Source organism: bacterium, assembly GCA_004322275.1.
GTDB lineage: Bacteria > Desulfobacterota > Deferrisomatia > Deferrisomatales > BM512 > SCTA01.
The window spans coordinates 1-108,263 of sequence record SCTA01000017.1 but is presented as its reverse complement, the minus strand read 5'-3'; the positions used below and the strand labels follow the sequence as shown (position 1 = coordinate 108,263).

Here is a 108,263-nt window from a genome sequence, read left to right as displayed (position 1 = left end):
CGCTCGCTCTACGAGCGACCGGTCGCTGCGGCGGGGGCGTGAGGGGGCACCCGTTCGCTGCGCTCACTAAGACCCCCCCGCCGCCCTTTCCGCCTCCGCTCCCTGCGTCACCTACGGGCCACGAGGGAGACGAAGTGAAGGCTCGGCCAAAAACAAAGTAACAAAAAGTTTTTGGCCTCGGAGGTAGATTGTCTACACATATCTCTTAATAGCTGTAAACAAACTACCTTCGAGCAAATGAGCAACAATTACCTTGCTCATTTGCGAGCCTTCTTTTCGTTCCCCACGCTCTCCGGTGCCCAGCGAGTGAGAGAGCGAGGGTGTTCCGGGCGCGCCATGAGCCGGTGGCGATTTGCGCGCTCGCCGAGCGACGAACGAGCGAGCTTTGGGCACAAAGGGAGCGCGACTTTTCTTTCCCCCATTTCTTTTGGTCGCTCAAAAGAAATGGGGCCGGGCGCGGGCGGGCAGCCCGCAAGCATAGAATTACATTAAGGTTTATATATTGGTGGGCCGTGCCCACCCTACATGGCTGAAAGCAGAATTTTTTTATTATATACGGCAAAGGATTTTGCCGCCGGGCGAGGAGCCCGCAGCGAGCGCGACGCAGACAGTAGCGTGCCTACGGCAAGGAGCGCGAGCGAGAAGCGACAAAGCCCCGCGGCAAAAGCCGAAGCCGTCAGTCGTCGATTAAAATTTCTAAACCCGAAAGTCCGGCAACGAATTTTTTCTTTTCACCCCTTCGGAAATCCACCGAAACCCTCGCCGTCGGCCCCCTTCCGTCCGTCGCCGTCACCACGCCGTCGCCATACTTCGGGTGGCGCACCTTCATCCCCTTCTTGTAGTCGCAGTTCTCGGGATCGACGCTGAGGGAGCGGCCGTTTGTTTTCGCCTCGGGAGCGTATTCTTTCTGCGGCGCGGCCTCGCTTTTCGGCGGGATGCGGGGAGGAACGGTAAAGCCCCTCTTCTCGGGGCAGGGACGGGCGGTGGGATAATCCCTGGGGCATATCTTTTCGGGAAGCTCGAAGAGAAACCTGCTCGGCGGACGGAAGAGCCCTTCCGCGCCGAAGACCCGCCTTACCCTCGCCCTCGTGAGGAAGAGCCTGTCCTTCGCCCGCGTCATGGCCACGTAGCAGAGCCTTCGCTCCTCCTCCACCTCCTCCTTCGAGCTGCTGCTGAGGGCGTGGGGAAAGACCTCCTCCTCCATCCCGGCGATGAAGACGCAGGGGAATTCGAGACCCTTGGCGGAGTGGATGGTCATCAGGGTCATTCCGTCCCACCCCGGCTTGCCGCTCTCCTGATCGCTTATGAGCGCGGCCCTGTCCAGAAAGGAGAGCACGGTGCCGCCCTCGGCCGCGTGAACGTCGGCGGCGTTGAGGAGTTCCTCGAGGTTTTCAAGCCTCTCCGCCTCTTTCTCGTCCTCCTTCGCCCTCTCCAGCGCGCCCCTAAGGCCGCTCTCCCGGAGTATCCGCGAAAGAAGGTCGCCGAGGCGCTCGCCTTCGGCGTGGGCTATCCGCCACCCCTCGACAAGCTCTATGAAACCGGCCACGGCGCGGGAGGCGCGGGGAGGAAGGACTCCCTCCTCCACCATCAGCCTCATCGTGGCGAAAAGGTCCAGCTCCCTCGCCTCGGATTCACTGAAAATAGCCGCGACGGTCTTGTCGCCGATGCCTCTAGGGGGTTCGTTTATCACCCTCTTCAGGGCTACGGGGTCGTAAGGCTGGGCCACAAGCCGCAGGCACGCCATCGCGTCCTTTATCTCCCTGCGCTCGTAGAAGCGCAGCCCCCCGTAGACCACGTAGCGAAGCTCCCTGTCCATCAGCGCCTCTTCGACCGGGCGGGAGAGAGCGTGGGTGCGGTAGAGGATGGCGATATCCTTTAACTTTTGCCCTTCCTTGAGGAGCGAAATTATCTTCTCGACTATCCACTGCGCCTCTTCCTCCTCGGTCGAGGCGGTGTGGCAAACCACCGGGACGCCCCCCTTTCGGGAGGTCCAGAGGGTCTTTTTGTGGCGGCCGACGTTGTGGGAGATGACCGAGGCGGCGGCCTCCAGAATCGCGGCGGTGGAGCGGTAGTTCTGCTCCAGCTTTATTATCTTCGTGCCGGGGAAATCCTTCTCGAAATCGAGGATGTTGCGAAGGTCCGCGCCGCGCCAGCCGTAGATCGACTGGTCGTCGTCGCCGACGGCGCAGATGTTCCCCCAGACGCTGGATAGATGGCCCGCGAGGAGGTACTGCACCCGGTTTGTGTCCTGATACTCGTCAATGAGAACGTGCCGGAACTTTTCGGCGTATCGGCGGGCGATCTCCGGGCGCTCCTCGAAGAGGCGCAGGGTTTCGAGGAGAAGGTCGCCGAAATCGAGGGCGCGGGCGTTCTGGAGCCGGAGGGTGTAGAGCTTGTAAAAGGAGTAAAAGACCTTCGCGTGGGGGGAGGCGGAAACCCCCGGCACCTCGAAGTCGGAAAACCCCCGCCCGTCGTCCTTCGCGCGGGAGACCCCGGCCAGCAGGGACGCCGGTTTGTATTTTTTCGTGTCGAGCGAAAGAGAAGCCGCTACGTCCTTCGCCAGTCTTTTCTGGTCGTCGGAGTCGTAAACGGAAAAGGAGGCCCCCCACTTCGTCAGCTCGCCGTGGGTCCGCAGGATTCTCAGCGCGATCGAGTGGAAGGTGCCGAGCCACGCGCCGTGGAGGCTCCCGCCGAGTAGCCCGGCCACCCGCTCCTTCATTTCTCCGGCGGCCTTGTTGGTAAAGGTAAGGGAGATGATCGAGGAGGGCGGAACGTTTCTGCGCTCGACGAGATAGGCTATGCGGTGGGCAAGCACCCGCGTCTTTCCGCTTCCCGCCCCGGCGAGTATGAGGAGCGGTCCGTCCCCGAAGGTGACGGCCTCTCTCTGCGGCGGGTTCAGCGCCGCTAGGATGGGGTCGTTTTCAGTCTCGTTCATGGGATCAGGGAGGGGTGAGTTTAAGGCTGGGGCCGGAGGAGAGTATCTCCACCCGGTAATCGCCGAGAAAATCCATGCCCAGAAGCCCGTCCGCGCCGGGCACGGCGTCGTGGGCGATCACCCTCATGTTCTTCTTCTCTTTTCCGTCCACCGAGATCTTTTCCACCATCGCCCAGCCTACGGTGACGATGCCTCCGGCGGTTTTCATCTCGACCGCCGGGTCGTTACGGATAACGATGCCGAGACCCGTCAGTATCGAGGGAGAGATGACGGTTGAGGAGGCGCCGGTGTCCACGACGAGGTTCGCCTTCGCCTGCCCGTTAACCATCGCGCCCACCAGGTAACCCGCCCCGGTCTTTTGCAGAGGGATGACCGAATCGCGGTCGCTGCCGACTTCCCGGTAAATCTTAACGGTCTCAAGCTCCCTGCCGGGGACGTTGAAGAGGTTGTCGGTGAAATGAACGTTGCCCTTCTCGTCGACCCACTTGTAGGTCTCCGCGCAAAAAGCTTCCGTGCAGAACAGGAAAACGAACAGGGCCAATATCCCTGATATCCTCAAGGCGCATCCTCCGCTGGTTTTCAGCAAAACTTGCAATATCTGGTAATATATTCTAACAGTCAGGATTAATGCTCGACAAATTTCATTGAGGCTTATTGATGCCAGGGAGCAACGGATGACAAAGTACGTCTGCACCATCTGCGGTTACATCTACGACCCGGCAAAGGGCGACCCGGACGCGAACGTCCCCCCCGGAACCCCCTTTGACAAGCTGCCCGACAACTGGGTCTGCCCGGACTGCGGCGCGACCAAAGACATGTTTGAAGCGATGTAGCCGATGGGAACGATAGATATTGCGCCCGGCGTCCAGTGGGTCGGAATTCTGGACCCTCAGCTCCGCGTCTTTGACGTGGTGATGAAGGCTGAGAACGGCACGACCTATAACTCCTACCTCGTCCGGGGAGCGCAAAAGACCGCCCTCATCGAGACGAACAAAGGGAAATTTTCGGCGCAGTACATCGAAAACCTTAAAAAAGCGATAGACCCGGCCAAGATCGACTACCTTGTCCTGAACCACCTCGAACCAGACCACTCCGGGGCGCTCTCCGACCTCCTGAAGGAGGCGGTAAACGCCACCCTCGTCTTCACCCGCCCCGGCAAGTCCTTCGCGGAAAACATCGTAAACAGGGTTCTGGATAACTCAATGGTGGTCGCCGAGGGCGACAAGATCGACCTCGGCGGAAAGACCCTCGAATTTCTTATCGAGCCCTACCTCCACTGGCCGGACACGATGTTCACCTGGCTTCCTGAGGAGAAGATACTCTTCCCCTGCGATTTTCTGGGCGCCCACTACTGCGACGACAGGCTCTTCGACGATCTGGTGAGCAACTACGATTACGCCTTCCGCTACTATTTTCAGGCGATAATGCGCCCCTTCAAGGAGCACGTCCTCCGCGCCGTCGCCCGGGTCGAAAAGCTCTCGCCCCTCCTCGTATGCCCCAGCCACGGCCCCATGCTTCGGAGCAGCATAAAAAAACGGCTGGAGGAATACCGCGCCTGGGCGCTGGAGCCGAAAAAGGGCGACAAAAAACTCCTTCTGGTGCTTTACGCCAGCGCCTACGGCAACACCGCGAAGATGGCCGAGGCGATAGCCGCCGGCGCGGCGGCGGCGGGGGTGGAGGCCTCCCTCTTCGACCTCACCGCAACCGATATCGACCCGCTCCTCGACGAAGTTGAGAAGGCCGGCGGCATCGCCATAGGCTCCTGCACCATAAACAGCGACGCCCTTCCCCACGCCTGGGGGTTTCTCGCCTCCCTGATAACCGTAAAGACCAAAGGGATGACCGGGGGGGCCTTCGGCTCCTACGGCTGGAGCGGCGAAGGGCCCGTCATGCTGAGCGAGAGAATAAAGGGGCTTCGCTTCAAGGTTCCCTCCGAGCCCCTGCGCGCGAGGCTGGTCCCCACCGGGGAAGACCTCAAGGGGTGCGAGGCTTTCGGGGCAAAACTTGCCGAGTCGATGAAATCCTGATATATCTCCTGCCCGGAAATTAACCGAAGTCCTGCGCCGCCCGGATCGACCCGGGCGGCTTGGCTGTTGACAAAGTCATTTGTGGCGAAAAGAGAAGTTTTCCGCACAGAAAAACAGAACAAAAGGGGACATCAGGTCAACAGACTTAAGATTGCGACAAACACAGTATTTTCTTCGAGAACAAGGAAGGCGAGAAAAACGACCGGAGGAATACTCGTTGTATTTTGAGGATCGTTTTTTGAGCCTGACGAAGTAAATCGGAGAAAAGACGAAGTTTGTCAGCAATATGGCCGCCCGGATCGACCCGGTCGGCCTGGTTTCAAGGTGGAAGATGGACGAGGAACTCCTCAAAATAAAAGCCCCGGCGAAGGTGAACTTCTACCTCGAAGTCACGGGAAAGCGGCCCGACGGCTACCACGGGCTCAAAATGCTCATGGCTCCGGTGTCTATCTATGACGAGCTGACGCTTGAGAAGCTGGAGGAGGACGGCAGGATAGAGGTCTTCGCCGAGGGGTCGCCCTTCGTAGCCTCTGGGGAAGCCAACATCTGCCACCGCGCCGCCGGATTTTATTTTCAGGAAACCGGGGCGTCCGGGGGGGTCAGAATTCGCGTCAAAAAGAAGATACCGGTGGGTGCGGGGATGGGCGGAGGGTCCAGCGACGCGGCCAGCGTAATCATGGGCCTCGAAAAGCTTTACGTAAAAACCCTTTCGCCGGAAGGGGTTATCCGTTCGGCCTTCGGCGTGGGGGCGGACGTTCCCTTTTTCTTCGCGAGGGGGTGGGCGTGGGTCGAAGGGGTCGGCGAGATAGTGCGCCCCGTCAAAGCAGTGGAGACGCTGTGGCTGACCGTCATCCATCCCGGCGTTTTTCTGTCTACCGCGTCTGTGTTTTCCCGGCACACTAAGGTATTGACATCAGACCCTTTGCTCCCTAACATAGCGCAGCTTGACTTTCGTGGCGTCGCCGGAGTTCTTCGTAACGATCTGGAGCGCCCGGCAATGGAGCTTTCGCCCGAGATTGGCGAAGCTCTCGACGCACTCCGGAAAGCGGGTGGCGAGGCGGCGGCGATGACCGGCTCGGGAAGCGCCGTTTTTGCCCTCTTCCCCAGCCGCGGCGAGGCCGAACGCGCGAGAAAAACCGTCTCTAAAAGCGCTCCGGCGAAGTGGGCAATTCTGACCGCGTGCACGCTCGGCGAGGTTTCGCTTTTCTAGTTCCGATGCACTGGGGCGTCGGCAAGCGGTAAGCCACCGGGTTTTGATTCCGGTAATCGCAGGTTCGAATCCTGCCGCCCCAGCCATTTTCATCATGGGATACGATATAAATTGAAAGAATCGGACAGGCAGATGGACAATATCAGGATAATAAGCGGCACAGCCAACATTCCGCTCGCGCAGGCGATAAGCCGCGAGCTTGGCTGCCCTCTCGCCCCAGCGACCATAAAGACCTTCAGCGACGGGGAGATAAGCGTTGAAATTCAGGAGAGCGTGAGGGGCTACGATGTCTTCGTCATACAGTCGACCTCCACTCCCGTGAACCACAACCTCATGGAGCTCCTGATAATAATGGACGCCCTCAAGAGGGCCAGCGCCACCTCGATCTCCGCCGTCATACCCTACTACGGCTATGCGAGGCAGGACCGCAAGGTTTTACCCCGCGTCCCGATTACCGCCAAGCTTGTCGCCGACCTGATAACGCAGGCGGGCGCCGACAGGGTGATGACGGTTGACCTCCACGCCGGCCAGATTCAGGGGTTTTTCAACATTCCGGTCGATAATCTCTTCGCCACGCCGGTTCTCATCGAGGAGCTCAAGCGCCGCTTCAAGGGAGACGAGCTGGTTATGGTCAGCCCCGACGCGGGCGGCGTCGAGAGAGCCAGGGCCTTCGCCCGTAGGCTTGACGCCGGGCTGGCGATTATCGACAAGAGGCGCGAGCGGGCCAACGTCTGCGAGGTGATGAACATCATCGGCGACGTCTCCGGCAAGGACACCGTCCTCCTCGACGACATGGTCGATACCGCCGGAACCCTGACCAACGCCGCCAAGGCCTTAAAAGAGAACGGCGCTCGCTCGGTCTACGCCGTCGCCACGCACGCAGTGCTCTCCGGCCCCGCCGTTTCGAGGATAATGGATTCGCCGATAGAGGAGCTTATCACCTCCGACACGATAGCCCTCAGCGGCGCGACCATGGAGTGTCCGAAAGTAAAGGTTCTGTCCGTAGCGCCGCTGCTGGCCCATGCGATTCGCAGGATCCAGGACCGCGGCTCGGTAAGCTCGCTTTTCGTTTAATCAAGTGTCGATTTAACGCGTTTTACCTAACGTTTAAGAGGAAAGAACAATGCATAGCGAAGTTGAACTCTCAGTCGCCGTGAAGCCCGGTTCCGGCAAAGGCGCTGCGCGCAAGGTGCGCGCCGTGGGAAACATTCCCGGCATCCTTTACGGCTGCGACGTCTCCCCCACCATGCTTAACTGCTCCGAGCGCGAGCTTATAAAGGCCCTCTCCACCTCCGCGGGCAGAAACGTCTTCATCCGCTTCAAGTGCGATGACGAAAAGATCAACGGCAAGAGGGCGCTCATCAAGGAGTTGCAGGTTCACCCCCTGCGCCGCCGCTTCCTCCACGCCGATTTTTACATGCTCGATCCCAACCGCCCGATCCACGCCTCCGTTCCTGTGCGCATCGTGGGCACGGCCGTCGGCGTCAAGCTCGGCGGAATTCTCCAGATCGCCCGCCGCAACCTCGAAGTCTCCTGCCTGCCGGACAACCTCCCGGAAGCGATAGTGCTGGACGTTACGGAGCTTCGCCTCGGACACTCCCTCCACCTGAGCGACATCACGCCGCCCGAGGGAGTCACCCTGCTCGAAAACGTGAAGGTCGCGATCTGCGCGGTCATCTCCCCCTCCTCCGAGGAAGAGGGAGCGGCCAAGGAAACCGCCGAAGGAACCGCAGAGGCTTAATCATAGCCCCTCTTTCACCCTTCGACTTTCTCGTGGCGGGGCTTGGAAACCCCGGGGAGAAGTACTCCCGCACCCGCCACAACGCAGGCTTTATGGTAGTGGATCTACTCGGGCTTCGGCTCGGGGCGGACAAGTGGAATACAATCGGGCCCGGTCTGGCGGCAAAAGCCGGGCTGGGCCCGAAATCCATCCTCCTTTTAAAACCCCTCACTTACATGAACAGAAGCGGAATCGCCGTCGCACCCCTTAGGGAGCGGGCGTCTTCGCTCATCGTCGTCCACGACGACCTCGACCTCCCTTTCGGGACCCTTCGCATAAGGGTTTCCGGCGGCCACGGGGGCCACAACGGCATCCGTTCGATAATAGAGGAGCTTGGGACGGCGGAATTTTGCCGCGTGAAGATAGGCGTAGGCAGGCCGCCCGAGGGAGTTTCGCCCCCCGATCACGTCCTCGCAGAGTTTTCCCCCGGCGAAGCAGCCGCTCTGCCCCCGTTTCTGGAGCGCGCCGCAAGCGCAGTGATAAGCATCATCGAAGAGGGGACTGAAAAAGGCCCCGCGAAAGCGCGGAGCCTTTGTATCAGATATTTGGCTTGAGGCTGTCCTAAAACGTCGCGAGAAGACCCGGTTTCAAGGAGACGCGCAGCGAGAAGCGAGACATAACCGGGTGTTAGGCGAGCTTTCGAGCGAGCACGCGACGCAGAAAACGGGGCTCGCAGCAGTTTTTGGGCAGCCTCATTTAAAACAGCCCAGCTGACATCCTGCTATCTTGATTTTCAGCTCGTCCGCCGCCTTGCCCACCTCGGCGGGAGAAACCCCCAGCTCGTTAGCCAGCCTTAAGGCTTCCTTGCAGGATATTTTGCCTTCCCGCGCCCTCTTTTCGACTTCCGCCCTTATGCCCTCGGCCATGATTTCCCCTAACGGGTGGAAAGTACCTTGTAGTCGTTCTCCAGCTGGTCGTCCTGCCTTGACCAGCCCCGGTAAACCTTTGAAATTACGCGGTCTTTGTCCAGCAGAAAGCTGGTGGGGGCGAAGGAGACGCCGTAACCGTCGGCCACTTCCAGATTGCCATCCCAGAAAAAGCGGAAGGGAAGTCCCATCTCCTTCTTGAAGCCGTTAAAGTTTTTCTCAACCGCGTCAATGAAGACGCCGAGGATGTTCAGGTCGCTATTTCTTGCCTTCAGTTCCTTTAGAAACTCCATCTCTCTCTGGCAGGATCTACAAGTGCGCTGTATGAAGACCAGAAGAAGGGGCTTTCCCTTGTCGGTCTCGTAAAGGGAGGATTTTTGTCCGTCGAGGTCGGTGTACTCGAAGTCTGGCGCGGCGACTCCAACGGGCAGGATGTTTCCGCCGCCCATTCCGGCAAAAGACATCTTCGGAACAAACAGGAGGATAAACGCCAACGCCAGCAGCGAAAAAGATACCCTTCTCATGTGCATCGACCTCTTCCCGATGGGCTGTAAGGCAACGCCGCCCGGCCTGAAAGGAAGCACAGCGGCTTTCAATTGCAACGTTACAGAAGTACCACAAACGGCGTTACCCATCAAGGAAGATGGAGTTTCCCATAACGAAAGAGCGCACCTTGCGGGTGCGCTCTTTGCTGAACTTATGGTGCCCAAGGCCGGATTCGAACCGGCACGGGAATACCCACTACCCCCTCAAGATAGCGTGTCTACCAATTCCACCACTTGGGCACAAAACCTATTTTTTCTCTTCGGGCGCCGGGGCCGGAGGGGCGGGCGTAACCGGCATGGAGGGCACGGCTTCCGCGGGGGCGCTCTGGGGCTGTTCGGTAAAAAAGCTCGAATCGATGCTGCTCGCGCTGGACTTGTAAAGAAGCCCGAGCCCTATCGAGGTGAGCATGAAGACGATAGCGGCCGTGGTCGTGAGCTTGCTCATGAAGGTCGCGCCGCCGCTGGAGCCGAAGATCGTCTGGCTCGAACCGCCGAAGGCCGCGCCCATGTCGGCGCCCTTGCCTCTTTGAAGGAGGACGATGCCGATGAGGGCGAAGCAGACAAGTACGTGAATTATCGTTACGAAAGTTGCCATCTCAAACCAAACCTTCCGAACATTTTCGAGAAAACGCTTTATACACGAAAACGAGCAATGGATGCAAATTTTTGTGAGTCGAGGCTCGCGCCTCCCACGAGCGCCCCGTCAACGTCGGTTTGTTCCAGCAATGACGCGGCGTTTTGCGGCGTTACCGAGCCCCCGTAGAGAATTCTCGTCCGCGACCCGGCGGCCTCCCCCCCCATTTTCCCTATGAGTCCTCTTATGAATCCGTGCATCTCCTGCGCCTGCTCAACCGAGGCGGTTCTCCCGGTGCCGATGGCCCAGACCGGCTCGTAGGCGATTACCATTCCGGCAAGCTCCTCCGGCGAAAAGCCGGCCAGAGACCCCGCGAGTTGGGCCGCCACCACGTCGAAGTGACGCCCCGCGTCCCTCTCGGCGAGGGTTTCGCCTACGCAGACCACCGGCAAAAGGCCCGCTTCGAGGGCGGCGCGCGCTCTTTGGGCGACCCTTGCGTCGCTCTCCCCAAAGAGCTGCCGCCTTTCGGAATGTCCGAGGATGGCGAAAGCGCACCCCGCCTCAAGGAGCATGGAGGAAGATATCTCCCCGGTAAAGGCTCCGTGGGGAGCCCAGTGGCAATTTTGCGCCCCAAGAAGCACCTTCGTGTCCGCCAGAAGGCTTCCCGCGAGGTGAAGGAGGGTGTAGGGCGGCGCGACGCCCACCTCGACGCCGGACAGATCCTCAAGAAGCGGTTTTAACTCCTCGATGAAACTTATGGTTTCTTCGGAAGTCTTGTTCATCTTCCAGTTGCCGAGTATCAGCGGAGTTCTCATCTATCACCTCCCAGGGCGGCAATTCCCGGAAGGACTTTTCCCTCAAGAAGTTCCAGGGAAGCGCCGCCGCCGGTGGAAACGTGGGATATCTTCTTTGCGTTGCCGGATTTTTTGACGGCCGAAACGCTGTCGCCTCCTCCGACCACCGTGTACCCCCCGCAGTTCGCTACAGCCTCGGCGACCGCGAAGGTCCCCCGAGCGAAAGCCGGATTTTCAAAGACCCCCATCGGTCCGTTCCAGACTACGGTCTTCGCGCCCTCCAGCGCCTTTTTGTACCTCTCGACGGTGACGGGCCCGATGTCGAAAGCCTTCATCCCCGCCGGGACGGAGGCGTCCGGCGTCACGGAGGGGGTGCCCCCTTCCGCAAGCTCGCTCGCGACAAGGTGATCGGAGGGGAGGAGAAACTCAACGCCGAGCCCCTTCGCAGCCTTGAGGAGGGAAGCGGCCAGTTCGATCCTGTCGCCCTCGACGAGGGAACCGCCGACGGCTATCCCCTGCGCCGCGAGGAAGGTGTAGGCCATCGCGCCCCCGATCAGCATCCTGTCTACCTTCGGCAAAAGGTTTTCGATGACGGAGATCTTGTCGGAGACCTTCGCGCCGCCGAGAATCGCCACGAAGGGCCGTTCGGGGTTTCGGAGCACCCTTTCAAAGGCCTTTATCTCCTTTTGCATCAGGTATCCGGCTCCCCGCGCCTCCCTCGGGAAGTACCCGGCCATCCCGGCGGTCGAGGAGTGTGCGCGGTGGCAGGAGCCGAAGGCGTCGTTGACGTAGGCCTCGGCGAGGGCGGACAGCTCCTTCGAGAGGGCCGGGTCGTTTTTGGTTTCGCCAGCCGCAAAACGGACGTTTTCGAGGAGGAGTATCTCTCCGGGCTTAAGCTCCCGCGCCAGCCGGGTCGTAGTCTCGCCGATCACCTCCGGCGACATGAGCACCTTCACGCCCATAATCTCCTGAAGTTTTTTTGCGACCGGAAGCAGGCTGAAGGCCGGGTCAGGGCCTCCCTTGGGCCGCCCTAGATGGCTCGCCGCAATAATCGACCCCCCTTCCGAGAGAATCTTCTCGAAGGTAGGCACGGCGGCGCGTATGCGGGTATCGTCGGAGATGACTCCCTCCTTCATGGGCACGTTGAAGTCTACCCGGACGAAGACGCGCTTTCCCTTGAGGGCGATATCGTCGATGGAATTTATTGCCATGACAGCCTCCCTTAAGTTTTCAAATGAAAATCAGGCCGGTAAGCTCCGAAAGCCGGTTGGCGTACCCGGTCTCGTTGTCGTACCACGCCGACACCTTGATAAGATTGCCATCGACGACGCGGGTTTGAAGGGCGTCCACGACCGCCGAGAAGGGGCATCCGCGATAATCCATCGATACCAGAGGGTCTTCGCTGTAACCCAGAATGCCGGAAAGTCTTGTATGGGCCGCCGCATGGAGGGCCTCGTTAACCTCTTTGGCCGAAACCTCACGCTTCATCAGGAGGGTGATGTCGGCCAGAGAGATGTCGGCGGTGGGCACTCGCACCGAAACCCCGTCGAGCTTGCCCGCAAGCTCCGGCAGCACCTTTTCCACGGCACGGGCGGCCCCCGTTGTGGTGGGGATTATGGAAAGAGCCGCGGCGCGCGCCCTTCTGAGGTCCTGATGGGCGCTGTCGAGGAGTTTCTGATCGTTGGTGTAGGAGTGAACCGTCGTGACGAGCCCTTTTTCCACCCCAAAGGTCTCGTTGAGTACTTTTACGACGGGGGCGAGGCAGTTGGTGGTGCAGGAGGCGGCGCTGATGATCGCGTGCTTGCCGGGGTCGTAAAGCTCCTGATTCACCCCGAGGACGACGGTTACGTCGGCGTCGTCGCAATAGGCGGTTATCAGGACTTTCTTCGCTCCGGCGAGAAGGTGGCCGCGCGCATCCTTGCGGTGCGCGAAGACCCCGGTCGATTCAATGACGAGGTCCACGGAGTGCTTTGCCCACGGCAATCCTTCGGGATGGGGCTGGCGGATCATCGGGACTTTATGCTGGTTGACCTTCATCCAGCCTGGGCCGTATTCAACCTTGCCGCTCCAGGGGCCGTGGACCGAGTCGAAGCGGAAAAGGTGGGCCAGAATCCGCTCCTCATGGAGGTCGTTTATGGCTACGACTTCCACCTCGGGATTTTCGAGCAAGAGGCGAAATAACGTGCGGCCGATCCTTCCGAAGCCGTTAATTGCAACGCGGATGCTCATTCACTACTCCCTGTGGAATTCAAAAAACCGCGCCCCGGAGTTCATGCCGGGGCGCAGCCTAAATCATAGTCAGTCAAGCGCCGGTCGCAAGTACCTGTCCTTGCCCGAGCCGTGAAAGATTTTCTTCTCTCCGGCAAACTATTTCGGTGGAGGGCAAGGAGTCCGCTAGAGGCTTCCGGGGGCAGGCATAGCCGAAATAGGAAGCCGGGGCTCGCAGCGGTTTTCAGATGAAGTACATGAACCTCGCGTCCAGCTTCCTCTCAATCCCCAACTGCTCGGCCCTGTCGCAAAGGGTCTGAATGGTGGTCTCCTTGAAGATGTCGGCGATCTTGTCGCCTATGTCCTTCCAGAGCTCGCTGGCCACGCACTCGCCCTTCATCTCGCAGACAGCCCCGCAGGAAACTCCCTCCTCGTCCGTCCCGACGCAGAAGACGAGTTCTATTGGGCCTTCCGTAGCGGTTATTATCTCGTAGAGGGTGATCTCGGAGGGAGCTTTCTTGAGGTAGTAGCCGCCCTTGGGGCCCCTCTTGCTGCCGAGAATGCCGACCTTCTTTAGCTTCTGGAATATCTGCTCCAGATAGCGGGGGCTTATCCGCTGCCTTTCGGAGATATCCTTTATCTGCGCCGGAAGCCCTCCCGCATTGTAGGCAATGTCGAACATCGCTCGTACGCCGTAGCGGCTTTTCGTAGTGAGCTTCATTTTCTCTCCGTGGCTGTGGAAGACCGTAAGACTCCTCGAAAAATATCATTCAACGTCAAACGTGTCAACAAACCCCGAATTTAATTCCTCACGCCTGTGCTGTAGCCCGAAGCCGTATTCCCAGTTCCCGCAGTTGTTTATCGTCGACCGCCGAGGGGGCGTCGGTCATGAGGCAGGTGCCTTTCTGCGTCTTCGGGAAGGCGATGACGTCGCGAATCGAATCCGCCTTGCAAAGGAACATGCAGAGCCGGTCGAGGCCGAAGGCGATGCCGCCGTGGGGCGGCGCGCCGTAGGAGAGCCCTTCCAGCAGAAAGCCGAATTTTTCCATCGCCTCTTCCTCGCCGATGCCCAGAACCTTGAAGAGGGCGTTCTGGATGTCGCGGTCGTGGATGCGGATGGAGCCGCCGCCGACCTCGGTGCCGTTGAGGACCAGATCGTAGGCCTTGGCGCGCACCTTGAGGGGCTCGCTCTCCATGAGGTGCGCCTCGTCGAGCCGGGGGCTGGTGAAGGGGTGGTGGAGGGCGTAGTAGCGCTTGTCCTCCTCGTTCCATTCGACGAGGGGGAAATCCGTAATCCAGCAAAAGCCGAGAACCGAGTCGTCTATGAGGCCGAGCCTGCGGCCGAGATGGACGCGAAGGCGGGCGAGGGAAAGGTTGGCGACCTCCCTCTTGTCGGCGACGAAAAACATTATGTCGCCGGGGACCGGCGAGAAGGCCTTTACGATGCCCTCGCGCGCCTTGTCGCCGAGGAACTTGGCTATAGGCGACTGCCACTGCCCGTCGGGCTGTATGCGTATCCAGGCGAGCCCCTTCGCGCCGAAGGGAGCCACGAAACCGGCGAGATCGTCGATCTCTTTTCGGGTGAGGGCCTCTCCGGCCCCCTTCGCGTTAAGCCCCTTCACGGCTCCGCCGGAAGCGGCCACCTGCGCGAAGACCTTGAAATCGCTGTCGGCGACCACTTCGGTAATCTCGGCCAGCTCCAGCCCGAAGCGGATGTCGGGCGCGTCGCAGCCGTAGCGCGAAAGGGCGTCCGCGTAGCCGAGGCGGGGAAACTTGCCCTCAACGGCTATGTCTACCGCCTCTTTCCAGATTACCTTTACCATCTTCTCCATGAGCTCCATCACGTCGTCCTGATCGACAAAGCTCATCTCAAGGTCGATCTGGGTGAACTCCGGCTGCCTGTCGGCGCGAAGGTCTTCGTCGCGGAAGCATTTGACTATCTGGTAATAGCGGTCTACCCCGGCGACCATCAAAAGCTGCTTGAAGAGCTGGGGGGACTGGGGAAGGGCGTAGAAATTGGTCTGCGAAAGGCGGCTCGGCACCAGAAAGTCGCGCGCCCCCTCGGGAGTGGACTTGGTAAGCACCGGGGTCTCCACGTCCCAGAACCCTTCGGCCTCCAGGAAGCGGCGGGCGGCGCTGGTGACCTTGTGGCGCATGCGAAGGTTGTTCTGAAGCTCGGGTCTGCGAAGGTCGAGATAGCGGTACTTGAGGCGAAGGTCCTCGCCCACGTCGGTTTTTTCGTCGGCGATCTGGAAGGGAGGGGTCTTTGCCCTGTTGAGAATCGCCAGCCTCTTCGCCCGGACCTCGATATCCCCGGTGGGAAGATCCTTGTTGGCGGTTTCAGCGGGCCGCTCGACGACGACGCCCTCGATGGCCACGACGTATTCGCTTCTAACCTGATGGGCGAGATCGTGGGATTCGCCGGAAAGGTCGGGGTAAAGCACCACCTGCGTGATTCCCTCGCGGTCGCGAAGGTCCAGGAATACAAGCCCTCCATGGTCGCGCCTTCTGTGCACCCATCCCATCAGGGTGACCGTTTTGCCGGCGTCGGACTTGCGAAGCGCGCCCAGGTGGTGTGTTCTCTTCCAGCCTTCCATAAAAAATTCCTTTCAGCGTAATAAACTAAAAGAGGGGCCGCCGGTGGGGGGCCCCCCTGCCTTTTTAAAGAGGGATATTACTTTTTCCGAACAAGCTTCGGATCTGTATTGGAGCCATGGGGGGAATGGCAGTAGAGGCAACCCGTCGTGCGCGCCGAGTGCTCGGTGCCGGTGTCCTTTTCATGGCAGTAAAAGCACAGGCCGTCTTTGGAAGCAACGAGCTCGAAGACGCCTCCCTCCGAAGCGGAACACGCGGCGCCCTTGGGAACATGGCAGGATACACACCCCTTTCCTCCGGCTTCTTCCGTGGCGATGGGGCCGTGAAGGTACTTGTAGTTCACCTTGTCACTGTGGCATCCACTCTCGATGCAGGTCCCGGAAAATGCCGTTCCCGCGAATGAGAAAACGATTGCGGTGCAAATCAGCAGGGCACCCTTTACATTCTTCATGTTTTGCTTCTCTCCTGAAAATCAACCATCAAAGTGTTGTGTATTAATTGAATCGCCTGCTCCGGCGCAAGCGTTTCCTGCGTTCCCGTCGAAAGGTCCTTCAGGGCGACAGTTCCCGAAGCCGTTTCGCTTTCGCCGAAGATAGCCACGAACCTTGCCCCGCTCCCGTCCGCCGAACGCATCTGGGCCTTGAAACTTCTCGCCTCGTAATCCATCCCGGCCGCTATCCCGCTGTTGACGAGAGAGCGCCTGAACGAAAAGGCCGCCCCAGCGCCTTCCGGGCCGCGATGAACGCAGTAAACCGAAGGTTTGTCCGCGCACCGGCTATCCTGACCAAGCATCAGAACGATCCGCTCGACCCCCAGGGCGAAGCCGAGGGCCGGCACGGCGGGCCCGCCAAGGGTCTCGACGAGTCCGTCGTAGCGGCCTCCGGCGGCAACGGCGTTTTGAGCCCCAAGCTCGCCGGTGACCAGCTCGAAGGTGGTGCGGTTGTAGTAATCGAGCCCGCGCACCATCCGGCCGTTGACCCTGTAGGGTATCTTTTCTTTGTCCAATATGCCACAGACCGAAGAAAAGTGGTCAGAACATTCTTTGCAGAGCCACCCGGAAATTTCAGGGGCGTTAAGCGTTGCCTCGCGGCACCCCTCGCTCTTGCAGTCTATTACCCGCAGCGGGTTCTTCTCCGCGCGCTTTACGCAGTTTTCGCAGAGACACCCCGCCTTTTTGGCGAGATATTTTTTCAGCTCCGCGACGTAGGCGCTCCTGTCGTCCGGGCAGCCGAGGGAGTTCAGTTCCAGAGAGACCCTCCCGGAGATGCCGATTGCCGCGGCGAAATCCCAGAGCATCGAAAGGACCTCCCCGTCCGCTCCGGGCTCGGCCCAGCCGAAGCACTCCGCCCCGATCTGGTGAAACTGGCGGAACCTCCCCTTCTGGGGGCGCTCCCTGCGGAACATCGGCCCCGAGTAAAACCATCTGGCCTTCGGCGCGGATCTGGCGAAACCGTTTTCCACGTACGCCCTCACCACGGAGGCGGTGCCCTCAGGCCGGAGGGTGACGGTGTTGCCGCCGGTATCGGTGAAGGTGTACATCTCCTTCTCGACGATGTCGGTGGTCTCCCCGATGGTGCGCGAAAAGAGGCTGGTCTCCTCCAGCAGGGGGAGGCGTATCTCGCAAAAGCCGTAGAGGCCAAAAACCCTCTTCGCCTCTTCCTCCACGCGCCGCCAGAGTTCCGTTTCTCCGGGAAGCACGTCCCGAAAGCCCTTGAGTCTCTTGATGTTCATCTATTTCATATGCCCGGCGGCTGAATATACCGCGTCCTTGGTGGTTTCCTTGCCCCGGTACATCGCCTGATCGGCCAGGTGCAAAAGCTCTTCCGCCGTCTTGGCGTCGTCGGGGTAAGTCGCGACGCCGATGCTCACCGTGAGATTAACCCTTCGCCCGTCGCGGCGCAGAAAAACGTGCTCCTTTATCGCGCACCTTATCCTTTCGGCTATCTCCCTGGCCGACTGATGGGAAGCGGTGGGAAGCACTACCGTGAATTCGTCTCCGCCGTAGCGGATGACGGTGTCGTTGGCCCGGACGAACCGCTCCAGAATCCAGCCGACCTCGACGAGGGCCTTGCCTCCGGCCTGATGGCCGAACCGGGTGTTGACCTCCCGGAAGTTGTCCATGTCCAGAAAGAGAAAGCTCATCGGCTTGCGGCTCTTTTTCGCCTCCAAAAGCCTCCTTTCCATAATCATCGGGAGGTAGCGGGCATTGTAGAGATTTGTCAGGGAATCGACGTAGGCGAGGCCGAGGGCTTCCTGAAAACGTATCGCGGCGCGGTAACAGGCAAAGATTCTGGCGACCATGAAATTCGCGTCGTGATGGAGCAGGTCTTCTCCCTCCGCGCAGGAAGAGATGTCCAGCACGATGTAAAAACCGTAAAGCTCCCCGCCGTTTTGGAGCGGGATGATAAGCGCCGTGTTAAAGTCCGGCGGGATAGCCTCTCCGAAATAGGCCGGAAACCGGTCCTTCCCGATGAACTTCGGCGAATCGACCTTCAAAAGCTCCGGCCTTTCGCAGAACTCCTGCCAGAGGAGGGCGTCCTCCTCCTCGGGGAAAGGGCCGATCTTCGCGATAAGCTCAAAGGACTGGGTGAGCGAGGTTTTCAGAATGCAGACCCCGGCCTTCGCGCAGAGCGCTTCCGCAAGGGCTTCAAGCCCCTTTTCGCCGACGGTCTTCGGGTGCTCCAGAGTGAAGAGCGCGTCGGTCAGCTCGTAGAGGAAGAGCTTTCTTTTGTCGGGAAGTCCGGGTTTCTTTTTCATCCACCACCGCTTTTAAGTTAAGTATCAGAGAGTAACATACGCAGCCGGGTTTGTGTCAACGCGCGCCTTCAACAATTCTGGGCGGGGAAGGGCCGAAAACCCCGTGCAGCGCCCCCTCCTTTCCGGTAATCAGATACGCCCTGCCGAGTTTGTCCACGGTTTCGCAAAACTTCTTCGAGGGCAAAGACTCCCCCTTTCCAGCCGCTACAAGGTAAAAATCCACCTCCACGTTCGAGAAAAACCTTTCATTGACGGCGTTCGCCGAGCCGTGGTGGGGAGCGGCCGCGAAAGCGAAGTGACCCGAGAGACCCTGCTCAAGAAGGGAATTTTGCCCCTCCTTTTCAACGTCTCCCGGTATGAGGACCGCCGCGCCCCCAAAGCGCGCCACGAGGGCGATCGACCTGTCGTTTTCCTCGGGCCCCTTGGCCGGATAAACGGCAAGCGACACTCCCGCGTCCTCCCGGTCGTACCCCCCCGGGCCAATCCAGACGACTTCGGTATTCGCCTCCTTCGCCGCCGCAAGGGCGGGCTGGTAGCGGAAATCCCCGTAAAAGGAAGCCGGAAGCCAGAGGTATTTTGGCTTTCCCTCCCTGATTACAGCCGTGAGGCCCAGAACGTGATCCGGGTGGGGATGGGTCGACATGACGATTTCGGGTCTTTCGCAGCCCAGCGTCCGGAGGGCGGGAAGGACTATGTTTTCGCCCACGTCAAAGGTAGAGGCGGGGAAACCCCCTCCGTCCGCGACAATCCACAGGGGCGGCCTAAACCCCTTGCGCGGCAGTCTGAGGATCACCGACTCCCCATGGCCCGCTTCGATCATCCAGATATGCCCGCTTTGGTCGAAGCGTTCTTCCAGGGCCTTGGCGAGCGGCGGCCCGGCCAGCAGGAGCGCGCCGAGACCGGCAACCGCCAGCCTCTTTCGAGCGCTGCTCCTCTCCTTCCTGAAGAGGACGAAGGAAAAAAGGAGGAGCCACGCCCCCGCGACCGGCAAAAAGGTTGTGAAAGGCCCGGTTATCTCCGACGCTAACGGCGCGAGCCTCCCCTGAATCCACAAAAGGAGGGAGATCGAAGCCCCCGCGCCCTCCCAAGCCAGTCTTGCGCCCCCCTCCCACAGCGGAAAAACGAAGGCCCCGAGAATTCCAAGCGGCAAAGCGAGCGCACCCGCAATCGGCACTCCGGCGGGGTTCGCAAGAAGTCCCATCCAGCTCGCCCCCCCGAAGTAATAAGCGCTTAGGGGCATGGTGGCAAGAGTCGCGGAAGCGCTCAGGATGAAAATATCCCTGCCTTTGCCGTAGACGAAATCCCAAAGCTTCCTTGCCCGGCTCTTCGGCAGGAGCTTTTCAACCCCGTCCTCTTCTTTCTCCCTCCCAAGAACTTCGCGTAGCGCCGGGGCGAGCCAGAAGAGACCGGCGAGGGCGGCGACAGAGAGATGAAGGCCGGGGTCGAAGAGGATGGAGGGGTCGCAAAGTCCCAGAAAAAGCACCGCCGATGCGATGGAGACGAAGGGGGAGACCCTGCGGCAGATAAGGTTCCCCGCAAGGACGATAAGCACCATGACGAGGGAGCGAAGGGTGGCTACCTGTGAGCCGGTGAGGAGGGTATAGGCTATGAGGAGTGGGAAGACCAGAAGTTTCGCCGCGAGGGGAGCGGGAAAACGAAGGGCCAGAGCGAAAGTGCGCGACCACAGGAAAGTCGCCAGCGCCATCGCGCCCAGCGCCACAATGCCGAGGTGAAAACCGGAGACCGAAAGGAGATGAGTGGTCCCGCATTTTCTAAACTCGGCAAGGACTCCCGGCGAGACCCTCGACCAGTCGCCCAGGGTAAGGGCGCGAAGGACCGCCCCCTCCTCTCCGGGCAATGTTTCGCCGATTGCGTCGCCAAGAACCCTTCTCGCTCCGAGGGCCGCTCCCTCCTCCTTGGGCGAGGCGAAAAAGACCTCTCCCGGATACCCGGCGGAAGCTCTGGCGACGATACCGGCGCGCCGGAAATAAAAGGGCCGCCACTCGGAGCCGGGGTTTCTAAACCCCTCCGGAGGTTTCAGCGCAGACCTGAAAAAAACCGCCTCGCCGGGAGAGGGCGGTTTCGCCGGTTCACCCCGCAGGTTCAGCAGAATCCTGCCCGAAAGAGGAGACCATTCCCCGGACGGCTCCGGCCCGGCGAAGCCGCGAAGGTCTATTTCTACGCTGACTCCGCCGGTCACCGCGCGGGGGTCCTTCGCGACGGTCCCGTAGAATCTCTTTTCCTCGTAAAAGGGAAGAGTCGAGGGCGGGGGCCGGTTCAGCGAGAGGAAACCGGCGGCAAAGAGCAGGAGGAGGGAAAGAGAGGCGAGAATTTTATGACGCGAGGGGGCGGCCGCGCCCAAAACCGCGCAAAGGGCCAGAAACGCCATGAGCGAAGCATAAAACACGCTCTGGCTCCAGTAGACGCCGGAGGCCAGCGCCAGTATTCCCCCCGTCTGTAGCATCCTTTTAAGCCCCCCCAGGCTTGGAAAACTGCTGCGAGCCCCGGCTTCGTCGTCGCGTGCTCGCTCAGGGGCTCGCCGTAGCGCTGCTACCGCCTCGCCCCATCACTCCGCGTCTCCTTGAATCCGGGGCTTCTCGCGACGTTTTTCTGACCACCCTCTTAAAAAAAACTGTTAGCCGGATTTCCAGAGAAACTTCAACCTTTCAGCTGATCCCGAATCTTTTCAAGCGCCTCGATTGTCTCCGGCGAAAGTTTTTTTGGTATCTCCACGAAGACCTCGGCGTAGAGGTGGCCCCTGCCGGGGACGCCCTTGTCCTTTATGCGGAGTCTCTGGCCGTTCTGAATGCCCGGCGGCACCTTCATCCGCACCGCCTCCCCGAGAGTGGGCACAAGCGCAAAGCCGCCGAGGAGAGCGTCCGGAAGAGGTATCCGCACTCTGGTGACGATGTCGTCCCCTTCACGGTGGAAGCGCTCGTCCGGGCGAACCCGTATCGCCAGAAAGAGGTCGCCGGAGGGGCCGCCGCTAAGTCCCGGCTCGCCGTGGCCCGGCACCCTCACCTTCGAGCCGCTTTCGACTCCCGGAGGAATCCTGACCCGGAGACGCTCCTTTTTCGGCACCGTGCCCCTTCCCGCGCACTCCTTGCAGGTGGGGCCGGGCAAACGCCCCTTCCCTTTACACCTGTGGCAGGGCTGGCGGGTGACCATAGGCCCGATGCGCATCTCCACGCTTCCGCGGCCGCCGCAGTCGGGGCAGACCTGCCCGTTTCCGGTGGAGAGGTAGCCGCTGCCCCCGCAAACTCCGCAGGAGACGTTCCTCTGTATCGAAATCTCCTTTTCCGCGCCGAGGATAGACTCGCTAAAGGGTATTTCGAGGTCGTATTCGTGGTCCTCCCCCCTCGAACGCCTCGCGGTGGCCCCGCCCCCGCCGCCGAAAAGATCGCCGAAGATGTCGGAAAAATCGAACCCCTGCCCCTGCCCTCCCGTCCAGTGAAAACCTCCCCCTCCGGGTCCTCCCTGACCGGGCTCGAACCCCTCGGGGCCGAAGCGGTCGTATTTCTCCCTCTTTTCCTTGTCCGAGAGCACCTCGTAAGCCTCGGAAACCTCCTTGAATTTCTCTTCGCTGGCCTTGTTGCCGGGGTTTACGTCGGGGTGGTGCTTGCGGGCGAGTTTCCTGAAAGCTTTCTTTATCTCGTCTTCGGTCGCGCCCTTTTGGACGCCCAGAAGTTCATAATAGTCCTTGCGGCTCATACTCATCCTCTCGGGATTCAATTAGAATAAAGGGCTTATCCGTAAATAAAACCTTCGTTCTCGCATACGGCTTTTTGGCCCGCTTTTGCCGCTCATCAATCGCAAAACCTCGCCGTAGAACAACTACGCCTGCGGTTTTGCGGAGTCTAGCGACAAAACCGCTCTCAAAATCCGGCGCGATCTACGAAAGGCCTATTTACGGACAAGCCCTAGGTGAGAAGCTAAACTCCCTTTGCACCCTTGTCAACGTTTCCCCCGCCATTCGCGCACGGGGGTTGAACCGTTCGGCGCTGTGGGATACTCTGGACCCGTGATTTTCGCATGAAAATAAAAAGGGTGAAAGCGCTTATGAGAATTTTGAAATTACGCACTCTGGCACCTCTTCTTTTGTGCCTTTTTTATTTCGCCGCCTCCGCGCACGCGGCGGCCACGGTCTTTTCCAGCACCAAATCGGAAACGGGAAACCTTCGCGTCATGCTCGACCCGGCCCACGGCGGCGCCGACGAGGGGGCGCACGGGGTAAACTCTCTCAAGGAAAAGGACGTGAACCTCTCTTTGGCCCTCTTTCTGGCGGCGAAGCTGGACGAAGCCGGTTTCGAGCCCCGCCTCACCCGCGACTCGGACAAGGAGATGACTCCCGAGGAGAGGGCGGCGGCGGCAAACCGGGTACAGCCCGCCGTATTCATATCGATAGAAGTAAACGGCTCGGAGCTTCGCGAGGTAAGGGGCCTAGAGATATTCTTCTCCGCCCCTCCGGCGGAGGGCGCGGACCCGGGGTTCTGGAGAGCGGGACAGGCCAGGGCCTACGAAAAGAGCCTTCGGCTGGCGGATTCACTTGAAGGTTCCCTTCGGTCTCTCGGACTTGAGTACAGGGGAAAGACCCTGATACCCAGCCCGCTTCTGGGCGCGGTAACCTCTCCGGCGGTGCTGGTCACCCTCGGAAACATCTCCTGGTCGCAGGAGGCTGATTTTTTGACCGAAGACGCCGGTAAACAGGCTCTCGCAAGGGCCTTAGTCTCGGCGGTAAAGGATTTTTTCACTCAAAAACCGAAGGAAACGGAGAAAAAGAATGCGAATTGACGGCCGGAAGGCTGACGAGCTGCGCCCCGTGCGCATAGTTAAAAGCTTCCTCAAATACGCCGAGGGAAGCGCCCTCGTCGAAATGGGAAATACGAAGGTCATCTGCACAGCCTCCATCGAGGAGGGCGTTCCCTCCTTTCTGAAGAACACCGGCTCCGGCTGGATCACCGCCGAGTACGGGATGCTTCCCAGGGCGACCCTCACCCGTTCGGCAAGGGAGGCCGCAAAGGGAAAGCAGAGCGGAAGGACTCTGGAGATACAGAGGCTGATCGGAAGGAGCCTTCGGAGCGTAATCGACATGAATTGCCTCGGCGAGAGGACGATAAAGATCGACTGCGACGTGATACAGGCCGACGGCGGCACCCGCGTCGCCTCCGTCACCGGCTCCTACGTCGCCCTCGTCGAAGCGCTGCGGAAAATGAAGCAGAAAAACCTCATAAGCCGCCTGCCGATAAAGACTCCGGTCGCGGCGGTGAGCGCCGGAATAATCGGCGGCAGGCCGGTGCTCGACCTCTGCTACGAGGAGGATTCCAGCGCCTTCGTGGACCTCAACGTCGTCATGACGGGAGAGGGGGAGTTCGTCGAGCTGCAGGGCACCGGCGAAGACCGTCCCTTCTCGAAAAAAGACCTCGCCGACCTTCTCGAACTCGCCACTGCGGGGATAGCCAGGCTGATTGAAATCCAGAAAGAGACTCTGGGTGAATAAATGAAACTTCTCTTCGCCACCAACAATGCAGGTAAGCTGAAGGAAGTGAAAGGCATACTCGGCCCGCTGGGTTTCGAGGTCGTCGGCCTTCGGGAAGCGGGGCTCTGCGTCGAAGTCGTCGAGGACGGAGCCACCTTCACCGAAAACGCCCTCAAGAAGGCGCGCGAACTGAACAAATTGTCGCACCTGCCGGTGCTGGCCGACGACACGGGGCTTTCGGTGGACTCCCTCGGAGGGTTTCCCGGCGTCCGTTCGGCGCGCTACGCCGGGGAAAAAGCCACCGACGCCGACAACAACGAAAAGCTCCTCGAAGAGCTTAAGGGCGTACCGGCCGAAAAGCGAACCGCCGCCTTCATCTGCCACATGGTCTTCATCGGCGAAGGGGGAACGGAGCTTCATGCGGAGGGAGTTCTAAAAGGGAAGATACTGGAGGAGAAAAGAGGGAGCGGAGGCTTCGGCTACGACCCCCTCTTCGTGCCCGAAGGAGAAACAAAGACCCTCGCGGATATGGAGCTTTCAGAGAAAAACCTTATAAGCCACCGGAGAAAAGCGCTGGATCAGCTGGCCAAATCTCTCCGAACGCGAAGTAAGTTTAAAGCAAATCGATAATGTCGGATTTTCGTACCTCAATCCGACCTACGCGACTGAGGAAAGGTGCGTTTTATATTTCTGGATTCCCGCCCTCCGGGCGAGAATGACGGAGCTTTTACAAACGGCTTTGGATTTTGTCGCCGGGCGAGGAGCCCGCAGGGAGCGCGGTCGCAGTTACAAGAAACTCCCGGAAAACCAGCGAGCGGCCCGCAGGCGAGGAGCCGCGCAGTGAAAGGGCGAGGCAGTAGCAGCGCTACGGCGAGCCTTTGAGCGAGGACATGACGAAGCCGGGGACGAAAAGGATGCGCCGAGTAACGGCAAAAGCCGAAGCCGTCTACCAGCCGGTACCGCTCTGATCGACCTTAACGTTAGCCTCAGTAATCGAAAACCACTTCGAGGTGTCGGACTTCCGGGTCGCCTTGGCAAGGAAGGTTGGATTAGGCGGGGCTGTCACCGTGACCACGTAGTCGTAGCTCAGGCCCGTGGCGGCTCCCGGCTGGAACCCCTCAAGGGCGGTCTGAAGGGTGGTCGAGGACTCCGTATAGCTGCCCGCAACGTAAGTTCCTTCGTCGGCGATATACTGCTCTTCGAGGGTTCTTATCACCTGCAGGTTGGCCGTCGCCTCGGATTGTCTCGCATCCTCGACGTATCCGGTGTAGAGGGGAACGGCAATGGCGGCGAGCACACCCAATATCGCCACGACTATCATCAGTTCGACAAGGGTAAAGCCTTTTTTCGCTCTTTTGGCAACCATGGCAAGCCTCCCGATTCGCATAAAAACAAAATAGCGAAAAAGCCGGAATATGGCAAGCGGGGGGTTCTTCGCCTCCCGCCGGTCTATCTCACCGTTACCGTCTCCGTTCTGCTGGCGACGGTCCCGTCGTTTTCCACGTAGGAGACGCTTAAATCGATGGTATCTCCCGGGTTCAGGGGCCGAAAATCCCTTACGGATATTCCTACCTGCCCCAATTGTGTAGCCCCGAAGTCGGTAAAGGCGTCGAGACTGCTGTCGTAGGGGTCCTTGTTTCTTCTCTGGAGATCGTTGAGGGTCAGGACCATGTCCGAGGCAACCGGTTTTCCGGTCGTCTTTTTCGATATCTCTCCCTGGACGGCTTTTATGGCGGTTCTGAAATTGGAAATCGTGACGCCTCTTTTGGATATCTCGACGTAGGAGAGATACTGCGGTATGGCCACCGCCGATAATACTCCGAGGATCGAGACAACTATCATCAGCTCGATGAGCGTAAAGCCGCCTCTTTTTCTCACCTGCGATCCCTTTCAAAAAAAAAGGGGAGGGGCCGTCTGGCTCCTCCCCTTTGACTTAATGATTTTGCAGCTTATTCGTAGGTGAGGATCATGGTCTTGGTCTGAGCCGTTCCGGCCATGTCGAGGTAATTGCCGGTGACGGTGATGGTTTCGCCCTGGGCGATACCGGTGGCCGCGCTGGCGTCAATGGGGTCGATGCCGACCTGGCCGAGTGCGGGGGAGGTGCCGGACAGATAAGCGGCCTGGCTGGGCTCGTAGGGGTTCACGTTGCGGCCTGCGTCGTTCAGCATGGCCACTAAGTCGGCGGAAGCGCCCTTGCCGGCGGTTCTCTTGGCGAATTCGCCCTTGACGGACTTGATGGCGGTGTCGTAGTTGGACATCGAGGCGCGGGTCTTGGAAGCCGCGATGTAGTCGAGGTACTGGGGGATCGCGACGGCGGCGAGGACGCCCAGAATTGCCACGACGATCATGAGCTCGATCAGTGTGAAGCCTTTTTTGCTCTGAAGTTTCTTAAACATGTTGCACCTCCTGAAGTGTGCGTGTTTTTGAGGAAGTCTTTTGTTAATTGACTTCTCGTTTTTAAAAAGACCTGACTGGGTAAAATGCAATAGCCATGCCAGTTGTAAAAATATCGCCCTCGCTCCCGGACAAACCACATATGGGGCTTGTGATTTGAAAGCAATCAACCTGTAGACACGGACGGCCGGGAATATCTTTTAACAGTGACGATTTTTGTCACTTCATGACACAAACTGTCAAAGAATGTCTTTTTACCACGGTTTTTATAATATGCAACGGATCAGATATCGATGTTGTCGGCTTCGAGAGCGTGTTTGTATATGAAATCCTTTCTCGGTTCCACCTGATCACCCATCAGAATATCAAATATTTCTTCCGCCGCAACCGCGTCGTCTAATTTAACCTGAAGCATGACCCTCTTTTCCGGGTCCATCGTCGTTTCCCAGAGCTGCTGGGGGTTCATCTCCCCGAGGCCCTTGTAGCGCTGTATCGTAATCGCTTTTCGCCCCTGATCCAGCAGCGCTTCCAGAAGCTCTTCCTTGGAATCGCAGTTTTTGCCGGTCTCCCTGTCCTTTTCCAGCACGATGAAGGGGCCGGTTTTCAGGTCCTCCATCTTGTCGTTTATCTTGAAAAGGCGCTTGTAATCGGGAAGGTCCAAAAGCTCGTCGCTCACCGTCATCTCGTTGACGTAGCCGCTGTCGCGCCTCGTAACCCTGTACCGGCGGAGGCTGTGCTCCTCGTTTATTCCTACAAAGGAGATCTCGAAACCCTCGCCCTTCAGGGCGTCCGAGATGGGGGCGAAACTTTCGTCGCTTTCGAGAAGGGCGGGGCTGTTGAAGCCGGCGTTCGCAAGAGCCCGGATTATCAGCCTGTTGTAGCCGCGCCTCTCTATTCTCTCCATGTAGGACTTGTACTCCTGGATGCGGGCCATGAGCTCCTTGAGCTGCGCCCCGGCGAAAACCCTGCCGGTTTTCTCTATAAGAACCCTCCGCTCGATTATCGCCCTGTCGATGAGAAACTGGCTCATCTCCTCGTCGTTCTGAAGGTACCGCTCCTTCTGCCGTTCGGCGATCCGGTAAAGGGGCGGCTGGGCGAGGTACAAAAAGCCGTTTTCGATCACCTGCGGCATCATCCGGTAAAAAAAGGTGAGGAGAAGGGTGCGGATGTGGCTGCCGTCAACGTCGGCGTCGGTCATGATGATTATGTTCTGGTAGCGGATCTTCTCTATGTCGAAATCGTCCGCTATGCCGGTGCCGAGCGCGGTGAGAAGATTCAGTATTTCGAGGTTGGTGAGCACCTTTTCGGGACGCGCCTTCTCGACGTTCAATATCTTTCCCTTCAGGGGGAGTATCGCCTGATTCTTGCGGTCTCTCCCCTGCTTGGCGCTGCCTCCCGCGGAATCGCCCTCGACGATGTAGAGTTCGCTCAGCGCCGGATCCTTTTCCTGACAGTCGGCAAGCTTTCCCGGAAGGGCCGCGCTGTCGAGCGCGCTCTTTCTGCGGGCGAGGTCCTTGGCCTTGCGCGCCGCCTCGCGGGCTCTGGCCTCGTCGATGCACTTGGAGACTATCGCCCTGGCGACCTTGGGGTTCTCCTCGAAAAAGGTCGAGAGCTTGTCGTTCAGAATGTTCTGCACGAGCCCCTGCACGTCGGAGTTGCCCAGCTTCGTCTTTGTCTGCCCCTCGAACTGCGGGTTGGGGAGCTTGACGGATATTACCGCCGTGAGGCCCGCCCTCATGTCCTCGCCGCTTATCGGGTTTTTCAGGTCTTTGAGCATGTTCTGGGATTTGGCGTAGTTGTTTATGCACCTCGTGAGGGAGGCGCGAAAGCCGGTCAGGTGGGTTCCCCCCTCGCGGGTGTTTATGTTGTTGGCGAAGCTGTAAACCCTCTCCTTGTAGGAGTCGTTGTACTGGAGGGCCACCTCGCAGACGGTGCCGTTGTTCTCGCCTATGACGTAGATGACGGGGTGGAGGGGCTCGGTCACGCGGTTGAGATGTTCGACGAAGGAGCGGATGCCCCCCTCGTACTGGAAGACCTGGCTCTTGTCGTTGCGCTCGTCTTCGAGGGATATCTTTATGCCGTTGTTGAGGAAGGAAAGCTCCCTCATCCTTGTCGCGAGAACGTCGAAGGAGTATTCGAGCTCCTCGAAGATCTCCGGGTCGGGAGCGAAGGTCACCGAGGTCCCGCGCCTTTTGGTCGTTCCTACCATTTCGAGGGGCTTGACCACGTCTCCCCGCTCGAAGCTCATTTTGTAGACCTTCCCGTCTCTCCATATCTCCAGGTCGAGCCTCTCGGAGAGGGCGTTGACGCAGGAGACGCCGACGCCGTGAAGGCCGCCGGATACCTTGTAGGAGTTGTTGTCGAATTTACCGCCGGCGTGGAGCATGGTCAGGACCACTTCGGCGGCGGGCTTGCCGGTCTCCGGGTGTATGTCTACCGGTATCCCCCTGCCGTTGTCTATTACCGTAATCGAGTTGTCCACGTGAATTATCACGCGGATATCGTCGCAATAGCCCGCCAGAGCCTCGTCGATGGAGTTGTCCACCACCTCGTAGACAAGGTGGTGAAGTCCCGACGACCCTGTGGAGCCTATGTACATCGCGGGGCGTTTTCTGACCGCTTCGAGTCCCTTGAGAACCTGAATCTCGTCCGCCGTATATTTGTGCCCGTTTTTTGTCTCTTCCATTTTTTACGCTCTCAGTTTTTTGAAACGGTTCCGGTCTTCGCGACCCTTCCGGACTCTATATTGTAAACGTTTTTAACGCTGCCGGCGTTTACGGGTATGTCGTCGCTCCCCACCGAGGAAACGAAAACCTGCCCCTTCCAGCCGGTGAGAAACTCTCCCAGATAGCCGAGGCGCTTTTTGTCCAGTTCGCTGCCGGGGTCGTCAAGGAGAAAGGCGGGAGAAGAGCCCGTCTTCTCCTTCGCCCACAAGAGAAGCGCCAGTTTCATCGAAAGAACCAGAGTCCTGTGCTGACCCTGCGAGCCGTGCTCGGATATCTCTCTTCCCCCAAGTTTTACCTTTACCTTGTCCCTGTGCGGCCCGTGGTGGGTAAACCCCCTTTTCCGGTCCTCGGCGTCGCTCTCCAGAAGAATGTTTCTGAGCCCCTCCGCCCCCTCTTCCATCTTCCAGGAGGGCTTGTAGGATATCTCTATCTCCTCGGTTCCGCCGGAAATATCCCTGTGTATGCGCGCTACCGTCTCTTTCAGTTCCCCCAGAGACAGGCTCCTTTGCCTGCATATCTCCCAACCGGCCTGTGAAAGAAAGGTTGTCCAGGGCTCGAGGTCCTGCTGGTTACTCTGGAGAGCCTCGTTTCGCTGCGCCAGAGCCCGCCGGTAGTTTTTCATCTTCTCGACGTACGAGGGATCGGCCGAGAAAGAGGCCCTGTCGAGATATTTTCTTCTTAGGGACTGGTCCCCCTTCGCCATTTCCATGTCCCCCGGCCCGAAAAAAACCGTGGGAAAGACCTTCAGGTATCCGGCGGCCGAAAAAGGCTGTTTTCTGTCCACGAAGGCTTTTTTGCCTTCCTTCGACAGGTGGACGCCAAGCCGGGCTGTTCCGTAGCCGTCGCTGACTATCCCTTCTACTTCCGCCTCGTTCTCCCCCACCGTTATGAGATCCCTCACTCTTCTGGTTCTGAAACTGCCGAGAGTGGAAAGAAGGTAGACGGCTTCGAGTATGTTGGTCTTTCCCTGAGCGTTGGGGCCGCAAAAGACGTTCAGAGCGGGCCCGGGTTCAAGGGGCTCCGGCGAAAGATTTCTGAAACCCCTGTACAAAATCCTTTTTAGAACCATTCCCTCAGTCAACGCGCATCGGCATTACCACCGACATGAACCTCGCATCCTTGTCGGTTCCGAGAAACAGCGCCGGGGAGAGGGAGTCCTTTATCTCCATCCGGAGGGTCTCGTCATCCATGACTTTGAGTATGTCCATGAGGTAGTTGGCGTTAAAGGCCACCTTGACCGGGGCTCCGGCGTATTCCACTGGAAGGGTCTCTTTTGCGTCTCCCATGCCGGGGTTGTCGGAAACCAGGGTCATGAGGTTTCCCTCTATCTCCGTCAGGACCGATCTCGTCTCCTGATCGCTGAGGATGGATACTCTCTTGATGGCGTCTCTGAAATGATCGCAGGAGATGAGGACCCCGTTTCCCGATATCTCGGGAATTACCTGCTGGTAATTGGGAAAACTCGCGTCGATAAGGGTAACGCTGAGAAGAATGTCCCCCGTCCGCGCGTAAAGACGTCCGTCGGCGCAGGCTATTTCAAAAACTTCCTTTCCCATCGCAAGAAGGGATTTCAGTTCCGCAACTCCCTTTTTAGGAACAATTATTCCCGAAGAAAACAGGCCGAGCCCCTTTTCGAGGGGTTCGTCCATAAGGCTGAGCCTGTGTCCGTCGGTGGCGACCATTTTGAGGAAGGATTTTCCCTTCTGGTCCACCCACTCCTTGAAAAAGACGCCGCAAAGGTAAATCCGGGTTTCGTCGCTGGAGGCGGCGAAGACCGTTTTTGTGAGTATGCGGTCGAAAGAAGCGGGATTGATCTTTTGAAAATTGTCGGGAGGAGTGGGAAAAGTAGGAAACTCCTCAGCCGGCGTCCCCGGTATGTGAAAGGTGGAGTTTCCGGCAGAGATCGTAACCCAGTTGTTTTCCCTGGTTTCTACAGCGACCGTCCCTCTGGGAATTTCCTTTACGATTTCGTTGAGCTTTCTGCCGGGTATGGAGATTGAACCGGCTTCATTTACCTTGCAGACGGATTTTTGAATGAGGCTTATCCGAAGGTCCGTCGCCGACAGGACAAGCTCTTCTCCCTGCGCCCGAAGGAGTACGTTCTCCAGAATGGGCCTCGTGCTCTTTCTTTCCAGAGTGGATTGAGCGCGGGAAATGATCTCCGAAAAAGCTTCCTGGCTGATTTCAATCCGCATCGTCTTTCTCCCGTCTATCTTCTTTTATTAAATTAATTACCTTTATAAAGTAGTAGTAATAGGCCCTGCAGAAATTGTGGAAAACTCATCTTTTCCCTTTTGAAGCGAAAGTTTTTTGCTGTCCAGAAGATGTTGATGAAAAAACCGGTTTTAGACAGTTCCGGGAAGGTTCGGATTCATCGACATCTTATCCACAGGACGCTCCACAAGATTTCTTTTATTGTTTTTCACTTCGGCCTCATTTGCCGAGGGTGGACTTTATCGAGTTTATCTGCCGGGCCACGTCGCGGTCCTTTTCGGCCATTTCGGCTATCTTGTCGCAGGCGTACATAACGGTTGAATGGTCCTTTCCCCCCAGACGGTTTCCTATCTCCGGAAAGGAGCTGTCGGTAAGCTCTCTTGACAGATACATGGAGAGCTGCCTCGCCCAGGCTATGACCTTCGTGCGCCTCTTTCCCTTTATGTCGGAGATCTTTATCTTGCAGTGAGCGGAAACGGCCTTCAGCACGTCCTCCACGCTCAGGGAGGATTCCGGCCCCTGCGAGGACCCCTGCAGAACCTTCTTGGCCAACTCTATGTTTATGCTGGTGTGGGTAAGGTTCGCGAAAGCGGCCACGCGGGTAAGGGAGCCTTCCAGCTCTCTTATGTTGGACAAGACCCGGGAAGCCAGAAACATGGAGACTTCGCCGGGCATCTCTATCGACTCGATCTGCGCCTTCTTGTTAAGTATCGCGACCTTGGTCTCCATATCCGGCGGCTGGATGTCTGCTATGAGCCCCCATTCAAAGCGGGAGCGGAGGCGGTCCTCGATCTCGGGAATCTCCTTGGGGAACTTGTCGCTCGAAAGGACTATGGATTTTTGTCTCTCGTAGAGGGCGTTGAAGGTGTGGAAAAACTCCTCCTGCGTGCGCTCCTTCTTTTTCAGGAACTGGATGTCGTCCACCAGAAGAACGTCCATCGACCGGTACTTGGCCCGAAACTCGTTCATCCGGTCGTTGGTGAGAGCCTGAATCAGTTCGTTCGTGAAGGATTCGGAGGTGACGAAGCAAATCTTCAGCTGAGGGTTTTCCATCAGCTTCTGGTTGCCTATGGCGTTAAGGAGGTGGGTCTTCCCGAGACCGACTCCCCCGTAGATGAAGAGAGGGTTGTAATTGTGGTGGGAGCCGCCCGCGACCGCCTTGCTGGCCGCCTGCGCGAATTCGTTGCAGGGGCCCACTACGAAGGATTCAAAGGTGTGCCTTGGGTTAAGGCCTATGCGCACCGATCTTTCGCGCCACTCGCTCTTTTCTTTTTTAGCCGTCTCGCCGGAAGGAGGCTGGCGCTGGGGTTTTTTTGAGATCGTGAATTCGACGCGGACCCTGGTCCCGAGGCGGCGCTCCAGGATCCCCTCGATCAGCGAGGAAAGCCCGTTGTCCTTGAGCCAGTCCGCGAAAAACCGGTTGGGCGCCGTTATGAAAAAGACGTCTCTCTCAACCCTTGATGCCTCCAGAGGTTTAATCCAGGTGGCGAAGGTTTGGGCGGGAACCTCCCTTTCAAGATCAAAGAGAACCTCGCTCCAGAGGATATTCATTATTTCGTTTCACTCCCGGAATTATCCACAGCGTTGTCCACAATTGTGGATATCTTCCGAAGCCAAGGCCGGAATATGTAAGCTATCGTAATTAAAGAATTTTATTAAATCCCGCCTGGAAAGACCATACAGGACTAGAGGGTATCAGAGTGGTCCGGTTCTATCAAGCGGTTTGTTTTTTTGGCGAAGGCGCGTTGACCCGCAAAGGCAAATGCGTCTATCCTCTTGCCCCTGAGAGTTTGTCCGTAAAATCCAAAGGAGTAAAAATGGCAAAGGACCCTCGCCAGCGCCAGAAGGCCGCCGAAAAGAGGAAGAAAAGGGAAATAGAGATCAGGGAGCAAAAGGCCCGCCAGCGGTCCGCGTCCGAAAACACCGGACTTTCGGAGCTTCTGGCGAACGCTTCCGATTACCCCGTCTTCGAGTGCGTGATAAGCGAAGGCTGGCGCGAAAGGGGGCTTGCCCACATCCTGCTGGCGCGCACCCTTCCCGACGGCAAGCTCCTCGTCGGAGGCTGGTACGTAGACACCCTTTGCCTCGGCATAAAGGACGCTGCGGTTCTGCCGGGCCTTGCCCCCGAGGACTACCAGTCGAGGGTCAAGCCCAACATCTTTCACGACACCGTCGTCTTCGAGCCCTGCGAGCCGGGTCTGGCCAGAAAGATAACGGAAGGAGCGGCCCGGTTCGCCGAAAGATACACCTTCAAGCCGAGCAAGAGGTGGCCCGAAAGCCGCCTTCTCTTCGCCGGGATTCCCGAATCTTCCGAAACCGTCGAGTTCGGGCGGGAGTCAAAGCCCTGCTACGTAAACCGCGGGGAATCGAACGCGGCCGGAATCATCGCGCGCCTCGCCCGGAACGCCCCGGAGGGGGGCTATCTTGTGGTGAAGGAAGAAAAAACGGCCGCCGGGGCGGAGCAGAGCCGATAAAAAATTCCACGCCGAACTTATGAGCCTTGAACTTTCTCCAGGTAAGGCTATAACCTTCCCTTCGGATTTTTTTACGTGAATTTTACGGCTGCAGACGCCGTTCATAACTTTTCAAGGGAGAAAACATAAAATGAAAACGAAGATTCTGCTGGCGGCGGCTGTAGTCATGGCCTCCGGGTACGCTCTGGCTTTCGGCCCCCACGACAACAACTGCACGGATTGCCACTCTCTCCACTACGCCAAGGGCAAAGCGATAATCGGAGTCGCCCCGAAGGGCGAAGGCGAGAAGAGCGACATTCCCCTCTGCCTCGGCTGCCACAACAAGGAAGAGGGCATAATGCCCATAATCATTTCCGCCACTCACCCCGTGGGCGGAAAGCCGGTAAAGGTGAAGGTGCCCGCCGACCTGCTCCGCGCCGACGGAACTATGGGCTGCTCAAGCTGCCACGATCCCCATCCCTCCAACCCCAGCTACAAGTACCTCCAGGGAGACGTTAAGAAGGCCGGCGAGCTCGGCAAGTTCTGCGCGATGTGCCATCAGGAGAAGGTCGACATGAAGGAATTCAAGACCGTCTCCGCCCCCGCGGAGTCCAAACCGACCATCCCGACCGTCTCCGTTCCCAAAAAGCAGTAACACGGAAGCACTTTTTAAATCTGAAGCCCCGCTCGCCCGAGCGGGGCTTTTTTGTTTGGAAAAACAGCCGGAGTCAATGGCGTAAGCGCGCAGCCGGACTAGAATTAAGGGAGAACCAAAGCGGAAGGAGGCGGAAAGATGGCGCGGAAGATAACCGGATTGTTCAAGAGCCGGCCCACAGTAGAGGGGGCGGGCGTTCACCTGAAAAGAGCTTTCGGATACCACCAGGTTCCTCTCTTCGACCCCTTCCTTTTGCTGGACGATTTCCACTCGCAAAATCCCCTGGACTACGTGGCGGGATTTCCCTGGCATCCCCACCGTGGCATCGAGACCATAACCTACATACTCGAAGGGCGCGTCGAGCACGGCGACTCCCTCGGCAACAGCGGGGCGATCGGCCCCGGCGACGTGCAGTGGATGACCGCCGGGAGCGGCGTGATACATCAGGAGATGCCCAAAAAGACCGGGTCCGGGCTTTTGTGGGGCTTTCAGCTCTGGGCCAATCTCCCCGCTTCGCAAAAGATGATGAACCCGCGCTACCGGGACATAAAGGCGGCCACGATACCCGAAGTGCGGCTCCCCGGAGGAGCGAGGGCGAGGATAATCAGCGGAGAGGCCGGCGGAGTATGGGGGCCGGTGCGGGATATAGTAATCGACCCACTGTACATGGACGTTTCCGTGGAGGGAGGCGTTTTCGTCCAAAGGGTCAAAGAGGGGCACACCGTGGGCGTTTACGTCCTTTCGGGAGAGGGCGTTTTCGGCGAAGCGGAGGGGAGCGGGGGAAAAACAAGCGCCGGGCCGGAGAGCCTGATTCTTTACGGTCATGAAGGCGGTCCGATAGAAGCAACTCCCCTGTCGCCGTCCCTTCGTTTCTTGCTCTTTTCCGGAAAACCGCTACGCGAGCCTGTGGCCTGGGGCGGGCCGATAGTGATGAATACCGAGGAGGAGCTGGAGGTTGCTTTTGAGGAGTACAGGAACGGGACTTTCATTAAATAATATTGTCCGGCGCATCCTTTTCGTCCCCGGCGTCGTCATGTCCTCGCTCAAGGGCTCCACGTAGCGCTGCTACTGTCTCGCCCTTTCGCTGCGGGATTCCTCGCCGGGAACGAAAAGCCGCGCCTTGTAAAAACTCCAAAGCTGCGTCTGGCCGTAGCTTGTAGAGCGAAGAAGGGTCGTTTCCCGGGCGCGGGCAAAAAGAGAATTGCTGGACAAGATATTGAGAATGGATGTATTTAAAACCCGTAGGCGCGGTTAGACAAACCGTGTTTCCGGCTATTGTTTTTTATCAAGCTGGCAGTTGTTCAGCCTTGCAATTGGAGGACGGCGTTCATGGCCAAATATCCCCGCTGGCTGACTTTGATCTTTACCATATCTATGGCGGTTGTTCTGGGGGGAGGTTATTTGTTCTACCGCGCCCAGGAGCGCCAGCTCAGGGCGGAGACGGAGGCAAAACTCCAGTCCATCGCCAGCTTGAAAGTGGACCAGATAGTACATTGGCGGGAGGACAGGCTGAGCGAGGCCGTGCTCTTCATGAACAGCCCTTACTATTGTGAGTCCATAGCGCGCTGGATTGAAAATCCCCGCCGGGAGGCGATGACGGAAGACCTCCGCCAGAGCCTTCGGGCGATGCAGATGCACTATGCCTACAACGACATCTTTTTAACCGATTCAACCGGCAAGGTTGTCTTCACCCTGAGCGGCAACCCGGGCCACGTCCACGATATCGCCCTCCCCGCCATTCAGGAAGCCATCGCCCAGCGAAGGCCCTTTCTCACGCAGATTCACACGGAGGACGACGGACAACACCCCCACCTCAGCGTAGTCGCGCCGCTTTTTACCGAGGAGAAGGGAGCGCAGAGGTATATAGGCCTTCTCATCCTGCAAAACGACGCGAACCAGTTCCTCTACCCCCTTATCCAGAGCTGGCCGGTGCCGAGCGATTCCTCCGAGACGCTGCTGGTGCGCCGCGACGGCGAAGACGTCCTCTACCTCAACGAGCTTCGCCACCGGACCGGTACGGCCCTCAAGTTCCGGATACCCCTCACGCGAGAGAATTTGCCCGCTGTCCAGGCCGTGCTGGGGAGGGAGGGGGTCTTTCAGGGGATTGACTACCGCGGCGTCCCGGTGCTCTCCGTTTTAAATCCGGTTCCCGGCACCGCCTGGCACATGGTCACCAAGGTGGACATGAGCGAGGCCTTCGCCGAGTGGCAGTTCCGCTCGGCTCTCATTCTCTTCATGCTCGCGGGGACCGGCGTTTTCGTCGCCGTCGCCGTCAGGACGGTGTGGGAGCGAAACGCCAAGGCGCAGTACCGGGTTCTCTTCGCCTCGGAAAAGGCCAAGAGGGAGAGCGAGGCGAGATACGGCACGACCCTGATGAGCATAGGGGACGGAGTAATCACCACCGATGCCGAAGGCCGCGTCGAGCTGCTCAACGGTGTGGCCGAGGAGCTAACCGGCTGGCGTAAGGAGGAGGCGTACCAAAAGCCCCTCGAAGAGGTCTTTTTCATCTTCAATCAGGAGACGCGGAAGGCCGTCGAGAATCCCGTCCGCGAAGTAGTGCGCAACGGGCGGATCGTGGGGCTCGCCAACCACACCGTTCTTTCCTCCCGCGACGGCACCGAAAGGCCTATCGCCGACAGCGCCGCGCCGATCCATGACGAAGAGGGCAGGATAACCGGCGTGGTGCTGGTCTTCCGGGACCAGTCGCAGGAATACGAGGCCCAGAAAAAGATAGAGGAGAGCGAGGCGGGTTACCGGGGCCTTTTCAACGGCATGCTCGACGGCTTCGCGATTCACGAGATAGTTCTCGACGAAGACGGGCGTCCTGCCGATTACCGCTTCTTGTCGGTAAACCCCGCCTTCGAGCGCCAGACCGGGCTGAGCGCGGAAAAAATACTGGGGAAGCGGGTGCTGGAAGTGCTCCCCGGAACCGAATCCTACTGGATAGAGCTTTACGGGAAGGTCGCCCTTACCGGGGAGCCCGCCCAGTTCGAGAACTACAGCGGCGAACTGGACAAGTATTTCGAGGTCTTCGCCTACCGGCCGAAGGAGGGGCAGTTTGCCTGCGTCTTTCGTGACGTGACCGAAAGGAAGCGCGCCGAGCTGTCCTTAAAGAGCCGGATGGAAGAGCTGACCCGTCCGCTGGACGAGGCGGAGGGCATAGGGTTTGAAGAACTCCTCAATATCGAAGAGATGCAGAAATTACAGGATCAGTTCGCCAGCGCCGCCGGGGTGGCCTCGATAATAACCGACCCCGAGGGAAAACCCCTCACCCGGCCCAGCAACTTCACCCGGCTCTGTTCGGAGATAATCCGCAAGACCGAAAAGGGACTGTCCAGCTGCTACCGCTCGGACGCGGTAATCGGAGGCGCCAACGCCACCGGGCCGACGGTGCGGCCCTGTCTCAGCGGCGGGCTGTGGGACGCGGGCGCGAGCATAACCGTCGGCGGAAGGCACGTTGCCAACTGGCTGATCGGGCAGGTCAGGGACGAATCGCAGACCGAAGAGAAGATGCGGGAGTACGCGCGAGATATAGGGGCCGACGAGGAGGGTTTCATCGAGGCCTTCAGGGAAGTCCCCCCGATGTCGCAGGAGCAGTTCCGCAGGGTCGCGCAGACCCTTTACACTCTGGCGAAACAGATCTCCACAATGGCCTACCAGAACGTCCTGCAGGCGCGCTTCATCTCCGAGCAAAAGCGCTCCGAGGAGGAGAAGGACCGCCTCCAGTCCCAGCTTCTGCAGGCGCAGAAGATAGAATCGGTAGGCCGCCTCGCGGGAGGCGTCGCCCACGATTTCAACAACATGCTGGGAGTAATTCTCGGCCACACCGAACTTGCCCTGGAGCAGGTCGAGCCCCAAAATCCGCTCCGGGAGAGCCTGGAGGAGATCGAAAAGGCGGCGAAGCGGTCGGCGGACATCACCCGCCAGCTTCTGGCCTTCGCCCGCAAGCAGACCGTGGCCCCGAAGGTGCTCGACCTGAACGACACCGTCTCGGGGATGCTGAAGATGCTCCGCCGCCTCATCGGCGAGGACATAGCGCTCAACTGGAAGCCGGGAAGCGGTCTCTGGAGGGTGAAGATCGACCCCTCGCAGGTAGACCAGCTTCTGGCGAACCTACTGACCAACGCCCGCGACGCCATATCGGGCGCGGGAAACGTAAGCATAGAGACGAACAACGTGGTGCTCGACAGCCATTACTGCGAAGGGCACCCCGGCTTTACCTCCGGAGAGTACGTCCTCCTCACCGTCACCGACGACGGCTGCGGCATAGAAAAAGACAAGCTCACCAGAATATTCGACCCCTTTTTCACCACCAAAGACGTCGGCCAGGGCACCGGCCTCGGCCTGGCGACCGTCTACGGCATAGTCAAGCAGAACGGCGGCTTCATAAACGTCTACAGCGAGCCCGGCCTCGGCAGCACCTTCCGCATCTATTTCCCCAAGGCGCACGCCGACGTGTCGGATAATTTCTGCGAATACGCCGAAGCTCCGAAGGGCGGCAGGGAGACGGTGCTGATCGTAGAGGACGAAGAGGCTATACTTAACCTGGGCAAGAGAAGCCTGACGGCTCTCGGGTACCGCGTGCTGGCGGCCAACAGCCCGGCCAGGGCCATAAGGCTGGCCGAGGAAAACGCCGGGTCCATAGACCTTCTAGTCACCGACGTGGTGATGCCCGAGATCAACGGCAAGGAACTCTACGAAAAGATTTTGGCCATCCAGCCGGGGCTTCGATGCCTCTTCATGTCGGGCTACACCGCAGACGTAATAGCCCACAGGGGAGTACTGGACGAAGGAGTGAGCTTTCTGCAGAAGCCTTTTTCGCTGAAGACTTTGGGGTTGAAGGTTCGTGAGGTTCTCGACAGCTAGGGGGTCCGGCGCATCCTTTCCGTCCCCGGCGTCGTCATGTCCTCGCTCAAGGGCTCGCCGTAGCGCTGCTACTGTCTCGCCCTCTCGCTCCGGGATTCCTCGCCGGGAACGGAAAAGCCGCCGCCGGGAGGCTGTTTCAGCGAAGGGCGAAGCCTGCCCTCGGAATCTTTTACCGGGGGTCGTTTCTCGGGCGCTCCCGTCGTAGTCACGCTACTGCCTGCGACCGCGCGCCCTGCGGATTCCTTGCCCTTCGCCGAAATAGTTTGCCGGTTTGAGCGTAGCGAAAAACCGGCATCAAACTGGCGGGAAGCCCTGCCCCGCCGTAGCCTTAGAGAAGGCGGGTGCTGCGGGATTCCTCGCCGGATACGAAGGCCGCGCCGTAAACTCTTTCGTAGAATAGCCGTCTTGCGGACACTTCAAAGGGGTTCTTTGGTCAGTGGGAAGCTTGAAGAATGAGTGACTACCGGATGGCGTCGGCAAGGCGTATTTTCGCTCTCGCGGCGACGCTGCTTTTACTCTGCGCGCACTTCGCCTGCCCCGCTCGGGCAAGGGCGCAGCACGCCGGTTCACCCGAAGCCGCCCCCAAAAGCATCCTCCTTCTTTACTCCTACGGCCACGGGGGCCAGGGAGTGAGGATTTTCAACGAGGGTTTTTTCACCGCTCTCAGCAAGGGGGGGGTAAGCGCAAACGACGTCTATTCCGAGTTTCTGGATCTGGGGCGACATCAGGAGGACAGGGAGTACCCGCAAAAGCTGCTTTCCCTGCTAAGGGAGAAGTACTCCTCCAGGAAGTTCGATCTTGTCGTCACCGTGCAGCAGCCCGCGCTGTGGTTTCTGCTGCGGGAAGGAAAAGAGCTGGCTCCCTCCGCTCCGGTAATCACCGTGCAGGCGCCCCCGCCCTCCGAAGAAGAGGCTGCGGGGCGAAAATTCCTCTGCCAGGTGGCGCACTTCGACATAAAGGGAACCCTTGAGCGGGCGTTCGAGCTTTTCCCTTCCACCCGGCGGGTGGTCTTCGTTTCCGGAGCGAGCGAGGCCGACAGGAAGATGGCTTCCGAGGCGTCAAAGACCGCCCAGCCCTGGCAGGGGAAGGTGGAGCAGGAATACACCACAGGCCTCTCCCTTCCGGAGATGCTCCACCGGGTTTCAACCCTCCCCCCCTTCTCCGTAATCATCTTCACCCAGTACAACAAGGATACGAACGGCCGCGCAACCCTCGCCTACGAGGTCGAGGGGATGATTACCAGGGCGGCCAACGCCCCCGTCTTCGGGCTCTACGACTTCAACCTCACCAACGGCGGCATCGGCGGCTCGGTGATAAGCGTAAAGGACCTCGGCGAAACAACCGCCGTCGGCGCGCTGGACATCCTCGGCAAAAAACTTGTCCTCGAAAAGCCCGTGACGGTAGCCGACAACAGGGCGGTTCCCGTCTTCGACTGGAAGCAGATCGAGCGGTGGGGAGGCCACCCGAAAAACCTCCCCGAAGAGAGCGTCTTCATCGACCGGCCCCCGCTTCTCTGGGACCAGTACAAGGGATTTATAATTTTTGGTTTTGTCGTCTTTATCGCTCAGTCCTTGCTCATAGGCGCGCTGCTCGTTCAGAGAAAGCGCATGGAGAGGGCCGAAAAGGCCCTGCTGACCAGCGAGGAGAGATTCCGCGCCATCTTCGAGGGCGCTCCGGTGGGCATCGGCATAGCGAGAGGACAAAAACACGTCCTCGTGAACCCGGCCCATGCCCGTCTCTTCGGCTACGACAGCCCGGAAGAACTTGTCAACGTCCCGATAACCGCTCTTTTGCCGAAAGAAGCCCACGCTGAACTGATCGATCGCAACAAACGGCGCGAAAGGGGCGAAGAGGTGCCAAACGCCTATGAAACCACGGGCATCAGGCGGGACGGAACCACTTTCCCCTTCCTGATCGACATCGCCATGATACAGTTGCCCGAGGGGACCGCCACTCTGGGCTTTTTTCGCGACCTCAGCGAAATAAAGCGCATGGAGGCGGAGCGGGCCAAGCTGGAGGGCCAGCTGCTTCAGTCCCAGAAGATAGAATCGGTCGGCCAGCTCGCGGGGGGCGTCGCCCACGATTTCAACAACATGCTGGGGGTCATTCTCGGCCACGCCGAATTCGCGCTGGAGCAGATAGAGCCCCAAAATCCGCTACGGGAGGACCTTGAGGAGATACAAAAGGCCGCGAAGCGCTCGGCGGAAATAACCCGCCAGCTTCTTGCCTTCGCCCGCAAGCAGACGGTGGCTCCGAAGGTGCTCGACCTGAACGATACGATAGAGCCGATGCAGAAAATGCTCCGCCGGCTTATCGGCGAAGACATCTACCTCGAATGGAAGCCGGGGAAAGACCTCTGGAGGGTTAAAATCGACCCCTCGCAGGTAGACCAGCTAATGGCGAATCTCGTCACCAACGCCCGGGACGCTATACAGGGGGTCGGCAAGGTAGAGATCGAGACCGACAACGTGACTCTGGACGAACAGTACTGCGAAGGCCACGCGGGCTTCATGCCGGGAGAGTACGTCCTTCTCGCCGTCAGCGACAGCGGCGCGGGCATGAAAAAAGAGGAACTGGCGAAAATCTTCGACCCCTTCTTCACCACCAAGGAACGCGGCAAGGGCACGGGGCTCGGCCTTTCCACCGTCTACGGCATAGTCAAGCAGAACGGCGGCTTCATAAACGTCTACAGCGAGCCCGGCCTCGGCACCACCTTCCGCATCTACCTGCCCCGGACGCTGGCAAAAGCCGAAACTGCGGCGGAACCCGGCAGTGTAACCCTGGGGGGCAGCGAGACGATTCTCCTCGTCGAGGACGAAGAAGCGATACTCGGCCTCGGCAGGCGGATTCTCGCCTCGCTCGGCTACCGCGTGCTGGCCGCCGGAAGCCCTGCGGAGGCGCTCAGGCTCGCCGAAGAGAACAAAGGCGCAATCGGCCTGCTCGTAACCGACGTGGTAATGCCCGAAATGAACGGAAAAGAGCTCTACGAGAAGATATCCGCCATACAGCCTGGCCTTAAATGCCTCTTCATGTCCGGCTACACCGCCAACGTGATAGCCCACAGGGGAGTTATCGACGAAGGCGTCAATTTCCTCTCAAAGCCCTTCTCCCTCAAAACCCTCGGCGCCAAGATCCGCGAAGTGCTCGACGGGACCCAGCCGGCATGAAAACCTGCCGGGAGTGCGGGCGCACGGTTTCGGAAAACGCCTTCATGTGCCCCCAGTGCGGAGCCCCCTACCCGGCCAGGGAAAAGTGGGACGGCTACGGCTTCGAGTACAAGAGCCAAAGAACCTTCATGGGAATGCCGCTCGTCCACGTCTCCTTCAAGTACCGGGCGAACCGTATGCCGGTGCCCGCAAGGGGAATAATAGCCATAGGCCAGTTCGCCGCCGGAATCTTCACCCTCTCCCAATTCGGAATAGGCGTCGTCAGCGTAAGCCAGTTCACAATAGCCGGTTTCGCCCTCGCCCAGTTCGCCTTCGCGGTCGATCTCATCGCCCAGCTCGGCGTCTACCTCCACAGCGGCCACGGACAGCTCGTGCGCAGCGTCCGGGAAATCGCGGAGCTCCTGTTTTAAGCGCCGCCAGTTCCCGGAAGCGTAAAAACCTCTCGCCCCCGAAGAATAAAAGCGCCCTCCCGGCTCTTTTTTCCGGTTGACACCCCCAAAATAGTGCAGTACTACTTAATTAGTGCAATACTTCACAATGTTTCTTCCGGCGATTCCCCGGGATCGCGAATTCCCCGGAGTTTCCAGCTCAGGGACCAAAAGGAGAAAGGAGCGAAGCAGGCAGCGCGGGAACTCCGGGACTTCATTGGAGGAGTTTACAATGGCCAGAAAAGAGATCCCGCGGGAGCTGGAAACGGCGATCCGCGAGGAAGAAAGAGCCGCGCGCCGAAACGCCGAATCGGCCAGACTCACCGACAACCCCAAGGGGGCCGCGATGTTCCGGGAGCTCGCGGAGTTTCACGGACACAACGCCGAACTTCTGAAAAAACGCCTGACTCCGGTCTATGAAGAGAGCGATTCCGGCATGGTGGAAACTGCCGTGGATTTTGCCGCAATGGAGGCAAAAACGGCGCACGCCGACGCCCTTGCCGCGCTTGAGGCGGATATCGCCCTCGAAAAAGAAAGCGGCGAAAAAATCCGGGAAGCCGCTAGAGCGAAAACCGGCGAGGAAAGGACGCTGCTTCGCCGGGTGGCCGAAGAAATAGAACTCAACCGCCGCATCCTCGACGACGAATTCTACCTCCTCACCAACACCGGCCTCGCAGTCTGGGGGGATTGAAAAATATGAAGAGAACATTAAAAGGCCGCTCGATGAGCGGCCTTTTTAGATGTAGGAGACCAGCTACAACTTGCGAGGCCTTGCCTCGCGCTCCAAGCCACCATTTGAGTGAGCAAAAGGTGGCCCAAAACACAGCCCGGACTCGTCGCTCGCGCTTTAAAAGCGCGACCACTTCGTTCTGGCTGGGCCGTACGGGGCACCCGTTCGCTACGCTCACTAAGACCCCCCCGCCGCCCTTTCCACCTCCGCTCCCTGCGTCACCTACGGGCCACGGGGAGGGCGAAGTGAAGGCTCGTCAAAAACGAATTAACGGAATGTTTTTGGACTCGAAGGTAAATTTTATTGTATGCATAGCTGTGAAAAGAATATCTTCGAGCACATGAGCTGAAATGATTCCACTCATGTGCGAGCTTTCTTAATGAATTCCGCCCCATTCCACCCGAACCCGGACAGAAGCGTAATGGTAATCAAGCATATTGCCCAAGTTCTCCCCAGGATAGGTTCGGCCTTTGGGGTTATGGCGTTCCTGTGCGTCGCCGGGGGAGGTTGCTCCGACGTTGGCTCATACGGCCCTGGGGCCGCCCTTCCGGAGTGCGGCGACTGTCATGGCGTCCCTCCGGTCGCCCCGGGCGAGGCTGCGGGCGTGGCGGGAGCCGAGAGGGTGGAGAACTATCCCAGCGGCGGAGGGGCGCACAAGATCCACGTCGATTTTTTGCTGGCGCGCTTCCGGGAGGCGAACGCGACCCCGTCAGCCGACGACCTGTGCTCGCCCTGTCACGGCGCCGGAGCGGGTCGCGCGGCTACTCACAACTCCTCGGGGCGGAACAAAAACGCAGCCTGGGCGTGGGACGCTTCCGCGCGCTCGCGTGTACTCCTCGCCGACGGACGAGGCCACTTCGCAGCATCGGGTTCCTACAACGGCCAAACCCTGGGGACGGGAGTAATTGCCGGTGGCGAACCTCAGGAGTGCGCCCAGGTGGACTGCCACGGGCCCGGCGTACCCTATAACGTCGCAGCCACGGATACCGCCCCCTACTCGAACGGCTATGACCGGCTCTCAGCCGGATTCCCCAGCCGTCCCCGCCTTCTGTGGGACTACACCCGGGCCGAATACGCCGATGATGGCGACGCCTCCTCGGTCTACGATCCACTGGGCCGTTCCTTCGTCTGCGGCGGCTGCCACGGCTACGACCCGGTGCACCCCGGCGACGCTCCGGACATTAAGTTGCAGAAGGACGGTGGGACCACAGTCTACGACTCTAAGGCGGGCGGCGGCCCCGCCAAAGGCGTGGCCGCAAACTACTTCGGCACCGTCAGCGGTTTCTCACGGGGCGGCCACGGCGACGCCGGGATTGAGCAAGAGGATCCCTTCAGGGACAGCGGGGCGGGGACGACTCCCCTCACCTGCGAGGCCTGCCACGACAACTCGGCCCCCCATTTTCCTCCGGCCGCACAAAACCTTCACCGCCTCGTGAACACGGTTCTCGAAGACGAGACCCACTCCGCCGCCGGGCTCTGCAACAGTTGTCACAGCGCAGCAATATATCCGGGCCCGGCTGTTAAGGGCGCGCTCATCCATCACCCGAGTTTCTGGGGAAGTTACCCTGGGGAAGCGGAGCCGATAGAACCTGCACCGGGCCAGGAAATCATGACGGACGTCGATGAAAGCACCTCCTGGGTGGAGCTTTATGAATGGAGATATTCCCAATCCGCCTACGGGGCCGCCAACGCTTCCGGCGACGTCGACTATTTCGTCGACTTCTGGGGAGGAAAGCCCGGCGACACCACGCAGCCCCCGCCGCCCCGGCCCGTCCCCTTCGTCGTCCTACCCGTGGCGCGCTACGTTGGCAACCAGGGGGAGACCGACCGGGTGATGTGCGTCACCTGCCACAATCCCCACGGGACCGACCTGATCTTCTTCACCACCGGCGCCGTAGACTTGACGAGGGTCCCCGACAACGACATGCTCCGGGTGCGGTACCACAATGACAATGCACTTTGTAATGCTTGTCATTAGGCAGGATGGGTTCTCGGCCTATTGCACTCATACAACAAGAAAGGCCGCTCATTGAGCGGCCTTTTTCAATCCTGGAACATATTCAGGTAAGAAATAAAACGTTGCGAGCGGTCCGGATGCGAGGAGCCGCGCAGCAGTTTTATGTGCTCATGGTGTCGAAAAACTCCTGATTCGATTTGGTCCCCTTCATCTTGTCGAGCAGAAATTCCATCGCGTCCTGCGGGTTGAGGGCGGAGAGGACTTTGCGCAGTATCCAGATGCGGTTGAGTTCCATCGGCTCCAGTATGAGGTCTTCTTTTCTGGTGCCTGATTTCTGGATGTCGATGGCGGGGAAGACGCGCCTGTCGGCGAGCTTTCTGTCGAGTACCAGCTCCATGTTGCCGGTGCCCTTGAACTCCTCGAAGATGACTTCGTCCATCCTGGAGCCGGTGTCCACGAGCGCGGTGGCGATGATGGTGAGGCTGCCGCCCTCTTCAATGTTTCTGGCCGCGCCGAAGAAGCGCTTGGGCTTGTGGAGGGCGTTGGAATCGACGCCGCCGGAGAGAATCTTTCCGGAGTGGGGGACGACGGTGTTGTAGGCGCGGGCGAGACGGGTTATGGAATCGAGGAGGATGACTACGTCCTTGCCATGCTCGACGAGCCTTTTGGCCTTCTCGATGACCATCTCGGCGACCTGTACGTGGCGCTGGGCCTGTTCATCGAAGGTGGAGGAGATGACCTCGCCCTTGACGGAGCGCTGCATGTCGGTGACTTCCTCGGGGCGCTCGTCGATGAGAAGGACTATCTGGACTACGTCGGGGTGGTTCTGGGTAATGGAATTGGATATTTCCTGCAGAAGAACGGTCTTGCCGGTGCGCGGGGGGGCGACGATGAGGCCGCGCTGCCCCATGCCCACGGGGGAGACCAGATCCATCACCCGCATGGTGTAGCGGGTGGGCTGCACTTCGAGCTTTATTCTTCTGTTGGGGTAGATCGGGGTGAGGTTGTCGAAGAGGAGTCTGTGGCGGGCCTGCTCGGGGGTGTCTCCGTTTATCGTGGAGACCTTGAGGAGCGCGAAATACCTCTCCGATTCCTTGGGCTGGCGTATCTGCCCGTTTACGGTGTCTCCCGTGCGGAGGCCGAAGCGGCGTATCTGGCTGGGGGAGACGTAGATGTCGTCGGGCCCCGGCAGATAGCTGTAATCGGGCGAGCGCAGAAAGCCGAAGCCGTCCGGGAGCAGTTCGAGGACTCCCTCGCCGAAGATGTTTCCGTTCTGCTCGGTCTGGGCCCGAAGCAGGGCGAAGATGAGGTCCGCCTTCCGCAGCCTCGACGCGCCCTCTATCTGGAAGGTGTCGCCCATCTCGATCAGTTCGTTTATGGGTTTGTTCTTGAGTTCTTGAAGATGCATGAATTGGGTGCTCCGGCGGGACTTGGGTTTCCCTCAGGATGTGGGTTTAAAGGGTTGAATCTGGTTGGAGGACAAGCATTTGCAAGGAGTTTGCGGCTCCGGTTTTTTATCAGAAGTCTGCGGTAAATTGAGACTTGTGGACGGCTGTAAGTTGTATTTTCAATTACCCAAAATGCGAGGCGTGGAAAATGCTTGAGGCAGGGCTAAATTTTTCGTGTGATTCTAAGTATCGTTAAGAATGGCGATTTGTCAAGTCTTTTCGCGTTTTGTCATTGTGGCCGCGTATGGCGGCCGCGAGCGCGGCGACCTGCAGCCGGAGCTCCTCCACCGAGCCTTCGTTTTCGAGCACCGCCCCGGCAAGCCCCGCCTTCTTGAAAATGTCCATCTGTGACGCGATTCTTTCGCGCGCTTCAAAAAGCGTAAAACCGTCGCGGGTGGTGAGCCTTTCGAGCTGCGTCGAGGGGCTGGCCACTACAACCACGACGAGATCGAAACCCTTCTCCATCCCGGTCTCGTAGAGGAGGGGTACGTTGTATACCACGAAGGAATCCGGGTCGGCCGCGAAAGCGCGGGAAAACTCCAGTTCGGCTTCCCTCGCCACCCGCGGGTGGATAATGGCGTTCAGGTCGCTCCGGGCCTTTTCGTCCGGGAAAATCAGCTTCCCGAGGGCAGCCCTGTCGAGAGAGCCGTCCTTCAGAAGGACTTTGGGGCCGAACCTCTTCACAATCTCGCCAAGCGCCGGGGTTCCCGGTTCCACTACCTTCCTCGCGAGCAGATCGGCGTCTATGACGGTGACTCCGAGCTCCTCGAAGAAGGAGGCCGCGAGAGACTTGCCGGTGGCTATGGAGCCGGTCAGGCCGACCCGCTTTATGGGGGTTTCGGGCATCCGGCGTATCATCGAAGCCTCCCGATATAGGAGCACATCCTCCCCGCGTCGCCCCTGCGGTGAGAAAAGAACAGCTTTTCTTCGCATCTGGTGCAGAGGCCGAGGGTGGAGATATTGCCCGGCGAAAGCCCCGCCTCGGAGAGCTCCCCGGCGCAGTAGCCCGGAAGGTCGAAGAAGAATTTGCCGGCTTCGCCAGCACGGAAACACTCTGGCCGTTTCGCCCCCGCGAGGGCGACCTCGGGGCCGACCTCGAAGCAGCAGGGTCCGATGGAGGGGCCGAGGGCGGCGACAATCGACGATGGCCGCGCGCTCTCCCTCTCCATTTCCCTGACCGCAATAGCGCAAATCCCCGCGACGGCGCTTCGCCACCCCGCATGCACCGCTGCGGTGATGCCGCTGGTTTCATCATAGAGAAGCACGGAAAGGCAGTCCGCGGTCTTCACTCCGAGGAGGATTCCGGCGGGGGGTACGCCCGTCCAGCCGTCCGCCGAGGGCTTCTTTTCCTCGTCGAAAGGCGAGACGAGACGTACCCCGTGAACCTGCCGGAGCAGGCGAAGCCGGTTCATCTTCTCGCCGCGGGCGAGGGTTTCGGGAATGCCGGGAGCCTTGAAATCGCCGAAGGAGCGCGTGGTGAAGCCGTGGACCAGCCCCGAAAAACCGGCGAGAACCGGCGCCATGACAACCCCCTCTATTTCAAACCATCCGGATTTGTGTATTATTGTCCGATGCTCCAAAGAAATATCCTCATCTTCGCTCTCATTCTTTTTACAGCTTTTTTCCCGGCCCCAGAAGCGTTTTGTTCAGCGCCGGAGGAAAAGGCCGCCTCTTTCATCGGGGAGGAGGCCAGGTACGACGTAAGCTGGTCGGGAGTGGCGGCGGGCACCGCGAAGCTTACCGTAAAATCCGGCGAGTCCGGACAGATTCGTTTCAACGCCATCGCCAAGACCAATTCCGGCGTCGGCATCCTTTACCCCCTGAACGTGAAATACGAATCCAACATAAATCCCGCCGATTTCGGTTCCACTCTCTTCACCACCTCCGGCAAGGAAGGGTGGGGCGACGAGGTTGAGCGGCGGGTGGAGTTCGCGGGCGCAGAGTCAAAGTACTACAAGGACGGGAAGCTGAAGAAAACCCTTGAGATTCCCCCCGATGTCCGCGACCCCCTCTCGATGATCTATTATTTCCGCCTCGTCACCCTCCCCGAAGAGGGGCGGACTTTTCCCTTCAAGATAGCGGACGGCAAGAGCGTCGTTGACGGCACCCTTAAAGTCCTCGGCCGGGAGAAGGTGAAGACCCCGCTGGGCGAATTCAAAACGGTCAAGGTAGAGCCCCAGATGAAGGGGATAAAGGGGATTTTCGGCAAGAGCCCCGACGCCCACATGTATATCTGGTTTTCCGACGACGACCGCCGCCTGATGGTGAAGATACTGAGCGAGGTTTCGGTCGGCTCCTTTACCGCGCTTCTTTCGGGTCTTCAAGGGGCCACCCTTCCCCACCAAGAGCCCGTATCAGAGCTGCCAGCTCTGAAGGAAGAGGCGCGGTAAGGGTTATCTCCCTGCCGTCCGAGGGGTGGCGAAAAGAGAGCTTCCAGGCGTGAAGCGCCTGCATCTTTTCGGAAGAAAGCCTCCTCCTGGCTTCATAGTCCGCTATCCCCTTCGCCCTTTTTACGCCCCCGTAGAGCGGGTCTCCAACCACCGGATGGCCCGTCGAGGCCAGATGAACCCTTATCTGGTGAGTTCTCCCGGTCTCGATAACGACCTCAAGCAGAGTCGCCCCTTTCAGCGGAATCAGGGCCTTCCACCGGGTCAGGGCGCTTCGCGAGCGGGGTGCGTTTACCGCCATCTTCTTGCGGTCGGCGGGGTGCCTGCCTATCGGCGCGTCGATGACCCCTTCCCCCGAGAGATTTCCCAGCACCACGGCGAGGTAGACCTTCTCCATCTCCCGGCTCTTGAACTTCTCCTGCAAGGAGCGGTGCGCCGCGTCGTTTTTAGCCACCAGAAGGACGCCGCTGGTGTCCTTGTCGAGGCGGTGGACGATACCCGGCCGGAGCACCCCCCCTATGCCGGAGAGGTCCCCCACGCGGTGCAGAAGGGCGTTGACCACCGTGCCCGAGGGGTGGCCCGGCGAGGGGTGGACCACCAGCCCCCTCGGCTTGGCGATGGCGATGATATCCTCGTCCTCGTAGAGAACGTCGAGGGCCAGCTCCTCGGGAAGGGCGGAGGAGGGCTCCGGCTCCGGCAGCTCGACGCGGAAGGTCTCGCCGCGCGCGACTTTTCGCGAGGGGCGAAGAACCCTGCCCCCAAAGGTTACCAGCCCCCCGGCTATTAGCTTGTGAATGCGGGAGCGGCTGAGCTCGGGGCGTTCCCCGGCGAGAAAGCTGTCGAGGCGCGGGTAGTCCGCCTGGGCGGTTATTTCGATTATCTGACGTTTTTCCAATTTTACCGCCCTCAAAGGGATTTCAATAATTTCCCGCGAAAGTATAGAATGATCTTGAAAAACTGTTGCGAGCCCCGTTTTCGGCGTCGCGCGCTCGCTCAAGGGCTCGCCGTAGCGCTGCTCTGTCTCGCCCTCTCGCTCCGCGTCTCCTTGAAACCGTGGCTTCTCACGACGTTTTTCAACAGAGTCATGGATGTTAAGTATCGACCAGTAAGATTTTCTGGTCAAGCCGCCATGAAATTTCGGGAAAGGAACGGATGAAGCTCAAATTCACCAAAATGCACGGCCTCGGAAACGACTTCGTACTCGTGGACTGCCGCGAAAGCGATCCGGGAAACTGGACGGAGCTGGCGCAAAGACTCGCCGATCGTCATTTCGGGATAGGGTGCGATCAGGTGCTCCTCCTCCGGGATTCGGAGGTCGCCGATTACAGGATGGAGATAATAAACGCCGACGGCTCCCAGGTGGAGATGTGCGGGAACGGGATACGCTGCTTCGCCCTCTACCTAAAGGACAACGGCCTCATAACCGGCGACGAGGCAAGGGTGGAGACCCTCGCGGGACTCCAGGTCTGCAAGCTCTACGGCGACCTCGTCGAGGTGGACATGGGCGAGCCGGAGCTTGAAGGCCGCCGGATACCCGTGGACGCCGACGGCGTGGTGAAGGAGTACCCCCTCCTCCTCGGCGACACCAGCGTCCTCGTTACCTGCGTTTCGATGGGCAACCCCCACGCCGTAATCTTCGTGGACGACGCCGAAAGATACCCCGTGGCCGAAATGGGGCCGCAGATAGAAAACCACCCCTTCTTCCCCCGACGCACCAACGTCGAATTTGTGGAGGCGCTTTCCCGCACGCGCCTTCGCATGCGCGTCTGGGAGCGCGGCTCGGGGCAGACGCTGGCCTGCGGCACCGGGGCCTGCGCCACGGCGGTAGCCGCCTTCTGGACCGGGAGGGCTGAAAGGGAATCGGAGGTGATCCTCGACGGCGGGACGCTGAAGATAAACTGGGAGGCGGAGTCGAACCATGTATTCATGACCGGGCCGGCTGCAACTGTCTTTGAAGGCGAATTTTACCTCTAAATCCGGCGCGTTATTTCCGCCCCCGGCGTCGTCATGTCCTCGCTCAAGAGCTCGCCGTAGCGCTGCTACTGCCTCGCCCTCTCGCTGCGGGATTCCTCGCCGGAAACGGAAAAACGCGCCGGTAAATGCGCCTTGCCGCGCCGTAGCTTTAGCGAAGGCGGGTCGCCGAAATAGTTTGCCGGAGGTTAAAGAACAAACTGCCTTTTGACGCTCCAATTCCTGTTAAAATCCCCGGAATTTTCGCAACGGCTTGACATATAGCCAAATAATCCTTATTTAAACACATCCTTCCGGGCGGTTTTCGCCCGTCCACCCTTGACATTTGCAGGCGCTACGAAATGGCGATGGATTATTACGAGATTCTCGGGGTCGAGCGGAGCTGTACCGCCGACGAGATAAAAAAGGCCTACCGCAAGCAGGCGATGAAGTACCACCCCGACCGCAACCCCGGCGACAGCGAGGCCGAGGAGGCTTTCAAAAAGTGCGCCGAGGCCTACGAGGTCCTCTCCGACAGCCAGAAGCGCCAGATGTACGATCTCCACGGCGTCGAGGGGCTCAACCAGAAGGGGATGCACCACGGTTTCGGCGACTCTTCCGACATCTTCAGCGCCTTCGGCGATATCTTCGGAGACATCTTCGGCCAGATGGGTTTCGGCGGCGGGCAGGGAAGGCAGCGGCGCGGCAGGGACCTCCACCACGAGATTTCCGTCAATTTAAAAGAGGTCATAGAGGGCGGCTCGCGCAAGATTAAGGTAAAAAAGCCCGCCCCCTGCCCCGAGTGCCACGGCAGCGGCGCGGCGACCCCGGAAGACGTGGAGGTGTGCGCCGTCTGCAAAGGCAGGGGGTCGGTCACCCGCGTCATTCGTCAGGGTTTCGCAACCTTCCAGACCTCCGGCCCCTGCTCCGAATGCAACGGCCACGGCAAAAAGATAAAAAAACCCTGCGAGGAGTGCAAGGGCGGGGGAATGACGAGGATAGAGAAGGTGGTGAACGTCGATTTCCCTCCCGGCATCGAGACGGGGCAGAGAATCCGCCTCGAAGGCGAAGGCGAGCAGATACCAGAGGGAATGCCGGGCGATCTCTACATCTCGCTCCACGAAGAGGAGAACGACCGCTTCGACAGGCGCGGACTCGACCTCTACGGCCCCCTCTACATAGATCTTTTAACCGCCCTTAAGGGCGGGCAGATTGAGACCGAAGGGCCCGAGGGCGAACCGGTGAAGATAAAGTTTGAAGAGGGCGTCCAGTCGGGCGAGATGCGGAAGATAAAGGGGCGCGGAATCCCCATGCTCCACCGCAAGCACGCTAGGGGCGACCTCTACCTCCACGTCTTCGTCCGCACCCCCGCGGGGCTCTCAAAGACCCACAAAAAGCAGCTCGAAGAGCTTCTCGCCACCTTCCCCAAAGCCGAAACCGAAAAAGTCGCCTCCTCCAAAGGCTGGAAAGACTGGGTAAAGGACAAGATCGGAGGGTAGGAAAGGCGGGGCGTATTTTTACTTCTCTTCCCCGAACTTCTTGTTTTGCGCGGAAAGCTCCACGGTTTTTGCGATTCTCTTCCGGCGGGTCTCCGGTGTTTTTGCAGTGTTGACCCAGTAGACGAACGCCAGTTGCGACGAGGGGGCGAATCCATTGAAATTACTCAGGGCCTCAGGATTTTCGGCCAACGCTTCCCCGAGGCCGGGGGGAAGGGAGAAGCTTTTGCTTGAGGGGACGATGTTGTTTAACTTCATCCCCTCCCTGTACGTCTCAAGACCCCGGTCCGACATCTTTTTTTCCGAGATCATTTTCTCCGCTCTTTCGATGTTGATCTCGGACCAGGAACTTTTTGATTTCCGAGGGGTGTAGCGCTGGATGTATTTTTCTTCGTCGAGGCTCTTTACCTTCCCGTCAATCCAGCCGAAGCAGATCGCCTCTTCAACCGCGTCAGTATATGGAACGCTTGGCTTGCCGGTGTGTTTTTTATAGTTCAGCAGCCAGATTTCGTTTTTCGTCCGGTGATTCGCCTCCAGCCAGCCGCGCCATTCCTCGCGGTTTTTTGCGTACAGGATTTCACCCGCGTCCATTTTTACTCCGGCCTTACCCCGCCGGTGTCTAGCATGACCTGGCGCTCGAAGTCGCTGGGGTTGGTGGCGGCGGAGATCGCGGTCTCGTAGGATATCTTGTTGTCCTTGAAGAGCCACATAACCGCCTGGTCGAAGGACTGGGTCTGGTAGGTGTCGTGGCCCTGCTCCAGCACGTCCTTCATGTGGAAAGTCTTCATAGGGTCCTTGATGCACTCCTCCACGGTCTTGGTCATCCTGAGTATCTCGCAGACGGGAAGCCTTCCCTTGCCCTCCTTGAGGGGGACGAGGCGCTGGCTTATCGTGGCGACGAGGTTCTCGGCGAGGCGAAGGCGCACGAGGGACTGCTTCTCGGCCGGGAAGACGCCGATGAGGCGGTTGATGGTCTTCTGGGCGTCGGTGGTATGCACGGTGGAGAAGACGAGGTGTCCGGTCTCGGAGGCGCGAAGGGCTGTGTCTATCGTCTCGGTGTCGCGCATCTCGCCGACGAGGATTATGTCCGGGTCCTGACGGAGCGCGGCGCGAAGGGCTATGTTGAAATCGGCGGTGTCGAGGCCTATCTCGCGCTGGCTTATCGACGCCTTCTTGTTTTTGTGCATGAACTCGATCGGATCCTCGATGGTGAGGATGTGGCATTTGCGGTTCTCGTTGACGTGGTTTATCATCGCAGCGAGGGTAGAGGATTTTCCGCAGCCGGTGACGCCGGTGACGAGGACCAGTCCGCGCTCCTCCTCGGCTATCTTTTTAAGGACCGGCGGCAGCCCGAGCGCTTCCACGGTGGGGATGTCGAAGGGGATGGTGCGAAGGACGAGGGCGAGGGAGTTTCTCTGCTTGTAGATGTTTACTCGAAAGCGGCTCACCCCCGCCAGAGAGTAGGAGCCGTCCCACTCGCGAAGCTCCTTGGGGTTTACCGGCGGGTAGATGTCTTCGAGTATCGTCTCGGCTATCGAAACCGTGTCGTCCTTTGAAAGCACAGGGCTCTTGGCCTCCATGAGCTGGCCGTTGACGCGAAGGAGTATGGGGGCGCCGACCTTGAAATGAATATCGCTGGCGTGCGACTGGTGGGCGAGTGTGAGTATTTTGTGAAAGACGTCCTTGTCCATCTGCTTCTCCTCGGGGGTGATTGCCTGAAAAGTCGTCACCCTTCATCATACGGAATTGGGCGGGTATTTCAATCGTCCCAAACGAAATAGACGATAATTTTACTGATTGCTCCCGGCGGACGCAAAAGTGCGGGAGTCGCTAAAGAAAGATGGCGGCAAAAACGATGGCGAAAAGAAGTGAAAAAAGTTCAAAGGGCGATCCGCGCCTCAAAAGAGAGATTGTCGGCCCGAGGGAGGGGGGGCAGCGCCTCGACATCTACATGATCGGCGTTTTTGACGGCCTCAGCAGGAAACAGGCGAAAAAGCTGATCGACCAGTCGAAGGTCTCGGTGAACGGAAAGATCGAGATAATGGCCTCCCACGAGGTCGTCCCCGGCGAGAGGATAGAGGTGCGCTTCGATCCCCCCGAGGAAAAGAGAAAGCCGCCGGAGATAAAGCTTCTCTACCGCGACGAGCACTTTCTGGCCGTAGACAAGCCCTCCTTCATCCCCTCCGGCGTCACAATGGACCCCGGTAGGCTCACGGCGGAGCTTCTCGCAAAGAAGGCTTACGGAGCGAAGCTAAAGCTCCTCCACCGCCTCGACAAGGACACCACCGGCGTTCTCCTCTTCGGGATAAACGACGAGGCGACGAGAAGCATTCTTGAGGAATTCCGCAAGAGGATGGTGGACAAGACCTATTTCGCCATAGTCTCGGGCAAGCCGCCGGAAAAATTCGACGACGTGCGCCACATCAAGGAGGTTCCCGGCGGAAGGGTGGCCTCGGTCGCAAGCGGCGGGATGCGGACGGAGACCTCCTTCACCACCCTCGCCGTGGCCAACGGCTGCGCCCTCGTCGAATGCCGCCCCAAGACCGGCAGGATGCACCAGATACGGTTGCAGCTCTCCGCGAGGGGCTTTCCGATACTGGGCGACGCCCTCTACGGCGGCGCTCCGAGGGTGAGGATAGGCGAGGAGGAGCTTGAGATACCGCGTCAGATGCTCCACGCCTACAAGGTCGCCTTCAACCACCCCGCCAGCGGCGCGGAGATGGAGATATGCTCCCCCATACCCGAGGATTTCGAGAGAATCGCAAAGGCGCTCTTCGGAGTTGTTTCGGTGCTGAAAAAGAAGAGGTGTTAAACCCCGCGTTCCCGCTCCGGCCAGATGATTCTGTGAAGCTGTAACTGGAGGCGGGCGTCGAGCCTGTCGCGCACCATCCATTCGGCGAGGAGCGCGGGGGGCAGGGTTTCGACCACCGGCGAGAGGCTGACCCGGCAGCGCCCCGCGATCCGGTTTCTGATAACTTCAAGAGCCCAGAGGTAGTCCTCCTCCGAGGTGAGGACGATCTTTACCTCGTCCTCTCCCTTGAGCCTTTCGAGGTTCTCCCACAGGTTCCTGTCCGCCATCCCCGAGCCGGGGGTTTTCAGGTCCATGATGACGTGGACCTCCTCCGGCACCTCGTCAAGGGGAAGGCTGCCGTTGGTTTCGAGTAGCACCTTCGCGCCGCCCCGCACCAGAAGGCGCAGCAGCTCCGGCGTTCCGGGCTGTAGGAGGGGCTCTCCTCCCGTCACCTCGACGTAGGGGGCCTTTAGTTCGAGCGCCCTTCGGGCCACCTCTTCGACGGGAAGCTCCTCCCCTTCCCCGAAGGCGTAGCGGGTGTCGCAAAAAGAGCATTCGAGATTGCACCCCGAGAGGCGGACGAAGGCGCAGGGGTACCCGGCAAAGTGGGATTCGCCCTGTATGGAGAGGAAGATTTCGCACAAAAAGAGTGTCTGCATCCCCCGAAAGTAGCATAAACCCGGCGTCCCCGGCAACGCGCCCTTTCCCAGGGGGTTAATTGAAGGCCGGGGGGTTGCATTTTTCGCCGTTTCAGGCGACTATTTCCCGGTTTAGTCATATTAGACGGTTCAGGCAAGGGTTTTCGTTCCCACGCCCTCCGGTGCCAGCGAGTGAGAGAGCAAGCAAGGTTCTCCCTTGCAAGGAGTTGAAATGAAAGAGGTTCTTTCCGGAAACGAAGCGATAGCGCGAGGCGCGTACGAGGCGGGAGTCACCTTCGCCGCCGCCTACCCCGGCACGCCCTCGACCGAGATACTTGAAACCATTTCCGCCAGGTACCCCGGCGAGATCTATTCCCAGTGGTCGCCGAACGAAAAGACCGCCCTCGAATGCGGGGTGGGCGCTTCGATGGCGGGCGCGCGCACCCTCGTCTCGATGAAGCACGTCGGGGTGAACGTCGCCGCCGACCCGCTCTTCACCGCCGTCTACACCGGCGTAAAAGGCGGCCTCGTGCTGATCAGCGCCGACGACCCGAACCTGCACTCCAGCCAGAACGAGCAGGACAACCGCAACTTCGCCAAATTCGCCAAGCTGCCGATGCTGGAGCCCTCCGATTCGCAGGAGGCCAAGGATTTTCTTAAGGCCGCCTTAGACATCTCGGAGGCTTTCGACACCCCGGTCCTCTTTCGCACCACCACCCGCATCTCGCACTCCAAGTCGGTGGTCGAGCTTGGCGAGCGGGAGGAATATCCCTCTACCGGCGAGATCGACCGCAACACCAGAAAATACGTCATGCTTCCCGGCCACGCGAGGCAGAGGCACCCGCTAATCGAGGAGAGGCTGAAAAAGATCGCCCAGCTCGCCGAGACCTCGCCGCTCAACCGGGTCGAGTGGGGCGATACCCACATCGGCATAATTTCCTCCGGCATTACCTACCAGTACGCGAAGGAAGCCCTTCCGGGGGCGAGTTTCTTAAAACTTGGCATGACCTGGCCCCTCCCCGCGAAACTCATCCGCGATTTCGCCTCCAAGGTAAAGAAGCTTATCGTAGTCGAGGAGCTCGACCCCTTCCTTGAAGAGCAGATACGCCTTCTCGGAGTGAGGGTAGACCACGGCAAGGACCTCTTCCCGATACTGGGCGAGTTGGAGCCCTCCTGCGTGACCGCCCTTCTCACCGGCGTAGAGCCGAAGAAAAAAGCACCCGCCGAGGGGCTTCCCGTGAGGCCGCCGGTGCTCTGTCCCGGCTGCTCCCACCGGGGCGTGTTCGCGGTCCTCAAAAAGCTCAAGGTCTTCGTCTCCGGGGACATCGGGTGCTACACCCTCGCCGCCCTGCCGCCTCTGGAGTCGATGCACACCTGCCTTTGCATGGGCGCCTCGATAACGATGGCCCACGGCATCTCGAAGGTAATCGGAGAGTCCGAAGACTACAAAAACAAGGTGGTCGCGGTCATCGGCGATTCGACCTTCTTCCACTCCGGCGTAACGGGCCTTATCGATCTCATCTGGAACCGGGGCAATGCCGTCGTCGCCATACAGGATAACCGGATAACCGCCATGACCGGCGGGCAGGAGAACCCCGGCTCCGGCCATTCGGTCTCCGGAGTCGAGTCCCCCGCCATCGACCTCGAAAAGCTGGTCATCGCTCTCGGAGTCAAGCCGGAGAACGTCCGCGTGGTGAGCGCCTACGACCTCAAGGCCCTCGAAGCCGTCTTCCGGGAAGAGCTGGAAAAGCCCGAGCCCTCGGCCGTCATCACCAAGGACCCCTGCGTCCTCCAGTACCGCGTCAAGGGCGAGCCGATGAGGGTTCTTGCGGAGAAGTGCACCGGCTGCAAGAGGTGCATAGGCGTCGGCTGCATCGCCGTTTCCATGATGCAAAAGGGGGAAGAAACCTTCGCGGCCATCGACCCGAATTTCTGCACGGGATGCACGGTCTGTGCTCAAGTCTGTAAAGCAGAAGCGATTATTCGTTAAAACCCAACCGTAAAGGATGGTTTAAAGATATGAAGACAACCAATATCCTGCTCGGCGGCGTCGGAGGACAGGGAGTTCTCCTCGCCAGCAAAGTCCTCTCCGAAGTCGCCCTCCTCGCCGGGCTCGACATAAAGCAGAGCGAGGTTCACGGCATGAGCCAGCGCGGCGGCTCGGTGGTCAGCCACGTCCGCATCGGCGAAAACGTACGCTCGCCCATCGTGCCCGAGGGCGAGTGCGACATCCTCGTCGGTTTCGAGCCGCTGGAGGCCCTGCGCTACGCCCACAACGTCAGGGAGGAGGGCGTGATAATCTTCGCCACCGAGAGGATAAACCCCTCGACGGTCTCGGCGGGCTTCGCGAAATACCCCGAGGACGTAGTGGAGAAGCTGGGAACCTACGGCAAGAGGCGCATAGCCGTTGACGCGGGGGAGCTCGCCGAAAAGGCGGGAAACAAGAGGGCGGCCAACGTCGTGCTTGTCGGAGCGCTTTCACGGCTCTTCGACGCCATACCGGAAGAGCTGTGGAAAAAGGCGGTAGAGCGCAGCGTCCCCCCGAAGGTTCTCGCCCTTAACCTCAAGGCCTTTGAACTGGGAAGAAGCGCCGTTTGATCTGATAAAACTTTTCGGTTCCCGGAAGAGGCCAGGCCCGCAGCATTTTTTCTCAATGCTTGCGGGCTTTTTATTTATTATTGGCCAGTCAATGCGACTCATGGTAGATTGACCCCCTGATTTTCGTGGTGTTTTTAAAACGCCGCTTTAAAGGCGGCGGGGGCGGGGAATGGAAGGTTTTTTCCGCCTTTGCGCCGGACCCGTAAAGCGGCAAGTTTTTTTGGTTTAACGAAAACCCTTGGAAAGGAGACAGCAATGACAGGAAGGCTTTCAAGAATTTTCTGTGCGGGACTCGGGCTTCTGGCCGTATCGGCTACCACCGCGCTGGCGGCGGACCCCATTCGCATCGGCGCGATCTTTTCCGTCACCGGTCCCGCGTCCTTCCTCGGCGAGCCCGAGAAAAACACCGCGAAGATGCTGGAAGAGCAGATAAACAAGAGCGGCGGACTTCTCGGCAAAAACGTTGAAGTCATCGTTTACGACGACGAGACCGACGCGACAAAGGCCGTCACCGCCTTCGACCGCCTCGCCAAAAAAGATCAGGTTGTCGCGGTTATAGGCCCCAGCACCACCGGCAGCACCCTCGCCATCGTGCCCAAGGCCGAAGAGTCGCAGATACCCCTCTTTTCCGCCGCCGCCGCCAAAAAGATAGTCTCCCCCGTCAAAAAGTGGGTCTTCAAGAGCCCCCAGAGCGACGACCTCGCGGTCAGGCGCATATACAACCACGCCAAGGGCGCGGGCATAACCAAAATCGCCATCATCTCCGCTTCCGACGCTTTCGGAGCCGCCGGACGCGAGGAGCTTCTCGCGATCGCCAAGACGGCCGGGCTCGACATCGTCGCCGACGAGGTTTTCGGGCCCAAAGACACCGACATGACCGCCCAGCTTACGAAGATAAAGGGCACCGACGCGCAGGCGATAATCTGCTGGGGCACCAACCCCGGCCCCGCCGTCATCGCCCGCAACCGCGTACAGCTCGGCATCTCCATTCCCCTCTACATGAGCCACGGCGTGGCCTCGAAGAAGTTCATCGAGCTGGCCGGGGCTGAAAACGCCGAAGGGATAATGCTCCCCGCGGGCAGGCTTATCGTCGAGGGCCAGGTAGCCGACGACCACCCCCAGAAGAAGGTAATCTCCACCTACAAGAAGAATTACGAAGAGACCTTCAAGCAGGATGTCTCGACCTTCGGCGGCCACGCCTACGATTCCCTCATGCTGGTGGTCGAGGCGATAAAGCTCGCCAATTCCACCGAGCCCGCCGCCATCCGCGACGCGCTTGAAAAGGTGAAAAAGTTCTACGGCACCGCTGGAGAATTCAACCTCTCCCCGGAAGATCACAACGGCCTTAACGAAGACGCCTTCGTAATGGTCAAGATCGTGGGCGGCAACTGGCAGATGCAGAAATAACCGTCAAAGCGCCGGGAGCCCGGTCCAGGCCGGGTTCCCGGATTCTTTTTTGTTCCCCGCACCGGCGCTCTTTCTTTCTCGCATACCGCTTCTCCGGAGGATAAAAATGAAAAAATATTTTTCCCGGTATTTTCTGGCGGGAGTTTGCGTCCTTGCGATTTTTGCCGCCGCCAACGCCGCCGACACGATAAAGATAGGCGGAATTTTCTCGGCCACCGGCCCCGCCTCCTTCATAGGGGAGCCTGAGAAAAACACAGCGAAAATGGTGGAAGAGGCGATCAACGCCGCCGGTGGAATCAACGGCGCGAAGATAGAGTTCATAATCTACGACGACGAGACCGACGCGACAAAGGCGGTGACCGCCTTCGACCGGCTGGTAAAGATGGACAAGGTCGCTGTAATCGTCGGGCCGAGCACCACCGGCAACACCCTCGCCGTGGTTCCCAAGGCCGAGGAGGCGGGGATACCTCTGGTCTCCTGCGCCGCCGCGAAGAAAATCACCTCGCCGGTCAAGAAGTGGGTCTTCAAGACCGCGCCCAGCGACGAGCCCGCCGTGAGGAAGATTTACAAGCACGCGCAGGGTTCCGGCATAAGCAAGCTGGCGATAATCACCGCCTCCGACGGCTTCGGCGCGGCAGGCCGCGAAGAGCTTCTGTCCATCGCCAAAGAGATGGGAATCGAGATCGTCGCCGACGAGGTCTTCGGGCCCAAGGACACCGACATGACCGCCCAGCTCACCAAGATAAAGGGCACCGCCGCGCAGGCGATCGTCTGCTGGGGAACCAACCCCGGCCCGGCGGTCGTCACGAGAAACCGCGTCCAGCTAGGCATTAAGACCCCCCTCTATATGAGCCACGGCGTGGCCTCGAAGAAATTCATAGAACTTGCCGGAGCCGAGAGCGCCGAGGGCGTGATGCTGCCCGCGGGCAGGCTCATCGTCGAGGACCAGGTCGCCGGAGACCATCCCCAGAAAAAGGTTCTCTCGACATATAAAAAGAATTATGAGACTAATTTCAAGCAGGAGGTCTCCACCTTCGGCGGCCACGTCCGGGACGCCGTCCTCCTGATAGCCGAAGCGGTGAAGATTTCCGGTTCCACAGAGCCCGCCGCAATCAGGGACGGTCTCGAAAAGGTCCGGAAGGTCTACGGCACCGCGGGCGAGTTCAATCTCTCCGCCCCGGATCATAACGGCCTTACGGACGAGGCCTTTGTTATGGTAAAAATCACCGGCGGCGACTGGCGGATGATGAAGTAGCAAGAAGTCAGGAACTTTGTGACCCAGGGACAGATTCTTCAATACCTTATTTCCGGTGTGACGGTGGGTTCCACGTACGGCCTGGCCGGGCTGGGATTCACCGTCATTTACAACACCACGGAGATAATCAATTTCGCCCAGGGAGAATTCGTCATGCTGGGCGGAATGCTGGCCGTTTTCGCCATGCAGTGGTGGGGGCTCCCCCTGCCGCTCGCCGTGGTAGCGGCGGTGGCCATAGTGACGGCGATAGGAGTTCTCATCGACAGGCTCACCATACAGCCCGTCCGCCACCGGTCGCCGATACACCTCGTAATCATCACCATAGGAATCTCCATCCTTCTTAGGGGAGGGGCCATGCTCCTCTTCGGGAAGGACACCTTCTCCCTTCCGCCCTTCACCGGCGGCTCGCCGATACTCTTCCTGGACGCGGCCATACTCCCCCAGAACCTCTGGGTGGTGGGGACCGCGATTCTCGTCCTTATCGCGATGAAGCTGTTTTTCGAGCTGACCATCACCGGAAAGGCGATGCTGGCCTGTTCCTACGACGCGAGGGCCGCCTCGCTGATGGGAATAAACGTCGGGACGATGGTGACCCTCTCCTTCGCTTTTTCGGCGATGTCCGGCGCGATAGCGGGCGTCATTCTCGCCCCCATAACCCTCACCTCCTACGACGTGGGGATACTGTTGGGTCTCAAGGGGTTCGCCGGGTGCATCCTCGGCGGCCTCGGCAACCCCTTCGGAGCTGTGGCCGGGGGAGTGCTCCTTGGCGTGATTGAATCGCTCGGCGCGGGGCTCTTCTCCTCAGGTTACAAGGACGCGATAGCCTTCGTCCTCCTCCTCGGACTCCTCTTCGTCCGCCCTTCCGGCCTTTTCGGCAAGAAGATGGGAGAGCGCGTCTAGATGGGCCCGGGTTTTTTCAGCCGGAGGATTGTCGGCCTCATGTTTTTCGCCCTGGCCATTCTCGTCATGCCCAAAACGCTGCCGAACGATTATTACCTGACGGTGCTTATCTTCGCGGGCCTCAACTCCATTCTCGCTATCGGCCTCAATCTCCTTTTGGGCTACGCGGGGCAGATATCGCTCGGCCACGCCGCCTTTTTCGGCCTTGCCGCCTATACCAGCGGAATCCTCACCGCCACCCACGGCTGGCCTTTCCTGGGGGCGGCGGCGGCGGCAGTCTTTCTCGTCGGGGGCGTGGCCTGGCTTATCGGGAGGCCGACCCTGAAGCTGAAGGGCCATTACCTCGCGATGGGAACCCTCGGCTTCGGCATCATCGTCTACATACTCTTCAACGAGGCCACCGCCATAACCGGCGGCCCCTCGGGATTCTCGGGAATACCCAAGCCCGTAATGCTCGGCTGGAAACCGGTAAAAGACCTGGAGTTCTACTACCTCATCTGGGGGATAGCCTTTCTCATCTTCCTCCTTTCGCAGCACATAATGCTTTCGCGAAACGGCAGGGCGCTACGGGCCATCCACACCAGCGAGGCCGGGGCCTCGGCGCTGGGGATAAACGTCGCTGGGTACAAGCTCTTCATCTTCGTGGTCAGCGCCCTTTACGCCGCCGTGGCCGGGGTCCTGTACGCCCATTACGTCACCTTCGTCTCGCCGGGGACCTTCGGCTTCCCCTTTTCGGTGCAGCTCGTGACGATGGTCGTGCTCGGCGGCATGGCGAGCCTCTGGGGTTCGCTGGCGGGGGCGCTCTTTCTCACTACGCTGCCCGAATTTTTGCGCATGGTCGAAAATTTCGACATCGTGATCTACGGAGCGATACTGGTCCTTTGCATGATCTTTTTACCCGGCGGGCTGGCCGAGGCGATACACAGGATTGCCTCCCTGTTCGTGAAGGTCTTCCGGCGCATCGGGCTCTTCTCAAAGCGGGAGGGGGCCGGGTGAGCGCGGAGTCCGCGTTTTTCTCGGGAAAGGGAATCTCCCTCGCCTTCGGCGGCCTTTGCGCCCTCTCGGAGGTGGATTTCGCGGTGAAAAAGGGCGACCTTCACGCCATAATCGGACCAAACGGCGCAGGCAAGACCTCGCTTTTCAACGTCATCACCGGTTTTTACAAGCCCCAGACCGGCTCGATAGCCATTGAGGGGAAAGATATCTCCGGGCGGGCGACCCACGAGGTCGCGAAGGCCGGGATAGTGAGGACTTTCCAGCATCTCGAAGTCTTCCAGAACATGTCGATCATGGACAACGTCCTCACCGGTTGCCACCTGCACGGCGGCTACTCCCTCTTTGATTCCCTTGTCCGCACCCCGCGCTACTTCGGGCGCGAAAAGGCGCTCCGCGAGGAAGCCCAGAGGTGGCTGGAGTTCGTAGGGCTTGCCGACAAGATAGAGTCCTCCGCTTCGGCGCTCCCCTACGGCTCCCTTCGCCTCGTGGAGATAGCCCGGGCGCTCGCCGCCGGGCCGAAGGTGCTCCTTCTCGACGAGCCCGCCGCAGGGCTAAACATGAAGGAGACCTCCGCCCTCGGCAGCCTCGTCAGGAAGATAGTGGACGGCGGAATCACCGTGGTGATGGTCGAGCACGACATGGAACTGGTGATGAACGTCTCCGACATGATTCTGGTGCTCAATTTCGGCGAGGTCATCGCGGAAGGGACCCCGGCGGAAGTCCAGAAGAATCCACAAGTCATCGCGGCCTATCTGGGCGAGGACTAAGGAGGATGCCAAAAACTGCTGCGAGCCCCGTTTACTGCGTCGCGTGCTCACTCGAAGCTCGCCTAACACCCGGTTATGCCTCGCTTCTCGCTCCGCGTCTCCTTGTAACCGGGGCTTCTCGCGATGTTTTTGGCAACCTCCTGAATTCACAGAAAAACAGCCATGCATTAATCCGGTCAGGTGGTAAAAATTGTTAAGGGTAAAGAATCTCGACGTCTTTTACGGGATGGTCCACGCGCTTAGAAACGCGACCATTCACGTCGCGCCCAGGGAGATCGTGGCCCTCATCGGGTCCAACGGCGCGGGAAAGACCACCCTTCTGGCGACTATCTCCGGCCTAATACGCCCCGGAAGCGGGGAGATATTTCTCGACGGGAAGAAGATTACCGGCTCGCGGCCCGACAGGATAGTAAGCGAGGGGATAGCCCACGTCCCCGAAGGCCGGCGCGTCTTCAAGCCGCTTTCGGTGGAGGACAACCTCCTGCTCGGTTCCTACCACCGCTTTAATTTCCGGACCTCGGCGGCGATCAGGAAAGAGGTGGACGAGGTCTTCGGACTCTTCCCCCGCCTCGCCGAGAGGCGAAAGCAGGTCGCGGGAACCCTTTCGGGGGGCGAGCAGCAGATGCTGGCCATCGGAAGGGCGCTCCTGTCGCGCCCGAAGGTGCTGATTCTCGACGAGCCCTCGATGGGTCTGGCTCCCAAGGTGATACGAGAGATCTTCCAGTACGTAGAGGGGCTCCGGCGCGAGAGGGGGCTTACCATACTCTTCGTCGAGCAGAACGCCAAAGCGGCCCTTCGGATCGCGGACCGGGGCTACGTTCTTGAAACCGGGAAGGTGGTTCTGGAGGGGAGCGCGGCTGAGCTGCTGGTGAACCGCGACGTGCAGCGCGCTTACCTCGGCGGAGAACAGCACGAGTAAAACCGGGAGGTGAAAATTGCTCTGAGCCCCGGTCACAAGGAGCCGCGCAGCGAGAGGGCGAGGCAGTAGCAGCGCTACGGCGAGCCCTTGAGCGAGCACGCGACGCAGTAAACGGGGCTTAAGGCAATTTTGGCACATTAAAAGGAGAGGCAAATGTACTGGGAACCGGAAAAAGAGTGCCTGGACAGGGAAGAGCTCACCGATCTCCAGCTTGAACGGCTCCAGGCGACGCTCAACCGCGTCTACGCCCACGTCCCTTTCTACAGGAAGGAGTTCGACTCCCTCGGGATAGAGCCGACGGACATCAAGAGCCTCTCCGACCTCTCCCGGGTGCCCTTCACCACCAAGGAGGACCTTCGCGCCAACTACCCCTACGGCCACTTCGCCACGCCTCTTAGGGACGTGGTCCGCATCCACGCCTCCTCCGGCACCACCGGCTCCTTCGTCGCCGTCGGCTATTCTCGCAACGACCTGAAGACCTGGGGGACCCTCACCGCGCGCATACTGGTCGCCGGAGGGGTAACAAAGGACGACGTGGCGCAGATAGCCTTCTCCTACGGCCTCTTCACCGGCGGTTTCGGGCTGACCTACGGCGCCGAGAGGCTCGGGGTCTCCGTCATTCCCACGGCCCACGCTAAAATTCCCCTCCAGATCAAGATAATGCAGGACTTCAAATCCACCGCCCTCCTTTGCCCCCCCTCCATCGCGCTCCAGATACTGGAGGAGATTCAGAGGTCCGGCATCCCCAGGGCAAGCCTCTCTCTCAAGTGGGGGCTCTTCGGCGCGGAGCCGTGGTCGGAGCGGGTGCGTCAGGAACTGGAAGACGGTCTCGGGATAACCGCCACCGACAACTACGGCCTCTCCGAGATAATGGGGCCCGGAGTAGCGGGCGAATGCCTGGAAAAGAACGGCCTCCACCTCGCCGAGGATCACTTTCTGGCCGAGATAATCGACCCGGTGACTCTGCAGCCCGTCCCGCCCGGCGAGATGGGCGAACTGGTGGTCACCACCCTCACCAAGGAAGCCTTCCCGATGATACGCTACCGCACCGGCGACCTGACCCAGCTAATGCCGGGAAGCTGCCCCTGCGGAAGGACCGGGACCCGCATGCGCCCGATCCTCGGCAGAAACGACGACATCGTCGTCATGCGCGGGGCGAAGGTCTTCCCCTCCCAGATAGAAGAGGTCCTCCTGAGCACCCTCGGCAGGCTCCCCGAGTACCGCATAATCATAAACCGCGAAAAGGGCGTCGATACCGTCACCACCCTGGTCGGTCTGACCGGAGAAGGCGCAGAGGAGGGGCTGGATAAATTCCGCCGAAATCTCGAAGTGAAGCTCGGTATCGAGATCACCGCGAAATTGGCCGATCCCTGCGAATTCGGGCCCATCGAGATAAAGGCGCGCAGAATAATAGACAACCGCAACGTCTGACGGCTGTGCCGTTCGGGTTCTTTTGCGTGGTTTCCTTGACGGGGCTCCAAAGTGAGGCTTACTTCAAAAGAGCTTCAGACTGTTGACAAAGTCATTTGTGGCGAAAGAGAAGTTTTCCGCACACAAAAACAGAACAGCAAGGGTACACCAGGTCAACAGGCTTAAGATTGCGACAAACATAGTATTTTTTTCGAGAACGAGGAAGGCGAGAAAAAAGACCGGAGGAATACTGGAAGGTATTTCGAGGATCGTTTTTCGAGCCTGACGAAGTCAATCGGAGAAAAGACGAAGTTTGTCAGCAATCTGGCTTACTTCAAAAGAAGTAAGTGACCTTTGCCGGGAGGAACCCATGCCCCTCAGGATCATCGTTCCCGTGGACGGCACGGAAGAGGCGCTCGCCGGAGTGGAGGCGGCGGGCCGGATAGCTTTGGCGACCGGCGGAGAGATTACCCTTGCGCACGCTCTTTACCCCGGCTGGTTCCGCTATCTCCTCGCGCCGGAGCCCGTCTCGGGCGCCCTCATGGAGCGCGAAAGGGCGGCGGCGAGGATCGAGGTCGGGAAAGGGGTCGATAAACTCAAAAAAATCGGCATCGACCCCGAAATAAAAATCTTTGAGGGCAGACCTGAAGGGACAATCTCCAAGATAGCTAACAAATACGATCTTCTCGTTCTCGGGTCGAAGGTGCGCAGCGATCTTTGGGAGGTGCTTGTCGGCACCGTCTCCAGCGAACTTATCAGGGTGGTCCGAAAACCGATTCTCGTGGTAAAGCAATACGGCCCTCCCCCCGAATCCATCGCGAAAGACGGCAAGCTCAAAGTCCTCTGCGCCGTGGACAAATCGCCCGTCTCCGAAAGATGCGTAAAATTCCTGGAGAAGCTGAACTCGCCCGAAACCGTAATGGTAACCCTCCTCTACACCATCGACCTCAAGGAACTCGGGGTGGACGGCATGAGCGCCGAAGAGCGCTACGAAACACTTCAAAAGGCTCACCGCGAAGGCGAGGAGATGCTGCAGGGGTACGTGAAAAAGCTCGCGGTATCCGGGCATGTCGCAGCCACCGAGGTGCTGGAGGGGGACGCGGCGGCGCTGGCCTGCAAGGTCCGGGAGGAGGAATCCTACGATTTCGTGATCGTCGGGCGGCCGGAAGTCAGCGACATCGCCGGGAGGTTTTTCGACTCGGTGAGTCATCATTTGTTCCACCACTGCAACGCCCACCAGCTGATCGTCTCCTAGGAAGCTTCCATCCGGCGCATCCTTTCCGCCCCCGGCTTCGTCATGTCCTCGCTCAAGGGCTCGCCGTAGCGCTGCTACTGTCTCGCCCTCTCGCTGCGGGATTCCTCGCCGGGAGCGGAAAAACCGCGCCTGTGAACGCGCCGATTAGAACCACTGCGTTTCAAACTGCGCCCCGCGGACTCCTTGCCCTTCGCCGAAATAGTTTGCCGGACGGAGTTGGCAAAAACTCGCCATAGCTGTGGGATTCCTCGCCGGAGACGGAAAACCGCGCCTGTGAACTCGCCCGATTAAAACCACTTTGTTTTTCAGTACGCGCCCTGCGGACTCCCTGGACTTCGCCGAAATGGTCTCACCGCGAATTTTCCGAACATCTCCCCCGTTTTTAAATCCTCACACTGCAATTGAGCGCGTGTGTTTCGCTTGCGCTAACGAGGTTTTGTAATTGTGAAAGTAACTCATAATCACAAGGGCACGCGGCTTAAAATCAACCTTTTATTTTAATAACGCCGTTTTATTTTACTTGTAGAGAGGAGGGCGAAGAGGTATATTCAGGTTGCGGTATACGCAACTCCTCCCTCGGGGCTCACGGAGCCCCTCTTTTTTTGCCCAAAATCCGGGCTCTCTCCTGTTTTGACAGTTCCCCTTCGCGGAAGTAACTTTTAAGAAGTTCTTGAAAACTGCTGCGAGCCCCGTTTTCAGTAACCTCTTCAGGCATGGCAGGAAATATTTTTGTTTGAAATTCACATCTCCAGTCAAAGGAGAGCGCGATGCGAACCCTCATTTCCCTTATACTTCTCGTCTTTTGTGCTTCTCTTGCCTTCGGAGCGGTAGAGACCCGGGAGGTCTCCTACACCGCGGATGGCGTGACCCTCAAGGGTTACCTCGCGAAACCCGAAGGCGCGGGAAAGCGCCCCGGAGTGCTGGTCGTCCACGAGTGGTGGGGGCTTAACGGTTACGCGAAAATGCGCGCGCGCAAGGTGGCGGAACTGGGCTACGTCGCCCTCGCCGTGGACATGTACGGCGACGGCATGACCACCACCGACCCCAAGGTAGCCGGAGAGATGTCGGGGAAAGTCGGCAAAAACCCGGCGCTCGGCATGGCGCGCTTCAAGGCGGGCATGGATTTCCTGACGGGCGACCCTTCGGTGGATACCGGCAAGATAGCGGCCATAGGCTACTGTTTCGGGGGAACGACGGTCCTGACGGCGGCGCGGGCGGGTCTTGATCTTCGCGGAGTGGTCAGCTTCCACGGCTCGCTGGCCCCGGTGGGTGAACCGGCGGGAAAAAACATAAAGGCGAAGGTGCTGGTCTGCCACGGCGGGGCGGACACTTTCATCACCCCGGCGCAGTTCGACGGCTTTTTGAAGGAGATGGCGGACAGCGGGGCCGAGTGGCAGGTCAACGTCTATGGCAAGGCGAAGCACAGCTTCACCAACCCCGCCTCCGACGCGGTGGGCATGCCCAGCCTCGGCTATAACAAGACCGCCGACGAGCGCTCCTGGGCGGAGATGGTGATGTTCCTCAAGGAAGTGCTGGAGATGTAAGTCCGTAGCGCGCGCCGGTTATCTTTGCCCGGTGAAGGAGGCGAGAAGCCTGTCGGCGGCGGTATAGGGGTCGATTTTCCGGGCTCTGAGGGCCGCGAGGGTCTCCTCGTAGCAGGTTGTGCCCGTAAGGGTTTCCTTAATTTTCTCGTAGGCCATTTCCTTGAGCAGTTCACGGAAGAAATGGTTCCTGCGTTCCTCCATCTTGGCGGCGAGTCCCCCCGTCTTCTCCATGAAGGCGCGGTGGGCCAGAAAGCCGTCCACCACTTCCTCAATCCCGACGTTCTGCGAGGCGATCGTCTTTAGCACCGGCGGAACCCAGACTCCCGCCCCGCTCTTTCGCATCTCAAGCATGACTGTAAGCTGGCGGACCACGTCGTCAGCGCCGGGCTTGTCCGCCTTGTTGACGATGAAGAGGTCGCCGATTTCGAGAATGCCCGCCTTCATCGCCTGTATGTCGTCGCCCATGCCGGGCAGGTTCACCACCGCCGTGGTGTGGGCGAGGTCCACCACCTCCACCTCGTCCTGACCGACGCCCACCGTCTCGATAAGCACAACGTCGTACCCCATCGCGTCAAGGACGAGGGTGCCCTCGAAGGTAGCCCGCGAGAGGCCGCCGAGATGGCCGCGCGTCGCCATCGAGCGGACAAAGACGCCGGGGTCGGAGGAGTGGCGCTGCATCCTTATGCGGTCGCCCAGTATCGCGCCGCCGGAAAAGGGGCTGGAGGGGTCTATCGCGATAACTCCCACCTTCATATCCCTTTTGCGGAACTCGCCTATGATCTTGTCGACCAGGGTCGATTTGCCCGCTCCGGGGGGGCCGGTGATGCCGAGGATGAAAGCTCTGCCGGTATGGGGGTAGAGGTGCTTCAGCTCCTCGACGCCCTCGGGGTAGCCCTCTTCGAGGAGCCTTATAAGCCTCGCTCCCGCGAGCTGGTCGCCGAGGAGCGCTTTTTCCGCGTATTTCATCGTATTCCCGCCCCGGCTTTCTCTTTCGACGAACGGCTGCGTCGTTTCTCGGGCGCGGGTCTTGGCGTATAGACGATACTGCCTGCGACCGCGCGCCCTGCGGACTCCTTGCCCTTCGCCGAAATAGTTTGCCGGTTGAAAGAATGGCCCTTCCCGCTGCCCTGTCAACGACGCGACGCAGGCGGGCCTGTGTAATTTAAGGTTGAAAGTATTTAGTTTCCATGGGGAATTTACAACCCCTATAAAACTTTCAGCCGTTCTTTTTCGCGCGCCGCCGGAAGATTCCCCTGCCGGAGAGAAAAAGCGCGCCGAAAACGGCCGAGAAGAGGACGATACGGTAGAGTATCACCATCGCGAAGGGCAGCAGGGAAGCTTCCTCGTCAGTGCGGAAGTGAAACCCCTCGCCGTTCTCCGCCTCTACCCCCGTAAGGTGGCACTCGGGGCACTTCTGGCCGGTGAGATTTTCCTCGCCGTGGGCGGCCGCCCCCTGATGGCAGGAGAGGCACCGCTTTTCCTCGTAAACCTCCGAGAGGTCTCCCTTCGGGTGGCCCGAGAGTTTCCAGCTGGTGAAAGCGGCGCCAGGGTCTCCAGAGCCGCCCCACTCGTGGCACCTTTCGCAGACGAGGTGGAGATTCCCGGCGTTTACGGTCGAAGCGGAGTCTTGGGGAGGGAGCACGGAGTGAGAGGTGTGGCAGCCGGAACAGTACGGCCCCTCCTCCTGCGAGGCGTGGACGGTCGAGCTGTACCCGGCCCCCTGTTTTTCGTGGCATTCCTCGCAGTCCGCCTTCAGCTTGTCGCCGGAGGGGTGGACGGAGGGCTCCTCGGGGTGGTGGCAGTCGGCGCAGCCGAGACCGGCAGCCCCGTGGACCGATTTCTCGAAACCTTGCAGGTCCACGAAGAGGGATCTCGCCGCATCGGCGCTTTGAAGCGACTCCTCGCCGTGGCAGTTGTCGAGGCAATCCTGTGACATGGTCCCGGCAAAGACCGGCGCACCGATGAAAAAGGCAGGGAGCAAAAAAAGGAGAACTCTGCGCCGTGTCATGTCAGCGCCCTTTCGAGGATTTCCGCCAGGTCGAGCACCTCGGCTTCGCCTTCCTTTCCCGCTGCCTTCACCCCGTCGGTAAGCATCGAGAGGCAAAAGGGGCAGGAGGTGGCGATTATGGAGCACCCCGTCTCCAGCGCTTCTTTTGCCCGCGCGTCCCCGATCCGGGTTCCCTTGTCCTCCATCCACATCCTTCCTCCTCCCCCTCCGCAGCAGAAGGTTTTCTCCCCCCGCTTCTCCATTTCCCTGAGGGTAAGGCCCGAGGCGGAGACGATGCGCCGGGGCTTCTCGATATTGCAGAAGTAGCGGGAAAGGTAGCAGGAGTCGTGAAGAGTGGCGGTGCCTTCGAGCGGGGTTTTGAGCGAAAGTTTTTTGCTTTCGAGGAGACCGGAAAGGTAGTTTGAGTGGTGAACGACCTTTAAATCTCCGCCCAAATCCGCGTAGTCGGCCGAAAGAGTCTTCTGGCAGTGGGGGCAGGCGGTGACGACGGTCCTTACGCCCAGAGCCTTTATGTTTTCGATGTTCTCCCGCGCCAGCGTCTGGAACAGGTATTCGTTGCCGGTTACGCGGGCGGGCTCGCCGCAGCATTTCTCCGCGTTGCCCAGAACAGCGAATTTCACCCCGGCAAGCGCCAATATCCGCACAAGAGAGGCCACGGCGCGCTGGTACCTGTCGTCGAAGGCCCCGGCGCACCCCAGAAAGAGCAATACATCGTACTGCTCGCCCTTTTTGGCTATCGGAACCGGGAGCCCTCGCCTCTCTAACCACTCCTCGCGCTTCGACCAGCCGATGCCCCAGGGGTTGAAGTTCTTTTCGAGGTTTCTGTTGAAGGTGATGAGCTCGGGGGGCATGCGCCCCTCCATAAGCACCTCGAAGCGGCGCATCTCTATAATCTTGTAGAGCGGGTTCACGGCCAGAGGGCAGGCTTCGACACAGTGGAGGCATGCCGTGCAGCTCCAGAGGGTTTCTTCCAGTATCGCCCCTTCGCCGACGAGGGGGGAGCCGATATTCTCCTCCCCTCCTCGCATAATCCCGGCAGCTTCCCCGTTCAGCCGCGCGTTAAGGTCGTTCACGACTTTCTGAGGGCTCAGGGGCTTTCCGGTGAAGTTGGCGGGGCAGACCTTCTCGCACCTGCCGCAGCGCACGCAGGAGGAAATGTTGAGCAGGTTTTTTCGGGTGAGCTTCGAGATGTGGCCCGCGCCGAAATACTCGCTTCCTTCGAGGTCGGGGGTCGGGAAGGCCTTCGGCCTCTTCCCGTACCAGAGGAGGTTCATGGCCCCGTAGACCGCGTGGCCCATCTTTCCGTAGGGCAGGAGGGCTATCCCGGCGAGGGCGGCGAAGAGGTGGAGCCTCCAGAGGAGGCGAAGGAACTCCAGCTTTGCGTCCTGCGAAAGAAAGCCGAGGGGGAGAGAAAGCAGGTGCCCGACCGGCGACCAGAGCGCGCTTTCGGAGGGCGCCAGCGCGAGCCTGCCCGCCTCGACGAAAAAGCCGCTCTTGAAGAGGAAGCCGAAAAAGGTGAGGAGGGCGAAATCCTCCGGCCCGCTTTTAAGCTCCGGCGGCCTGGCCAGGTATCTTCTGAAAAAGAGGCGCGAGAGCCCGTAAAGGCCGAGGACGCCGGTAATCTCCAGAAAGAGGGAGACGAAGCGGGCGGCGGGCGCGGGAACGGCGAAGGAGAGCTGGACCAGCGCCACGAAAGCGAGAGGAACCAGAAAGCCGAGAAAAAAGAGGTAATGATGTACTCCCTGGGGTTCGCGCAAAACCTTCGCGTGGCCGAAGACCTCCCGCAAAAATTCGCGGAAGGAAAGGCCGCCGGAGGATTCCTGACCGGAAGGCAGGCCGATGCTGATTTTTTTAAGCCGCCGCCTCACGCCTTCGACAAAAAAAGTGAAACTTACGAGGACGAGGGCGGCGTCGAGACCGTTGGCCATTTTAAATTCCCAAAATACTGCCGTTAGCGGTTTCGGAGCTAAGTATACACCAGAGCTTTTTACAGAAGCTCTTTGAGTTTTAAAACCAGTTCCGGCCCCGCAACCGCGAAATCCGCCACGAGTCCGACGTCCGCAATGCCGAAGATCGGCGCTTCCGGGTCCTTGTTTATCGCCGCGATTATTTTGGAGTCCTTTACCCCGGCGGTGTGCTGTATCGCGCCGGAGACGCCGCAGGCGAGGTAAAGTTCCGGGGCGATTACCTTGCCGGTCTGGCCTATCTGGAGGTCGTTCGGCAAGAGCCCCTCGTCCACCGTCGCCCTGCTCGCGCCTATTGAAGCGCCGAGAAGGTCGGCCAGCTCCTCCACGATTCTCAGCCCCGCCTCGTTTTTTATCCCCCTTCCCGCGCCGACGACGATTTTGGCCTCGGTCAGGGAGGAGCGGGAGGAGGCGTGCATGCGCCGCTCGATAACGGCCACTCCCTCCGGCGGGAGAGCAAAGGAAATTTCAAGGAGGGCGGAAGCTCCTCCCGAGGGAGACACGGGCTCGAAGGCGGCCTCGCGGATGGTCACGACGGCGACGGCGGTGTTTACCGCGACCCTGGCTACTACGCTTCCGGCGAACATATGGCGAAGGTACGCCCCCTCCTCGAACCCCACCGCCTCGCTCACCATCCCGGCGCGAAGGAGTCCCGCGACCCTCGGCAGGTAATCCTTGGACTCGGAGGTCGCCGCCGCGATTACGGCGCTGTAGCCGCGTTCGCCAACGAGCCGGGCTATCGTCCCGGCCCAGCCCTCCGCAGTGAAGGTTTCTCCTTCCCCCGCTTTGGCGTAGAAGACGTTAGACGCGCCAAAGGCTCCAAGTTCCTTAGCGCAGGCAAAAGCCCCTGCGCCGGGGACGAGGAGGTCGAAGGGCGAACCTTTTTGGGCTGCGAGTTTTTGCGCGGCGAAAATCGCGCAGAGCCCGGAGTGCGCCGCCTTGCCCTCATGCTGTTCGGCTACGGCCAGTATCGTCATGGAATTTGACTCCCGGATCTTTTAAGGGTTTTCGCCGCAGCCGCAAGCGCTTCGGCGAATTCCCCGACGCTCCTTGCCATTCTTCCCGGCGCTCTTTCGGGCGGCTCGGCGAAGGAAAGGATCGTGACCGAGTTCGTCAACTCCACTCCCAAAGCGGCGGGGGTGGTCTTTTTAAGCTCTTTTCTCTTCGCCTTCATTATCGCGGGAAGAGAGGCGTAGCGGGGCTGGTTCAGCCTAAGGTCCGCGGTTATCACGGCGGGGAGGGGAACCTCCTTCACCTCGATGCCGCCGTCGATCTCCCGCGATACTCTCGCCCTTTTGCCCAGAAGCTCGACCTTGCAGGCGTTTATGGCCTGCGGCAGGCCGAGAAGCGCGGCGAGCATCTGGGCCGCCTGCCCGTTGTCGGTGTCGACAGACTGCTTTCCGGCGACGACGAGATCGGGCTTTTCCTCGTTATATACGGCGGCCAGTATAGAGGCGACGCCGAAACTGTCGGGTGGTTCGGAACACTCGACGAGCCACCCCCTGTCGCCCCCGAGCGCCAGCCCGGCGCGAAGGGTCTCTTCGCACTCGGGAAGTCCGATGGACACCAGAACCACCTCGCCGCCCTCCTTTTCCACTATCCTCACCGCCTCCTCGACCGCGTACTCGTCGAAGGAATTGAGGATGAAGTTGACGTTCGAGGAGTCTACGGATAACCCGCCGGGAGCAAGGCGAACCTTTACCTCGGGGTTCTGCACTCTCTTTACCGGAACCAAGACCTTCATGGATTTCCTCGCATCCGGCTTTTGGCCCGCTTTCGCCGCTCATCAATCGCAAAATCCTCGACGTAGAAAAACTACGCCTCCGGTTTTGCTCAGTCTTCGCGACAAAATCGCTCTCAAAATCCGTCGCGATTAACGGAGGCCTATTTACGGATAAATCATATCCAAGGGTTTGTGAATTTCGGCTCATTTAAGCCGGAACCGGCGCGGGTTGTCAATATCGCAGATTCCGGTTCGTCGGGCGGGAAAATTATAAATAAATATTTAACAGCCGCCCTTGACAGAGCGGCTATTGGCAGGCAAGTTTACATCAACGAAAAGTTCGGAGAAGTTCGGAACCGCATACGCTCTTTGCCCCCCCGGAGAGCAGCGCCGAGCTTCTCCATTTTTTTTACCTCTCGTCGATAACCCTCTTGGCCTTGCCCTCGCTTCTGGCGATCGTCCCGGCGGGAACGACCGTCACCGGAGCGGTGATCCCGATTACGTTGTGGATGCGGGATTCAAGGGTTTTGGCGAGCTTCGCGACAGTTTCCGGCCCGGCGGCGTAAACCTCCGGCTTCGCCTCGACCTCCACCTTCAGCCTGTCGAGATACCCCTTCTTGGAGACGCGAAGGAGGTAGTGGGGCTCCAGAAGGCCTATTTCGAGAATCTGCGATTCTATCTGGCTGGGGAAGACGTTGACGCCGGAGATGATCACCATGTCGTCGGAGCGGCCGAGTATCTTGTCCATGACGACGAGGGTTCTTCCGCATTCGCAGGTGGTCTGGCGAAGGCTGGTTATGTCCCTCGTGCGGTAGCGGAGAAGCGGCATCGCCCTGCGCTGTATGGCGGTGAAGATAAGCTCGCCCTTCTCGCCGATGGGAAGGGGCTTTAGCGTCTCGGGATCTACTATTTCGGGGAAGATGTGGTCTTCGTTGATATGGATGTTGTAGTGCTCGCAGGAGAAGCCGACGCCGGGCCCCATCATCTCCGTCAACCCGTAAGCCTCGTAAGCCGTTATCCCCATCCTCTTTTCGATATCCCCCCTCATCTCGACCGTCCACGGCTCCGCGCCGAAGCACCCCGCCCGAAGGGGCAGGGCGTGCAGGTCTATGCCTAGCTGCTCCGCCCTCTCGGCTATGGTCAGGGCGTAGGTGGGGGTGCAGCAAAGGACGTGAGCCCCGAAGTCCTCCATAAGGAGAAGCTGCCGCTCCGTCATGCCCGAGCCGGGGGGAACGACGCAGCAGCCGATCTTCATCGCCCCGAGAAGAAATCCCAGGCCGCCGGTGAAGAGGCCCATTCCGTAAGAGATCTGGACGATGTTCTCCGGTCTCACCGTGGAAGCCCAGAGGGTGCGAGCCATGCACTCGGCCCACTGCTCCTGGTCTTCGAGGGTGTAGGGGCCGGTTATCGGCTTGCCCGTAGTGCCCGAGGAGGCGTGGATGCGCACAAGATCCTTCATCGGGACCGCGCACATGCCGAAGGGATAGTTGTCGCGAAGGTCGGTCTTGACGGTAAAGGGCAGAAGGCTGATATCTTCGACCGAGCGGATATCCCCCGGCTTGACTCCGCGTTCGTCGAGCGCCTTTTTGTAAAAGGGGACCCTCTCGTAGACCCACCTGACCGTCTCGGCGAGCTTTTTGTTCTGGAAATCCCTCATCTCCCCGCGGGCCATGACCTCGAATCTCTCGTTGAAATATCTCATCTTCCATCCTTCGGGCAAGAAATTGACTCAATGGCGGATATTTTTACCAGAACGGAGAATTTGCGTCACGGATTAATGAGAGGCCGGGGGGATAAAAAGAAAAAGGCGGGGCAAACGCCCCGCCGAGAACTTCTCGTAACTGAGTATTATCAGAATCCTTAAAGCAAACTCGCTAAGGATAGTCCGATTACATCTTTCCGACGATCATGAATGCGATAACGAGAGCGTAAATGACCAGCGACTCGATAAGAGCGAGACCGATGATCATCGGGGTGACCAGCTTGCCGCTGGCGGCGGGGTTGCGGGCGATGCCTTCGAGTGCCGCGGAAAGACCGCGGGACTGGCCCAGCGCGCCGAATGCGACGGCGGTGGCGATGGTGATGCCTGCTGCGAGGGCGATGATGCCCTTGGTCATGTCGGTGGCTGCGCCGTCAGCGGCGAAGGCGGGCATGGCCATGGCGACGAGGGCCACGGAGAACAGAATGCGCTTGAACATGGTTTTCACCTCCTTTTCTTAAGATTTTACTGCAAATGGCGCAAAAAGTTAGGCGCCGGGGTAATTTTTTTTAATGCTCGTGAGCGATGGCGCCGGAAATGTAGACCATCGTCAGGAGGCAGAAGACGAACGACTGAACTATCGAAACGAAAACGCCGAGCATGAGGGCGAAGACCGGCACGCCGATAGCCGCGAGGCCGAAGAAGATGGCGCCGACCTTGTGGTCGCCGGTGATGTTGCCCGCGAGACGAAGGCCGAGGCTGAGCGGGCGCGCCAGATGGGAGATTATTTCGATGGGCGCCATAAGGGGCGCGAGCCACCAGAAGGGCCCCATGAAATGCTTCAGGTAGGCGATGCCGTGCTCCTTGAAGCCGTAGTAATGGGTTGCGATAAACACCGTCAGGCCGAGGGCGAAGGTGGTGTTGACCGATTCGGTGGGGGGCAAAAAGCCGGGAATGAGGCCCGAGAGATTTGAGAAGAGGATGAAGAGGGCGAGCGCCCCTACGAGATGGAGGAATTTGGGCCACACTTCGCCCATCGAGTCCTCCATTATCTTGCAGATAGACTGGACCAGAAGCTCCATTATGTTCCGGATGCTCAGCTTCGAGTCGGGAACAAGGTCTTCGTCGGAAAGCTCTCCCGATTTTATCGACATCTTCGCGACCAGCGCGAGCACGATGAGGAGAACTCCGATGAGAATGCTCGTCGAAACGTGGTGGGCGGGCTCGCCCGCGTGGGCGGGAGCGGGAGCCGGGGCTTCGGTGCCCTCGACGTGCTTGGGCGCTTCGTGCGCCTCTCCCTCGGGTTTTTCCGCAAAGTGCGTTTCCACCCAGTTAAGCCCGGGAATAAACGAGGTCCAGATTATATCGCCGCCAGCGCTCATCTTGACGAGTCCTCCAAAGCCGTTATTTTTTGGCCAGTTTCCATACGGTTTCCAAAACTATCGCGGGAACGATCTGCGAAAAGCCGATCAAAAGCCCTCCCACGTCCAGATCATATACCAGTATCGCAGCGCCCGTTAAAAGCATCATGAGCGTAAACTTCAGCCAGTAAGTGGCGACGTGGACTATGCTGCCGCCGCCCTTGCCGAAAACAGCGGTCATCACCGAGGCGATTATCCTGAAGCTGGCCGCCATCAGCACGCCGCCGACTATGACCGCGAAGGCGATATCTCCGCTCCAGAAGAGGGATACCACCAGGGTTACGACGATGACCAGAAGGACGTTGAAGAGTTCGATACGGCGTATGTTTACCGGGCCGCCGATATCTCCGCCTTCGTCTTCTCCGTCGTCGAAATCCAGCTCCTCCGGAGAAAAATCGCCCTGATTTTCATCGACCGGCGCAAACGAGGGGTCCCCGCCCTTATCCCTCTCGGTCATTTTTCCGGTCCTTTTCGGCGGATTCCTCCCTTTCGATACCCTTGGCCGCGCGATAGAGCGCGCGCATGCCGGCGGCGGTTCCGCAGATCAGCCAAAAGAGGGTCTGCCATGGATAGGTGTGGAAGTACTCGTCCAAAAAAGAGCCGATTACCAACCCTATTATTACCGAAAAGCCCATTTCAAGCCCGATGGCGCTATATTTAGTCCACCCTCTGGCTTCCTCGATAGGTTTTTTGGGCATCGGTTTCTATCCATCTTCCCGAGGGCGCATAATAAAACGCCGCATCGAAAACCGGCCATTCTATAGCACGAGGCGCTAAACCGCGTCAAGGACGGGGTTTAAAATAATGAATTTTAAGGACCGGCGGAAACACTCTCCCAAGGGGATTCCCGCCGGGAATCCCCGCGAAATGCCGGTTTAAAGGCCCGCGCAAACCTCGTTTGCGGCCTCGATGGTGCGGTCTATGTCTTCGTCGCTGTGGGCGAGGCTCATGAACCCTGCCTCGTACTGGCTCGGGGCCAGATACACGCCGCGTTCGAGCATCCCCATGAAAAATTTTCCGAACCTCTCCGTGTCGCTGTCGAGGGCGGAGGCGTAGTCGATAACCGGCCCCTCCTGGAAGAAGGAGGTGAACATCGCGCCGACCCTTGCAAAACAGGAGGGCAGGCCGTGACTTGCCGTAGCTTTTACCAGCCCGGCTTCGAGGCGGGCCGATTTTTTCTCCAGCTCGGCGTAAACGCCCGGCTTCATGAGTTCTTTTAAGGTCGCGATTCCGGCGGTCATCGCCAGGGGGTTGCCCGAAAGGGTCCCGGCCTGATAGACGGGGCCGACGGGAGAGACCTTTTTCATCAACTGCTTTTTGCCGCCGAAGGCGCCGACGGGGAGGCCGCCGCCGATTATCTTGCCGAGGGTGGTCATGTCGGGGGTTACGCCGAATCTCTCCTGCGCTCCGCCGAGGGAGACGCGAAAGCCGCTCATCACCTCGTCGAAGATGAGCACTATGCCTTCCCTCTCGGTTATCCGGCGGACACCTTCGAGATAGCCCTCCAGGGGCACGATGCAGCCCATGTTGCCGGGAACAGGCTCGACGATGAAGCAGGCGATCTCGCCGGGGTTGGCCTTTATCACCTCTTCGAGGGCTTCGAGATTGTTGTAGGGAACGGTGAGGGTGTTTTTGGAAACGTCTTTGGGAACGCCGGGGCTGGTGGGCACGCCGAAGGTCATCAGCCCGCTGCCGGCCTTTACGAGAAAGGAGTCTTCGTGGCCGTGATAGCACCCCTCGCACTTTATAATCTTGTCCCTGCCGGTGTAGCCCCTCGCCACGCGGATGGCGCTCATGGTCGCCTCCGTGCCGGAGCTGACCATGCGCACCATCTCCACCGAGGGCACGCACTCTATTACGAGCTCGGCCATCGTAACCTCAAGCTCGGTCGGAGCGCCGAAGGACGCGCCGTTGTCCATCGCCTTTTTGGTCGCCTCGACGACGGCGGGGTGGGAGTGGCCGAGGATCATCGGGCCCCAGGAGCCGACGTAGTCGATGTAGCCGTTTTTGTCCACGTCGTAGATCTTCGAGCCCTTGGCGCTGGCTATGAAGGGCGGGTTGCCTCCCACGGCGCGAAAGGCGCGCACGGGGCTGTTGACGCCGCCGGGAATGAGTTCCTGCGCCCTTAAAAAGAGCTGTAAAGAGCGTGAGTGATCCATAAATAAACCTCCGGGGCTTTGACCTGGGCCAAGGCCCATTATGAATTGCTGGAATTACCGGCTTTTTCTAACATGTTCAGGTTTGTTAGGCAAGACGCTACCGCTTGAAAGGGCGCGATTTTGCGTGCTATATTACCTCATTGCGCCGCAAATACCTTCACGGCGCGAGTTTTAAAAAAAATTCCGGCTGGATGCTGGGCGGCGCCCCCGCCTGTGGAGTAGCAGATGAAACACCGTCACCTGATTACAGCGGCTTTGCTTTTTGTTCTTATCGCGCCGGTTGCCAGAGCCGCGCTGGGAGATTTCGGCGAGCCGAAATTCGCCAAAAACGTCTTCGCGGAAATCAACGCCGATCTGCGGCTGCCGGTGGGAATTTCAAACGTTACGAAATTCTCGGCGGACAAGGCAAACAACGTCTGGCTCTCCACCGAAGGAGGGGGCCTCGCCGCCCTGAGGATCGAAGGCGACACCCTGACGCGGTTCTCCACCGCCTTCCCCATCAACAAGAGCGCCTACCCGGATGATTACCTTCTCAGCAACAACACCAGCGCCATAGTCTTCGCCAAATTCAAGACCGACGAATTCTTTTTCTTCTCCTCGGACGATCCCGGCGGCAACGCGGGCCTTCAGTGGGGCAGGTACACCGACAGGGTGGATCTGCGTCCTCTTATCGAGCTTGACGGAGAAACCGATGTCGAGGTGCACGATCTGGCCACGGACGGGTCCAAGAGGGTCTGGGCCGCCTCGGAGAACGGAGTCTACGAACTGGACCTCACGACGGGAGAGACGCCGCAGCCGACGGCCGCAAGCCCCTATACCGCTCCCTCTCCCGAAACCACGCGCACCGCCGCAGTAGTCGACGCCACGCCGATTACCGGGGTTTCGAGCGCCATTTTCTACACCTGGCCCGACGGAACCACGGTAGACGGGGGCAAATGGCTTTTCTACCTCGATCCGGCGCTGGGACAAAGTCCGCAGATAATCGGCAAGCCCTTCTCCAACAGCCTCATCGGGGCCATACGGGTCGTGGGAAACGAGCTTTACGTCGTGCAGAAAAACGCGGACGCTACCGAAGACGCCAGGAAGCGCACGATAGTCAAATACACCTTCTCCGGCGGTGAATGGACGAGAAACTTCGTCGCGGATTTCTTTCCCGATCCGGGCGTTTACGACGACTCGGGGTTTAACATAAACGACATAGACGTAAGCCCCACCGACGGCGTCGTCTGGCTCGCCACGACCGGCTTCGCTTTTTTTCAGGTTCCGGATGCCGGGGTCTTCGACCAGCGCGTCTGCTACCCCGGAAACTGGGAAGACCCCGCCGACGATTACTATGACGATCCGGGCGCCGCCGATTGCACTACCGTCGGCAGCGGGTGGAGGCACATCTTCAAAAGGAGCAGCGCCATCGAGGGGGTTTCCAACGAGGCATTTCAGAATTACGGCTCTCTGCTGGTGGACAAGGGCGAAAACGCCTGGCTCGGCAGCGACGTCGGGGTTCGCGGCTTCATCTCGCGCTTTTTGTCCCTCAACGCCACGCGCTTTATCGGAATCGGGAAAACCGCGATAGTTTCCCTCGTCGATGTCGATCCCGGCACGGGAGGCTACATAAAGATTACGGTCGCGGCAAAGTCCGCGAGGGTGGACGCTGTCTTCGACGCAAACGGGAGGATGGCGCCGATAAACTTCGGCTTCACCTTCTCGGATGTCGATCCCTCGGTCACCCCGACGCCGAATCCTCTCCTCTTTCCCGTAACCTCCACCGCCGAGGGCGTGCCGATCACGGTAGAGTATTTCCGTAGCGAGGCCGATACCGTGGCCACCCTCACCGCGGCGGCGACCTGGGCGCAAATCATCCCCTTCGAGGATGATATCTTCATCGGGGGCCCCTGCTTTATCAAGACGATCTGGCTTGGCGAGTGAAAAGACGCGCTTTATTCGCTCTTTTAGCGCTTCTGGTCCCTGCGGTGTGGGCGAATGCGGCGGAGAAGCCTCCGCCCGAAGGCGCTCGCATAAAATTCAAAAAAACCCTCCATATCCAGAATACGCCCCGGGGCGAGAAGATTTTCGCCGAAACCCGCACGGTGGACAAAGGCGAGTCGATAAAAGCCATCCTCAGGGATGACTACGGCATAGGGCAGGGCGACATCCCCTTTTTCACCGAGGTCTTCAGGGATCTCAATCCCGGCGTCGACCCCGAGAGGCCCCCCGCCGGACAGCTGGTAAGGGTTCCCTTCAAGGTGGAGGCGGGAGTATCCCCGCCAGCTTTGCCTGCCGTGGCGCCTCCTCCTCCCGCGCCCGCACCCAAACAGAAAAAGGCGAGCCATACCGTCAAGAAGGGTGAAACTCTCTGGACAATTCTCACGAGGGATTTCGGGATTGACAAATACCAGGTCAAGGAGGCGCTCCAGAAGGTCAAGAATGCCAACCCTTCCTTAAAGGACGTGAACCTCCTTCTGGTCGGTCAGGTGCTGGTCTTTCCCGAGGAGCTACTGGCTGTAAAACCGGCGGAGGCTGTGCCCGCCGCCGCACCCGCCCCGGCAATCGCCGCGGTTCCGGCAGCGCCAGCGCCAGCCCCTTCGCCTTCGGCCAAACAGGCGAAACCCGAACCTCCCGCCGCCGCCCCGGTTGCCGTTTCGCCCGTTGAAGCGGCCCCGCCGAAGGCCGCGAAGGAGGAAGCGTCAGAAGCGCCCGCACAGGCTCCACCCGCGCCGGCAACAGCCGCGCAAACGCCTCCCCCGGCCCCGGAAGCACAGATCGAAAGATACCTGCCGGTGCTCGGGCTCCTTGAAAAGCTGGGGTGTAGCATCGACAGGGAGGGCGAAAGGTACATACCCGTCTCCCGGGGCCGCTCGATCCGCCTCGAAGCGAAGGATTTTCCGGTGATTTCGGGACCCGACGGGGGAAAGGTGATCATCGACGCAGGAGCGAAGCTCTCCGCGCAGATGGCGGAGGCGATAAAGGGCGCGTGGGGCTACGAGGTATTATTGCCGGGAGCCTACGCGCCGGAAGATTTTCTCGGGGCCGTTCTGAAACAGCTTAAGTTTCACGAGCTGTCGGAGGGCGCCCGCTCCGTCTCTCTGGCCGACAAAACCAGCCTCCGGGTCCGCGCGAAGTGGGCCGTCGCCCCCTCTCCCGAGGCAAAATGGGAGGGAGGGATGCATCTCATCTTCTCCGAAGGTGCCTCCATAGACCCCGGACTCGTGCGCCTCGTAAAGTCCCGGGGCTACGTCCTTCACAGCCTCGGGGGAGTGCGCGAAAGCGAGGAGGCCAGGTCCCCCCTGACCCATGCGGCAACCGTCTCCTTTGCCCCGTCGGTAGAGGGAGCGGCCGAGCTGCTCAGCATGATCGGCGTCGCCAACAGGCTAAAGCCCGCCGTCACCTGCAGGCTCGACAACGGAGTCTCCTACACGATACGGCCCAAGCTCGTCTTTGAATACGGCGCGATGAAATACGCCGTCGCGCCGGAAAAGCCCGCGAACGCCGAATCCATCCTCCTTCGTTCGGGGTACTTCACCTTCGCCTGGCCGGAAGCGGGCGACCCTCTCAAGAAGGCGGAGGACCTTTTCTCCCTCCTCGGCGTGGTTCACCGGCAGGTCGCCCTCAGCCTTCCCTCCGAAGGGGCGCTCTCCTTCGAGGCGGAGGGGCTTGAAATAGACCAGCCGTCCCTTGCTCTGGCCCTCTACCCGGAGCTCTCGGGCGAAGAGCGGGGTCAGGGCAGGATATTCATGACGAGGGCGAAGATTCCCGCCGAGGCGCTCCCCCTCCTCTACCGCGCGGGCTACCTGCCGTGGGTAGTGGAATGATTAAGGGAGCGGTGCCGCTGGAGCGGGTGTTTGAGGAGATCGCGCCGCGAAGAAAAGCGGGCGAAAAGATCGTCTTTACCAACGGGTGCTTCGACATAATCCACCCCGGCCACGTCACCTATCTGGACAAGGCAAGGTCGCTGGGGGATATCCTCGTCGTAGGTCTCAACTCCGACGCTTCGGTGAAAAGGCAGGGGAAGGGGCCGGGACGGCCCATAATGAACGAGGGCGAGAGGGCGGCGGTGCTTAGCGCGCTTCGTTCGGTGGATTACGTCGTGCTCTTCGACGAAGACACACCCCTAAAGCTCATCGAGGCGCTTCTCCCCGATTTTCTCGTGAAGGGAGGCGACTGGCCCGTCGAGTCGATCGTCGGCAGGGAAGCCGTCGAAAAGGCGGGCGGCAAGGTCCTTTCCATCCCCCTCGTCGAAGGAAAATCCACCACCTCCATAGTCGAGAGAATCGCACGGAGCCTCCGCGCCGGATAACAACGGACCGCAGCAGTTTTTACTCTTTCCGATCGCATCTGATTGATTCGTAAGCCCTCTGAAAATCAAAATCCTTCTTGCCGTGGAAGCCGCTGTGGCACTTGCGGCAGAGGGATTCCTCCGGCTTTCTGACTATTCCCTCCTTCCCTTCGTGCAGCGAGCCTTTGCCGTGGCAGACTTCGCAGCCGACCATCTGCTCTATCGCTATCCCGGTGGTAAAGATGAGCCTCGAATAGTGGCAGGAGTAGCACTCGCCGCTGGGCTTTTCTTTGGCTAAAGAGGTCCCCGAGCGGTAATGGGGGGTCCGAAGCCAGCTCGAATACTCTTTCTGATGGCACTTGCGGCAGGGGACGGTGCCGGTGCTGTACGGGCCGGCGGGGGGCTCGGAACCGGCCAAGACCGCCTGGGGTTTGGCCAGAGAGGGAGGCTTTTTGCCCGCCTGACTTTCGTTGCGCGGCAGGGATTTCGCGGCTTTGGCCGCCTCTTCCCTTCGCTTCTCGGCGGGGCTTTGGCCCAGCGCCGAGACCGCCTTCGCCGTGGCGGGGTCGTCGGAGACGGCGGAATCGAGAACGGCTATGCTGTGTTTGTAGGTCGCCGCGCCCGCGGTTACGTTCTCAAGAGCCCTGTTGATGTCGTCCTGGGCTTTTTTCAGTTTGGCGACCTCCTCTTTCGAGGCGGGGTCCTGCTTTGCCGATTCGCTCTTTATTTTGCCTGAAATGGTTTCGAGCTGTGCTCTCATGGATCTTATCTGGCTCTGGCCTATGGGCAGCTTCCAGTTCTTGGAGATAGACGCCGAATTCAGGTCCAGCACCCCGAGATGCCTGCCCCTGTCGGAGGAGCGGAGCAAAAGGGTGTCTTCGACCCTGTCGGGGTCGGTTAGAAGCCGCTGGCCGGGGCCGCCGCCGATAATGAGGTTGATTCCCTTGACCTTTCTCGCCAGCTCGTGTTCCGCGTCAAAGCCGATGTCGGTCAAAAGGATGACGAAATCCACGTCCTTTATCTCCTCAAGGGTGCTTTTCGCCGCCGCCGTCCAGTCCGTGACGGTTATCCCCATCTCCTTGTCCCGCTCCGGCATGGCGTAGGTGAGGCTGAAGACCGCGGCCCTTTTCCCTCCCCAGTCTATGTATCTGAAAGCCGGGAAGGGTCTTTTGCCGCCGGGGAGGAGGATGTTGGAGGAGACGAGGGGAAGTTTTTCGGCCGCTCCGACGGTGACAAGAAAATCGAGGCCGTCGGCGAGGTCTTTCCTGCCCACCCCCATCGCCGCGGGGTTCATCCGGGCAAGCTCTCCGGCGACGACCTTCGCCCTCTCCCGGAGCCAGGCGCGCTCGTCGCCTCCCGGCAGGTTGAACTCCTGATGAAAGAGGGCGTCGCCGCCTTCGAGGTAGACGGTATCGCGTGTTTCGGCGCGAAGTACGCTCAGCTTGTACGCTCTTCGGGCAAGACCCCCGAGCCTGCCGGATTTTCAGCCGCAGGGAAGGACTTCTCCCGAAATCCCGGAGCCGTAGACCAGCCGCGTGTTCCAGCTTTCCGCCGAAAAGGCGGGAAGGGAGATTGAGAGCGCCAAAAAAAGGGCTGCAAAGCGTGAAAACATAAAATCCTTCTTTCCTGAAGCCCGGGGGAGCGGACCCGGCCGGGTCCCAGGGGGCATGGTTATAGATAATCCAATAGACGTGTGAAATGCAACCGGGGTGTACCGCAAAGGAGCATAACACAAAAAAAGCATGTATATTTGCGCCGCCTCTTCCGTTTGTCTCACGGCTCTATTATCATGTCCGCTCGCTCATCGCTCATTTGGGCAGGTTGACGATAACGAGGATTATTCCTTATGGAAAATGGCACTCTGATCGGCCGCATCCTTATCGTGGACGACGAACATGACATAACCACGGTCCTCGGCGACGTGCTGGAGGGCAGGGGCTATATCACCACGGCCGCCCACAACGCCGCCGAAGCCATAGAAGCCTATAAAAACGACCAGTTCGACATCGTCATCACCGATCTCAAGATGCCGGGGCTGACGGGGCTGGACCTTCTGGCGGCGATAAAAAACCAGAACTCCAGCGCCACCGTTATCATAATGACCGGCTACGCCACCGTTGAGACCGCCATCGACGCCCTGAAAAAGGGCGCCTACGATTACATACTAAAACCCTTCAAGATCGGCGAGCTTTTGCAGGTGGTGGACCGGGCCTTTGAAAAGATACGTCTCGCCACCGACAATATACACCTCAAGGAGCAGGTCGCCCTGCTTAAGCTCAGCGAGGCGGTCTCCTCGAGCCTCTCCCTCGACGAAATACTCTCGATAGTCGTCGAGACGGCCCTTAAAGAGGTTGACGCCGACGGGGCCGAAATACTCTTCCGCCAGCCGGGCTCCAGGGAATTCGCGCGGAGGCTTGTGACCGGGGACTGCCAGTTCGTGGACAAGCCCTTCGCCAACCCCCTCTCGCTCGAACCTCTCCTGAAGGGGCAGGCCTCCTTCAAACGCTCCGGCGCGGGGCTCGAAGGCATAATAAACGACGGCTGCGGGGGGCATATCGGTTCGATGATTACCGTCCCCCTGCGGCGCGGGGACGAGCTTCTGGGCATGCTCAACGTCTTTTCCCGCTCCGAACGGCGCGTCTTTCTGCCGAGGGAGGAAAAGGCCCTCTTCGTGCTCGGGGAGCGCGCCGCCACCAGCATCGAAAACGCCCTCCTCTATTCCGACCTCGAAAACGCCTTCCGGGAGACCATCCAGTCCCTCGCCCTCGCACTGGAAGCGAAGGACGCCTACACCCACGGCCACTCCGAGAACGTCACCCGCCTTTGCGAGGCCACCGCGGGCGAGATGGGCTGCAGCAAGAGGTTCATCGACACCCTCCGGCAGGCGGGAATACTCCACGACATAGGGAAAATCGGCATATCGGGCGTGATACTGAACAAGCCCGGCAGGCTCAGCTCCGCCGAATACCGGATAATCCAGTCGCACACCCACATGGGCAAGAGAATCCTAGAAAACATCTCCTTTTTGCGCGACGTGGTCCCGATCGTTTACCACCACCACGAGCGCTTCGACGGCTCGGGCTACCCCGAGGGGCTCTCGGGCGACGAGATACCGCTTGGGGCGCGCATAATGCAGGTCGCGGACACCTACGACGCGATGACCTCCAACCGCCCCTACCGCAACGGCCTGCCGCACGACAAGGCTGTCGAGGAGCTTATCCGCTGCTGCGGAACCCAGCTCGATCCGAAATGCGTCGAGGCTTTCGTCAAGATGTGCCAGAAAACCGGGATGTAATGGCTTCCTTTCCGGTCAGGCTTCTGGCTTCCGGCTTCGGGACGGGGTACGCCCCCTTCATCTCCGGGACTTTCGGGACCCTGCCCGCCATACCCCTCGCCCTTGCCGGAACGCTCCTCCCTCCCTGGCTTCTTTGTGTTCTTCTGATCCTCTCCTTGCCCTTCGGCATCTACGTCTGCGGGGCGGCGGAGGGTTTCGGCGCGGCCAAGGACCCCGGTTGGATAGTCTTCGACGAGATAGTCGGCTTCTTGTTCGCCACCGCTTTCCTTAAGCCGACGCCCGCGTCCTACCTGACCGCGTTTTTTTTATTCCGCCTCTTTGATATAATCAAGATCTGGCCCGCGAACTGGTTCGACAGGAGCGTTTCCGGAGGGGCCGGCATACTTCTGGACGATGTGGTTTCGGGCATATACACCAGGCTGGCGCTGCTCGCGCTCTCCTGGCTGGGCGTACTGGCGTAGGAGCGGGTCATGCCTCTTTCGCCCGAAGAGAGAATCAAAAGAGCGCTGACGGGCGCCGGCGAGACGCTGGCGCTCGCCGAATCGTGCACGGGGGGGCTTATCGCGAGCCGGATCACCGGCGTGGCGGGGAGTTCCGAATACTTCGACAGGGGGCTCGTCACCTACTCCCAAAGGGCCAAGGCCGAACTTCTGGGAGTGTCCGGCGAGATCTTCCGGCTTTACGGAGAGGTCTCCGAAGAGTGCGCCCTCGCGATGGCCAGGGGGCTTCTGGAGCGCCACGGGGCGACGGTCGCCGCTTCCGTCACCGGCATAGCCGGGCCCGGCGGGGGAACCCCGGAAAAGCCCGTTGGGACCGTGTGGATAGCCTGGGGCGGGCCGGAAGGGCTTACGAGCGAGCTTCTTTCCCTTTCGGGTGACCGCGCGGCGGTGCAGGCTCGCGCCGCCGGAGAGGTGCTCCTCAGGCTGGCGGTTTTCGCTGAAAAAAGGAGGAGAAAGGGTTGAAACTTCTCCGCTCCTTCATTGCCCTTGAATTGCCCCCCGCGGTAAGGGATAGTCTGGAGGTTCTCCAGAAAAAACTTCGCCCGCTGGCGCGCGACATTAAGTGGACGAAGACGGACAGCGTACACCTGACTCTCTTCTTCCTCGGCGAAATAGAGGAGGAGAGGTTCGAGGCCGTAGGAAAGGCGCTCGAAGAAGGTTTCGCCATCGGCGGCCCCTTCGAGCTTCATCCCGAGGGCGCGGGCGCTTTCCCCCTCCCCGAGAGGGCCAGAGTGGTGGTCGCGGGGGTCGGAGGCGACGTAAAGGCGCTGGCGGCCTTGCTGGAAGAAATAAACAAAAGACTGCTTCCGCTCGGCTTTACGCCGGAGCGAAGGCCCTTCAAGCCTCACCTCACCATCGGCAGAGTGAGGCGCGAAAAGCGCTTTGGCGGCGTGAAAGAGGCGCTGGGGGCGGCGGAAGATTTCAAGGGGCCCTCGTGGAGGGTCGAAAAGGTTATTCTTTACACGAGTGATTTGCAGCCGGGGGGGGCTGTCTACACACCCCGTGTATCTGTGGTGATAAGGTAGACGAAAAGGGAAATTCATCGATGAGCAAGGAAAGAAACGAAGCGGTAAATCTGGCGATAGGCCAGATCGAGAAGCAGTTCGGCAAGGGCTCGATAATGCGGATGGGCGAGAACGCTACGCCCAAGGGAATCGAGGTGATTCCCACCGGCTCCCTTTCGCTCGACATGGCGCTGGGCGTCGGCGGGTATCCGAAGGGCAGGGTCATGGAGATATTCGGCCCCGAGTCCTCCGGCAAGACCACACTCGCGCTCCACGCGATAGCCGAGGCGCAGAAAAACGGCGGAATAGCGGCTTTCGTCGACGCCGAGCACGCCCTCGACATCGGCTACGCGAAAAAGCTCGGGGTAAACGTCGAGGACCTTCTCGTCAGCCAGCCCGATTGCGGCGAGCAGGCGCTCGAAATTACGGAAGTCCTAGTCCGTAGCGGCGCCGTGGACGTAGTGGTGGTCGACTCGGTGGCGGCACTCGTGCCCCGCGCCGAGATAGAAGGGGAGATGGGCGACAGCCACATGGGGCTGCAGGCCCGGCTGATGAGCCAGGCCCTCCGGAAGCTCACCTCCACGGTGGCGCGCTCCAACACCCTCCTCATCTTCATAAACCAGATACGCCACAAGATCGGCGTGATGTTCGGGAACCCTGAGACCACCACCGGCGGCAACGCCCTCAAGTTTTACGCCTCCCTGCGCCTCGACATCAGGAGGACCGGCTCCCTCAAGGAGGGCGAGGAGGCCGTCGGGAGCAGGACGAAGGTCACGGTGGTCAAGAACAAGGTCGCCCCGCCCTTCCGCAAGGCCGAGTTCGACATACTCTACGGCACCGGCATAAGCAAGGAGGGCGACGTCCTTGACCTCGCCGTAGAAAAGGATATCGTTGAGAAGCGGGGTTCCTGGTACATCTATCAGGAGACGAGGATAGGGCAGGGCAGGGAAAACGCCCGGCGTTTCCTGAAGGAAAACCCTGAAATCGTGAAAACCGTCGAACAAAAGGTGCGGGAAGTTTACGGCTTCGCCGGAGCGGCCCAGCCGGCGGGTGAAAAGGGGTAACGGATGGAGCTGAACGAAGTCCTCCGAGTGGCGGTTGAGGCAAACGCCTCCGACATCCATTTCAAGGCCGGACTTCCGCCTATCTTCCGGCGCAACAGCCAGCTTTTTCCTCACAGGGAGACGGGGCGTCTCACGCCCGATATGCTGGCGGCCCTAGCGACAGAACTTATGACCGAGACCCAGCGGGACGTCTTTGAACGGAACCGGGAAATCGACATGGGTTACGGGGTGGCGGGGCTCGGGCGTTTCCGCCTGAACATCTTCCAGCAGCGCGGCTCCATAGGCATGGTCTTCCGTGTAATTCCCACGGAAATAAAGAACATCCGGCAGCTCTTTTTGCCGAAGGTGGTCGAAAAGCTCGCGGAGGAGTCCCGTGGGCTGATTCTGGTTACCGGCACCACCGGCTCCGGCAAATCGACCACCCTCGCGGCGATGATAGACCACATAAACGCCGCGGCCACGCGCCACATAATGACCATCGAAGACCCGATAGAGTTCCTCCACAGGGACAAAAAATCGATAATCAACCAGCGCGAGGTGGGGTTTGACACCCTGAGCTTTTCCGGCGCGCTCAAAAGCGCCCTCCGGCAGGACCCCGACGTTATTCTCGTCGGCGAAATGCGCGATTTCGAGACGATCGAGACGGCGCTCACCGCCGCCGAGACGGGCCACCTCGTCCTTTCAACCCTCCACACCGTGGACGCGGGCGAGACGATAAACCGCATCATCTCCGTCTTTCCGCCCTACCAGCAAAAGCAGGTGCGCCTGCAGCTCGCCTCCATCATCAAGGGAATCGTCTCCCAGCGGCTGGTTACGCGCATCGACGGGGCCGGGCGCGTCCCGGCGGTAGAGGTTCTGGTCTCCACCGGCAGGATACGCGAGTGCATAGAGATACCGGAGAAGACCAAGGAGATACGGCAGGCGATATCGGAGGGGTATACCTCCTACGGAATGCAGACCTTCGACCAGTCGCTTCTGATGCTGCTCAGCAACAAACTCATTTCCTACAAGGAAGCCATGCGCCAGTCCTCCAACCCGGACGACCTGGCGCTAAAGATTTCCGGCATAAGTTCGACGAGCGACACAAGGTGGGAGAATTTCGAGGACACCGCCGCCGCCACTCCGGCGGGGGTCGAAAAACCCGGAGAAAAAAAGTAACCATATATCAACAGGCATACCGAGTCGCATTTGCAATGAGCCCTGAATGCGGCCCGGTAAAGAAAGGGAGATCAAATGACCGGAGCCGCAATCCGGAAATTGTTTCTGGATTATTTCTCGCGCAAGGGCCACAGGGTCGTGCAAAGCTCGTCGCTGGTGCCCCAGAACGACCCCACGCTGCTCTTTACGAACGCGGGGATGAACCAGTTCAAGGACGTTTTCACCGGCCTTGAAAAGCGCGATTATACGAGAGCGGCCTCCTGTCAGAAATGCCTCCGCGTTTCCGGCAAGCACAACGACCTTGAAAACGTGGGGCGGACGGCGCGCCACCACACCTTCTTCGAGATGCTGGGAAACTTCAGCTTCGGCGATTACTTCAAGCGCGACGCCATCCTCTTCGGCTGGGAATTTCTCACAAAAGAAGTCGGGCTCGATCCGGAACGGCTCTGGGTAACGATCTACGACGACGACGACGAGGCGATGGCGCTGTGGCTGGAGCTTACGCCGGTCCCCGCCGAACGCATAGTGCGCTGCGGCGCGAAGGACAACTTCTGGGCGATGGGCGACACCGGCCCCTGCGGCCCCTGCAGCGAGATACATTTCGATCAGGGGCCCGGCATCTACCCCTGCCCCGAGCCGGATACGTGCGGCCCCCAGTGCGACTGCGACCGTTACCTTGAGCTGTGGAACCTCGTCTTCATGCAGTTCGAGCGGGACGCCTCCGGCAAGCTCAATCCCCTCCCCAAGCCTTCGATAGACACCGGCATGGGGCTGGAGCGCGTGACCTCGGTTGTCCAGAAAAAGCTCAACAACTACGATTCCGACCTCTTCTCCCCGATGATCGATTTCACCGCCTCCCTCGCGAAGGTCAGGTACGGCGACAAAGAGGAATCCGACGTTAGCCTCCGCGTTATCGCCGATCACATCCGCTCCGCGGTCTTCCTCATCGGCGACGGCGTCCTCCCCTCCAACGAAGGGCGCGGCTACGTCCTCAGGCGGGTGATGCGCCGCGCCATGCGCCACGGGCGGCTCCTTGGCTTTACCGAGCCCTTCTTCCACAAGGCGGCCAAGGTCGTCATCGACACGATGGAGGAGAGCTACCCCGACCTTCGGGACAAGCGCGACTACGTCGCGAGGGTGATACTCCACGAGGAGGAGCGTTTTATCAGGACTCTCGACAGGGGGCTTCAACTTCTGGAGGGTGAGGTCGCGAAGCTGGAGGGGCAGACGCCGAAGATGCTCTCGGGCGAGGTGGTTTTTCGCCTCTACGACACCTTCGGCTTCCCGGTGGATCTCACCGCCGACATAGTGCGCGACAGGGGGATACTCCTTGACGAGGCCGGTTTCGAGTGCGAGATGGAGGCGCAGAGGGAAAAGGCGAGAAGGGCCTGGAAGGGCTCCGGCGAGGAGACGATAGGCGGCCTCTACCGCGAGATGCGCGACAAGGGTGTAATCACCGCCTTCACCGGCTACGGAACCCTGGAGAGCCGCGCCGAAGTAAAGGCCATCGGCGTCGAGGGCAAGCTCGCGGACAGCGCCGGAACCGGCGCTAAGGTCGAGATAGCCCTTTCCGAATCCCCCTTCTACGGCGAGAGCGGCGGCCAGCTGGGCGACGGGGGCTGCCTTGAGGGCGAGGATTTTTACGTCCGCATAGACAACGCCACAAAGCCCTTCCCCGACCTCATCGTCCTTCACGGCGTCGTGACGCGGGGCGAGCTAAAGACCGGGGACGAGGCTTCGGCGAAGGTTGAATCCGGCGCGCGCTTCGCCACGGCGCAGAACCACTCCGCGACTCACCTTTTGCAGGCCGCCCTTCGGGACGTGCTCGGCGACCACGTAAAGCAGGCGGGCTCGCTTGTCGGCCCCGACAGGATGCGCTTCGATTTCAGCCACTTCGCCCCCATGACAAAGGAAGAGATACGCAAGGTAGAAAAGATCGTCAACCGCTGGACCGCCCAGAACCACCCGGTGGTGGTCACCGAGGAGGAATACGGCGTCGCGGTCGAGACCGGCGTGACCGCCCTCTTCGGGGAGAAATACGCCGACACGGTTCGCGTCGTGCGAATGGGAGAGGTCTCGGCGGAGCTTTGCGGCGGAACCCACGCCGGGTCCACCGGAGAGATAGGCACCTTCAAGATACTTTCGGAAGCGGGCGTCGCCGCGGGAGTGCGCAGAATTGAGGGCGCGACCGGCGAAAGGGCGCTGGAGCGCTTCTGGAAGGTGGAAGAGAGCCTCGAAGAGGTCGCCCAGTCCCTGAAAGCCTCTCTCGAAGACGCCCCCGACAGGGTCAAGAAACTACAGGCGCAGCTTCGGGACCTCGAAAGGGAGATAACCGCCCTTCGCGGAAAACTTGCAAGCGGCGCTTCCGGCGATATTCTTTCCGGCAAGAGGGAGATAAAGGGGATAAGCGTACTTTCCGCCCGCGCCCCCGTTTCCGACGCCAAGGGAATACGCGAATTCGCCGACACCCTCAGAGACAGGCTGAAAAGCGGCGTCTTCGCCCTCGGCGCGGAAGCCGACGGGAAGGCGGTCATCCTCGTAGGCGTGACCCCGGACCTTACCGCGAAGCTGAAGGCCGGAGAGCTTATCGCCCCCCTCGCCGCGCTGGTAGGCGGCAAGGGCGGGGGCAAGCCGGAACTGGCGCAGGCCGGAGGGAGCGATCCTTCAAAGATAGACGAAGCGCTTGAGTCTTTTTACGACGAAGTATCAAAGAAGCTCGGTTGATAGAATGTAAACGTTAGTTCCGTTTATAAATCAGGATGGCGACGACAAAGCCAGAGCTTGATTTGGGAACGGAGGGAGAGATGTTCCATGCTGGACATAATGCGTAAGGCGATGCTCGCGGGCATAGGGGCGCTCACCCTCTCCGAGCAAAAGGCGCGGGTAATCATAAACGATCTCGTCGAGCAGGGCCGCATGTCGAGCGAAGAGGGGGAGAAGCTCGCGAAAGAACTGATGGAAAAAGCCGACGCCTCCCGCAAGGAATTCGAGGCAAAGGCGGGGGAATACGCCAGGGAACTGATGGCGAAGGTGGATTTCGTCAAGCGCTCCGAGTACGACGAACTCGTTTGCCGCGTGGAAGACCTGGAAAGGCGGCTGGCCCCCGACGAGGACGAGGGCACGGACTAGACTAAAACGCCGTGAGAAGTCCGCTTGCGGTGTCGCGATTCGCTTCCGGACTCGCCGTAGCGCTGCTACTGCCTCGTCCTTTCGCTGCGCGGCTCCTTGCAATCGGAGCTTCTGACGGCGTTTTCACCAGTAACATATAACAATAATGCATTAAAAAAAGGCCGCTTTCAGGGTGGCCTTTTTCATTGCGCGCCGTCTTGTTCCGTCCAAACTGGCGCCGTCCGCGCCGAAAAAGGGGAAAGATGCGTTTTTTTCGCTGTTTTGCGACTCTTGCCGCCCTGAGTGCGTTCTTCCCGGCGCTCTGCCTTGCTTCTTCCACGGAAGCTTCACGCCCCCCGGCTTATCTCTTCACTGTGGAAACCGTCCCGTCGCCGCCCGAGGCCGGGAAAGAAGCCCGAATATCGGTGCGTATCCTTGACCCAGGCGGGAAGCCGCCAAAGGGAATGGAGGTCAGCCACGAGCGGATGGCGCATTTCATTTTCGCCAGCGACAACCTCGAAGAGTTCCAGCACCTTCACGCCGAGGACTTCGGAGCCAGTGCGGAGGAGTTGAAAGCTACGGGCAGGTTCGACCTCAGGATGACCTTTCCCGCCGGGGGAAAATACCGGCTGGGCTCGGATTTCCAGCTTGAAGGAAACGCCGTCCACAAAGAATCGGCTCTTGAAGTCAAGGGTTCGGCGCAGGAGAAAACCCGCTGGAACTATCGCCGCAAGGCGGCGGCGGGCGATGCGGAAATATCGCTCTCGGTAAGCCCCGAAACGCCGAAATCCGGCTTCCCCGTCCGATTCGCCTTCGATCTCTCGAAAAACGGAGCGCCCGTGGGCGATCTGGAGCCGTATCTCGGCGCGGGAGCGCACATTGCGCTCTTCGGCGAAAAAAGCGCTGCTTCCGAGCACCTCCACGGAGATTTCGCGTCCCCCGGCGAAAGCGAGACACCTTCGGGCCACGGAGGGCATCACCAGGCATCCGGAAGCTCGCGCATAATCTTCTCCCACGCCTTCCCCTCCCCCGGCCGTTACCGGCTCTGGATGCAGTTCAGGCGCGCGGGAAAGGTCTACACGATCCCCTTCGATTTCGAGGTGATGTAACGGACAAACGCCGTGAGAAGTCCGCTTGCGGCGTCGCGTGCTCGCTCAAGGACTCGCCGTAGCGCTGCTACTGCCTCGTCCTTTCGCTGCGCGGCTCCTTGCAATCGGAGCTTCTGACGGCGTTTTCACCAGCAACGTATAACAATAATGCCGGAATGCAGGTCTTAAACACGGCAAAGGATTTTGACGCCGGGCAAGGAGCCCGCAGCGAGCGCGACGCAGACAGTAGCGTATCTACGTCAAGGAGCGCGAGCGAGTAGCGACGAAGCCCCGCGGCAAAAGACGAAGCCGACTTCACGATACATAGTGAAGTTTTAGAACAAATCCTTAAGCCACTTAAAGGCTATAAACGCCCCCATCGCGCTCCCCCACGATGAGAACATGAAGACGAGGAAGATGCGGCTGACCCGGTTTTTCCACCAGCCCTTCCAGTGGGAAAGCTCCTCCCAGAGATTTTCCAGATCCTTGACCTTCGGCTTTCCGACGTAGGCCTGAACCACGCCGGTCACCATCCCCGCGCCTATGGCGGGGTGGAGCACCGTTATCGGAGCGCACAAAAAGGCGCTGATGACCGTAACCGGGTGGCCGAAAGCGGCTATCGTGCCGAGGGCGGAGAGTATTCCGGGGCCGAGAATCAGCGCCCAGAGAGCGTTTTGCAGCTTGGCGGGGTCGGCGAAGAAAAATCCGGCGACCAACACCGCCACGATGAGCGCCGGTATCGTCCAGGGAAGTATTTCGGAGATAAGGGGCTTCGGGGGTATTTCGTCGAGCTTCGCGACCTCGGCGTCGGGAATGTCTTCGTAGATAAGCCGCGAAATGCCGGGGATGTGGCCAGCGCCGACCACGGCGACGATGTTCTGCCCTTCCGAGCCTTTTATCTTCGCCGCCATGTACTTGTCGCGCTCGTCGATGAGGGTGGCCTTGACGGAGGGGAGGAATTCGGAAAGCTCCTCCATCATCGCGGTCAGGGCGTCGCGCTCGCGCAGCTTGGCGAGCGCCTCCTCGTCCACCTCCACGTCCTCGAAGGCGCTGACGGCGATGGTGCTTATCAGCATGTTCTTTTTCCAGAAGCCGGTGGTGCGCCAGACGCGAAGGAGGGTGGTGCGTATGTTGCGGTCGACAAGCGCGACCTTCGCCCCGTTGTCCTCGGCGGCGTTCACCGCCTCAAGGAGTTCCGCGCCCGGCTTGACGCCGGTCTTTAGCCCCATCTTGCGCTGAAAGACGCTGAGGGCGAGGTTGGCGAGCAAAAAGGGGCCCTTGCCCTGCCGTATCGCCGCGCCGAGGTTCAGCGTCTCCCACATCCGGGGGTTTTTGAGGGTATTAAGCCTCTGTTCGTCGAGTTCGACGCAGACCGTGTCGGGTTTCAGCTCCTCGACGGTGCGGCGGACCTCCTCGACGCTCTCTTTGGAGACGTGGGCGGTGCCGACGAGGTGGACTACCCTCCCGCCGGGGAGTTCAAGGCGGGTTACTCCGCTTTTTTTCTCTTCTTCAGCCATCTTTAAATCTTTTTCTTCCAGCTCTGAGGCTTGTTCGCGTCGTCTGCCGGGCGGCTTCCGAACCTTTCGCGGCCGCCCGCGCCGGAAGTGTCCCTTGCCGGGTGGCGGTTAAAGCCGGCTCTGGCCGGAGCGGGTCCGCGCCCCCTGACGAGGTCCGCGATCATTCCTGATTTTCCGATGCGCTCGAAGTAGGCGGTGACCTTTTCCAGCGCCCTCGGGGAGTTGAGCTGCAAAAGGGATTTTTGAATCTTTGCCTCGGCCCCGGAGGGGATGAAGATTCCCTCGCCGGTCTCCGGGTCGCGCCGGGTGACGTACATGCAGGTGGAATCGGTCATGGGGGTCGGGGTGAACTGCTGGGCCTGCTCGATGGAGCGCCCCCTCTGCCGCACGTAGCGGGCCAGATCGAGGGCGTCTTCGAGGTTGGAGCCGGGGTGGCCCGCGATAAGGTAGGGGATGGGATAGAGCTCCTTCCCGCACTCCCGCGCCATCTGCTCGAAGAGCTTGAGAAATTCGGTGTAGACGCGAAGGGGCGGCTTCTTCATCAGCCGCAGGGGGCGCGCCGAGACGTGCTCGGGGGCGATCTTCATCTGGCCTCCTACGTGGTATTGGACAATTTCACGAAAGAGCCGCCTCTGCGGCCCCAGAACAAGAAGGTCGTGGCGGAGGCCGGAGGCGATGAAGAGGTGCTTCACCCCCTGAACCCTCCGCACCGAGCGAAGAAGTTCCAGATAGGGCGCGCCGGAGGTTTCGAGGTTTTTGCAGACCTCGGGGTAGAGGCAGCTTTGCCTCTCGCAGCCGAAGCGCCCCTCGCCGGAACCCTTGTTGCATTTTGTCCCGTACATGTTGGCGGTGGGGCCGCCGATATCGGGAATCGTCCCCCGAAAATCGGGCCGAAGGGCGATTCTCTGGACCTCGCCCAGTATCCCCTCCGCCGGGCGGCTGACGATCCCCTTCCCCTGATGGGCGTAAAGGGCGCAAAAGGAGCAGCCCCCGTAACAGCCCCGGTGGGTCACGATCGAGAAGCGCACCGTCTCTATCGCCGGTACTCCGCCAAGCGCCGCGTAGCGCGGGGGAACCGCCCTTGAGAAAGGCAGTTCGTAGAGGGAGTTAAGCTCCTCCGGGGTCAGCGGGTCGGCGGGCTGGTTCACGACGACGAAGCGCGCGCCGTGGGGCTGCGCCATCTTCGGCGGGTAGGGTTTGGAGGCGGCCTGACGGAACATCTTGTGAAATTCGTAAAAGGAGTCGTATTCCTTGATCGTCTCTTCGGCGGAGGGGAGGAGCAAAACCCCCTCCTCGGCGGGCGCTTCGGAAGCGAGATAGGCCGTTCCGCGTATCCAGCGAAGCTCCTCCGGCTTTTTTCCGGCCGAAAGCCCTTCGGCTATCGATTTTATCGCCCGCTCGCCCATCCCGTAGACCAGAAAATCCGCCTTGGCGTCGGCGAGAATCGAGCCGCGCACTTTTTGCTGTACGAAATCGAAGTGGGAGAGCCTGCGAAGGCTGGCTTCTATCCCCCCCATTACGACGGGAACGTCGGGATAGGCTTCCTTGCACCTCTGGGCGTAGACAAGAGCGGCGTGGTCGGGCCGTTTGCCGGGCACTCCGCCGGGCGAGTACTCGTCGTGCTCGCGTTTTCTGCGGTCGGGGGTGTAGTTCGCGACCATGGAATCGACGTTTCCGGCGGTGACGCCGAAAAAGAGGCGCGGCCTGCCGAAACGGCGGAATTCCTCCGCGCCGGTCCATTTGGGCTGGGAGAGAATTCCCACCCGGTAGCCGAGAGATTCGAGATAACGGCCGATCATCGCCGAACCGAAGGAGGGGTGGTCCACGTAGGCGTCGCCGGTTACGATGACGACGTCGAAACGGTCCTCTTCGTTTTCCGGCGCTTCCGGCAAAAAAGCTTCTGACAAGGGGACTCCGATGCGTGATTTGTAAAAAGGCTTCTCAAAATAAGGCCTTTATGCTCCTGTGTCAATCACTGCCGGTTCAAAAGAGGTCTGCAGAAAAACTTCGGGAGCTTTCTCTTTTAGGGAGACAGGCGGCACAAGCGGTGTCAGAGACGCTGACGGCAGGGTTCCCGGCGCGTCTTTCCGTTCCCGGCGAGGAATCCCGCAACGAAAGGGTGAGGCAGTAGCAGCGCTACGCCGAGCCCTTGAGTGAGGACATGACGACGCCGGGGGCGGAAAGGATGCGCCGGTTATAATTTACCTGAACGCAGTATCACAATGGCCAGCCCCAACCCCATAACCCCCGCCAGCAGAAAACCCACTATTCCGAAGACCGGGAAATCCCACAGCAGCGGTCCCTTGCCGGACTGGGTGACGAAGGCGCTTCCGACGATGAGCGCGCCTATTACTATGCTGAGGCTGAGGCGGTTCGTCACGCGGTCCATCTCGGAGAGCATGTTGTCGTAGCCCTTGTGGACGAAATCGATTGAGAGGCGGGATTCAAGAATCCGCTGGAGTATCCGCGAAACCTGCGAGGGAAACCTCTGCCCCATGTCGCGGTAGTCGTGCAGGGCCTTTTGCATCAGCTTCATGTGGCGGCGCGGGTCCAGCCGCTTCAATAGGAGCTTTTGGGCGAAGGGCAGCGCCTCGTTCAGGATTACCGTCTTCGGGTCGAGGTGCCGGATGACTCCCTCGGCCACCAGCATCGTCCTGCCGAGCATGACCAGCTCAGGCGGCACCCGCACCTTGTGGCGAAGGCCGATACGTATCCCCTCGCCCAGAATCTCGCCGATGCGAAGGTCGCCGAGCGGCCTGCCGTAATAGGGCTCGATAATCTCCCTAAGGTCGCGCTCGAAGGCCCGCTCGTCCACAACCTCCTCGCAGTAGCCGATCCTTACGAACTCCTCGACGAGAGCGGCGTAGTCCCTCGAAATAACCGAAAAAAGGAGGTTTCCGATGGATTCGCGCATCTCCTCGCTCAGATAGCCGATTGCGCCGAAATCCAGAAGGGCGAGTCTGCCGTCCGCGGTTATGCGTATGTTTCCGCCGTGGAGATCGGCGTGGAAGACGCCGTCGATAAGCACCTGCTTTATCACCGAGCGGGCGAGCACGGAGGCCATCTTCGAGCGGTCGGCCCCGATGGCCGCTAGGGCGGCGTCGTCGGTGGGCGAGACCCCTTCCACCTCCTCGAAGACGATTATGCTCTCGGTGGTGTAGTCCCAGAGGACTTCGGGTATGAGGATGTCGCCTTCCTTCGCGGTTTCCCTGCGGAGCCTCTCGGAATTGGAAGCCTCCAGGAAAAAATCCAGCTCCCGGCGAAGCGACCTTGAGAATTCGTCGAGGATGACGTGCAGGTCAAGCTCCCGCGTCTCCTCCACGTAGCGCTCGGCCGCCGTCAAAAGAAGCTGGAGAACGGACAGGTCGAGGTTGATTATCTTGCCGATGCCGGGGCGGCGGATCTTCACCGCGACCTTTCGCCCGTCCTTTAGCCTCGCGCGGTGGACCTGCGCAATGGAGGCGGAGGCCAGCGGCTCCTCCTCGAAGTACTCGAAAAGTTCCTCAAGGGTTTTGCCGGTCTCGGAGTGGATGGCCCTTTCGACCTTTTCAAAGGAGATGGGGGCGACTTTCTCGCGCAGTTTCTCGAACTCGGCGGCGAAAGGCTCCCCGACGATGTCGGGCCTCGCGGAGAGAAGCTGGCCGAGCTTGACGAAGGTAGGCCCAAGCTCTTCCATCGCCAGGCGGAGGCGCTCCGGGGCGGTAAGAGCCTCGTCGTACTTAAGCGGCCCCCGTATCCTCTTGGCTATCGGCGCGTAGCCGGTGAGCCGAAGGTCTCTGACGAAATGCCAGAAGCCGTGGCTGGAGAAAACCCCGACTATCTCGCGGAGCCTCCCCGCGAGCATGTAAGTCTGAGCTAGCCGGGAGAGCCTCAACGCTTCTTACCCCTGCGGCGGCCCCTTTGCTCCCGCGCCTTGGGCTCTCCGGGCTTTTGCTCGCGGGGCTTTTGCTCGCCCGGCCCTCGCTCCCCTTCCTTGGGCTTTCGCCCTCTCGCCTCCCTCTGTCCGGGGAATTCCCTGGAGCCGGGTTTCGTCTCGCGCGAAACCGGCAGCTCCGGCGGCGGCAGGACGGTGAAGTCTATCTGCCTTCTCGATTCGTCCACCCTCTCCAGGATTACCTCTATCCGGTCGCCGATGCGGAAGGTCCTTCTTCCCCGCTCGCCCATCAGGGTCTGCTGCTCCTCGTTGTAGTGGTAGAAATCGTCTTTCAGGCTTGAGACGTGGACCAGCCCCTCCACGAAATACTGCTCCAACTCCACGAAAAAGCCGAAGGTGGCGACGCCGGTCACGAAGCCCCAGTAACGCTCTCCGACCTTGTCGGCCATGAACTGGCACTTCTTCCACGCCACCGCCTCCCTCTCGGCCGCCTCGGAACCTCTTTCGCAGTCGGAGAGGCGGGGGCACTCCACAGAGAGCATCTCCCTCAGCTCCTCCTTCTTTTTTTTCGGGATCCCCTTCGGCTTTATCGCCATTTTCAGTATGCGGTGGACGAAGAGATCAGGATAGCGGCGGATGGGCGAGGTGAAGTGGAGGTAGTGGGTGGAGGCGAGGCCGAAATGGCCGAGATTCTCATAGTGGTAGACGGCCTTTTTCATCGTCCGTAGCATCACCTGGTTGATCATCCGCGCCTCGGGCTTGCCCTCGGTCTTCTCCACCAGAGCCTGGAAGTCGCCGGGTTTCAGTTTCCCCTCCGTGCGTATGAAATAGCCGAAATTGTGGATGAATTTCTTGAACTCCTCCACCTTCCCCGCGTCGGGCTCCTCGTGGATGCGGAAGGGGGCCGGAATCCCCTTGTCTTCGAGAAATTCCGCCACCGCCTCGTTAGCGGCGATCATGAACTCCTCTATGAGGTAGTGGGCGCGGTTCCGTTCGCTGCGGACTATGTCCTCGGGCCTGCCGCTGATGTCCAGTATTATCTCCGCCTCCGGGAGGTCGAAGTCTATCGAGCCGCGCTCCTTGCGCCGCGCGCGGATAAGGCTGGCGAGGCTCCACATCCTGTGGAGGCCGTCGGCAACGTCGGCGTAGACCGTAGCCTCCTCGCAGTCCGGGTCGTCCAGAATCCTCGCCACCTTGTTATAGGTCAGCCGGTGGACGCTGCGGATAACCGCCGGGAAAAACCTCTGAGCCTTCCGCCTCCCGCCCTTCGTGAACTCCATCTGGGCGACCATCGTGAGCCTGTCCTCGCGGGGGACGAGGCTGCACAGGTTGTTGGAGAGCGCCTCGGGCAGCATCGGGAAGACCCTGTCGGGGAAGTAGGTCGAAGTCCCGCGCAGGAGCGCCTCCGAATCTACCGGAGTGCCGGGGACCACGTAGTGGGAGACGTCCGCGATGGCGACCCTGAGGATAAGCGAGCCCCCCGGCCCCTCCTCGACGTGGACCGCGTCGTCGAAATCCTTTGCCTTCTCGCCGTCGATGGTCACGAAGGGGACAAAGCGGAGGTCCTCCCGCCCGCTGATATCAGCGGCGGCGACCTTCCTCGGGAATTTTTCCGCGTCGCGAAGCACCGTATCGGGAAAATCAATCCGCACCTTGTGTTTCAGGGCTATCGCGCCCGCCTCCGCGTCCTTGTCGCCCTGATAGCCGAGTACGTGGACGACGATGCCCGCCGGCGGCTCCCCCTGCGAGGGGTAAGCGGTAAGCTCCACCTGCACCAGCTGGCCGTCAACCGCCCCGCCCAGATCGTCGAGGTGGACGTAGACGTTCTCGTTGAAACGCTCGTCCAGCGGCGCGACGAGGGCGTACTTGCCGCGCATCCGCACCTTGCCGATAATCCTCTCCGTGCCGCGCTTTAAAATCCGTATCACGCTGCCCGAGGGCTTAGGCCCGGATTTCTCAACGCGGGCGATGACCATATCGCCGTGCATCGCTCCAGCAAGCTCGCGGTTGCCGACGAAGAGATCCGGCGCGCCCGATTCGCGCCTGTCCACGAAGCCGAAGCCGTCGCGGTGCATCGAAATGCGCCCCACCACGAGCCCCACCCGTGAAGGGTGAGCGTAGCGCCCGCCCTTGATCTCCACGGCCCGCCCCTCCGTCACAAGCTCCGAAAGGAGGGCCAGAAACCTCGGGGCCTCCGTCTCGGCCACCGAAAATCTTTCCCGAAGCTCCAGCGCCGTCATCGGCGAAGGGGCCGAATCGAGGAGAAAAGAGACAATCTCTTCACGGCTTGGCATCATAAAAACTCCCCGGTCAAAAAAGCGCGGTTAAAAGGCAGACAGCCCTGTAAAATCAAGTTTATCATTATATCCCCGCAAGCGCCTCCGGCAAAGCGCGCTTGACCACCGCACCCCTCTATGATATTAGAGACAGTCCGTGCCGAAGTGGCGGAATTGGTAGACGCGCCAGGTTCAGGGTCTGGTGGGTTAACCCCCGTGCTGGTTCGAGTCCAGTCTTCGGCACCATAATAAAATCAAAGGGTTACGCGATTACGCGTAACCCTTTTTTTATCGTAAAAATACTCTGGGGGGACAATAGGGGGACAACCGGGCGGGAGAAAATTTCAGGAGAAAGGTTAAAACCCCCAATTAGGACGCACTCGGTGAATTAGCAGTGGCAAGCTACTGCTATTGTGGTTGGAAAAAATCCAAAAGCATTCAAAAAAGCCAAGAAGACCAACGTATTATCTCGCAATTATATTAGTAAATTTAAAGATCGTGAAATCAGTTGTTGCACGATAACTGATTCAGAATGGTCATTTATAATATTACAAGTTAATAATGATCTAGAAATAGTGATAGAATTAATTATCATATTTGTATTAGGCAAAAAGACTAGATGGCTATAAACAAATTGTTTTGTATAAAATGTCGGAGCAGAAAGAATTTTTACCTCTAGGTCTGTTATGGCGTTGCCCAAATTGTTTTTCATATCGTCAGAATACATAATTGGATAAGAGCTGTTGTTCAATTGCAAGGAATATCTTTTTAAAATGGTAATATAAATGTTTAGGGCATTTCTGATTTCACAAGTAGGCTTATAGAGGTATATATAAATGGTACGAGCCAATAGCATGGTAATTGCAACTGAGGCAGTATAAAAAAATGCCTGCACCTAAGAGGCCCTTCTTGCAGTATAGATGAATTGCTCATAAAAAACCTGATATGCAGAAGATGCAAGATTGCTCTCATTAGATAAGGAATTAATTTTTCCGCCAATACCCAAACTATTGGATAAAATTTCAATTTCGCTCATAACAGATCTGGCAATTTGCTCCGGGTGAAATACAATATTTGTTGGATCATTATTTAAAATGCCTTTTACATATTTAATAGAATCATAAAATATCGAACTCTCGTAGACTTGCAATGACTGAATCAGAATTTGAACAAAGAACATGGTTGTATATGTCTTCTCTGCAATCATTTCTTTTGCTGCTTCATGGTACAGGGGCTCATTGAGAGCTATATAAGAATAATCATTAGAATAATTCACATATAAAAACTTTTCGCTGTATGGAATATCCTTATTTGTTTGTGGAAGTTTGGTCGGAATATATAGCTCAAAATCGTCAACCACAAGCTGCAAGTAAGCAAATTTATCTACGACATTCTCAATAAAATGCCGACCTCGCATTGTTAAGGATAAATCTCTAGCATGTATATATTTCTTTTTATCATAAATAATTTTCATTTTAATTAAATTACTGTCCTGAACAGAGCTTAATTTTTCGATTATTGCCCAAACTTGTTCTTTGTTGTAGCCTTTCCCATGCGAAAAAATATCAATAACCTCCTGTGCTGTTATGGCCAAACCCTTTTTATCTCTGTTGTATATGACTTCTAGAATTAATCTGGGCAACCAAAAAGAATGTTTATATTTATTGTGTAAATCAGACACATTATATATATTTGGATATTTGCTGCAATTTTCACTGTAAAGTCTTTTCCCTCCTAACATAAATGCGATATTGGCCACTGGGTATTGTTTTGAAAGTCGCGGATTGGCAGATTGCGATGCGGATGTGTAATTCAATGGGTCTTTCTTCACCGATATCCAGCTATACAATTCAAAAAAAGAAATAATGTCTCTCATTCTATATCGTGACATCTGCAATACATTTTCTGCAATAGCCGTTGTTAATTCATCGTTTTCAATTAAGCTGTCAATTATTGGCTGTGAGATATACTTAACCTCATAGGTGATCTTATTATTATGTTTAATTATTTTTTTTAGTAACTGCAGCCGCTCTTTCACCACATCCTTCCAGTCTGCATTACTTAGCAAAAATGTGTTCCTATCATCAGAAAACCAATCTATTGCATGATGCTTGGTCCCTTCCTGATCGACAATCGATTTAAGCATATCATACGAATCAGTTCTTAACACGAAAAGTAAATTTAGCCCAACATCCCCTAGCGGACTTCCATTGTCTTTATGGAATCCGAAAATAGTGGATCTTACTTCGTTCATTGGGTTGTCTGTAAGCTTCGCCATGCATCTAGATGAAAATTTGTGTTTGTGGAATATCTGATCGATGTTATCAATTATTAGCAGAATTTTAAGTCCAGATTTGATCTTTATATAATTGAGCAAATTGGCAACTTCTTGTTTTTTAACATGAACTGACTTGGCTGCGCAACAATTGTTAATGATTGAATTGGTTTCTATTATGTAATTTTGATTTAGCCCCATTTTTGCCGAATATTCTTGATAGTTATTAATTTTTTCGATTATTTTCTTAGTTTTATTGCAGATAGAATCAAGAAGATTTCCGAACGTAAAGCTATCCATTTGCTCAGAGATGTGGGCATCAATACGAATATAAAATGTATCTCATTTGAAATACATTTTTTCACCTATTATTGTTAATAAATAATTAACATATGAAGTTTTGCCACTACCAACATCACCCAACAAAAATGTACATGTATTTACTGTTTTATTTCCAGTCTTTTCATGCCGTAGTACATATTTTACAAAATTATTAGGATCTATCGGGGCACCAAGCGTTCTATTGCCTTTATTGAGCATTGCCGGCTTGTAATGATTTTTATAAAACATATATGCAATATTCTTTTTATCGCTATAATTAAATTTGCTTAGAGGCAAATTTATATCTATAGGTGTAGGGAATACTGCTGGTTGGCAAGAAAATGCAATTTTCATAAATTCAGTGAACTTATTAACGCTTTGTGCTGCTTTTGAATCATGAATTGTCGAGGCATGCGCATCGGCCTCTGTTCGTCTCATAAAGCATAAAAATTCATTCACCTTCATTTTTAGCCCTCAAAGATGCAGTAGAATTAAAAAAACCGGCCATTACTGTGCATATTCTATCAACCTAATCTAGTATTGTGAAGTAGAAATTTTAGTTTTGCTCACCATAGCTTCCCACTCCTCCGCATCAAAAAACACCTTGTTTAGTACCTTGAGTATTAGACGAGGGTATTTCCCCTGAGAGTGCCATTTGTAGGCGGTGTGCTTGGATATGGGCATTTCTCCGGGCTTGGCCTTGCTGATCTCGATGAGTTTCACGGTTTGATCTCCTCTGGGTTTCTGTTGTCAGGTTTTGCCCAAAGGATGCATTACGGTACAAACACTGGCAAGCGTTAATTTCCCTTTTACGCAGATGGTTTCTATTGCGCTATGTACCGTAATTGTAAGGGTTTAACGTTATCCCTGAAACGGATAAAGCCGCCAAAACTGGCGGCTTCATCAAAGTTGAATTTACGATGTATTGGCCGATTATCTAGCGGACTTTTTTGCAGCTTTTTCGGCCTCTTCTTTTTCATTGAAAGCGTACACGCGGCAAAGCTCGGAGCAGAACTTTTTTCGTCCTTTTCTCTGCACTACCGTGAATTTTCCGCACCTCTCGCAAAAGCTGTAATATTCCTGCCCGCCTAGCTCTAAAAATGTCAAAAAAACCATGCTGATTACGGCATTCCACTCGAAAATATGTCGCGGATCGTCGTGATTAAAACTAAATGCCCTTATGAATTTCATTTTGCCGTTTTCGATAATGTAGCCGCTGGCAATTTTCCATGAATGCCCGATTACGTTGTGTTCGAGGACTCCTGAAAGCAGAATATCCCTTTTATCCGCGACGATCTCAGGAAGTGCCAGCTCCCACGGTTTATTGATTTCCGATAATTTTTTGAAAACTCCCCTGATTCCTTCAATTGTCACGTTTACCGGCTGTATTGCGCCGGCCAGCGCTTCGGTCTGAAAATCATTTATGGATTTTATTCTCGGGTCTCTTTTGAAGCGAAATTTTGCGTATCCTTCGCTAAAACTTAATTGAGGTATTTCCTGCGAAAGTTCGGGCCACTGGTCGATAAAGGGCTTTTCTGGATTCGCTGAATTTTCCATTTTTTCGATGAGTTTTAAGGATGGTTCATTCGGCTTAATTTCAAACTGTAAATCAAGGATTTTGACCGCCTTTTCCGCTAATTCTCTGAAGTCTTTTGCCCGTAAATCCTCATTTAAAAACCTTTCAAGCCATTCGCCGCACGCCCACATTTTCGGATCGATTTTTTGCGCATTTTTTACGGGTTTTTTCTCGATTTTTTTCGCCATTTTTATTTCCTCCGCGAATTAAAAATTCGCTTTTTTAGCCCATTTCAGGCGAGTTTTTGCCGCAAATTCATTTAAAAAAGGTTTTTGAAATTATTAGTTGATTTCCCCATGATTTTTTATGAAATTTTCAATTTTTTTATTTGAAAAAATTGATTATTTTTTCGGTTTTTGATTTCGGCCTCAATATTTCGGCGGAAATATCGACCGCTTTTCGTAGCGCATTATCCGATAAATGCGCGTATCTCTGCGTTGTAGCCGCGTCTTTATGTGTTAAAAGTTTTTGCACAACATAGAGGTCAATACCTCCTGAAACAAGCGCACTGGCGAAGTGGTGATGGAGGCCGTGAAAGCGGAAATTTGACGGCAAATTTGCGGCCTTCCGAATTTCAGCCCATGCGCCCCTTATACACTTCCGTTTTCCGCCTGTTTTCGAGGACGGAAAAACCCATAAACTGTTGGATTTCGGAAGTGCTTTTATGACTTCGGCGGCTTCTTTTGAAATCGGTAAATTCTGGTCGGTTCCGCCCTTCGGATTTCTAAGGGTTATTATCTTCCTATCCACGTCCACGTTGGACCATTCCAGCTTGAAAATCTCGCCCCTTCGGAGCCCGGTATAAAGCGCGAATTTGATGACCGCCGCCGCGCCCTGATCCGGCC

General features: G+C 58.9%; 93 protein-coding genes and 3 tRNA genes. 46 read left to right on the top strand and 50 right to left on the bottom strand.

The annotated features are described in order from the left end of the window. Positions 1-676 precede the first annotated feature (676 nt). Together EPN96_05455 and EPN96_05450 are read right to left on the bottom strand one after the other, a co-directional pair. Positions 677-2,935 (bottom strand): ATP-dependent DNA helicase PcrA, encoded by a 2,259-nt coding sequence (locus EPN96_05455; protein ID TAL17522.1) that lies wholly within the window; start codon positions 2,933-2,935, stop codon positions 677-679. A gap of 4 nt (positions 2,936-2,939) precedes the next feature. Further along, the gene (locus EPN96_05450) at positions 2,940-3,632 is read right to left on the bottom strand and encodes a DUF4124 domain-containing protein (protein TAL17521.1); all 693 of its coding nucleotides are present in this window, start codon (positions 3,630-3,632) and stop codon (positions 2,940-2,942) included. Here EPN96_05450 and EPN96_05445 point away from each other — a divergent pair. From EPN96_05445 to EPN96_05415, 7 genes are all read left to right on the top strand, one after another. Continuing rightward, positions 3,610-3,768: a rubredoxin gene (locus tag EPN96_05445; protein TAL17520.1), complete on the top strand. Its 159-nt coding sequence runs from the start codon at positions 3,610-3,612 to the stop codon at positions 3,766-3,768. The two genes, EPN96_05450 and EPN96_05445, sit on opposite strands and share 23 nt — an antisense overlap. A gap of 3 nt (positions 3,769-3,771) precedes the next feature. Beyond that, the gene (locus EPN96_05440) at positions 3,772-4,962 is read left to right on the top strand and encodes an FprA family A-type flavoprotein (protein ID TAL17519.1); all 1,191 of its coding nucleotides are present in this window, start codon (positions 3,772-3,774) and stop codon (positions 4,960-4,962) included. A gap of 286 nt (positions 4,963-5,248) precedes the next feature. Continuing rightward, entirely contained in the window at positions 5,249-6,172 is a 924-nt protein-coding gene (gene ispE, locus EPN96_05435) for a 4-(cytidine 5'-diphospho)-2-C-methyl-D-erythritol kinase (protein TAL17518.1), read from the top strand. 11 nt (positions 6,173-6,183) lie between these two features. Then, positions 6,184-6,258, top strand: a tRNA-Gln gene (locus EPN96_05430). 46 nt (positions 6,259-6,304) lie between these two features. Continuing rightward, a complete protein-coding gene (locus EPN96_05425) occupies positions 6,305-7,246 on the top strand; it encodes a ribose-phosphate pyrophosphokinase (GenBank protein TAL17528.1) in 942 nt (313 codons plus the stop codon). A 49-nt stretch (positions 7,247-7,295) separates the two neighbouring features. Next, a complete protein-coding gene (locus tag EPN96_05420) occupies positions 7,296-7,913 on the top strand; it encodes a 50S ribosomal protein L25 (GenBank protein ID TAL17517.1) in 618 nt (205 codons plus the stop codon). Positions 7,914-7,915: 2 nt separating this feature from the next. After that, complete coding sequence (locus EPN96_05415; protein ID TAL17516.1) at positions 7,916-8,506, top strand: aminoacyl-tRNA hydrolase; 591 nt, start codon at positions 7,916-7,918, stop codon at positions 8,504-8,506. Between the two features lie 320 nt (positions 8,507-8,826). Here EPN96_05415 and EPN96_05410 read toward each other — a convergent pair whose 3' ends face one another. From EPN96_05410 to EPN96_05350, 13 genes are all read right to left on the bottom strand, one after another. Further along, a complete protein-coding gene (locus EPN96_05410; GenBank protein TAL17515.1) occupies positions 8,827-9,453 on the bottom strand; it encodes a redoxin domain-containing protein in 627 nt (208 codons plus the stop codon). Positions 9,454-9,518: 65 nt separating this feature from the next. Beyond that, a tRNA-Leu gene (locus EPN96_05405) sits at positions 9,519-9,603 on the bottom strand. Positions 9,604-9,610: 7 nt separating this feature from the next. After that, positions 9,611-9,958 (bottom strand): preprotein translocase subunit SecG, encoded by a 348-nt coding sequence (secG, locus tag EPN96_05400; GenBank protein ID TAL17514.1) that lies wholly within the window; start codon positions 9,956-9,958, stop codon positions 9,611-9,613. A 38-nt stretch (positions 9,959-9,996) separates the two neighbouring features. Beyond that, positions 9,997-10,752: a triose-phosphate isomerase gene (locus EPN96_05395; protein TAL17513.1), complete on the bottom strand. Its 756-nt coding sequence runs from the start codon at positions 10,750-10,752 to the stop codon at positions 9,997-9,999. After that, entirely contained in the window at positions 10,749-11,942 is a 1,194-nt protein-coding gene (locus EPN96_05390) for a phosphoglycerate kinase (protein ID TAL17512.1), read from the bottom strand. Before EPN96_05390 ends, EPN96_05395 begins: the two co-directional genes overlap by 4 nt. A gap of 19 nt (positions 11,943-11,961) precedes the next feature. Continuing rightward, entirely contained in the window at positions 11,962-12,960 is a 999-nt protein-coding gene (gap, locus tag EPN96_05385; protein ID TAL17511.1) for a type I glyceraldehyde-3-phosphate dehydrogenase, read from the bottom strand. 223 nt (positions 12,961-13,183) lie between these two features. Then, positions 13,184-13,660: an RrF2 family transcriptional regulator gene (locus EPN96_05380; GenBank protein TAL17510.1), complete on the bottom strand. Its 477-nt coding sequence runs from the start codon at positions 13,658-13,660 to the stop codon at positions 13,184-13,186. Between the two features lie 88 nt (positions 13,661-13,748). Further along, a complete protein-coding gene (gene aspS, locus EPN96_05375; GenBank protein ID TAL17509.1) occupies positions 13,749-15,536 on the bottom strand; it encodes an aspartate--tRNA ligase in 1,788 nt (595 codons plus the stop codon). Positions 15,537-15,613: 77 nt separating this feature from the next. Then, positions 15,614-15,985: a hypothetical protein gene (locus EPN96_05370; GenBank protein TAL17508.1), complete on the bottom strand. Its 372-nt coding sequence runs from the start codon at positions 15,983-15,985 to the stop codon at positions 15,614-15,616. Continuing rightward, positions 15,982-17,265: a histidine--tRNA ligase gene (locus tag EPN96_05365; protein TAL17507.1), complete on the bottom strand. Its 1,284-nt coding sequence runs from the start codon at positions 17,263-17,265 to the stop codon at positions 15,982-15,984. The genes EPN96_05370 and EPN96_05365 overlap by 4 nt, the downstream gene beginning before the upstream one ends. Then, a complete protein-coding gene (locus EPN96_05360; protein TAL17506.1) occupies positions 17,266-18,291 on the bottom strand; it encodes a GGDEF domain-containing protein in 1,026 nt (341 codons plus the stop codon). A 55-nt stretch (positions 18,292-18,346) separates the two neighbouring features. Next, positions 18,347-20,755, bottom strand: coding sequence for a DUF4131 domain-containing protein (locus EPN96_05355; GenBank protein TAL17505.1), 2,409 nt, complete (start codon positions 20,753-20,755; stop codon positions 18,347-18,349). Positions 20,756-20,949: 194 nt separating this feature from the next. Continuing rightward, entirely contained in the window at positions 20,950-22,008 is a 1,059-nt protein-coding gene (locus tag EPN96_05350) for a J domain-containing protein (GenBank protein ID TAL17504.1), read from the bottom strand. A gap of 315 nt (positions 22,009-22,323) precedes the next feature. On the opposite strand from EPN96_05350, the gene EPN96_05345 reads away from it, so the two are divergent. The 3 genes from EPN96_05345 to rdgB are packed head-to-tail and all read left to right on the top strand — an operon-like array spanning position 22,324 to position 24,397. Next, the gene (locus EPN96_05345; protein ID TAL17503.1) at positions 22,324-23,082 is read left to right on the top strand and encodes an N-acetylmuramoyl-L-alanine amidase; all 759 of its coding nucleotides are present in this window, start codon (positions 22,324-22,326) and stop codon (positions 23,080-23,082) included. Next, on the top strand, positions 23,072-23,788 hold the full coding sequence (locus EPN96_05340) for a ribonuclease PH (GenBank protein ID TAL17502.1): 717 nt from the start codon (positions 23,072-23,074) through the stop codon (positions 23,786-23,788). The genes EPN96_05345 and EPN96_05340 overlap by 11 nt, the downstream gene beginning before the upstream one ends. Continuing rightward, the gene (gene rdgB, locus EPN96_05335; protein TAL17501.1) at positions 23,789-24,397 is read left to right on the top strand and encodes an RdgB/HAM1 family non-canonical purine NTP pyrophosphatase; all 609 of its coding nucleotides are present in this window, start codon (positions 23,789-23,791) and stop codon (positions 24,395-24,397) included. It abuts the gene before it with no gap. A gap of 316 nt (positions 24,398-24,713) precedes the next feature. Here rdgB and EPN96_05330 read toward each other — a convergent pair whose 3' ends face one another. The 7 genes from EPN96_05330 to dnaA all read right to left on the bottom strand — a co-directional run bounded on the left by EPN96_05330 (position 24,714) and on the right by dnaA (position 32,652). Further along, positions 24,714-25,154, bottom strand: coding sequence for a prepilin-type N-terminal cleavage/methylation domain-containing protein (locus EPN96_05330; protein TAL17500.1), 441 nt, complete (start codon positions 25,152-25,154; stop codon positions 24,714-24,716). Between the two features lie 62 nt (positions 25,155-25,216). Further along, positions 25,217-25,609 (bottom strand): hypothetical protein, encoded by a 393-nt coding sequence (locus EPN96_05325; GenBank protein TAL17527.1) that lies wholly within the window; start codon positions 25,607-25,609, stop codon positions 25,217-25,219. A gap of 107 nt (positions 25,610-25,716) precedes the next feature. Then, complete coding sequence (locus EPN96_05320) at positions 25,717-26,163, bottom strand: pilin (protein ID TAL17499.1); 447 nt, start codon at positions 26,161-26,163, stop codon at positions 25,717-25,719. 281 nt (positions 26,164-26,444) lie between these two features. After that, positions 26,445-28,847, bottom strand: coding sequence for a DNA topoisomerase (ATP-hydrolyzing) subunit B (gyrB, locus tag EPN96_05315; GenBank protein ID TAL17498.1), 2,403 nt, complete (start codon positions 28,845-28,847; stop codon positions 26,445-26,447). A gap of 11 nt (positions 28,848-28,858) precedes the next feature. Beyond that, positions 28,859-29,956, bottom strand: a complete 1,098-nt coding sequence (locus EPN96_05310; protein ID TAL17497.1) for a DNA replication/repair protein RecF — start codon at positions 29,954-29,956, stop codon at positions 28,859-28,861. 4 nt (positions 29,957-29,960) lie between these two features. Beyond that, on the bottom strand, positions 29,961-31,082 hold the full coding sequence (gene dnaN / locus EPN96_05305; protein TAL17496.1) for a DNA polymerase III subunit beta: 1,122 nt from the start codon (positions 31,080-31,082) through the stop codon (positions 29,961-29,963). Between the two features lie 238 nt (positions 31,083-31,320). Then, positions 31,321-32,652: a chromosomal replication initiator protein DnaA gene (gene dnaA / locus EPN96_05300; protein TAL17495.1), complete on the bottom strand. Its 1,332-nt coding sequence runs from the start codon at positions 32,650-32,652 to the stop codon at positions 31,321-31,323. A gap of 266 nt (positions 32,653-32,918) precedes the next feature. On the opposite strand from dnaA, the gene EPN96_05295 reads away from it, so the two are divergent. From EPN96_05295 to EPN96_05260, 8 genes are all read left to right on the top strand, one after another. Then, a complete protein-coding gene (locus tag EPN96_05295) occupies positions 32,919-33,575 on the top strand; it encodes a hypothetical protein (protein TAL17494.1) in 657 nt (218 codons plus the stop codon). A 130-nt stretch (positions 33,576-33,705) separates the two neighbouring features. Next, entirely contained in the window at positions 33,706-34,209 is a 504-nt protein-coding gene (locus EPN96_05290) for a cytochrome C (protein ID TAL17493.1), read from the top strand. Positions 34,210-34,347: 138 nt separating this feature from the next. After that, positions 34,348-35,205 (top strand): pirin family protein, encoded by an 858-nt coding sequence (locus EPN96_05285; GenBank protein ID TAL17492.1) that lies wholly within the window; start codon positions 34,348-34,350, stop codon positions 35,203-35,205. Between the two features lie 333 nt (positions 35,206-35,538). Further along, a complete protein-coding gene (locus tag EPN96_05280; protein TAL17491.1) occupies positions 35,539-39,075 on the top strand; it encodes a PAS domain S-box protein in 3,537 nt (1,178 codons plus the stop codon). A 1,925-nt stretch (positions 39,076-41,000) separates the two neighbouring features. Then, positions 41,001-42,242, top strand: coding sequence for a response regulator (locus EPN96_05275; GenBank protein TAL17526.1), 1,242 nt, complete (start codon positions 41,001-41,003; stop codon positions 42,240-42,242). Then, positions 42,239-42,652, top strand: a complete 414-nt coding sequence (locus EPN96_05270; GenBank protein TAL17490.1) for a zinc ribbon domain-containing protein — start codon at positions 42,239-42,241, stop codon at positions 42,650-42,652. Before EPN96_05275 ends, EPN96_05270 begins: the two co-directional genes overlap by 4 nt. 250 nt (positions 42,653-42,902) lie before the next feature. Beyond that, a complete protein-coding gene (locus EPN96_05265; GenBank protein ID TAL17489.1) occupies positions 42,903-43,361 on the top strand; it encodes a hypothetical protein in 459 nt (152 codons plus the stop codon). 418 nt (positions 43,362-43,779) lie between these two features. Continuing rightward, the gene (locus EPN96_05260) at positions 43,780-45,378 is read left to right on the top strand and encodes a hypothetical protein (protein TAL17488.1); all 1,599 of its coding nucleotides are present in this window, start codon (positions 43,780-43,782) and stop codon (positions 45,376-45,378) included. A 139-nt stretch (positions 45,379-45,517) separates the two neighbouring features. On the opposite strand, the gene rho is transcribed toward EPN96_05260, so the two are convergent. From rho to EPN96_05245, 3 genes are all read right to left on the bottom strand, one after another. Further along, positions 45,518-46,765 (bottom strand): transcription termination factor Rho, encoded by a 1,248-nt coding sequence (gene rho, locus EPN96_05255; GenBank protein TAL17487.1) that lies wholly within the window; start codon positions 46,763-46,765, stop codon positions 45,518-45,520. A gap of 232 nt (positions 46,766-46,997) precedes the next feature. Continuing rightward, positions 46,998-47,636, bottom strand: a complete 639-nt coding sequence (locus tag EPN96_05250; protein ID TAL17525.1) for a dephospho-CoA kinase — start codon at positions 47,634-47,636, stop codon at positions 46,998-47,000. A gap of 23 nt (positions 47,637-47,659) precedes the next feature. Then, positions 47,660-48,328 (bottom strand): laccase domain-containing protein, encoded by a 669-nt coding sequence (locus EPN96_05245; protein ID TAL17486.1) that lies wholly within the window; start codon positions 48,326-48,328, stop codon positions 47,660-47,662. 48 nt (positions 48,329-48,376) lie between these two features. On the opposite strand from EPN96_05245, the gene EPN96_05240 reads away from it, so the two are divergent. Beyond that, a complete protein-coding gene (locus tag EPN96_05240) occupies positions 48,377-49,195 on the top strand; it encodes a DUF3108 domain-containing protein (GenBank protein TAL17485.1) in 819 nt (272 codons plus the stop codon). Here the strand turns inward: EPN96_05240 and EPN96_05235 are convergent. Continuing rightward, a complete protein-coding gene (locus tag EPN96_05235; protein ID TAL17524.1) occupies positions 49,104-50,069 on the bottom strand; it encodes an RluA family pseudouridine synthase in 966 nt (321 codons plus the stop codon). The two genes, EPN96_05240 and EPN96_05235, sit on opposite strands and share 92 nt — an antisense overlap. Positions 50,070-50,344: 275 nt before the next feature. On the opposite strand from EPN96_05235, the gene EPN96_05230 reads away from it, so the two are divergent. Next, positions 50,345-51,166 (top strand): diaminopimelate epimerase, encoded by an 822-nt coding sequence (locus EPN96_05230; GenBank protein ID TAL17484.1) that lies wholly within the window; start codon positions 50,345-50,347, stop codon positions 51,164-51,166. Positions 51,167-51,504: 338 nt separating this feature from the next. Beyond that, positions 51,505-52,641 carry a J domain-containing protein gene (locus EPN96_05225; protein TAL17483.1) on the top strand — a complete coding sequence of 379 codons (1,137 nt, stop codon included), beginning with the start codon at positions 51,505-51,507 and terminating at the stop codon, positions 52,639-52,641. A gap of 18 nt (positions 52,642-52,659) precedes the next feature. Here the strand turns inward: EPN96_05225 and EPN96_05220 are convergent, their stop codons facing one another. Further along, the gene (locus EPN96_05220; protein ID TAL17482.1) at positions 52,660-53,229 is read right to left on the bottom strand and encodes a hypothetical protein; all 570 of its coding nucleotides are present in this window, start codon (positions 53,227-53,229) and stop codon (positions 52,660-52,662) included. Positions 53,230-53,231: 2 nt separating this feature from the next. Then, positions 53,232-54,329: a PilT/PilU family type 4a pilus ATPase gene (locus EPN96_05215; GenBank protein TAL17523.1), complete on the bottom strand. Its 1,098-nt coding sequence runs from the start codon at positions 54,327-54,329 to the stop codon at positions 53,232-53,234. A gap of 149 nt (positions 54,330-54,478) precedes the next feature. Here EPN96_05215 and EPN96_05210 point away from each other — a divergent pair, with 149 nt between their 5' ends. Beyond that, a complete protein-coding gene (locus EPN96_05210; protein ID TAL17481.1) occupies positions 54,479-55,450 on the top strand; it encodes an RluA family pseudouridine synthase in 972 nt (323 codons plus the stop codon). On the opposite strand, the gene EPN96_05205 is transcribed toward EPN96_05210, so the two are convergent. Continuing rightward, on the bottom strand, positions 55,447-56,088 hold the full coding sequence (locus EPN96_05205; GenBank protein ID TAL17480.1) for a radical SAM protein: 642 nt from the start codon (positions 56,086-56,088) through the stop codon (positions 55,447-55,449). The genes EPN96_05210 and EPN96_05205 overlap by 4 nt on opposite strands. Before the next feature lie 211 nt (positions 56,089-56,299). Here EPN96_05205 and iorA point away from each other — a divergent pair, with 211 nt between their 5' ends. The 11 genes from iorA to EPN96_05150 all read left to right on the top strand — a co-directional run bounded on the left by iorA (position 56,300) and on the right by EPN96_05150 (position 69,118). Continuing rightward, positions 56,300-58,057 carry an indolepyruvate ferredoxin oxidoreductase subunit alpha gene (gene iorA, locus EPN96_05200; protein ID TAL17479.1) on the top strand — a complete coding sequence of 586 codons (1,758 nt, stop codon included), beginning with the start codon at positions 56,300-56,302 and terminating at the stop codon, positions 58,055-58,057. A gap of 29 nt (positions 58,058-58,086) precedes the next feature. Then, positions 58,087-58,665: an indolepyruvate oxidoreductase subunit beta gene (locus EPN96_05195; GenBank protein TAL17478.1), complete on the top strand. Its 579-nt coding sequence runs from the start codon at positions 58,087-58,089 to the stop codon at positions 58,663-58,665. 255 nt (positions 58,666-58,920) lie between these two features. Further along, positions 58,921-60,072, top strand: coding sequence for an ABC transporter substrate-binding protein (locus EPN96_05190; protein ID TAL17477.1), 1,152 nt, complete (start codon positions 58,921-58,923; stop codon positions 60,070-60,072). Positions 60,073-60,178: 106 nt separating this feature from the next. After that, entirely contained in the window at positions 60,179-61,327 is a 1,149-nt protein-coding gene (locus tag EPN96_05185) for an ABC transporter substrate-binding protein (GenBank protein TAL17476.1), read from the top strand. An 18-nt stretch (positions 61,328-61,345) separates the two neighbouring features. Beyond that, on the top strand, positions 61,346-62,227 hold the full coding sequence (locus EPN96_05180; protein ID TAL17475.1) for a branched-chain amino acid ABC transporter permease: 882 nt from the start codon (positions 61,346-61,348) through the stop codon (positions 62,225-62,227). Further along, on the top strand, positions 62,228-63,223 hold the full coding sequence (locus EPN96_05175; GenBank protein ID TAL17474.1) for a branched-chain amino acid ABC transporter permease: 996 nt from the start codon (positions 62,228-62,230) through the stop codon (positions 63,221-63,223). Continuing rightward, positions 63,220-63,990, top strand: a complete 771-nt coding sequence (locus tag EPN96_05170) for an ABC transporter ATP-binding protein (GenBank protein ID TAL17473.1) — start codon at positions 63,220-63,222, stop codon at positions 63,988-63,990. The genes EPN96_05175 and EPN96_05170 overlap by 4 nt, the downstream gene beginning before the upstream one ends. A 190-nt stretch (positions 63,991-64,180) precedes the next feature. Then, positions 64,181-64,909 carry an ABC transporter ATP-binding protein gene (locus tag EPN96_05165; protein ID TAL17472.1) on the top strand — a complete coding sequence of 243 codons (729 nt, stop codon included), beginning with the start codon at positions 64,181-64,183 and terminating at the stop codon, positions 64,907-64,909. A 153-nt stretch (positions 64,910-65,062) separates the two neighbouring features. After that, positions 65,063-66,340, top strand: coding sequence for a phenylacetate--CoA ligase (locus EPN96_05160; GenBank protein TAL17471.1), 1,278 nt, complete (start codon positions 65,063-65,065; stop codon positions 66,338-66,340). Between the two features lie 349 nt (positions 66,341-66,689). Further along, positions 66,690-67,574 (top strand): universal stress protein, encoded by an 885-nt coding sequence (locus tag EPN96_05155; GenBank protein ID TAL17470.1) that lies wholly within the window; start codon positions 66,690-66,692, stop codon positions 67,572-67,574. Positions 67,575-68,341: 767 nt separating this feature from the next. Then, the gene (locus EPN96_05150; GenBank protein TAL17469.1) at positions 68,342-69,118 is read left to right on the top strand and encodes a dienelactone hydrolase family protein; all 777 of its coding nucleotides are present in this window, start codon (positions 68,342-68,344) and stop codon (positions 69,116-69,118) included. An 18-nt stretch (positions 69,119-69,136) separates the two neighbouring features. Here the strand turns inward: EPN96_05150 and meaB are convergent, their stop codons facing one another. The 11 genes from meaB to hemL form a co-directional block, all read right to left on the bottom strand. Beyond that, complete coding sequence (gene meaB / locus EPN96_05145) at positions 69,137-70,084, bottom strand: methylmalonyl Co-A mutase-associated GTPase MeaB (protein ID TAL17468.1); 948 nt, start codon at positions 70,082-70,084, stop codon at positions 69,137-69,139. A 250-nt stretch (positions 70,085-70,334) separates the two neighbouring features. Continuing rightward, positions 70,335-71,126: a hypothetical protein gene (locus EPN96_05140; protein ID TAL17467.1), complete on the bottom strand. Its 792-nt coding sequence runs from the start codon at positions 71,124-71,126 to the stop codon at positions 70,335-70,337. Then, on the bottom strand, positions 71,123-73,054 hold the full coding sequence (locus EPN96_05135; protein TAL17466.1) for a 4Fe-4S dicluster domain-containing protein: 1,932 nt from the start codon (positions 73,052-73,054) through the stop codon (positions 71,123-71,125). The genes EPN96_05140 and EPN96_05135 overlap by 4 nt, the downstream gene beginning before the upstream one ends. Positions 73,055-73,113: 59 nt before the next feature. After that, positions 73,114-74,067: an electron transfer flavoprotein subunit alpha/FixB family protein gene (locus EPN96_05130; GenBank protein TAL17465.1), complete on the bottom strand. Its 954-nt coding sequence runs from the start codon at positions 74,065-74,067 to the stop codon at positions 73,114-73,116. Further along, positions 74,064-74,834 carry an electron transfer flavoprotein beta subunit/FixA family protein gene (locus EPN96_05125; protein ID TAL17464.1) on the bottom strand — a complete coding sequence of 257 codons (771 nt, stop codon included), beginning with the start codon at positions 74,832-74,834 and terminating at the stop codon, positions 74,064-74,066. The genes EPN96_05130 and EPN96_05125 overlap by 4 nt, the downstream gene beginning before the upstream one ends. A gap of 388 nt (positions 74,835-75,222) precedes the next feature. After that, a complete protein-coding gene (locus EPN96_05120; protein ID TAL17463.1) occupies positions 75,223-76,515 on the bottom strand; it encodes a phenylacetate--CoA ligase in 1,293 nt (430 codons plus the stop codon). Between the two features lie 187 nt (positions 76,516-76,702). Continuing rightward, positions 76,703-77,011: a F0F1 ATP synthase subunit C gene (locus tag EPN96_05115; GenBank protein ID TAL17462.1), complete on the bottom strand. Its 309-nt coding sequence runs from the start codon at positions 77,009-77,011 to the stop codon at positions 76,703-76,705. Positions 77,012-77,081: 70 nt separating this feature from the next. After that, on the bottom strand, positions 77,082-77,894 hold the full coding sequence (gene atpB / locus EPN96_05110) for an ATP synthase F0 subunit A (GenBank protein ID TAL17461.1): 813 nt from the start codon (positions 77,892-77,894) through the stop codon (positions 77,082-77,084). Positions 77,895-77,916: 22 nt separating this feature from the next. Then, the gene (locus EPN96_05105; GenBank protein ID TAL17460.1) at positions 77,917-78,390 is read right to left on the bottom strand and encodes a hypothetical protein; all 474 of its coding nucleotides are present in this window, start codon (positions 78,388-78,390) and stop codon (positions 77,917-77,919) included. Next, a complete protein-coding gene (locus EPN96_05100) occupies positions 78,374-78,631 on the bottom strand; it encodes an AtpZ/AtpI family protein (protein ID TAL17459.1) in 258 nt (85 codons plus the stop codon). Before EPN96_05100 ends, EPN96_05105 begins: the two co-directional genes overlap by 17 nt. Positions 78,632-78,808: 177 nt before the next feature. Next, the gene (gene hemL, locus EPN96_05095; protein TAL17458.1) at positions 78,809-80,092 is read right to left on the bottom strand and encodes a glutamate-1-semialdehyde-2,1-aminomutase; all 1,284 of its coding nucleotides are present in this window, start codon (positions 80,090-80,092) and stop codon (positions 78,809-78,811) included. 225 nt (positions 80,093-80,317) lie between these two features. On the opposite strand from hemL, the gene EPN96_05090 reads away from it, so the two are divergent. The 3 genes from EPN96_05090 to rfaE2 are packed head-to-tail and all read left to right on the top strand — an operon-like array spanning position 80,318 to position 84,383. After that, a complete protein-coding gene (locus tag EPN96_05090) occupies positions 80,318-82,015 on the top strand; it encodes a hypothetical protein (GenBank protein TAL17457.1) in 1,698 nt (565 codons plus the stop codon). Beyond that, positions 82,012-83,898: a LysM peptidoglycan-binding domain-containing protein gene (locus tag EPN96_05085; protein TAL17456.1), complete on the top strand. Its 1,887-nt coding sequence runs from the start codon at positions 82,012-82,014 to the stop codon at positions 83,896-83,898. The genes EPN96_05090 and EPN96_05085 overlap by 4 nt, the downstream gene beginning before the upstream one ends. After that, positions 83,895-84,383 (top strand): D-glycero-beta-D-manno-heptose 1-phosphate adenylyltransferase, encoded by a 489-nt coding sequence (gene rfaE2 / locus EPN96_05080; protein ID TAL17455.1) that lies wholly within the window; start codon positions 83,895-83,897, stop codon positions 84,381-84,383. Before EPN96_05085 ends, rfaE2 begins: the two co-directional genes overlap by 4 nt. Before the next feature lie 19 nt (positions 84,384-84,402). On the opposite strand, the gene EPN96_05075 is transcribed toward rfaE2, so the two are convergent. Then, on the bottom strand, positions 84,403-85,656 hold the full coding sequence (locus EPN96_05075) for a hypothetical protein (GenBank protein TAL17454.1): 1,254 nt from the start codon (positions 85,654-85,656) through the stop codon (positions 84,403-84,405). Positions 85,657-86,208: 552 nt separating this feature from the next. Here EPN96_05075 and EPN96_05070 point away from each other — a divergent pair. The 9 genes from EPN96_05070 to EPN96_05030 all read left to right on the top strand — a co-directional run bounded on the left by EPN96_05070 (position 86,209) and on the right by EPN96_05030 (position 95,600). Continuing rightward, the gene (locus tag EPN96_05070) at positions 86,209-87,657 is read left to right on the top strand and encodes a response regulator (protein TAL17453.1); all 1,449 of its coding nucleotides are present in this window, start codon (positions 86,209-86,211) and stop codon (positions 87,655-87,657) included. Further along, positions 87,612-88,118, top strand: coding sequence for a phosphatidylglycerophosphatase A (locus tag EPN96_05065; GenBank protein TAL17452.1), 507 nt, complete (start codon positions 87,612-87,614; stop codon positions 88,116-88,118). Before EPN96_05070 ends, EPN96_05065 begins: the two co-directional genes overlap by 46 nt. 9 nt (positions 88,119-88,127) lie before the next feature. Then, positions 88,128-88,619, top strand: a complete 492-nt coding sequence (locus tag EPN96_05060) for a CinA family protein (protein TAL17451.1) — start codon at positions 88,128-88,130, stop codon at positions 88,617-88,619. Continuing rightward, positions 88,616-89,182, top strand: coding sequence for an RNA 2',3'-cyclic phosphodiesterase (thpR, locus tag EPN96_05055; GenBank protein TAL17450.1), 567 nt, complete (start codon positions 88,616-88,618; stop codon positions 89,180-89,182). The genes EPN96_05060 and thpR overlap by 4 nt, the downstream gene beginning before the upstream one ends. A gap of 20 nt (positions 89,183-89,202) precedes the next feature. Beyond that, the gene (recA, locus tag EPN96_05050; GenBank protein ID TAL17449.1) at positions 89,203-90,225 is read left to right on the top strand and encodes a recombinase RecA; all 1,023 of its coding nucleotides are present in this window, start codon (positions 89,203-89,205) and stop codon (positions 90,223-90,225) included. A 3-nt stretch (positions 90,226-90,228) separates the two neighbouring features. Continuing rightward, positions 90,229-91,383 (top strand): type IV pilus twitching motility protein PilT, encoded by a 1,155-nt coding sequence (locus EPN96_05045; protein ID TAL17448.1) that lies wholly within the window; start codon positions 90,229-90,231, stop codon positions 91,381-91,383. A gap of 75 nt (positions 91,384-91,458) precedes the next feature. Next, entirely contained in the window at positions 91,459-94,107 is a 2,649-nt protein-coding gene (gene alaS, locus EPN96_05040; protein ID TAL17447.1) for an alanine--tRNA ligase, read from the top strand. Between the two features lie 87 nt (positions 94,108-94,194). Then, a complete protein-coding gene (locus EPN96_05035; GenBank protein ID TAL17446.1) occupies positions 94,195-94,512 on the top strand; it encodes a hypothetical protein in 318 nt (105 codons plus the stop codon). A 443-nt stretch (positions 94,513-94,955) separates the two neighbouring features. Further along, entirely contained in the window at positions 94,956-95,600 is a 645-nt protein-coding gene (locus tag EPN96_05030; protein ID TAL17445.1) for a hypothetical protein, read from the top strand. A gap of 314 nt (positions 95,601-95,914) precedes the next feature. Here EPN96_05030 and EPN96_05025 read toward each other — a convergent pair whose 3' ends face one another. The 4 genes from EPN96_05025 to rnr form a co-directional block, all read right to left on the bottom strand. After that, positions 95,915-97,096: a TraB/GumN family protein gene (locus EPN96_05025; protein TAL17444.1), complete on the bottom strand. Its 1,182-nt coding sequence runs from the start codon at positions 97,094-97,096 to the stop codon at positions 95,915-95,917. Positions 97,097-97,098: 2 nt separating this feature from the next. Beyond that, on the bottom strand, positions 97,099-99,015 hold the full coding sequence (locus EPN96_05020) for a YgiQ family radical SAM protein (protein TAL17443.1): 1,917 nt from the start codon (positions 99,013-99,015) through the stop codon (positions 97,099-97,101). A gap of 275 nt (positions 99,016-99,290) precedes the next feature. Further along, positions 99,291-100,970, bottom strand: coding sequence for a hypothetical protein (locus EPN96_05015; protein TAL17442.1), 1,680 nt, complete (start codon positions 100,968-100,970; stop codon positions 99,291-99,293). After that, entirely contained in the window at positions 100,967-103,267 is a 2,301-nt protein-coding gene (gene rnr, locus EPN96_05010; GenBank protein TAL17441.1) for a ribonuclease R, read from the bottom strand. Before rnr ends, EPN96_05015 begins: the two co-directional genes overlap by 4 nt. A 138-nt stretch (positions 103,268-103,405) precedes the next feature. Between rnr and EPN96_05005 the strand changes: the two genes are divergently transcribed. Further along, positions 103,406-103,492 (top strand) — tRNA-Leu (locus EPN96_05005). Between the two features lie 649 nt (positions 103,493-104,141). On the opposite strand, the gene EPN96_05000 is transcribed toward EPN96_05005, so the two are convergent. The 5 genes from EPN96_05000 to EPN96_04980 all read right to left on the bottom strand — a co-directional run. Beyond that, positions 104,142-105,821 carry a hypothetical protein gene (locus EPN96_05000; GenBank protein TAL17440.1) on the bottom strand — a complete coding sequence of 560 codons (1,680 nt, stop codon included), beginning with the start codon at positions 105,819-105,821 and terminating at the stop codon, positions 104,142-104,144. A 42-nt stretch (positions 105,822-105,863) separates the two neighbouring features. Further along, positions 105,864-106,307, bottom strand: a complete 444-nt coding sequence (locus EPN96_04995; GenBank protein ID TAL17439.1) for a hypothetical protein — start codon at positions 106,305-106,307, stop codon at positions 105,864-105,866. Positions 106,308-106,376: 69 nt separating this feature from the next. Further along, positions 106,377-106,565 (bottom strand): DNA-binding protein, encoded by a 189-nt coding sequence (locus EPN96_04990; GenBank protein TAL17438.1) that lies wholly within the window; start codon positions 106,563-106,565, stop codon positions 106,377-106,379. Between the two features lie 210 nt (positions 106,566-106,775). Then, on the bottom strand, positions 106,776-107,606 hold the full coding sequence (locus EPN96_04985) for a hypothetical protein (protein TAL17437.1): 831 nt from the start codon (positions 107,604-107,606) through the stop codon (positions 106,776-106,778). 136 nt (positions 107,607-107,742) lie between these two features. Continuing rightward, the coding region (locus EPN96_04980; GenBank protein TAL17436.1) for a site-specific integrase at positions 107,743-108,263 on the bottom strand (521 nt) is incomplete at its 5' end.

Bases quoted from the DNA above. Each gene is read 5' to 3' on its own strand.
- meaB (TAL17468.1), bottom strand. From the start codon at position 70,084: ATGAAATACGCGGAAAAAGCGCTCCTCGGCGACCAGCTCGCGGGAGCG.
- recA (TAL17449.1), top strand. From the start codon at position 89,203: ATGAGCAAGGAAAGAAACGAAGCGGTAAATCTGGCGATAGGCCAGATC.
- rfaE2 (TAL17455.1), top strand. From the start codon at position 83,895: ATGATTAAGGGAGCGGTGCCGCTGGAGCGGGTGTTTGAGGAGATCGCG.
- EPN96_05320 (TAL17499.1), bottom strand. From the start codon at position 26,163: ATGTTTAAGAAACTTCAGAGCAAAAAAGGCTTCACACTGATCGAGCTC.
- EPN96_05120 (TAL17463.1), bottom strand. From the start codon at position 76,515: ATGAGATATTTCAACGAGAGATTCGAGGTCATGGCCCGCGGGGAGATG.
- EPN96_05030 (TAL17445.1), top strand. From the start codon at position 94,956: ATGGAGGTCAGCCACGAGCGGATGGCGCATTTCATTTTCGCCAGCGAC.
- alaS (TAL17447.1), top strand. From the start codon at position 91,459: ATGACCGGAGCCGCAATCCGGAAATTGTTTCTGGATTATTTCTCGCGC.
- atpB (TAL17461.1), bottom strand. From the start codon at position 77,894: ATGAGCGCTGGCGGCGATATAATCTGGACCTCGTTTATTCCCGGGCTT.
- ispE (TAL17518.1), top strand. From the start codon at position 5,249: ATGGCCGCCCGGATCGACCCGGTCGGCCTGGTTTCAAGGTGGAAGATG.
- EPN96_05175 (TAL17474.1), top strand. From the start codon at position 62,228: ATGGGCCCGGGTTTTTTCAGCCGGAGGATTGTCGGCCTCATGTTTTTC.
- EPN96_05185 (TAL17476.1), top strand. From the start codon at position 60,179: ATGAAAAAATATTTTTCCCGGTATTTTCTGGCGGGAGTTTGCGTCCTT.
- EPN96_05420 (TAL17517.1), top strand. From the start codon at position 7,296: ATGCATAGCGAAGTTGAACTCTCAGTCGCCGTGAAGCCCGGTTCCGGC.
- aspS (TAL17509.1), bottom strand. From the start codon at position 15,536: ATGGAAGGCTGGAAGAGAACACACCACCTGGGCGCGCTTCGCAAGTCC.
- EPN96_05365 (TAL17507.1), bottom strand. From the start codon at position 17,265: ATGAACATCAAGAGACTCAAGGGCTTTCGGGACGTGCTTCCCGGAGAA.
- EPN96_04995 (TAL17439.1), bottom strand. From the start codon at position 106,307: ATGAAGGTGAATGAATTTTTATGCTTTATGAGACGAACAGAGGCCGAT.
- EPN96_05340 (TAL17502.1), top strand. From the start codon at position 23,072: ATGCGAATTGACGGCCGGAAGGCTGACGAGCTGCGCCCCGTGCGCATA.
- EPN96_05035 (TAL17446.1), top strand. From the start codon at position 94,195: ATGCTGGACATAATGCGTAAGGCGATGCTCGCGGGCATAGGGGCGCTC.
- EPN96_05245 (TAL17486.1), bottom strand. From the start codon at position 48,328: ATGGCGCCGGTTCTCGCCGGTTTTTCGGGGCTGGTCCACGGCTTCACC.
- EPN96_05265 (TAL17489.1), top strand. From the start codon at position 42,903: ATGGCCAGAAAAGAGATCCCGCGGGAGCTGGAAACGGCGATCCGCGAG.
- EPN96_05355 (TAL17505.1), bottom strand. From the start codon at position 20,755: ATGCTACAGACGGGGGGAATACTGGCGCTGGCCTCCGGCGTCTACTGG.
- rho (TAL17487.1), bottom strand. From the start codon at position 46,765: ATGCATCTTCAAGAACTCAAGAACAAACCCATAAACGAACTGATCGAG.
- EPN96_05260 (TAL17488.1), top strand. From the start codon at position 43,780: ATGAATTCCGCCCCATTCCACCCGAACCCGGACAGAAGCGTAATGGTA.
- iorA (TAL17479.1), top strand. From the start codon at position 56,300: ATGAAAGAGGTTCTTTCCGGAAACGAAGCGATAGCGCGAGGCGCGTAC.
- EPN96_05130 (TAL17465.1), bottom strand. From the start codon at position 74,067: ATGACGATACTGGCCGTAGCCGAACAGCATGAGGGCAAGGCGGCGCAC.
- EPN96_05295 (TAL17494.1), top strand. From the start codon at position 32,919: ATGGCAAAGGACCCTCGCCAGCGCCAGAAGGCCGCCGAAAAGAGGAAG.
- EPN96_05395 (TAL17513.1), bottom strand. From the start codon at position 10,752: ATGAGAACTCCGCTGATACTCGGCAACTGGAAGATGAACAAGACTTCC.
- EPN96_05290 (TAL17493.1), top strand. From the start codon at position 33,706: ATGAAAACGAAGATTCTGCTGGCGGCGGCTGTAGTCATGGCCTCCGGG.
- gyrB (TAL17498.1), bottom strand. From the start codon at position 28,847: ATGGAAGAGACAAAAAACGGGCACAAATATACGGCGGACGAGATTCAG.
- EPN96_05410 (TAL17515.1), bottom strand. From the start codon at position 9,453: ATGGGTAACGCCGTTTGTGGTACTTCTGTAACGTTGCAATTGAAAGCC.
- EPN96_04985 (TAL17437.1), bottom strand. From the start codon at position 107,606: ATGGCGAAAAAAATCGAGAAAAAACCCGTAAAAAATGCGCAAAAAATC.
- EPN96_05070 (TAL17453.1), top strand. From the start codon at position 86,209: ATGGAAAATGGCACTCTGATCGGCCGCATCCTTATCGTGGACGACGAA.
- EPN96_05065 (TAL17452.1), top strand. From the start codon at position 87,612: ATGCGTCGAGGCTTTCGTCAAGATGTGCCAGAAAACCGGGATGTAATG.
- gap (TAL17511.1), bottom strand. From the start codon at position 12,960: ATGAGCATCCGCGTTGCAATTAACGGCTTCGGAAGGATCGGCCGCACG.
- EPN96_05000 (TAL17440.1), bottom strand. From the start codon at position 105,821: ATGGATAGCTTTACGTTCGGAAATCTTCTTGATTCTATCTGCAATAAA.
- hemL (TAL17458.1), bottom strand. From the start codon at position 80,092: ATGGATCACTCACGCTCTTTACAGCTCTTTTTAAGGGCGCAGGAACTC.
- EPN96_05350 (TAL17504.1), bottom strand. From the start codon at position 22,008: ATGAGTATGAGCCGCAAGGACTATTATGAACTTCTGGGCGTCCAAAAG.
- EPN96_05370 (TAL17508.1), bottom strand. From the start codon at position 15,985: ATGAAGAATGTAAAGGGTGCCCTGCTGATTTGCACCGCAATCGTTTTC.
- dnaN (TAL17496.1), bottom strand. From the start codon at position 31,082: ATGCGGATTGAAATCAGCCAGGAAGCTTTTTCGGAGATCATTTCCCGC.
- EPN96_05270 (TAL17490.1), top strand. From the start codon at position 42,239: ATGAAAACCTGCCGGGAGTGCGGGCGCACGGTTTCGGAAAACGCCTTC.
- EPN96_05140 (TAL17467.1), bottom strand. From the start codon at position 71,126: ATGACACGGCGCAGAGTTCTCCTTTTTTTGCTCCCTGCCTTTTTCATC.
- EPN96_05115 (TAL17462.1), bottom strand. From the start codon at position 77,011: ATGTTCAAGCGCATTCTGTTCTCCGTGGCCCTCGTCGCCATGGCCATG.
- EPN96_05105 (TAL17460.1), bottom strand. From the start codon at position 78,390: ATGACCGAGAGGGATAAGGGCGGGGACCCCTCGTTTGCGCCGGTCGAT.
- rdgB (TAL17501.1), top strand. From the start codon at position 23,789: ATGAAACTTCTCTTCGCCACCAACAATGCAGGTAAGCTGAAGGAAGTG.
- EPN96_05450 (TAL17521.1), bottom strand. From the start codon at position 3,632: ATGGTGCAGACGTACTTTGTCATCCGTTGCTCCCTGGCATCAATAAGC.
- EPN96_05275 (TAL17526.1), top strand. From the start codon at position 41,001: ATGATACAGTTGCCCGAGGGGACCGCCACTCTGGGCTTTTTTCGCGAC.
- EPN96_05425 (TAL17528.1), top strand. From the start codon at position 6,305: ATGGACAATATCAGGATAATAAGCGGCACAGCCAACATTCCGCTCGCG.
- EPN96_05440 (TAL17519.1), top strand. From the start codon at position 3,772: ATGGGAACGATAGATATTGCGCCCGGCGTCCAGTGGGTCGGAATTCTG.
- EPN96_05455 (TAL17522.1), bottom strand. From the start codon at position 2,935: ATGAACGAGACTGAAAACGACCCCATCCTAGCGGCGCTGAACCCGCCG.
- EPN96_05155 (TAL17470.1), top strand. From the start codon at position 66,690: ATGCCCCTCAGGATCATCGTTCCCGTGGACGGCACGGAAGAGGCGCTC.
- EPN96_05045 (TAL17448.1), top strand. From the start codon at position 90,229: ATGGAGCTGAACGAAGTCCTCCGAGTGGCGGTTGAGGCAAACGCCTCC.
- EPN96_05345 (TAL17503.1), top strand. From the start codon at position 22,324: ATGAAAATAAAAAGGGTGAAAGCGCTTATGAGAATTTTGAAATTACGC.
- EPN96_05390 (TAL17512.1), bottom strand. From the start codon at position 11,942: ATGGCAATAAATTCCATCGACGATATCGCCCTCAAGGGAAAGCGCGTC.
- EPN96_05090 (TAL17457.1), top strand. From the start codon at position 80,318: ATGAAACACCGTCACCTGATTACAGCGGCTTTGCTTTTTGTTCTTATC.
- EPN96_05225 (TAL17483.1), top strand. From the start codon at position 51,505: ATGGCGATGGATTATTACGAGATTCTCGGGGTCGAGCGGAGCTGTACC.
- EPN96_05325 (TAL17527.1), bottom strand. From the start codon at position 25,609: ATGATAGTTGTCTCGATCCTCGGAGTATTATCGGCGGTGGCCATACCG.
- rnr (TAL17441.1), bottom strand. From the start codon at position 103,267: ATGATGCCAAGCCGTGAAGAGATTGTCTCTTTTCTCCTCGATTCGGCC.
- EPN96_05215 (TAL17523.1), bottom strand. From the start codon at position 54,329: ATGGACAAGGACGTCTTTCACAAAATACTCACACTCGCCCACCAGTCG.
- EPN96_05330 (TAL17500.1), bottom strand. From the start codon at position 25,154: ATGCGAATCGGGAGGCTTGCCATGGTTGCCAAAAGAGCGAAAAAAGGC.
- EPN96_05380 (TAL17510.1), bottom strand. From the start codon at position 13,660: ATGAAGCTCACTACGAAAAGCCGCTACGGCGTACGAGCGATGTTCGAC.
- EPN96_05150 (TAL17469.1), top strand. From the start codon at position 68,342: ATGCGAACCCTCATTTCCCTTATACTTCTCGTCTTTTGTGCTTCTCTT.
- EPN96_05445 (TAL17520.1), top strand. From the start codon at position 3,610: ATGACAAAGTACGTCTGCACCATCTGCGGTTACATCTACGACCCGGCA.
- EPN96_05240 (TAL17485.1), top strand. From the start codon at position 48,377: ATGCTCCAAAGAAATATCCTCATCTTCGCTCTCATTCTTTTTACAGCT.
- EPN96_05075 (TAL17454.1), bottom strand. From the start codon at position 85,656: ATGAACCCCGCGGCGATGGGGGTGGGCAGGAAAGACCTCGCCGACGGC.
- EPN96_05195 (TAL17478.1), top strand. From the start codon at position 58,087: ATGAAGACAACCAATATCCTGCTCGGCGGCGTCGGAGGACAGGGAGTT.
- EPN96_05280 (TAL17491.1), top strand. From the start codon at position 35,539: ATGGCCAAATATCCCCGCTGGCTGACTTTGATCTTTACCATATCTATG.
- EPN96_05310 (TAL17497.1), bottom strand. From the start codon at position 29,956: ATGGTTCTAAAAAGGATTTTGTACAGGGGTTTCAGAAATCTTTCGCCG.
- EPN96_05135 (TAL17466.1), bottom strand. From the start codon at position 73,054: ATGGCCAACGGTCTCGACGCCGCCCTCGTCCTCGTAAGTTTCACTTTT.
- EPN96_05025 (TAL17444.1), bottom strand. From the start codon at position 97,096: ATGGCTGAAGAAGAGAAAAAAAGCGGAGTAACCCGCCTTGAACTCCCC.
- EPN96_05285 (TAL17492.1), top strand. From the start codon at position 34,348: ATGGCGCGGAAGATAACCGGATTGTTCAAGAGCCGGCCCACAGTAGAG.
- EPN96_05205 (TAL17480.1), bottom strand. From the start codon at position 56,088: ATGCAGACACTCTTTTTGTGCGAAATCTTCCTCTCCATACAGGGCGAA.
- EPN96_05360 (TAL17506.1), bottom strand. From the start codon at position 18,291: ATGAAAAAGAAACCCGGACTTCCCGACAAAAGAAAGCTCTTCCTCTAC.
- EPN96_05190 (TAL17477.1), top strand. From the start codon at position 58,921: ATGACAGGAAGGCTTTCAAGAATTTTCTGTGCGGGACTCGGGCTTCTG.
- EPN96_05220 (TAL17482.1), bottom strand. From the start codon at position 53,229: ATGGACGCGGGTGAAATCCTGTACGCAAAAAACCGCGAGGAATGGCGC.
- EPN96_05210 (TAL17481.1), top strand. From the start codon at position 54,479: ATGGCGGCAAAAACGATGGCGAAAAGAAGTGAAAAAAGTTCAAAGGGC.
- EPN96_05100 (TAL17459.1), bottom strand. From the start codon at position 78,631: ATGCCCAAAAAACCTATCGAGGAAGCCAGAGGGTGGACTAAATATAGC.
- dnaA (TAL17495.1), bottom strand. From the start codon at position 32,652: ATGAATATCCTCTGGAGCGAGGTTCTCTTTGATCTTGAAAGGGAGGTT.
- EPN96_05125 (TAL17464.1), bottom strand. From the start codon at position 74,834: ATGAAGGTCTTGGTTCCGGTAAAGAGAGTGCAGAACCCCGAGGTAAAG.
- secG (TAL17514.1), bottom strand. From the start codon at position 9,958: ATGGCAACTTTCGTAACGATAATTCACGTACTTGTCTGCTTCGCCCTC.
- EPN96_05160 (TAL17471.1), top strand. From the start codon at position 65,063: ATGTACTGGGAACCGGAAAAAGAGTGCCTGGACAGGGAAGAGCTCACC.
- EPN96_05060 (TAL17451.1), top strand. From the start codon at position 88,128: ATGCCTCTTTCGCCCGAAGAGAGAATCAAAAGAGCGCTGACGGGCGCC.
- EPN96_05230 (TAL17484.1), top strand. From the start codon at position 50,345: ATGAAGCTCAAATTCACCAAAATGCACGGCCTCGGAAACGACTTCGTA.